At 50.9% G+C, this 115,343-nt stretch carries 105 protein-coding genes, 1 tRNA gene and 1 pseudogene (2 of these 107 cut by a window edge); 69 read left to right on the top strand and 38 right to left on the bottom strand.

Annotated features, from left to right (window positions below; genetic code table 11):
- The 12 genes from AB1I67_RS03885 to AB1I67_RS03830 all read left to right on the top strand — a co-directional run.
- A protein-coding gene (locus AB1I67_RS03885; protein ID WP_367028514.1) for a glycosyl hydrolase family 28 protein crosses the window boundary here: on the top strand, positions 1-184 show its 3' portion. Its footprint begins 719 nt before the window's first position; the window shows 184 of its 903 coding nt (coding positions 720-903); its start codon lies beyond the left edge, outside the window; the stop codon is at positions 182-184.
- The gene (locus AB1I67_RS03880; protein ID WP_367028513.1) at positions 174-1,571 is read left to right on the top strand and encodes a serine hydrolase; all 1,398 of its coding nucleotides are present in this window, start codon (positions 174-176) and stop codon (positions 1,569-1,571) included. Before AB1I67_RS03885 ends, AB1I67_RS03880 begins: the two co-directional genes overlap by 11 nt.
- A 42-nt stretch (positions 1,572-1,613) precedes the next feature.
- Entirely contained in the window at positions 1,614-3,233 is a 1,620-nt protein-coding gene (locus tag AB1I67_RS03875) for an ABC transporter substrate-binding protein (protein ID WP_367028512.1), read from the top strand.
- A 61-nt stretch (positions 3,234-3,294) separates the two neighbouring features.
- Entirely contained in the window at positions 3,295-4,227 is a 933-nt protein-coding gene (locus AB1I67_RS03870; protein WP_367028511.1) for an ABC transporter permease, read from the top strand.
- A gap of 20 nt (positions 4,228-4,247) precedes the next feature.
- A complete protein-coding gene (locus tag AB1I67_RS03865) occupies positions 4,248-5,138 on the top strand; it encodes an ABC transporter permease (RefSeq protein ID WP_367028510.1) in 891 nt (296 codons plus the stop codon).
- A 16-nt stretch (positions 5,139-5,154) separates the two neighbouring features.
- Positions 5,155-6,207 carry an ABC transporter ATP-binding protein gene (locus AB1I67_RS03860; RefSeq protein ID WP_367028509.1) on the top strand — a complete coding sequence of 351 codons (1,053 nt, stop codon included), beginning with the start codon at positions 5,155-5,157 and terminating at the stop codon, positions 6,205-6,207.
- Entirely contained in the window at positions 6,195-7,145 is a 951-nt protein-coding gene (locus tag AB1I67_RS03855; RefSeq protein ID WP_367028508.1) for an ABC transporter ATP-binding protein, read from the top strand. Before AB1I67_RS03860 ends, AB1I67_RS03855 begins: the two co-directional genes overlap by 13 nt.
- A 12-nt stretch (positions 7,146-7,157) precedes the next feature.
- Positions 7,158-7,919: a pectinesterase family protein gene (locus AB1I67_RS03850; protein WP_367028507.1), complete on the top strand. Its 762-nt coding sequence runs from the start codon at positions 7,158-7,160 to the stop codon at positions 7,917-7,919.
- Between the two features lie 147 nt (positions 7,920-8,066).
- The gene (locus AB1I67_RS03845; RefSeq protein WP_367028506.1) at positions 8,067-9,341 is read left to right on the top strand and encodes an extracellular solute-binding protein; all 1,275 of its coding nucleotides are present in this window, start codon (positions 8,067-8,069) and stop codon (positions 9,339-9,341) included.
- Positions 9,338-12,679, top strand: coding sequence for a response regulator (locus AB1I67_RS03840; RefSeq protein WP_367028505.1), 3,342 nt, complete (start codon positions 9,338-9,340; stop codon positions 12,677-12,679). The genes AB1I67_RS03845 and AB1I67_RS03840 overlap by 4 nt, the downstream gene beginning before the upstream one ends.
- A gap of 160 nt (positions 12,680-12,839) precedes the next feature.
- Positions 12,840-14,507 (top strand): EAL domain-containing protein, encoded by a 1,668-nt coding sequence (locus AB1I67_RS03835; protein WP_367028504.1) that lies wholly within the window; start codon positions 12,840-12,842, stop codon positions 14,505-14,507.
- A 57-nt stretch (positions 14,508-14,564) separates the two neighbouring features.
- Complete coding sequence (locus AB1I67_RS03830) at positions 14,565-14,921, top strand: Hpt domain-containing protein (protein ID WP_367028503.1); 357 nt, start codon at positions 14,565-14,567, stop codon at positions 14,919-14,921.
- Between the two features lie 14 nt (positions 14,922-14,935).
- On the opposite strand, the gene AB1I67_RS03825 is transcribed toward AB1I67_RS03830, so the two are convergent.
- The gene (locus AB1I67_RS03825) at positions 14,936-15,586 is read right to left on the bottom strand and encodes a 4Fe-4S binding protein (protein ID WP_367028502.1); all 651 of its coding nucleotides are present in this window, start codon (positions 15,584-15,586) and stop codon (positions 14,936-14,938) included.
- Positions 15,587-15,693: 107 nt separating this feature from the next.
- Here AB1I67_RS03825 and AB1I67_RS03820 point away from each other — a divergent pair, with 107 nt between their 5' ends.
- Together AB1I67_RS03820 and eno are read left to right on the top strand one after the other, a co-directional pair.
- Entirely contained in the window at positions 15,694-16,356 is a 663-nt protein-coding gene (locus AB1I67_RS03820; protein WP_367028501.1) for a Crp/Fnr family transcriptional regulator, read from the top strand.
- Between the two features lie 191 nt (positions 16,357-16,547).
- Entirely contained in the window at positions 16,548-17,843 is a 1,296-nt protein-coding gene (gene eno, locus AB1I67_RS03815; RefSeq protein WP_367029145.1) for a phosphopyruvate hydratase, read from the top strand.
- Positions 17,844-17,959: 116 nt separating this feature from the next.
- Here the strand turns inward: eno and AB1I67_RS03810 are convergent, their stop codons facing one another.
- Both AB1I67_RS03810 and AB1I67_RS03805 read right to left on the bottom strand, forming a co-directional pair.
- Positions 17,960-18,382 (bottom strand): amino acid-binding protein, encoded by a 423-nt coding sequence (locus AB1I67_RS03810; RefSeq protein WP_367028500.1) that lies wholly within the window; start codon positions 18,380-18,382, stop codon positions 17,960-17,962.
- Between the two features lie 55 nt (positions 18,383-18,437).
- Positions 18,438-19,118, bottom strand: coding sequence for a Crp/Fnr family transcriptional regulator (locus AB1I67_RS03805; protein ID WP_367028499.1), 681 nt, complete (start codon positions 19,116-19,118; stop codon positions 18,438-18,440).
- 249 nt (positions 19,119-19,367) lie between these two features.
- Here AB1I67_RS03805 and AB1I67_RS03800 point away from each other — a divergent pair, with 249 nt between their 5' ends.
- Positions 19,368-20,057: a rubredoxin gene (locus tag AB1I67_RS03800; RefSeq protein WP_367028498.1), complete on the top strand. Its 690-nt coding sequence runs from the start codon at positions 19,368-19,370 to the stop codon at positions 20,055-20,057.
- A gap of 5 nt (positions 20,058-20,062) precedes the next feature.
- Positions 20,063-21,274: a rubrerythrin gene (rbr, locus tag AB1I67_RS03795; protein ID WP_367028497.1), complete on the top strand. Its 1,212-nt coding sequence runs from the start codon at positions 20,063-20,065 to the stop codon at positions 21,272-21,274.
- 89 nt (positions 21,275-21,363) lie between these two features.
- Here the strand turns inward: rbr and AB1I67_RS03790 are convergent, their stop codons facing one another.
- On the bottom strand, positions 21,364-22,047 hold the full coding sequence (locus AB1I67_RS03790; protein ID WP_367029143.1) for a GntR family transcriptional regulator: 684 nt from the start codon (positions 22,045-22,047) through the stop codon (positions 21,364-21,366).
- Positions 22,048-22,515: 468 nt separating this feature from the next.
- On the opposite strand from AB1I67_RS03790, the gene AB1I67_RS03785 reads away from it, so the two are divergent.
- From AB1I67_RS03785 to AB1I67_RS03730, 12 genes and pseudogenes are all read left to right on the top strand, one after another.
- Complete coding sequence (locus AB1I67_RS03785; protein ID WP_367028496.1) at positions 22,516-23,643, top strand: TRAP transporter substrate-binding protein; 1,128 nt, start codon at positions 22,516-22,518, stop codon at positions 23,641-23,643.
- 212 nt (positions 23,644-23,855) lie between these two features.
- Positions 23,856-24,317 (top strand): TRAP transporter small permease subunit, encoded by a 462-nt coding sequence (locus tag AB1I67_RS03780; RefSeq protein ID WP_367028495.1) that lies wholly within the window; start codon positions 23,856-23,858, stop codon positions 24,315-24,317.
- 20 nt (positions 24,318-24,337) lie between these two features.
- Positions 24,338-25,626: pseudogene (locus tag AB1I67_RS03775) on the top strand (TRAP transporter large permease).
- Between the two features lie 184 nt (positions 25,627-25,810).
- The gene (locus tag AB1I67_RS03770) at positions 25,811-26,506 is read left to right on the top strand and encodes a Crp/Fnr family transcriptional regulator (RefSeq protein WP_367028494.1); all 696 of its coding nucleotides are present in this window, start codon (positions 25,811-25,813) and stop codon (positions 26,504-26,506) included.
- A 226-nt stretch (positions 26,507-26,732) separates the two neighbouring features.
- Positions 26,733-27,647 (top strand): dihydrodipicolinate synthase family protein, encoded by a 915-nt coding sequence (locus AB1I67_RS03765; RefSeq protein ID WP_367028493.1) that lies wholly within the window; start codon positions 26,733-26,735, stop codon positions 27,645-27,647.
- A 25-nt stretch (positions 27,648-27,672) separates the two neighbouring features.
- Positions 27,673-28,071: a DUF296 domain-containing protein gene (locus AB1I67_RS03760; RefSeq protein ID WP_367028492.1), complete on the top strand. Its 399-nt coding sequence runs from the start codon at positions 27,673-27,675 to the stop codon at positions 28,069-28,071.
- 31 nt (positions 28,072-28,102) lie between these two features.
- Positions 28,103-29,509, top strand: a complete 1,407-nt coding sequence (locus AB1I67_RS03755; protein WP_367028490.1) for a Na+/H+ antiporter NhaC family protein — start codon at positions 28,103-28,105, stop codon at positions 29,507-29,509.
- Between the two features lie 73 nt (positions 29,510-29,582).
- The gene (locus AB1I67_RS03750; RefSeq protein WP_367028488.1) at positions 29,583-30,194 is read left to right on the top strand and encodes a lactate utilization protein; all 612 of its coding nucleotides are present in this window, start codon (positions 29,583-29,585) and stop codon (positions 30,192-30,194) included.
- A 27-nt stretch (positions 30,195-30,221) separates the two neighbouring features.
- The gene (locus AB1I67_RS03745; protein WP_367028486.1) at positions 30,222-31,412 is read left to right on the top strand and encodes a M20 family metallopeptidase; all 1,191 of its coding nucleotides are present in this window, start codon (positions 30,222-30,224) and stop codon (positions 31,410-31,412) included.
- Positions 31,413-31,524: 112 nt separating this feature from the next.
- The gene (locus AB1I67_RS03740) at positions 31,525-32,796 is read left to right on the top strand and encodes an alanyl-tRNA editing protein (RefSeq protein ID WP_367028484.1); all 1,272 of its coding nucleotides are present in this window, start codon (positions 31,525-31,527) and stop codon (positions 32,794-32,796) included.
- A gap of 353 nt (positions 32,797-33,149) precedes the next feature.
- On the top strand, positions 33,150-34,301 hold the full coding sequence (locus AB1I67_RS03735; RefSeq protein ID WP_367028482.1) for a PD-(D/E)XK nuclease family transposase: 1,152 nt from the start codon (positions 33,150-33,152) through the stop codon (positions 34,299-34,301).
- A 62-nt stretch (positions 34,302-34,363) separates the two neighbouring features.
- Positions 34,364-35,362 carry a 3'-5' exonuclease gene (locus tag AB1I67_RS03730; RefSeq protein ID WP_367028480.1) on the top strand — a complete coding sequence of 333 codons (999 nt, stop codon included), beginning with the start codon at positions 34,364-34,366 and terminating at the stop codon, positions 35,360-35,362.
- 145 nt (positions 35,363-35,507) lie between these two features.
- On the opposite strand, the gene AB1I67_RS03725 is transcribed toward AB1I67_RS03730, so the two are convergent.
- Entirely contained in the window at positions 35,508-36,338 is an 831-nt protein-coding gene (locus AB1I67_RS03725; protein ID WP_367028478.1) for an AraC family transcriptional regulator, read from the bottom strand.
- A gap of 264 nt (positions 36,339-36,602) precedes the next feature.
- On the opposite strand from AB1I67_RS03725, the gene AB1I67_RS03720 reads away from it, so the two are divergent.
- The 7 genes from AB1I67_RS03720 to AB1I67_RS03690 all read left to right on the top strand — a co-directional run bounded on the left by AB1I67_RS03720 (position 36,603) and on the right by AB1I67_RS03690 (position 46,857).
- Complete coding sequence (locus AB1I67_RS03720; RefSeq protein WP_367028477.1) at positions 36,603-37,166, top strand: YcxB family protein; 564 nt, start codon at positions 36,603-36,605, stop codon at positions 37,164-37,166.
- 118 nt (positions 37,167-37,284) lie between these two features.
- Entirely contained in the window at positions 37,285-38,331 is a 1,047-nt protein-coding gene (locus AB1I67_RS03715; RefSeq protein ID WP_367028476.1) for a TRAP transporter substrate-binding protein, read from the top strand.
- Between the two features lie 121 nt (positions 38,332-38,452).
- The gene (locus tag AB1I67_RS03710; RefSeq protein WP_367028474.1) at positions 38,453-38,941 is read left to right on the top strand and encodes a TRAP transporter small permease; all 489 of its coding nucleotides are present in this window, start codon (positions 38,453-38,455) and stop codon (positions 38,939-38,941) included.
- On the top strand, positions 38,941-40,248 hold the full coding sequence (locus tag AB1I67_RS03705; protein ID WP_367028473.1) for a TRAP transporter large permease: 1,308 nt from the start codon (positions 38,941-38,943) through the stop codon (positions 40,246-40,248). Before AB1I67_RS03710 ends, AB1I67_RS03705 begins: the two co-directional genes overlap by 1 nt.
- A gap of 42 nt (positions 40,249-40,290) precedes the next feature.
- Positions 40,291-42,786: a TIM-barrel domain-containing protein gene (locus tag AB1I67_RS03700; RefSeq protein ID WP_367028472.1), complete on the top strand. Its 2,496-nt coding sequence runs from the start codon at positions 40,291-40,293 to the stop codon at positions 42,784-42,786.
- 58 nt (positions 42,787-42,844) lie between these two features.
- Positions 42,845-45,364, top strand: coding sequence for a TIM-barrel domain-containing protein (locus tag AB1I67_RS03695; protein ID WP_367028471.1), 2,520 nt, complete (start codon positions 42,845-42,847; stop codon positions 45,362-45,364).
- A gap of 119 nt (positions 45,365-45,483) precedes the next feature.
- Entirely contained in the window at positions 45,484-46,857 is a 1,374-nt protein-coding gene (locus AB1I67_RS03690; RefSeq protein WP_367028470.1) for an MATE family efflux transporter, read from the top strand.
- A gap of 68 nt (positions 46,858-46,925) precedes the next feature.
- Here the strand turns inward: AB1I67_RS03690 and AB1I67_RS03685 are convergent, their stop codons facing one another.
- Both AB1I67_RS03685 and AB1I67_RS03680 read right to left on the bottom strand, forming a co-directional pair.
- Positions 46,926-48,545 carry a D-alanyl-D-alanine carboxypeptidase family protein gene (locus AB1I67_RS03685; RefSeq protein WP_367028469.1) on the bottom strand — a complete coding sequence of 540 codons (1,620 nt, stop codon included), beginning with the start codon at positions 48,543-48,545 and terminating at the stop codon, positions 46,926-46,928.
- Between the two features lie 163 nt (positions 48,546-48,708).
- The gene (locus AB1I67_RS03680; RefSeq protein WP_367028468.1) at positions 48,709-49,407 is read right to left on the bottom strand and encodes a TIGR01906 family membrane protein; all 699 of its coding nucleotides are present in this window, start codon (positions 49,405-49,407) and stop codon (positions 48,709-48,711) included.
- A 213-nt stretch (positions 49,408-49,620) separates the two neighbouring features.
- Between AB1I67_RS03680 and AB1I67_RS03675 the strand changes: the two genes are divergently transcribed.
- Positions 49,621-50,262: a trimeric intracellular cation channel family protein gene (locus AB1I67_RS03675; protein WP_367028467.1), complete on the top strand. Its 642-nt coding sequence runs from the start codon at positions 49,621-49,623 to the stop codon at positions 50,260-50,262.
- 22 nt (positions 50,263-50,284) lie between these two features.
- Here AB1I67_RS03675 and AB1I67_RS03670 read toward each other — a convergent pair whose 3' ends face one another.
- The 14 genes from AB1I67_RS03670 to AB1I67_RS03605 all read right to left on the bottom strand — a co-directional run bounded on the left by AB1I67_RS03670 (position 50,285) and on the right by AB1I67_RS03605 (position 62,164).
- Positions 50,285-50,695, bottom strand: coding sequence for an SRPBCC family protein (locus tag AB1I67_RS03670; RefSeq protein WP_367028466.1), 411 nt, complete (start codon positions 50,693-50,695; stop codon positions 50,285-50,287).
- Positions 50,696-50,842: 147 nt separating this feature from the next.
- Positions 50,843-51,316, bottom strand: coding sequence for a pyridoxamine 5'-phosphate oxidase family protein (locus tag AB1I67_RS03665; protein ID WP_367028464.1), 474 nt, complete (start codon positions 51,314-51,316; stop codon positions 50,843-50,845).
- A 54-nt stretch (positions 51,317-51,370) separates the two neighbouring features.
- Positions 51,371-51,649: a hypothetical protein gene (locus tag AB1I67_RS03660; protein WP_367028463.1), complete on the bottom strand. Its 279-nt coding sequence runs from the start codon at positions 51,647-51,649 to the stop codon at positions 51,371-51,373.
- A gap of 35 nt (positions 51,650-51,684) precedes the next feature.
- Positions 51,685-52,284, bottom strand: a complete 600-nt coding sequence (locus tag AB1I67_RS03655) for a hypothetical protein (protein WP_367028462.1) — start codon at positions 52,282-52,284, stop codon at positions 51,685-51,687.
- Between the two features lie 175 nt (positions 52,285-52,459).
- Positions 52,460-53,080, bottom strand: a complete 621-nt coding sequence (locus tag AB1I67_RS03650; protein ID WP_367028460.1) for a V-type ATP synthase subunit D — start codon at positions 53,078-53,080, stop codon at positions 52,460-52,462.
- A gap of 11 nt (positions 53,081-53,091) precedes the next feature.
- Positions 53,092-54,483, bottom strand: coding sequence for a V-type ATP synthase subunit B (locus tag AB1I67_RS03645; RefSeq protein ID WP_367028459.1), 1,392 nt, complete (start codon positions 54,481-54,483; stop codon positions 53,092-53,094).
- Positions 54,484-54,498: 15 nt separating this feature from the next.
- A complete protein-coding gene (locus AB1I67_RS03640) occupies positions 54,499-56,265 on the bottom strand; it encodes a V-type ATP synthase subunit A (protein WP_367028458.1) in 1,767 nt (588 codons plus the stop codon).
- On the bottom strand, positions 56,258-56,872 hold the full coding sequence (locus AB1I67_RS03635; protein ID WP_367028457.1) for a V-type ATP synthase subunit E: 615 nt from the start codon (positions 56,870-56,872) through the stop codon (positions 56,258-56,260). Before AB1I67_RS03635 ends, AB1I67_RS03640 begins: the two co-directional genes overlap by 8 nt.
- A gap of 12 nt (positions 56,873-56,884) precedes the next feature.
- Complete coding sequence (locus tag AB1I67_RS03630) at positions 56,885-57,193, bottom strand: V-type ATP synthase subunit F (protein WP_367028456.1); 309 nt, start codon at positions 57,191-57,193, stop codon at positions 56,885-56,887.
- 4 nt (positions 57,194-57,197) lie between these two features.
- Positions 57,198-57,623, bottom strand: a complete 426-nt coding sequence (locus AB1I67_RS03625) for an ATP synthase subunit C (protein WP_367028455.1) — start codon at positions 57,621-57,623, stop codon at positions 57,198-57,200.
- Positions 57,624-57,662: 39 nt separating this feature from the next.
- Entirely contained in the window at positions 57,663-59,591 is a 1,929-nt protein-coding gene (locus AB1I67_RS03620; protein ID WP_367028454.1) for a V-type ATPase 116kDa subunit family protein, read from the bottom strand.
- 13 nt (positions 59,592-59,604) lie between these two features.
- Complete coding sequence (locus tag AB1I67_RS03615) at positions 59,605-60,648, bottom strand: V-type ATPase subunit (protein ID WP_367028453.1); 1,044 nt, start codon at positions 60,646-60,648, stop codon at positions 59,605-59,607.
- Between the two features lie 4 nt (positions 60,649-60,652).
- Positions 60,653-60,964, bottom strand: a complete 312-nt coding sequence (locus AB1I67_RS03610; RefSeq protein ID WP_367028452.1) for an ATPase — start codon at positions 60,962-60,964, stop codon at positions 60,653-60,655.
- Between the two features lie 315 nt (positions 60,965-61,279).
- Positions 61,280-62,164, bottom strand: a complete 885-nt coding sequence (locus tag AB1I67_RS03605; RefSeq protein ID WP_367028451.1) for a DUF4145 domain-containing protein — start codon at positions 62,162-62,164, stop codon at positions 61,280-61,282.
- 242 nt (positions 62,165-62,406) lie between these two features.
- Between AB1I67_RS03605 and trmB the strand changes: the two genes are divergently transcribed.
- From trmB to AB1I67_RS03570, 7 genes are all read left to right on the top strand, one after another.
- Positions 62,407-63,042: a tRNA (guanosine(46)-N7)-methyltransferase TrmB gene (gene trmB / locus AB1I67_RS03600; protein ID WP_367028450.1), complete on the top strand. Its 636-nt coding sequence runs from the start codon at positions 62,407-62,409 to the stop codon at positions 63,040-63,042.
- Positions 63,043-63,084: 42 nt separating this feature from the next.
- A complete protein-coding gene (locus tag AB1I67_RS03595) occupies positions 63,085-63,228 on the top strand; it encodes a hypothetical protein (protein WP_367028449.1) in 144 nt (47 codons plus the stop codon).
- Between the two features lie 36 nt (positions 63,229-63,264).
- Entirely contained in the window at positions 63,265-63,579 is a 315-nt protein-coding gene (gene trxA / locus AB1I67_RS03590; RefSeq protein ID WP_367028447.1) for a thioredoxin, read from the top strand.
- Positions 63,580-63,741: 162 nt separating this feature from the next.
- Positions 63,742-63,814, top strand: a tRNA-Lys gene (locus tag AB1I67_RS03585).
- 901 nt (positions 63,815-64,715) lie between these two features.
- Positions 64,716-65,150 carry a hypothetical protein gene (locus tag AB1I67_RS03580; RefSeq protein WP_367028446.1) on the top strand — a complete coding sequence of 145 codons (435 nt, stop codon included), beginning with the start codon at positions 64,716-64,718 and terminating at the stop codon, positions 65,148-65,150.
- 10 nt (positions 65,151-65,160) lie between these two features.
- A complete protein-coding gene (locus AB1I67_RS03575; protein WP_367028445.1) occupies positions 65,161-69,561 on the top strand; it encodes a DUF5724 domain-containing protein in 4,401 nt (1,466 codons plus the stop codon).
- Positions 69,467-70,345, top strand: coding sequence for a DUF4132 domain-containing protein (locus AB1I67_RS03570; protein ID WP_367028444.1), 879 nt, complete (start codon positions 69,467-69,469; stop codon positions 70,343-70,345). The genes AB1I67_RS03575 and AB1I67_RS03570 overlap by 95 nt, the downstream gene beginning before the upstream one ends.
- A gap of 143 nt (positions 70,346-70,488) precedes the next feature.
- Here AB1I67_RS03570 and AB1I67_RS03565 read toward each other — a convergent pair whose 3' ends face one another.
- Both AB1I67_RS03565 and AB1I67_RS03560 read right to left on the bottom strand, forming a co-directional pair.
- Positions 70,489-70,809, bottom strand: coding sequence for a TfoX/Sxy family protein (locus AB1I67_RS03565; protein ID WP_367028443.1), 321 nt, complete (start codon positions 70,807-70,809; stop codon positions 70,489-70,491).
- A 39-nt stretch (positions 70,810-70,848) separates the two neighbouring features.
- Positions 70,849-71,571, bottom strand: a complete 723-nt coding sequence (locus AB1I67_RS03560; protein WP_367028442.1) for a DUF5131 family protein — start codon at positions 71,569-71,571, stop codon at positions 70,849-70,851.
- Between the two features lie 442 nt (positions 71,572-72,013).
- Between AB1I67_RS03560 and AB1I67_RS03555 the strand changes: the two genes are divergently transcribed.
- The 8 genes from AB1I67_RS03555 to AB1I67_RS03520 all read left to right on the top strand — a co-directional run bounded on the left by AB1I67_RS03555 (position 72,014) and on the right by AB1I67_RS03520 (position 78,544).
- Complete coding sequence (locus AB1I67_RS03555) at positions 72,014-72,718, top strand: GntR family transcriptional regulator (protein ID WP_367028441.1); 705 nt, start codon at positions 72,014-72,016, stop codon at positions 72,716-72,718.
- Positions 72,719-72,791: 73 nt separating this feature from the next.
- Positions 72,792-73,223, top strand: coding sequence for a PTS sugar transporter subunit IIA (locus AB1I67_RS03550; protein ID WP_367028440.1), 432 nt, complete (start codon positions 72,792-72,794; stop codon positions 73,221-73,223).
- A gap of 18 nt (positions 73,224-73,241) precedes the next feature.
- Positions 73,242-74,042, top strand: coding sequence for a PTS sugar transporter subunit IIC (locus AB1I67_RS03545; protein WP_367028439.1), 801 nt, complete (start codon positions 73,242-73,244; stop codon positions 74,040-74,042).
- Positions 74,035-74,832 carry a PTS system mannose/fructose/sorbose family transporter subunit IID gene (locus AB1I67_RS03540; RefSeq protein ID WP_367028438.1) on the top strand — a complete coding sequence of 266 codons (798 nt, stop codon included), beginning with the start codon at positions 74,035-74,037 and terminating at the stop codon, positions 74,830-74,832. The genes AB1I67_RS03545 and AB1I67_RS03540 overlap by 8 nt, the downstream gene beginning before the upstream one ends.
- Positions 74,833-74,844: 12 nt before the next feature.
- Positions 74,845-75,321: a PTS sugar transporter subunit IIB gene (locus tag AB1I67_RS03535; RefSeq protein WP_367028437.1), complete on the top strand. Its 477-nt coding sequence runs from the start codon at positions 74,845-74,847 to the stop codon at positions 75,319-75,321.
- 32 nt (positions 75,322-75,353) lie between these two features.
- Positions 75,354-76,466: a glycoside hydrolase family 88 protein gene (locus AB1I67_RS03530; protein WP_367028436.1), complete on the top strand. Its 1,113-nt coding sequence runs from the start codon at positions 75,354-75,356 to the stop codon at positions 76,464-76,466.
- Between the two features lie 16 nt (positions 76,467-76,482).
- Positions 76,483-78,246 carry a beta-galactosidase family protein gene (locus AB1I67_RS03525; protein ID WP_367028435.1) on the top strand — a complete coding sequence of 588 codons (1,764 nt, stop codon included), beginning with the start codon at positions 76,483-76,485 and terminating at the stop codon, positions 78,244-78,246.
- Positions 78,247-78,346: 100 nt separating this feature from the next.
- A complete protein-coding gene (locus AB1I67_RS03520; protein ID WP_367028434.1) occupies positions 78,347-78,544 on the top strand; it encodes a hypothetical protein in 198 nt (65 codons plus the stop codon).
- Positions 78,545-78,713: 169 nt separating this feature from the next.
- On the opposite strand, the gene AB1I67_RS03515 is transcribed toward AB1I67_RS03520, so the two are convergent.
- A complete protein-coding gene (locus AB1I67_RS03515) occupies positions 78,714-79,517 on the bottom strand; it encodes a lysophospholipase (RefSeq protein ID WP_367028433.1) in 804 nt (267 codons plus the stop codon).
- Between the two features lie 212 nt (positions 79,518-79,729).
- Between AB1I67_RS03515 and AB1I67_RS03510 the strand changes: the two genes are divergently transcribed.
- Positions 79,730-80,335, top strand: a complete 606-nt coding sequence (locus AB1I67_RS03510) for an MmgE/PrpD family protein (RefSeq protein WP_367028432.1) — start codon at positions 79,730-79,732, stop codon at positions 80,333-80,335.
- Positions 80,238-81,086, top strand: a complete 849-nt coding sequence (locus AB1I67_RS03505; RefSeq protein ID WP_367029142.1) for an MmgE/PrpD family protein — start codon at positions 80,238-80,240, stop codon at positions 81,084-81,086. The genes AB1I67_RS03510 and AB1I67_RS03505 overlap by 98 nt, the downstream gene beginning before the upstream one ends.
- Positions 81,087-81,125: 39 nt before the next feature.
- Here the strand turns inward: AB1I67_RS03505 and AB1I67_RS03500 are convergent, their stop codons facing one another.
- Complete coding sequence (locus tag AB1I67_RS03500) at positions 81,126-82,076, bottom strand: LysR family transcriptional regulator (RefSeq protein ID WP_367028431.1); 951 nt, start codon at positions 82,074-82,076, stop codon at positions 81,126-81,128.
- A 240-nt stretch (positions 82,077-82,316) separates the two neighbouring features.
- On the opposite strand from AB1I67_RS03500, the gene AB1I67_RS03495 reads away from it, so the two are divergent.
- From AB1I67_RS03495 to AB1I67_RS03455, 9 genes are all read left to right on the top strand, one after another.
- On the top strand, positions 82,317-83,627 hold the full coding sequence (locus AB1I67_RS03495) for an SLC13 family permease (RefSeq protein ID WP_367028430.1): 1,311 nt from the start codon (positions 82,317-82,319) through the stop codon (positions 83,625-83,627).
- A gap of 30 nt (positions 83,628-83,657) precedes the next feature.
- Positions 83,658-84,395: an alpha/beta hydrolase gene (locus tag AB1I67_RS03490; RefSeq protein WP_367028429.1), complete on the top strand. Its 738-nt coding sequence runs from the start codon at positions 83,658-83,660 to the stop codon at positions 84,393-84,395.
- A 138-nt stretch (positions 84,396-84,533) separates the two neighbouring features.
- Positions 84,534-85,994, top strand: a complete 1,461-nt coding sequence (locus tag AB1I67_RS03485) for a Wadjet anti-phage system protein JetA family protein (protein WP_367028428.1) — start codon at positions 84,534-84,536, stop codon at positions 85,992-85,994.
- Positions 85,991-86,614: a DUF4194 domain-containing protein gene (locus AB1I67_RS03480; protein WP_367028427.1), complete on the top strand. Its 624-nt coding sequence runs from the start codon at positions 85,991-85,993 to the stop codon at positions 86,612-86,614. The genes AB1I67_RS03485 and AB1I67_RS03480 overlap by 4 nt, the downstream gene beginning before the upstream one ends.
- On the top strand, positions 86,595-89,984 hold the full coding sequence (locus AB1I67_RS03475; RefSeq protein ID WP_367028426.1) for an SbcC/MukB-like Walker B domain-containing protein: 3,390 nt from the start codon (positions 86,595-86,597) through the stop codon (positions 89,982-89,984). Before AB1I67_RS03480 ends, AB1I67_RS03475 begins: the two co-directional genes overlap by 20 nt.
- 5 nt (positions 89,985-89,989) lie before the next feature.
- Entirely contained in the window at positions 89,990-91,252 is a 1,263-nt protein-coding gene (locus AB1I67_RS03470; RefSeq protein ID WP_367028425.1) for a Wadjet anti-phage system protein JetD domain-containing protein, read from the top strand.
- Positions 91,253-91,391: 139 nt separating this feature from the next.
- Complete coding sequence (locus AB1I67_RS03465) at positions 91,392-92,756, top strand: peptidoglycan-binding protein (RefSeq protein ID WP_367028424.1); 1,365 nt, start codon at positions 91,392-91,394, stop codon at positions 92,754-92,756.
- A complete protein-coding gene (locus AB1I67_RS03460; protein WP_367028423.1) occupies positions 92,666-93,004 on the top strand; it encodes an NlpC/P60 family protein in 339 nt (112 codons plus the stop codon). Before AB1I67_RS03465 ends, AB1I67_RS03460 begins: the two co-directional genes overlap by 91 nt.
- A 31-nt stretch (positions 93,005-93,035) precedes the next feature.
- Positions 93,036-93,740, top strand: a complete 705-nt coding sequence (locus AB1I67_RS03455; RefSeq protein ID WP_367028422.1) for a FadR/GntR family transcriptional regulator — start codon at positions 93,036-93,038, stop codon at positions 93,738-93,740.
- A gap of 63 nt (positions 93,741-93,803) precedes the next feature.
- Here AB1I67_RS03455 and AB1I67_RS03450 read toward each other — a convergent pair whose 3' ends face one another.
- Entirely contained in the window at positions 93,804-93,989 is a 186-nt protein-coding gene (locus AB1I67_RS03450) for a helix-turn-helix transcriptional regulator (protein ID WP_367029141.1), read from the bottom strand.
- 687 nt (positions 93,990-94,676) lie between these two features.
- On the opposite strand from AB1I67_RS03450, the gene ilvD reads away from it, so the two are divergent.
- The 3 genes from ilvD to AB1I67_RS03435 all read left to right on the top strand — a co-directional run bounded on the left by ilvD (position 94,677) and on the right by AB1I67_RS03435 (position 98,766).
- Positions 94,677-96,392, top strand: a complete 1,716-nt coding sequence (gene ilvD / locus AB1I67_RS03445; RefSeq protein WP_367029140.1) for a dihydroxy-acid dehydratase — start codon at positions 94,677-94,679, stop codon at positions 96,390-96,392.
- 57 nt (positions 96,393-96,449) lie between these two features.
- Positions 96,450-97,808 carry a gluconate:H+ symporter gene (locus tag AB1I67_RS03440; RefSeq protein ID WP_367028421.1) on the top strand — a complete coding sequence of 453 codons (1,359 nt, stop codon included), beginning with the start codon at positions 96,450-96,452 and terminating at the stop codon, positions 97,806-97,808.
- A 79-nt stretch (positions 97,809-97,887) separates the two neighbouring features.
- Positions 97,888-98,766, top strand: coding sequence for an AraC family transcriptional regulator (locus AB1I67_RS03435; protein ID WP_367028420.1), 879 nt, complete (start codon positions 97,888-97,890; stop codon positions 98,764-98,766).
- A 60-nt stretch (positions 98,767-98,826) separates the two neighbouring features.
- On the opposite strand, the gene AB1I67_RS03430 is transcribed toward AB1I67_RS03435, so the two are convergent.
- The 7 genes from AB1I67_RS03430 to AB1I67_RS03400 form a co-directional block, all read right to left on the bottom strand.
- Positions 98,827-101,124, bottom strand: a complete 2,298-nt coding sequence (locus AB1I67_RS03430; RefSeq protein ID WP_367028419.1) for a HAMP domain-containing sensor histidine kinase — start codon at positions 101,122-101,124, stop codon at positions 98,827-98,829.
- Between the two features lie 9 nt (positions 101,125-101,133).
- Positions 101,134-101,829, bottom strand: a complete 696-nt coding sequence (locus AB1I67_RS03425; RefSeq protein WP_367028418.1) for a response regulator transcription factor — start codon at positions 101,827-101,829, stop codon at positions 101,134-101,136.
- Positions 101,830-101,946: 117 nt separating this feature from the next.
- Entirely contained in the window at positions 101,947-102,699 is a 753-nt protein-coding gene (locus AB1I67_RS03420; RefSeq protein WP_367028417.1) for an aminoglycoside phosphotransferase family protein, read from the bottom strand.
- A 142-nt stretch (positions 102,700-102,841) separates the two neighbouring features.
- The gene (glgB, locus tag AB1I67_RS03415) at positions 102,842-104,752 is read right to left on the bottom strand and encodes a 1,4-alpha-glucan branching protein GlgB (protein WP_367028416.1); all 1,911 of its coding nucleotides are present in this window, start codon (positions 104,750-104,752) and stop codon (positions 102,842-102,844) included.
- 4 nt (positions 104,753-104,756) lie between these two features.
- Entirely contained in the window at positions 104,757-106,142 is a 1,386-nt protein-coding gene (locus AB1I67_RS03410; protein WP_367028415.1) for an alpha-amylase family glycosyl hydrolase, read from the bottom strand.
- A 160-nt stretch (positions 106,143-106,302) separates the two neighbouring features.
- Positions 106,303-106,533 (bottom strand): YaaL family protein, encoded by a 231-nt coding sequence (locus AB1I67_RS03405; RefSeq protein ID WP_367028414.1) that lies wholly within the window; start codon positions 106,531-106,533, stop codon positions 106,303-106,305.
- A 157-nt stretch (positions 106,534-106,690) separates the two neighbouring features.
- Positions 106,691-107,029, bottom strand: a complete 339-nt coding sequence (locus AB1I67_RS03400; RefSeq protein WP_367028413.1) for a metalloregulator ArsR/SmtB family transcription factor — start codon at positions 107,027-107,029, stop codon at positions 106,691-106,693.
- A gap of 512 nt (positions 107,030-107,541) precedes the next feature.
- Here AB1I67_RS03400 and fba point away from each other — a divergent pair.
- A complete protein-coding gene (fba, locus tag AB1I67_RS03395) occupies positions 107,542-108,396 on the top strand; it encodes a class II fructose-1,6-bisphosphate aldolase (RefSeq protein ID WP_367028412.1) in 855 nt (284 codons plus the stop codon).
- 402 nt (positions 108,397-108,798) lie between these two features.
- On the opposite strand, the gene AB1I67_RS03390 is transcribed toward fba, so the two are convergent.
- Both AB1I67_RS03390 and AB1I67_RS03385 read right to left on the bottom strand, forming a co-directional pair.
- The gene (locus tag AB1I67_RS03390) at positions 108,799-109,005 is read right to left on the bottom strand and encodes a hypothetical protein (RefSeq protein ID WP_367028411.1); all 207 of its coding nucleotides are present in this window, start codon (positions 109,003-109,005) and stop codon (positions 108,799-108,801) included.
- Positions 109,006-109,113: 108 nt separating this feature from the next.
- Positions 109,114-109,323, bottom strand: coding sequence for a hypothetical protein (locus AB1I67_RS03385; protein ID WP_367028410.1), 210 nt, complete (start codon positions 109,321-109,323; stop codon positions 109,114-109,116).
- A 449-nt stretch (positions 109,324-109,772) separates the two neighbouring features.
- Here AB1I67_RS03385 and AB1I67_RS03380 point away from each other — a divergent pair, with 449 nt between their 5' ends.
- Both AB1I67_RS03380 and AB1I67_RS03375 read left to right on the top strand, forming a co-directional pair.
- On the top strand, positions 109,773-110,174 hold the full coding sequence (locus AB1I67_RS03380) for a hypothetical protein (protein ID WP_367028409.1): 402 nt from the start codon (positions 109,773-109,775) through the stop codon (positions 110,172-110,174).
- A gap of 4 nt (positions 110,175-110,178) precedes the next feature.
- Positions 110,179-110,664, top strand: a complete 486-nt coding sequence (locus AB1I67_RS03375; RefSeq protein WP_367028408.1) for a GAF domain-containing protein — start codon at positions 110,179-110,181, stop codon at positions 110,662-110,664.
- 54 nt (positions 110,665-110,718) lie between these two features.
- Here AB1I67_RS03375 and AB1I67_RS03370 read toward each other — a convergent pair whose 3' ends face one another.
- Together AB1I67_RS03370 and AB1I67_RS03365 are read right to left on the bottom strand one after the other, a co-directional pair.
- On the bottom strand, positions 110,719-111,927 hold the full coding sequence (locus tag AB1I67_RS03370) for a M20 family metallopeptidase (protein ID WP_367028407.1): 1,209 nt from the start codon (positions 111,925-111,927) through the stop codon (positions 110,719-110,721).
- 21 nt (positions 111,928-111,948) lie between these two features.
- Positions 111,949-113,193, bottom strand: coding sequence for an MFS transporter (locus AB1I67_RS03365; protein WP_367028406.1), 1,245 nt, complete (start codon positions 113,191-113,193; stop codon positions 111,949-111,951).
- A gap of 255 nt (positions 113,194-113,448) precedes the next feature.
- On the opposite strand from AB1I67_RS03365, the gene AB1I67_RS03360 reads away from it, so the two are divergent.
- Positions 113,449-114,813: a hypothetical protein gene (locus AB1I67_RS03360; protein WP_367028405.1), complete on the top strand. Its 1,365-nt coding sequence runs from the start codon at positions 113,449-113,451 to the stop codon at positions 114,811-114,813.
- A 97-nt stretch (positions 114,814-114,910) separates the two neighbouring features.
- On the opposite strand, the gene AB1I67_RS03355 is transcribed toward AB1I67_RS03360, so the two are convergent.
- Positions 114,911-115,343: the 3' portion of a class II D-tagatose-bisphosphate aldolase, non-catalytic subunit gene (locus tag AB1I67_RS03355; RefSeq protein WP_367028404.1), read on the bottom strand. The gene runs 863 nt beyond the window's last position; the window shows 433 of its 1,296 coding nt (coding positions 864-1,296); the start codon falls outside the window, past its right edge; it ends in the stop codon at positions 114,911-114,913.

The following is a 115,343-nucleotide window of genomic DNA, read 5'->3' as shown; positions in this document are numbered from 1 at the left end:
ATTTCACATGAGAGAACAGGCTGAACCGGGGACGGCAGTTATGACCCTGGATCCGCCGCAATATTGTAAGTCCGGTCTGCATTTTTACTGGGTAAAAAAGGTTTCCTTAAAGCAGGTTACCGTGACAGGTGCAGACACAGAGCCTTATATATTGGAGCATGTGGAGGAGATGGATGTTGAGTAGGTTAGTATTTGTAGACCGCGAAAAGCTGGAAAAACACGGGTTTGAGGAGGAATGGATCAAGTGGCTGGAATACCGGATCGGGCAGAGAGGGATCGATATGCACAGCCTGCGCATCGACTGTGGGGAGGAACTTCTGTATGAGGCGTTTAGCTGGCCTTACTATAAAGACCATCTCCAACGGGCCTATTCCATTTCAAAGAGCTTTGTATCGGTGGCGATTGGGATACTGGAGGACCGGGGGATGCTTGCGCTGGAGGATAAGATACTGGACTGGTTTCCGGAATACCGGCCCCGGGGGGTGTCGGAGTGGATCTCGGAAATGACCATCAGCCACATGCTGTCCATGAAAACCTGCTACTCGTCTACGACGTATAAGCGGAGCTGTGATAATAACTGGGTCAGGTCCTTTTTTACAAGCGTGCCGGAGCATCCGCCGGGTACGATATTCTGTTATGATACGTCCGGATACCACACGCTGGCGGCGCTGGTGGAAAAGCTGACACAGAAAAAGCTTCTGGATTTTCTGCGGGAGGAATGCCTGGATCAGATCGGGTTCAGCAAAGAAGCGTATTTCCTTGCAGACGAGCAGGGCGTGTCCATGGGCGGAAGCGGGCTGCTCTGCAGCCTGAAGGATATATCGCTGTTTGGCCGCCTGATCATGAATTATGGAAATTGGGACGGCAGGCAGCTGCTGCCGGAGCCGTATATGCGAAAGGCGCTGCAGGTCAATTCCTTTACCGGCAGCAGCCGGGATTCCTGCCTGCAGAAGCAGGGTTATGGCTATGGTTTCTGGTGTCTGCCGGGGACCGGGTTTTTCAGCTTTGGAAAAGGGAGCCAGATCATCCTCTGTCTGCCGCAGCAGAACCTGGTGGTGTCAGGATTTGGAGACACCATTGGGGATCCGGGGGCAATGGAGAACCTGCTGGAGGATCTTCTGTTCCTGTTTTTGAGAAAGGGCAGGCTGTCGGTGGAAGGCCAGGAGGTTTCCGGTATTCAGACGCTGCTGCCGGGAGGCATTCCCGGTACTACCTGCCCGGAAGGTAAGTACGGATGTGTGGACTCGTTTTTTAAAACATTTGAGATAGACCGAAATGAGCACCGGATCCGCATAGAAACAGCCGCTGGGGACCGGGAGATCCGGTGGCGGGAGAATGGATTTTATGAAGGGGATTTTCCTGTTACGGGGTCGAGATATCTGGCAGTAGGGGCCAGCCAGCCTGGAGGCGAGTATTATGTCCGGGTGAAATATCTGACGCCGGAGCCGGCATCCATGGAGATGGAATTCGCGCCGATCGGGGACCGCAGCCTGGTGATCCGGATGAAGAATACCGGGGAACTGCTGCACCGGGAATACACGGGCGATTATGTATGCTGGAAGGAAACTTAATTTAAGTAGCATAAAACTTTATAATACAAGGAGAAAGAGAAAATGAAAAAGAAGCTTATTTCACTGTTCCTGTGTGGGACCTTAGCTGCATCTGTACTGACGGGCTGCGGAGGCGGCGGTAAATCTGCGCCAACAGCCGGAGGAGAGACGGAAACCACGGCGTCGATCCTGGAAACGGCGGAGAATGTCAATGCGGAACTGGAGACTGGAAAAGAGGATGTAACGTATAAGGATTCTATTGTTATTGCAACCACCAACGACCTGCCGTCCAATGCGCCTTACGGGAGCAACAATACGCAGACGGCCATGCTGACCAACTCCACCTTTAACCGCCTGGTAAAAATAAACAGTGAAAATGAGATCTTGCCGGATCTGGCAACCTCCTGGTCGGGTAATGAGGACAGCACTGTATGGACGTTCCAGTTGAGAGACGATGTAAAGTTTCAGAACGGCAAGCCTCTGACGGCGGAGGATGTGGTGTTTACATTCGAGTATGCAGCATCCACTACCAATGAAGGGATCACGTTCCCGATCAACGGGACCGAACATATTGACAGCATGGAAACGCCGGATGATCATACGGTAGTGTTCAACCTGACGGATACCTGCGCAGACTGGCCTTACTATGCGGCACAGAAGATCATGTCCAAAGCCACGATTGAGGAGGAAGGGATCGAAGCAGGCGGCGCCATCGGTACCGGTCCGTTTAAGTTCGTATCCTATGAGCCGGGCGTTCAGTGGGTAATGGAGCGCAACGAAGATTATTTCGGGGACGTGCCGCTCACCAGACAGATCACATTTACCGTGATCACGGACGACAATGCAAGAGCGCTTTCTATTGAGTCCGGGGACGTGGACGTTGTGTTTGATCCCAACCCGGCGGATATTGTGAAGTTCCTCAACAACCCGGATTATAATGTATATCAGAACACAAGCCTTTCCAATATATTTCTGGGCATCAACTGCGCCAGGGAGGGAGGCAGCCTGGAGATCCGCCGCGCGTTAGCCATGGCGATCAGCCGTGACGACCTGGAGGCGGCCTGCTATGAGGACGGACAGTTGGGAACGGCGTCCTTCAACTATGTAAACACCGCTTCCCCGCTGCACGCAGAGGTTGAGGCAATCCCGTATGACCCGGAGGGGGCGGTTGAGATCTTAAAGGGGCTTGGCTATGATGAGAACAACAAGCTTCCGCTTCGCCTCTGTGCGGCAGGAAAATTCATCCCTCTTGCAGAGATCATCCAGGCAAACCTGGCGGCAGTGAATATCGATCTGACCGTATCCGAGTTTTCACAGGCGGGCTTCAGCGCGTCCCTGCGTGAGGATGGAAAGTATGATATGTATTTGCAGCAGTCTTCTTCCCAGGGTTCCATCTTAAATATTGTACAGCGCTTCTTCAGCACCGGAGGTCAGTCTAATGTTATGAACTACAGCAATCCGGAACTGGATGCCATGATGGATGAGGCGACCAGGAGCAAGAACCTGGATGAGATGGCGGAGCGCTATGCCGAGATCCAGCAGGTACTGGCAGATGAAGTGCCGGCGATCCCGCTGATCGAGCAGTACTTATGGTGTATCGGTACAAAGGGCTTTTATGGGATCGATCTGAACAACCAGTACTATTACGTTGACTTTACAAACTGTGTAGTGGTAGAAGAATAATCAGGACAACCGGGCTGCCGCAGGATATCCTGGGGCAGCCCCCGGAAACGGGGGATAGAAGATGTATAAGTATATTATAAAGAGATTAGGCATGGTAATCCTGGTGGTACTGGCAGTTTCCTTTGCGGTCTTTTTCATTATGGATATGGTGCCGGGAGACCCGGCGGTGACGGCGCTTGGCGACGAGGCGACGGCTGAGGCGCTGGCGTACTACAGAGAGACCCATGGCCTGAATGATCCTCTGATCGTGCAGTATGTCCGCTATATGTCGGGGATCCTGAGGCGGGATCTGGGGACAAGCATTTACAACGGCGCAGATGTCTGGCAGCTGTATTTCTCCAAACTGCCCTATACGATCAACCTGGCCTGCTGCTCGGCGCTGCTTGCTGTGCTGTGCTCGATCCCTCTGGGGATGGCGGCGGCCATTAAACGGAATACCTGGATCGATGCGATCGCTTCCATGATCGCGTTTGTGGGACTGGCTATGCCGAACTTCTGGATCGGCATCCTGCTCATACTGGCATTTTCCGTCAATATGAGTATCTTCCCATCCTTTGGCGCAGGCGACGGCCTCCGGAGCCTGGTGCTTCCTTCCATCACCTGCGGCACAGCTATGATGGCGGCGATCACCAGAACGACCCGCTCTGCGATGCTGGATGTGATCAACCAGGATTATCTGCGGACAGCGCGCTCGAAGGGGCTTCCGGAAAAGGTGGTCATGGTCCGCCATGCCCTGAAAAATGCACTGATCCCCATCGTCACCATGGTCGGGACCCAGATCGCTGGGCTGATCGGCGGCTCCGTGGTCACGGAGCGGGTGTTTTCCTGGCCGGGAGTCGGGAGCTATATTGTGGATTCCATTTTGAAAAATGATTATCAGGTGGTGACCGGATTTGTCATCATGACTTCAATTATGGTTTCTCTGATCCTGTTGTGCGTGGACTTGTTATATGCGTTTATCGATCCCAGGATCAAGGCGCAATTTACAAAGTGATGGATGTGAGGTCGAACGATATGAAGAAAATAGAGACACAAACAGATCAGGAAGTCAGTGTAAAAGAAAACCGGTTGAAAGCGATCTGGCATCAGTTCCGGAAGAACAAGGGGGCAATGATCGGGCTGGCAGTCACACTGCTGATTATCCTGGTAGCCATTTTTGCAGATGTTATCTGGGATTATCAGACCGATGTGATCGGAATGAATATCCCTCAGAGGTTTACGGCGCCATGCCTGGCACATCCCTTCGGGACTGACGAGTATGGGCGTGATATGCTGGCGCGGGTAGGCTATGGCGCCCGGTATTCCCTTTCCATCGGCGTGACTGCCGTATGTATCGGCACAGCGATCGGGCTTCCCATCGGCGCGTCCGCCGGTTATATTGGAGGCAGGTATGATGCGGTCGTTATGAGGATCCTGGATGCGTTCGGGATCATTCCCAGCATCCTGCTCAGCATCACGCTGGTGGCGGCGCTGGGGACCAGCCTGGTGAACTTGTCGCTGGCTCTGGCAGTGGGAAGCATCCCGGTACTGGCCAGGATCACCCGGGCAGCTGTTATGACGGTACGGTTCAATGAATATGTGGAATCGGCGCATGCGATCGGGGCTTCCAGTTTTTATATCATTTTTAAGCATATACTGCCAAACTGTTTTTCTTCGATCCTGGTGCAGTGTACGCTCCGGCTGGGTTCCTCCATCATCGCGGCTTCCAGCCTAAGCTATATCGGGCTTGGGGTTGCCCTGCCCACACCGGAATGGGGGGCGCTTTTGTCCTCCGCAAAAAACCATATTTTAAAAGCCCCCTATCTCTGCCTGTTCCCGGGACTTGCCATTATGGTCACGGTCATGGCGATCAACCTGATAGGCGATGGCCTGCGGGATGCGCTGGATCCGAAGATGAAGCGATAAGAAGAGAGGCGTCGAGATGAGAAAGAATAAACAGAAAACGAATATCAGACTGGAGCGGGTGGAAACGGATTATGCGGTGGACATAGAGGGGTTAGAGATCCTGTATCAAACGGATGCGTCCACAGTCCATGCAGTGAATTCCATTGATCTGAAATTGAAAAAGAAGAGCGTGCTGGGCCTGGTGGGAGAGACGGGAGCCGGAAAGACCACCGCCATGCTTTCCCTGCTGAGACTGATCCCAAGCCCGCCGGGGGTCGTGAAAAACGGCAGGATCCTGGTAAACGGCCTGGATATGATGAACTTGAGCCCGGAAGAGCTGTGTGCAGTGCGGGGAAGTGAGATCTCCATGATATTCCAGGACCCGATGATCTCGCTGAACCCGGTCATGACAGTGGGGGAACAGATTGCAGAAAGCGTACTGCTGCATGACAATGTGAGCAGGGATGAGGCGCTGAAACGGGCAAAGGAGATGCTCAAGATCGTAGGGATCGATCCCAACCGTTCTGTGGAATACCCGCATCAGTTTTCCGGCGGTATGCGGCAGCGGGTAGGCATTGCGATCGCCCTTGCCTGCAAGCCCACGGTACTGATCGCGGATGAGCCAACGACGGCCCTGGATGTGACGATCCAGGCACAGGTGCTGCGGCTGATGAAGGAGCTGCAGACCACTTATGGCACGTCCATGATCCTGATCACCCACGATCTGGGAGTTGTGGCTGAGATGTGTGACCGGGTTGCAGTCATGTATGCGGGACGGATCGTGGAGGAGGGCACCGCGGAGGATATCTTTAATGCCACCATGCACCCTTATACAGAAGGGCTGTTTAACTCCCTGCCGAACATTCAGGCGCGTCATCAGAAACTGCAGCCCATAAACGGCCTTATGCCGGACCCGTCGAACCTGCCTGCCGGATGTACGTTTGCAGACCGATGCCCCTATGCAACGGATGTCTGCCTGACGGCTCAGCCGCAGCAGAGGATGGTCTCGGATACCCATATGGTAGCATGTGCCGCTTACGATGATCCGGAGTTCCGGATAAAAAGGAGAAGTACTTTATGTCAGAAGTGATCTTAGAGGTAAAAAACCTTGTAAAATATTTTAAGACGAAAAAGGGAGACGTACATGCAGTAGACGGGGTCAGCTTCTCGATCGAAAGAGGGAAGACACTGGGGATCGTGGGGGAATCAGGCTGCGGGAAGTCAACCACAGGCCGCACCATCCTCCGGCTGATCGAACCGACTTCCGGTGAGATCATTTTTGAGGGAAAGAACATCGAGAATATATCCCGCAGTGAGATGAAGGCCCTGCGCAAGGATATGCAGATCATTTTCCAGGACCCGTTTTCATCCCTGGACCCGAGGATGACGGTCAGCGAACTGATCGCAGAGCCGATCCGGTTGAATAAAATCTTGAAGAACCCGGCGGAGATCGAGAAGCGGGTGCTGGAGCTGATGGAGACGGTGGGCCTTGCAAAACGACTGTACAACACCTATCCTCATGAGCTGGATGGCGGCAGACGGCAGCGTATCGGCATCGCCAGGGCGCTTTCCGTGAATCCCAAGTTCATCGTATGCGACGAGCCGGTGTCTGCCCTGGACGTATCGATCCAGGCGCAGATCTTGAACCTGCTCAAGGAGCTTCAGCAGAAGATGGGCTTTACCTATATTTTTATTACCCATAACCTGTCGGTGGTTAATTATTTTGCAGATGATATAGCGGTGATGTATTTAGGTTCCCTGGTGGAGAAGGCGCCGGTGGAGGAGCTGTTTGGCAATCCGCTGCACCCATACACCAAGGCCCTTTTGTCAGCGATCCCTGTTCCGGAGCTGGGGATAAAGAAGGAGGAGGAGCTGATCCAGGGTGAGATCACTTCACCGATCAATCTCCCGGACGAGTGCCGTTTCTACAAACGCTGCAGTATGGCGTGCGAGGAATGCAGAAAAGGGATCCCGCCGCTGCGGGAGATCACCCCGGGGCATTTCGTGGCGTGCGGGCGGATCGGATAAGGAGGGCGGCAGATGGGGCAGTATTATGTTCATGAGGACAATGCGGTTATTGAGAACCGTTCTTTCTTGGGCAGCCATTACGCATATGAGCTGCATCCGGATGGGAAGCCTTATCATACCTTCCGCACCTACACGGTTCTGGCGGATGGCTCAGGCATCACCTTTAAAAACTGCTATTTTGAAAATGGCGCAGGACCGGGCGGCGCTGTGGGGCAGGCGATTGCCCTGTACCTCGACGGGGATGATATCCACGTGACGGACTGTGTTTTACGGGCGCACCAGGATACGCTTTTTCTGGCTCCACTGCCTTTAAAGGAGCGCATACCGGACGGTTTTCTGGGGCCGAAACAATTTTACCCCCGGACCAACCATACCATGTATTTTAAAAACTGCCTGATCGAGGGCGGGATCGATTTTATATTCGGCGGGGCAACGGCGTATTTTGACAACTGTGAGTTTAAAAATGTGGAGCCGGGATACGTGTTTGCGCCCTGTACGCCGGAGGATGTGAAGGTGGGTTTTGTCGCCAGGAACTGCAGGTTTACCGCCGCGGAAGGCGTTATGGACGGCTCCTGCTATATCGGAAGGCCATGGCGTATCCATGCAAAGGTGCGGCTTGAGAACTGTTATCTCGGGCCGCATATCAACCGGGCGGGCTGGGATGACTGGAACAAGCCAAAATCCCATGAGACAGTGGAGTTTGTGGAGACCGGGTCTTACGGCCCGGGCGCATGCCCCAAGGGGCGGCCGGATTATGTGAAGATAGAGCGGTGAATAGCTTTTGGTGTTTAAAAACTCCTGTATTTGCAGGAGTTTTTTTCATGCGGCGGACTCTGCAAAAGATTGCATTTTTTTAGCTGCTATGCTACACTTGTGTTAATTGTAACCAGGAACGAAAATAGAGCAAAACGGGGTACTAATATGGAAAAGACAGCGAAAAGCCTGCTGCTGGCAGGTGCCTTTACCTGTGCTTTATTGACTGGATGTGCGGAAAAAAATCAAGTGGTCAACTTTGAGGATACAGATCCTGTGGTTACGACCATTTCTTTTTTTGGAAATAAATATGAGCCGGAAAATGTCCGGGTGATCGAAGAGATCCTCTCAGGCTTTATGAAAGAGTACCCGGATATCCGGATTTCCTATGAAAGCCTGAAGGGAGCGGATTATTTTGATGCGCTGGGTAAGCGGATCTCTTCCGATAAAGGCGACGATGTATTTATGGTCAACCACGATACTTTGCTGGATCTGGAGCAGAGTGGTAAGGTAGTGGATCTTTCCGGCATGGAGTTTGTATCCGGGTATACAGACGCCATGCTGAGCCAGATGAAGGAGGAGGATGGGGCCATCTACTGGGTGCCCACCACGGTATCCATGTTTGGCCTTTACTGCAACATGGACCTGCTGGAGGAACACCGTCAGGATATCCCCCAGAATCTTGGGGAGTGGGAAGCGGTCTGCGACTATTTTGTGGATCAGGGTATAACCCCCGTGGTTGCCAACAATGATATCTCCCTGAAAACCCTTGCGATCGGCGTCGGTTTTTACCAGGTTTACCAGGAGGGGCGGCAGGAAGCTGTGTTTGACGGGATCAACAGCGGGGCAGAGCGTCTGAGTGATTATCTGAGGCCGGGTTTTGCGCTGGTATCATCTTTTTTGGAACGCGGTTATATTGACGCGCAGAAGGCTCTTGTTACAAAGAAAACATCCGGGGATCTGCAGGAGTTTGCCCAGGGAAAGTCTCCGTTTATGCTGACAGGAGCCTGGGCAGCCGGACGTTTCAGTGAGATGTCTCCGGGGTTTTCCTTTAAAGTGGCGCCGCTTCCGGTACTGAGGGACGGAGCTATGGTGGTGATCAATGCGGATACCCGTTTAAGCATCAACGCAGACAGCAGGCATCTGGACGCTGCCATGAAGTTTGTGGAGTATTTCACTAGGACTGAGAATATCCAGAGATTTGCAGACCAGCAGGCTTCTCTCAGTCCGCAGAAGGGCGGCAGTTATTCCTCTGTTGAGGCGATCCAGCCGCTCATCCCCTGTTATGAAGCCGGACATATTGTATTTGGGTCGGACGGAGGGCTGGAGCTGCCGATATGGGAGCTGACGGCAGAGGTTTCCAAAAAGCTGCTGTCAGGCGAGGAGCTGGACTCTGCCCTGGAATGGATGGAGCTGCAGATTGAGGAGGATTTACCATCGTGAGGACAGAGAACTCCAGACATTCTAAATGGAAGGTCACAGCGGCGGCTGTTGTCACAGGAGCAGTTTTGGGGATCTTGACCTGTATGTTTTTGAGTGCGGTCAGGGAGCAGCTTTGGAAACAGTCGGTCAATACCATACTGGAGAGTACACAGCAGGGCTGCAACACTCTGCAGGTCCAGTTGGAGGAGGATTATCGTACCCTTGGCAACATAGCAGGCTTTCTGCAGCAGGCAGAACAGCCGGATATGCTGGACAGCCAGCTTACGAATTATGGACAGATGGATGAAGGAGTCAGTCTGTACCGGGAGGATGGAGTCTGCCTTCCCTCCGGCACACAGGCAGACGAGACAGTCGCTCTTGCCCTGATGGATAATGATAAGGCATACGGCGTGCTTGATCCACACATCAGCAGTGTCACCGGGGTCAATGTGTTCAACCTGTTTATCCGTGTGGTTATGGCGGATGGAAGCACTGCTTATCTGGTGAAAGAGTACGAGGTTGGGGCGATCGTGGATACATTCACCCTGTCCTTTTATCAGAACAGCGGGTTTTCCTATGTGGTGGATGTGGACGGCAATGTTCTGGTCCGTCCGCCGCATCCGGACAGCAATAAAACAGTTCAGAACTTATTTGACATGCTGCGGGAATCAGACAATGAGGAGGACAGCCTGCAGCTGTTTATGGAATCTCTTGCGGGAGCGAAAACAGGCTGGGCCGTCCTGTCCTATCAGGGGGAACAGACCGTGTTCTGTTATATACCGCTGAAGCTGGGAACAGACTGGCATTTGATCTCCATCATTCCATATGGGGTAGTCAGCGCTCAGACGGATCAGATCATCCGGCAGACCCTGACGCTGATCGCAGCGATCATTATGGGGATTGCCCTGCTGGTGGCGCTCTATTTTTATTATACCCGACAGACGGCAAAGAGGCTGCGCAGCCAGGCAGATTATATCGGGCATCTATACAATGCGGTGCCTGAGGGCATTGCCCTGTTGACGATGGAACGTCCTTACCGTTTTATACAGTTGAACCGGGAGGGGCTGCGGCTGCTGGAGTATCCGGACGACGCTGCCAATGATGCGCCCAGGGGACGGAAACTGGAGGATGTACTGGATCCTGAGGACTCCGGGCAGATCATGGATATCATCCAGGAAACGGTAATGACCGGACGGAAAAATCCCTTTGAAAACCGACTGGCGAGAAAGGACGGCAGTCTCTTTTGGGCGTCCGGGATCATTGAAAAGACCCTGGATCAGGAGGGTCGTGATATCCTTATTGCCACCTTCCATGACATCACAGCGGAGAAGCTGGCTGAGGAAGCTGCAGAGAGGGAGAAACTGCAGGAACGCACGATGCTGGTGGGAGCTATCTCAAATGTATTTCCTGTGATCATCAGCCTTAACCTAAGCCGGGATACGCTGAAGTTTATTTATATAGGGAAGGGGCTTATGACCGATCTGGGGCATGAGACTTCTTTTTCTCAGTTATATAAAGAAATAATGACCACGGTCCATCCTGACAGCTTGGAGGAATTCAAACGCCGTTTTGCGCCGGATGCGCTTGCAGGCACACTGGGAAAGGATAAGCGTGAGATCTTTCTTGAAGCAAGGCAAATGCTTAAGGACGGGCAGTATCACTGGATCTCTAACCAGATCATCTATGTGGATAATCCATATTCTGAGGAAAAGCTGGCGATACTCCTTTCACGAAGCATTGATGAGCAGCGCCATGAAGAGGAACAGCATCGTCAGGCGCTTCAGAGTGCCCTGGAGGGCGCCAGGGCCGCTAATACGGCTAAGAGCCAGTTCCTCTCCAACATGAGCCATGATATCCGCACGCCTATGAATGCCATCATGGGGATGGCGGCGATCGCTGCTACCCATTTAGATGACAGGGAACGGGTTACCGAATGTCTTAAGAAGATTGGGCTTTCCAGCCGGCATCTGCTGAGTCTCATCAACGATATCCTGGATATGTCCAAGATTGAGAGCGGTAAGCTGTCATTGCGGGAGGAACCGTTTAATTTTGCAGAGCTGGTATCCGAAGTTGTTGAGCTTATGCAGCCCCAGGCGGCAGCGGCGCAGATCGAACTGGTTGTCCGTCTGTCTCTGCTGCAGCAGGAAACCGTCATCGGGGATGCGCTGCGTGTGAGGCAGGTGTATCTCAATATCCTCAGCAATGCAGTAAAATATACGCGGGCCGGCGGATCGATCCAGATTGATGTCTGGGATGAATGCTCCAGCCGGAGCGGGCGCAGGAACTATCTGTTCCGCTGTGCCGACACCGGGATCGGTATGGACAGTGAGTTTTTAGAGCATCTGTTCCAGCCCTTTGAACGGGCGCAGGATTCCACTACCAGCCGTATTGCCGGGACGGGATTGGGGATGGCGATCACAAAGAATATCGTTAACTTGATGAGTGGAGATATCCAGGTAGAGAGTGTGCAGGGGAGCGGATCAGTCTTTACTGTGACCATGCCGATGCAGCTGCAGGACGCCTGTCAGGAGGCAGTCCCGCAGGAGTGGATCGGGATTCACAGCCTGGTCGTGGACGATGACCGGCAGACCTGCGAGAATGCGGCGGAATTATTGGTGGACATGGGGCTGAGGGCAGAATTTGCCACTGAGGGCAGGTCTGCCGTTGAGCGGGTTATCCAGGCAAAGAATACGCCGGACCCATTTTCTCTTGTGATCATTGACTGGAAGATGCCGGATATGGATGGGGTGGAGACCGCGAGGCGCATCCGGCAGGAGGTTGGGCCGGAGATCCCGGTGATCATCCTGACGGCATATGACTGGTCGGAGATCGAGCGTGAGGCGCGGGAAGCAGGGGTGACTTCCTTTATCTCAAAACCGTTCTACCGCTCCAAAATCTGTTATCTGTTGAATGAGATCAGCGGGGAGACGCAGATGGCCGAAGCGCCCTCTGTTTCTGCAGCCCGGGATCATACGGGATGCCGTATCCTGCTGGTGGAGGATAATGATATCAACCGTGAGATCGCCCGGATACTTATCGAGGAGACGGGAGCGGAGGTAGAGGAAGCTTTTGACGGCGCAGAGGCGGTACAGAAAATATCCCAGGCCAAAGAAGGATACTATGATCTGATCTTTATGGATATACAGATGCCGAACATGAACGGCTATGAGGCGACCCGCGCCATCCGTGCACTGGGCCGCGAAGACATGGCGGAGATTCCCATCATCGCCATGACAGCCAACGCATTTGACGAGGATATACGTTTGGCGCTCCGGTCTGGAATGGATGCCCATTTTGCCAAGCCTCTTGAGGTGAGGAAGCTGGAGCAGATATTAAACCGTTATCTGCCGCAGAAATAAATATGTGCCTGGGGGTTGCGCGTCATTTATGGCGTGTATTATGGAATGGTTTGGCATTGCGGAGCATATTTCTTTATGCTACAATAAAAGGAGCGGAACATATCCGGAACCGCAGGAATAAACCGGAAGAATCAGGGCATATGTCGGGAAGGACTAGCAGATGTACTCAAAAAAGAAGATATTGGTTGTAGAAGATAATGAACTGAACCGGATGATGCTGGTAGGGATCCTGGAAAGCGAATACCAGGTCCTCGAGGCGGAGAACGGCAAGGAAGCGCTTGATGTGCTGAAACAGTATCGTGAAGAGATTTCTCTGATCCTGTTGGATCTTATCATGCCGGTCATGGACGGCTATACATTTCTGTCACATTTGAAGGCAGATCCATCCTGTGCGTCCATCCCGGTCATCGTGACGACTCAGAACGACGGAGAGTCCGATGAGGTCGCGGCGCTGTCCCATGGCGCAACCGATTTTGTGGCGAAGCCGTACAAGCCGCAGATCATCCTGCACCGGATCGCCAGTATTATCAATCTGCGGGAGACTGCAGCTATGGTGAACCTGCTTCAGTACGACAGGCTGACCGGGCTTTACAGTAAGGAGTTTTTCTATCAGAAGGTGAAGGATACACTGATCCGGCATCCGGAACAGAATTATGATATTATCTGTTCTGACATAGAGAACTTTAAGCTGGTCAACGATGTGTTCGGTGTTGCGGCTGGAGACCAGCTTCTGCGGGAAGTGGGAGTGTTTTACCGGAAGTTTGTGGATGGGAAAGGTTTTTGCGGCAGGCTGAATGCAGATCAGTTTGTTTGTTTTCTGGAGCATACATCTGATTATACAGATGAGACATTTATAAAAGCGAATGCACAGATCAATTCTCCGAACAACATCAAAAATGTTGTGATGAAATGGGGGATCTATCATATTGAGGACCGCTCTATCCTGGTAGAGCAGATGTGCGACCGGGCACTGTTGGCAGTGCGCGGGATCAAGGGGCAGTACGGCAAATATTTTGCCACCTATGACGACAAGCTGCGCAGCAGGCTTTTGAAGGAACAGGCGATCGCGGACTGTATGGAATCCGCGCTGGCGGAAGGGCAGTTTGAGATCTATATCCAGCCCAAATACCGGATCAGCGATAACCGGCTCTCAGGTGCGGAGGCCCTGATCCGGTGGAACCATCCCGAATGGGGGTTCCAGTCTCCCGCGCAGTTTATCCCGGTATTTGAGAAGAACGGGTTTATCACCAATCTGGATGTATTTGTATGGGATCAGGCGTGTGCGGCGCTGCGGGACTGGGAGGACAAGGGCCTGCCGGCTATCAACTTATCCGTGAATGTATCCCGGGCAGATATTTATAATACCGATCTGACCAATATCCTGCAGAAGACCCTGAAGAAATATGACCTGCCGGCGGGACGTCTGCATCTGGAGATCACGGAGAGCGCCTATACGGAGGACCCGGAGCAGATCATCGATACGGTAAAAAGCTTAAGGCAGCTTGGGTTTGCCATAGAGATGGATGATTTTGGGAGCGGATATTCCTCCCTGAACATGTTGAACCAGATGCCGCTCGATATCCTGAAACTGGATATGAAGTTCATCCAGAGCGAGACGGCCAAACCTGTCAATGAAGGAATACTGCATTTTATCATGAATCTGGCAAGATGGATGAACCTAAAGGTAGTGGCGGAGGGTGTGGAGACGAAAGATCAGCTTGACCGCCTTAGGGAAGCTGGCTGTGATTATGCACAGGGTTATTATTATGCAAAGCCGATGCCACGGTCGGAGTTTGAAGCATTGCTGGAGAAGTCACGTACAGCGTAACAGACAGTTGCTGCGACGGGCGGCGCTTAAAGTATATTGATAAGAGAGGGATATGTGATGCAGAGCATACAGGAAAAAATGGAAGAGTATGGAGCGGACTATCAGGGAACGATGGCCCGCTTTATGGGGAATGAACGTCTTTATCTGAAAGTGCTTGGCAAGCTGGGCGATGATGACAATGCGGGGAAGCTGCAGGCGGCGGTTGCGGCGGGAGATCTGGAGTCTGCATTTAACGCGGCTCACACACTGAAAGGCGTAGCTGCCAATCTGGGCCTAACACCGCTCTTAGAAGCGGTCAACGATATTGTTGAGCCGCTTCGCAGAAGGGAGCAGAGGGACGATTACCATGTGCTCTGTGATACGGTTGAGAAACAGTTTGAGAGAGTGGTGCAGCTTGTGGATACCTTGAAGTAAACAGCCGGAAAGAATCAGTCCAGAATCTGACCGTCCAGAGAAAGTGTGACAACCTGCCAGGGGATGGATTTGCTGCTGTTTTTTAAGGCAGTAACAGCGGCGCGTTCGATGCCGCCGCAGCAGGGCACTTCCATACGGACGACAGTCAGGCTCTGGACATTATTATTTTTAAAGATTTCTGCCAGTTTTTCACTGTAGTCGCCTTCATCCAGCTTGGGACAGCCGATGAGGACTACCTTGTCCCGCATGAAGCGGTTGTGGAAATCCCCGTAAGCGAAAGCAGAGCAGTCGGCGGCGACCAGTATATGGGCGCCGTCAAAATATGGAGCCTGTATGGGGGACAGTTTGATCTGGACCGGCCACTGGCGGAGCTGGGATACCGGGACAGAAGAAACAGATGCGCTGCCGCCGGCCTTTTTTTCGTTCCGGGTTTTTGCGGCAGCCAGGACAGCCGCTTTGTCGAACACGGCAGCCTCCCGCTCCACGAAGGTGATCGCCCCGGTCGGGCAGGTGGGCAGACAGTCCCCCAGGCCGTCGCAGTAATCGTCCCGCAGCAGGGCGGCTTTTCCGTCTATCATGCCGATCGCGCCTTCGTGGCAGGCTTCGGCGCAGGCTCCGCAGCCATTGCATTTCTCTTTATCGATGTGGATAATTCTACGGATCATGTTGACTCCTCCTTGAAATTTTTAATGAAATACTTTTATCTTTCGGATATACTATACTATAACTGTGCAGAAAAAGATGTTGTTATAACAACAAGAAGGGAGAAAAAATGGATTTTGTTTTCCTGTCAGATACTGTCCTTTTCCGTGGGATGCGCCCGCCGGATGTGGAAGCCATGCTGGAATGCCTGGGGGCAAGACAGAGATCTTATGAAAAAGGGGAGCTGATCCATCACGCAGGAGATATCATACAGACCATGGGGCTGGTGCTTTCCGGAAGTGTTCATATTGAAAATGACGGGCTGTGGGGGAATAAGGACATTTTAAACCATATCACGCCGGGACAGATCTTTGGGGAAACCTACGCCTGCATCCCAGGCGAACCGATGATGGTGAGCGTGGTTGCGGCGCAGTCTTCAGAGATCCTTTTTTTGGATATAGGCAGGGTTCTTACGTCCTGTCCTTCTGCCTGTCCGCATCACAGTATGCTGATACGCAATCTGCTGGCTGCGACCGCGCAGAAAAACTTAAATCTGTCGCGGAGGATCATGCATACGTCCGCCAAAACCATCCGGGGCAGGCTTTTATCCTATCTGTCATATCAGGCGGCCAGGCAGGGAAGCAGCACCGTTACAGTCCCATTCAACCGGCAGCAGCTGGCAGATTATCTGAGTGTGGACCGCAGCGCCCTGTCGGGCGAGCTGGGAAAGATGCAGCGGGACGGAATCCTGCAGGTAAGTAAAAACTGTTTTACGCTCTGTGGGAAAGGTTAACGTAAAAAATAGGGGATAGAAACAGAGAAATTGAAAAAAATAATAGTTGGAGGCTCTTGTAAAAGGGATTTGGATCTGTTACACTAAAAATGGTTAGCAAAAGCTAACAACGTACTGATGCATGAGACCGGGCAACCGGGGATGGCGAATAAGCTCGTCAGGAGACATTTTATGGGAAAGGATCATATATGATGAATTTTTTAGAGATTGAGAAAGTAACCGGAAGAGAGATCATTGATTCCAGAGGCAATCCGACTGTTGAAGCGGAGGTTACCTTAAAAGACGGGACGGTTGGGAGAGGCGCAGCGCCGAGTGGGGCGTCCACAGGAGAATTTGAGGCGCTGGAGCTGAGAGACGGCGATAAAAGCCGTTATGGCGGTAAGGGAGTATCCAGGGCGGTTGAGAATATCAATACGGTCATTTGTGATGTCCTGACCGGAGTAGATGCATCGGATGTCTATGCGGTGGACCGTGCCATGATCGAGGCGGATGGAACGAAGGACAAATCCAGGCTGGGCGCCAATGCGATCCTGGCGGTCTCTATCGCCAGTGCGCGGGCGGCGGCGATGGCTCTGGGGATACCGTTGTACCGGTCCCTGGGGGGAGTGAACGGAAACCGTCTTCCGGTCCCTATGATGAATATCTTAAATGGCGGCGCACATGCTGCCAATACCGTAGATGTCCAGGAGTTCATGATCATGCCGGTGGGAGCTTCAAGCTTTAAAGAAGGCCTGCGCTGGTGTACGGAGGTATTTCATGTGCTGCAGTCCCTTTTGAAGGAAAATGGTCTGGCAACCTCTGTCGGCGACGAGGGCGGCTTTGCGCCGGACCTGGGGAGCGACGAGGAGGCGATCGAATATATCTTAAAGGCGGTTGAGAAGGCAGGCTACAAGCCGGGGACGGATTTTGTGCTCGCTATGGACGCGGCATCCAGTGAGTGGAAGAGCGGTGTGAAGGGGGAATACATTTTGCCCAAATGTGGTAAAAAGTTCACTTCCGCGGAATTGGTGGCACACTGGAAGAATCTCTGCGGCAAATACCCGATCGCATCCATTGAGGATGGCCTGGATGAGGAAGACTGGGAAGGCTGGCAGATGATGACCAAAGAGCTGGGGGACCGGGTACAGCTGGTCGGGGACGATCTGTTCGTGACCAACACAGAGCGTCTGTCCAAGGGGATCCGTATGGGCTGCGGCAACTCCATCCTGATCAAGTTAAACCAGATCGGTTCTGTATCGGAGACTCTCGAAGCGATCAAGATGGCACATCAGGCAGGCTATACCGCCATCTCCTCACATCGGTCCGGAGAGACGGAGGATACCACGATCGCAGACCTGGCTGTGGCGGTGAACGCGGGCCAGATCAAGACCGGCGCGCCCAGCCGGAGTGAGCGGGTGGCAAAATACAACCAGCTTCTGCGCATAGAAGCAGAACTGGGGGCAAGTGCAGTCTATCCGGGGATGGCGGCATTTCACGCTGTAAAGTAAAAGGTAAAATAAAACTGCCGCACCAGGCCGGGGTCCATATAAACGGATCATCAGCCAGTGCGGCAGTTTTACCTGATATGTGCACAGAATGCTTCTGTACAGGATGCAGATCCTGGTCACAGGATATCAGAATCACTCACAACAGTGAAGCCCTTGCCGGTCAGGCAGGCTTCCACCTCATAGGTCCCTTCCGTGTGAAAGATCAGGACCGGCAGGCCGGAATTCCGGTTGAAGGACAGGTAAACGTAATCAACGTTAATATTGCTCTCAGAAAGTGCCAGCAGCAGATGATGGAGATTTCCTACCTTGTCTGCAACTTCTACGCCGGTAACGTTGGTCAAACGGCAGAGATAACCTTCTTTTTCAATGGCTTCTTTTGCTTTGGCGGCATCGGATACTACCATACGGATAATACCGTATTCGGCACTGTCGTTGGTAACGGAACCGAGGATATTGATCTCCTCCCGGAGAAGGATCCCGGTGATGCACTGAAGCGTCCCTTTTTTATTTTCTGCGTATATCGATAATTGTTTCAGCATACAAACCTCCCTGATCGTTGTTTAGCCATTATTATACATTACAAGTTCCATATTATCAATGGTTCAAGACTTTTCTCAGCCGTTTTTCATCAGTAACGGTAATTCCGCCCCTGGATAAAGCAACATAACCTTCGCCGGAAAAATATTTGAGCATCCGCGACACGACCTCTCGGGCACTGCCCAGATACCGTGCAATCTGTTCATGGGTCATGTGGATGGTCAGGCTTCCGCTCTTTGCGGTCTCCTCCAGCAGAAAAGCCGCCAGCCTCTTGTCAAAGCTGGTGAAGAGTATCTGTTGTATGGTCCACATGACGTCAGAAAAACGCTCAGTGGCAGTCTTGTAACAGAATAGCTCCGCATGGATGTTCTCCGCAGAAATGCGGGAAAAAGCCGCAGTGCTAATGAGCAGTACATCTGTTTCGGCTTCAGAGCTTATAAAGATGTCAAAGTCGATGGTCTGCATGATGCAGGCTGCGGAAAGTGTACAGGCATCCCCGGATTCCAGCCGGTACAGAGAGACCTCCCGTCCTTCGTCAGAGATAATATAAGCGCGGAGCATTCCCCTGAGCAGCAGCAGGATACCTCCGCAGTCGTCACCGCCGCTGTTGAACGCCTGCCCTTTGGAGAAATGCATCAGCTTTGTATTGGCAGTCAGGTAGTCCTTCTGCTCCGCGCTGAGGTGATCCCAGAAGGGCAGCCTGGAACTTAAGAGGATGGAATCTTTTTTTGTTAACATAAAGTATGTCCTTTCGTCATAAAGTACACTACTCTCATCATACAGTGAATTTTATAAAATGACAAGCAAAGAGTTCTTTTCAACATCCGTTTTTGCGATATAGAAAGTGGATACGGGCTGAATAAACAATAATGATAATAATTATCATTTTGTGACCAAGTCACAGATAACCATTATCTGGTATGCTATACTGAACATATTAAAACAGACTTGGAGAAACAGAGAGGAAAACAGTCAAGGAGGGGTGAAATGAAGAAATACATATGCAGTATCTGCGGCTACATTTATGATGAGGCGGCTGGAATCCCGGACGCCGGGATTGCACCGGGGACAAAGTGGGAAGAGCTGCCGGAGGACTGGGTCTGTCCTCTGTGCGGCGCCGCCAGATCCGAGTTTGTGCTGCAGGCGGAAGCAGCACAGGAAAAACAGGTCTCTCGTGAGCGCCCGCATTCCGGACAGAGAGAGGACCACACCGGAGGTGAGGACTTAAAGGAGATGACGCCCGCGCAGCTAAGCGCCCTGTGTTCCAATCTGGCAAAGGGCTGTGAGAAGCAGTATCTAGCAAGAGAGGCGGAGCAGTTCTGGAAGCTGGCGGAGTATTATCAGAATAAGGCGGGTATCATTACCGGTCAGGATATGGATGACCTGCTTAAGCGCATAAACGAGGATCTGGAGACGGGATATCCCGAAGCCAACGCGGCTGCCGGTGAAAAGCCCGACCGGGGAGCGCTGCGGGCGCTTACCTGGAGTGAAAAGTCAACCCGGATCATGAATTCCCTGATCGCAAGATACGAAAAGGAAGGGGATGCAATGATCGAGAACACCAGCATTTATGTGTGTGAGATCTGCGGCTTTATCTATATCGGCGATACGCCCCCGGAGATCTGCCCGATCTGTAAGGTACCGAAGAAAAAACTGACGAAGGTGGAAAGGGGGTAACGTTTATGTATGCAGTCCGTAATATAGACCGTTGTACCAAAGACTGTCTCTGCCTGTATGTGTGTCCCACAGGGGCGTCTGATACGGAGAACGGCCAGATTGATGCGTCAAAATGCATCGGATGCGGCGCTTGTGCCAATGCCTGCCCATCTCATGCCATCGTGCTGGTCCCGAAGGAATATCCGCCTCAGCAGGAAAAAGAGGCTGCTGTCTTAAATACGTTGAAACATCTTGCGGGCAGCAAGACCCGGCAGGAGCAGATGGCAGAGGGAATCGCAGCTGAGACCGAAAACCCGGTGGAGCGGCAGTTCGCCCGGGCGATCGCCAGATCAAACCGTATCATGGCGGAGGATATCCTGAGAGAGGCGGCATATATGCTGCCCCAGAGCAGGGAGGCGGGAGAATTCCTTTACATGGCCCTGGAGCAGGAGATCGGGACCAGAGAGGACTTCCCGGCGGAAGCGGCAAAGGAGCTGATCACGCTGCTGAAGCATGATCGATCAAACAATAAAACTGAGAACCCGGAAAACAGGACCGGGAATAAGGAGGAAAATAAGGTGGAAAGATGGCGTTGTACTGTATGCGGTTATATTCATGAGGGAGAGCTTCCGGCAGATTTTGTATGTCCGATCTGCAAACAGCCGGCTTCCAAATTCGAAAAGATCGAGGAGCCAAAGGGCGGGAATCCATATGCAGGGACCAAAACAGAGAAAAATCTGATGGAGGGCTTTGCAGGGGAGAGCCAGGCCAGGAACAAGTATACATACTTTGCAAACATTGCCATGCAGGAGGGCTACGACCAGCTTGCAGAGATCTTCTTAAAGACAGCCCGCAATGAGCAGGAGCACGCGAGGGTATGGTTCCAGGAGCTGGGGCATCTGGGCAGCACGGCAGAGAACCTTCTTGCGGCAGCAGAAGGCGAGAACTACGAATGGACGGATATGTATGACCGGTTTGCCAGGGATGCGCAGGAAGAGGGCTTCCCGGAGCTTGCGGAGAAGTTCCGCAGGGTAGGGGCCATCGAGAAGACTCATGAAGAGCGGTACCGTAAGCTGTTAGACAACGTGGAGATGAAACGGGTGTTTGAGAAATCCGAGGAGTGCATCTGGGAATGCCGCGTCTGCGGGCATCTGGTGATGGGCAAAAAGGCTCCTGAGGCCTGCCCGGTCTGCGGGATGAGCCAGAGCTTCTTTGAGGTGAGGAAAGAGAATTACTAAGACCGCGTGAGAGTGTAAGATCCTTGCAAGTAAGTACGATAAAAAGAATCAGCCGTCCGGGATTGTTTTCCCGGTTGGCTGATTTTAAGTTATTCCTGTTTAAAATAATCCCGGTATTCATCAGAAAACAGCTGTCCGCCCATCCGTCTCACACCGCCGTACAGGTGGCGTTTCAGCAGCGGTTCGATAGCGGCGGCGTCTTTTTCCTCGATCAGGTCGATCAGTTCCAAGTGTTCCTCAAGTACATCCGGCACATTGCGGGCGCCCACGATATCCAGGCGGATAAAGCGGGAGTAGTCGGCCTGGGGCTTTGTAAGGGTGTCCCAGAGGTAAAGCTTGTCCGTAGCCTGGAACCACACCCGGTGCATGGATAAGTCTGTGGTCAAAAACTGGTTGATATCGAACTGATCCGAAGTGTGGCGCGTCTCCGCAATATCCAGGAGCTGCTGCTGGATATAGTGGATACGGGCAAGGTCGGTGGGGGAATACATCTGAAGGAAATCCCGCAGGACCATACATTCCACCGCCATGCGCTGATAGATCCACTGGCTGGCTATATTCAAGTCGATGGGGGTGACAATAGTACCTTTATGGGGAACAATCTGGACAAAGCCGTTCTGCTGAAGACGCTGCAGGATACTCCGGATCGGTGTGCGGGATATGCTGAACCTCTTACAGAGCGTATTTTCACTTAAAACTTCTCCGGGCCTGATCTCCAGGGTCACAATCTCCCGTTCCAGAATATCATAAATCTCATCATTGCTCAGATTCATCTCCAAAATATACCTCCATTCCTGCACACAGCAAAAAAGCCTGGCGACAGGTTGTCCTCTGTTCCATGTTCTCATTATAGGGGAGAAACAATGAACTGTCAAATACGCAAAAAGCGACATTACGAGATACTTGTATACAAGGTTGACGAAATGGCGGCAGCGAATTTGGCAAGGTTGAACAGATAAAAGGAAAAAAATGGCGAAAACAGTGCGTTTTACTGCGAATATCATACAAAAACCCATAAAAAATTATATGCATAATAGACAAAAAGCGATTAATTATTGGGAACTGATATTAAAATATGCACATAAAAATGTTGTGAAAGAGTATTGATTTTATAGTAAGAATATGTTAATATCAAGCCATGGTTGTATACAAGCAAAGCGCAAAACGGAGTGCGGAGCTTGCAGCAGGACAGCCGGAGTGAAATGTAAAAGAAAACGGATGTTTTAAGGAGGACAAGATTTATGAGAAAGAAAATTGCGTTATTACTGACATTAGCGCTGGCAGCGTCCAGCCTGGCAGCATGTGGCGGAAGCAAACCGGCGGAGAGCGCAGCGGCTACTACCGCGGCTGCAGCAGAGACCACTGCAGCAGCAGGAGACACCAAGGCAGCGGACACAACCGCGGCTGCGGCTGAAGGCGAAGATCCTTATGCAGCGCTGGGTGATTTCACCATGATGGTAGGACATGCACAGCCGGAAGGCAACCCGCGTTATGTTTCTATGGAGAAGTTCGCAGCAGATGTAGCAGAGAAGACTAACGGTCATGTGACCGTAGAAGTATTTGCCAACGGCCAGCTGGGCACCGAGAAAGAGATGCTGGAGCAGGTAGTGGCAGGAACCGTACAGGGTATGAGAGGCGGCCAGTTCGACTTCAGCCCGAGGCTTTTAATGTTCACCCTTCCGTTCTTAACCCAGAACCGTGCACAGGTAACCGCTCTCCTCAACAGCGACCTGGCAAAGAAGGTTTGTACAGAAGCAGAAGCAGAGACCGGAACGGTCATCATCAGCCTTTGCGACGCAGGCGGATACCGTCAGTTCTCCAACAGCAAACATCCGATCACCAAGCCTGAGGATTTAAAGGGCTTAAAGATGCGTACCAACGGCATGAACACCATCGACAAGACCTTCATTGCTATGGGCGCGACCACCACAACAATTCCGTATTCTGATCTGTACATGGGCCTTAAGACCAGCGTTGCAGACGGTCAGGAAAATCCGTGGGTTAACGTAGAGGGTATGAAGTTCTATGAGGTTCAGAAGTACTTTACCGAGGTGAACTACCAGTTCCATCCGGACCCGTTCTACATCAATGCAGCATGGTGGAATTCTCTTCCGGCAGAGTACCAGGAGATCATCCAGGAATGTGCAGATGAGATGAGCGTTTACAACGACCAGCTGATCGATGAGACCCAGGAAGCTGCAAAGCAGGTTGTAGTAGATGCAGGCTGTGAAGTGTACGAGCCGAGCGCCGATGAGTTAAAGGCATTCCAGGATGCGGTACAGGTGGTTTATGACCAGTGTATCGAGGAAGGTATCCTGACTGCAGAGGAGCTTAAGGAAATGCAGGATATCGTAGCCAGCGCAAAATAATCCGTTAACATTATCCTGAGCATAGGAACTCCTGGAGATCAGGTACCTGAAGTACCGGGGATTTCCGGGAGTTTTCTGATTCACAGGCATTTACGCCCTGGCGAGTGCAGGCGGCAGGGGAATGAAAGGGAAAGGGGCTGATTGTCATCGAAAAGCTGAAGAAAATCGGGGAAAAGATATTTAATGTATATTTCGGTATCGGCGTTGTAGCTATGGGGCTGCTGGCTGTGCTGGTGATCTTTTCGGTCATTGCACGTTACTTCTTTTCTCACAGCTGGAAGCAGCTGGCGGAGTTCAATGTGACGCTGTTTGCGTTCACAACCTTCTGGGGAATGGGGATCAACGTTTTAAAGAACGAGCATGTCATGATTGATATTCTTTATGATGCGGTAAAGCCGGCGATCAAGCGCTGGCTCAGTGTGGTCAACTATCTGATCGTTCTGGTGGTGGTCCTGGTCTTCACCTATCAGGGTTACAAGTACGTGGGTGTTGCCGGGAAACAGATCAGCCAGGGCATGGAGATCCCGATGAAATACATGTACGGCATCATGCCGGTATGCGGCGCGATCTGTGCGGTCTGTGTCGTGATCAAGATCATCGAGTTCATCACTGTGGATGTTTCGTATTTTGCACCGAAAAACAAGGCGCTGACAGACGACGCGCCGCAAGCATAGAAAGGAGCTGAGTATCAGTTATGGCAATGATTATTCTTTTGGTGCTGCTGATCTTCTTTGCAGCTCTTGGCGTGCCGCTGGCCTTTGCGATCGGCGCATCCTGTGTCACCTACATAACCACCAACGCCCCGGCGTTTATCTCCATGATGCCCCAGCGTATCTGGAACGGCGCTTACAGCGAGCTGATGATCGCAATGCCGCTGTTTATGCTGGCCGGTGAGCTGATGAATACCGGCGGCATCACAAAACGTATCATCAATTTCTGCCTGCAGCTCTCCGCCCGTTCCACGGCGGCCTGGGCGAGGTGAATATTGTGGCTTCCATGATCTTCGGCGGTATTTCGGGTTCTTCCGTAGCAGACACCTCTGCCCTGGGAAGCATTCTGATCCCGGCGATGGAGGATCAGGGCTATCCGCCGGCAGCGTCGGCCGGTATCACGGTTGCTTCCTCCACCATGGGCATGATCATTCCGCCGTCCACGCCAATGATCGTGTACTCCATGATCTCCGGCGCATCTGTTGGAGCGCTGTTTATGGCCGGCGCGGTTCCGGGGATTCTGATCGGTCTTACGCAGCTTGTGGTGGTTTTCTGGATCAGCCATAAGAAGCACTGGCATCCGAAGCTGGAGGCATTTGACTCCAAAGTATTTTTCCATGCGATCCTATCCGGTATCCCGGCGCTTTTGATGCCGCTGTTCATCATCGTCTGTGTGTCCTTTGGTGTGTGCACGGCTTCGGAGAGTGCAGGCGCAGCGGTATTGTATGCAATGATCGTAGGCTTCTTCGTATATAAGGAGCTGACTTGGAAAGCAGTGTGGGAGGCCCTTAAGAAGACGTTGATCTCCTCCTCCTCCATCATGCTGATCATTGGCTTTACCACGATCTTCACCTGGGTGCTGACCATGCAGAAGGTGCCGCAGATCGTAGCCGGTTTCTTCATTTCCCTGAATATGCCGGCGTGGGGAATCGCCCTCATGTTCTGTGTGATGATCTTGATGATCGGGACCTTTATCGACGTAAGCCCGGCGATCCTTCTGCTGACACCGATCATGCTTCCCGTCATGCAGAGCTATGGATTCTCCGCATTGCAGTTCGGCGCCATGATGATCACCGGCCTTGCCATCGGCCTGGTGACTCCTCCGGTGGGCATGTGTTTAAATGCCTGCAACAAGATCAACCGGATGCCCATCATTGCTATCTTCAAGGGTGCGCTGCCGTATGTGATCTGTAACATCATCGTACTGCTTGCTATCAGCCTGTGGGCGCCGCTGACGACGTGGCTGCCGCTGATGCTGGGGTATAGTTTGTAAAAAGTAATTGTTTGAAACCGTTTGATCGGTGGGTGAAGTATCGTCTGGAGCAGGGGGACGATTCTTCACCCTTTTTTCTTGGCGTAGTCAAAAAAAGGTGATATAATTGGCGTATGTAACTTTTGATATGCCTGCTTTTTCTCAGCGGGTGAAGCTAATATTCCGGGATAGGAGCATAAAGCATATGTATACGTGGGATAAATCCAGTCTGACTCTACCCAGTCCGGTACAGAAAGAACTGGAGGAATTGATCCGACTGCATTCGGAAGTGATTACCTACAATGCCAGGAAAATATTTCTTGAGCCCGGGGATATAATGAATGGTGTATATTATGTGGCAGAAGGCCGCACGCGCCATTATATGGTATCGATGGATGGTACAGAGAAGATTCTTTATACCCTGGCGGCAGGCTGGTTTTATGGGGAGACGCCATGCTCGCTCAGTGAACCGACCGGACTGTATTCCAGTACGGAGACGAAGACCACGCTCTATTGTATCCCATTGCGTGAGTATGACCGCCTGATTGGCGAGAATAAGTTGTTTCGAGATGCAATTCTCCATAGCTATTCCAAAAAACTGCTTATTTTAAGGCACGAGGTAGAGAATCTGGCATTTAATTCCTGTAAGGATCGTTTGAAAAGATTGTTTTGCTCAGTGGCTGATACGGAACAGGAGATAGACAACGGCTGGTTTCAATTAAAAATCCATTATACCCAGTATGAACTTAGTACGATTGTGGGTGGGGCGAGGGTGACCGTAAGCAAATTGATCAATGAGCTGTGTGATGAGGGATTTATCCGTATTTTGAACCGCAATATTCAAATCAGCGTGAAGGAGTATTATAAATTCATAAAATGGATGGAAGAGCACAGGTATTAGACGGTGAAATTGCACTTGCGAATGGCTCGTAAACCCAGTTTTGTGTAATAAATGTTACAAACTATTTTATGTTACAGTGTGATGTGTTAGATAGATTAAACAAAGAAGTTCTCGTAAGATAGATACAAGAACTTCTTTTTTGTTGCTGATCCATAAAAGCAGGAAGAAGTTGTAACATGATATTACGAAACTAATAGACCGGCAAGTGAAAGAGAGGAATGCAAGAATGATTAACCTGCAAGGCTCCTGGGTAGCAATGCCCACACCCTTTACCGAGGAGGACAAGATTGATTTTCAAGGCTATGAGATCCTGATCAATCGCCAGATCAAGTATGGTACCAGCCAGATTTTTATTTTGGGTTCGGCGGCAGAGACTACGCTGCTTACACTGGAAGAAAAGAAATCCATCGTAAAAGAAGTTATTTCCATGACAAAAGGAAAAATCCCCTGTTTTTTTAACGCGTCCGCTATGACGACAGGCGACAGTGTGGAGTTTGCACAATTCTGCGAGAGGGAAGGCGCGGATGGTGTTATTTTTACGGTGCCTCCGTATGTGCTGATCAACCAGCATGCGACCCTCAGCCATCTGGACACATGTATGAGCGCCGTGGATATTCCCTGCGGCATTTATAATAATCCCAGCCGTTTGGGGGTCTTGATCAGTCCGGAAACGATCAAGGCGCTTTCCGATGCACATCCGAACTTTGTTGTGGACAAAGAAGCACAGGGCAGTGTGGAACAGTTAGTGCAGGTACAGCGTCTCTGCCAGGGGAAGGTGAAGATTATGTGCTGTGATTTTCCGCATTACTCTATCGTGATTCCAACTCTTGCCGTAGGCGGTACTGGTACGGCAAATATTGGTGGCAACATTATTCCGGAGGAAGCTGCAAAGTACTCCAGGCCGTGGACGAGCATGCAGATTATGGAGGAATGCCGCGAGGAGTATTTTAAGTGGTTCCCGCTGCTGCAGGAGTTGTATACGTTTTCAAACCCGGTAGTGATAAAAGCTGCTCTGCGTATTTTGGGACTGCCTGGCGGACATTTGCGCAGGCCTTATGAGGAGTACACTGGACAGAAGTTATCTGTACTGGAAAAAATGATGGGCGAGATGGGCGTAATTGATAAATATGGCGTAAAATAATCTGGTATAAAACAGGGGGATTGTCATGGAGCTCTATGAAGTAACGGTAAAATCCGGTGAGAGTATCAAGGAAGTGGTGTCCAGATATGTTTTGGAACAAGGGTGGGAAAGTGTATATCTAACAGGAGCGGTCGGTTCTGTAATAGACTGCAGGTTTACAACTCCGACTGAAAATGAGTTGCCCTTAAGAACAATATCCGTTTCCAGCCGTGGCGCAGCGGAGCTTTTAACTTTTATTGGGGAAGTTATGAAACGGGAGAAGATGGACCCTGAGCTGAAAGCAGTCTACAAAGATAAGACAAGCCCTCTGTTCGTCCATATCCATGCCAGCGCGGCTACGGCCGGAGGCCATGTGATCGGAGGCGGGCTGGCAGATGGAAAAGCATTTCGTGCGGTGCGGGTATTTATGATACCTTTAGTATGAAAAAACGAATGGTTTAAAGGAGGAGTTACAAATGTCTGAAAAAGCAAAAAAGAAATTTGAATTTCCCGATGTATATGCACTGCTGTTCATCCTGTGCATAGTGGCTATGGCGCTTACCTGGATTATCCCGGCAGGTTCCTTTGAGCGGATACAGGATGGAAGCTTAACGAAAGTGGTGGCAGGCAGTTTCCAGTACGTGGATGCAGTCCGCCAAACGCCGTGGGATATGTTACAGGCAATCTACCAGGGATTTTCCAATAGCGCCAACACGATTTTCCTGATCTTTTTTTGTGGGGCTTCCGTAGCGATGGTGGAGGAAAGCAAGGCGTTATCCACGTTTTTTACGTGGCTTGCTAAGATGTTGAAGGGCAAAGAAATGATTGCTATCGCGATTCTGATGTTTGGCCTGGGGCTGGGCAATGCTGCCGGCGCATTTGCAAATATTGGAGTTGCGGTCATGCCGATTGGTATAGTCATGGCGCAGGCATTGGGCGGAGACCCGTTCCTGGGTTTCCTGATTGTATATTTTGGACTGATGAGTGGTTTTTCAATTGGATTTGCGAATCCCAGTATCCTGGGTGTTGCCCAGACACTGGCAGAAGTGCCGATTTTTTCAGGCACTATGCCGCGTGTGATCTGCTGTATTGCAAATATCACATTTATGTATTGTGTAACCATGATGTACTACCGTAAAATTAAAAAAAATCCGGCATACAGCTTAAACTGTCAAACGGATATAACGTCATTGCAGCATATTAACGGAGAGTCAAACATAGAATCTGCAAAGCTAAGCAGAAGGCAATTGATAACCGTTGTGGTTTTTCTGGCAGGTGTGGCAATCTGTGTGAGCCTGACAATCAAGAATAGCTGGAGTGCGAAGAAAATCGCTTCTTATTTTTTCGGTATGATGGTTGTAACCGGGTTAGTTTCTGGTTTCTCCATGAATGAGATTGCTGAAAAATTTATCAAGGGATGCAAACCTATGATCTATGCATCTTTTGTTACCGGTATTGCCAGTGCGATTGCAGTGATTTTAAGCAACGGCAAGGTTTTGGACACAATCGTATATGCCTTAAGCCTGCCGCTTAACAGGGCGGGGGCGGTTGCAGGGGCCGGTATGATGGTAGTTGTGAATGCTTTAGTTAATATGGTGATCCCATCCGGCTCAGGACAGGCTGCGGTTATGATGCCGCTTATGACGCCGATTGCGGATCTGGTGGGCATTACACGCCAGGTAGCGGTTCAGGCTTTTCAGTTTGGCGATGGGCTGAGCAATCTGGCAACGCCGTTGAATGGGCCGCTGATGGGATGCCTGGCGATAGCAGGCGTTAATTTCCCCAAATATTTTAAATGGGCGATCAAATTTATATTGATTGAAATTGCCGCCGCGATTGTCATCACAATGGTGATGCAGAGTGTAGGCTGGATAGGCTATTGATGTCGGATGGATATAAGAATCTTTGAGGAGCAGGAGGCGAGATGATGACCCCTATGGAATTGAGAAATGAGAGGTGGGCTCCGGCTATAGTAAAAAGCTGCAGAACCGGGGCTTTACGGCCTGCTATGTACGGACGAGGAAGGAGGCGCTTGAACAGGCGCTTTCCTGGATTCCGGAGGGAGCAACGGTGGGGTGGGGCGGATCATTGTCTGTGAATCAGATTGGCCTTCTTGACCGGGTGCGCGACACACATCCCGTAATAGACCGGGATGCAGCAGGCACGGATATTGAAAAGGAGGAGAGGATGCGGCAGGCGCTTTTATCGGATGTATTTCTGACCGGCACAAATGCAGTAAGCGCGGATGGGCAGTTAGTTAATATGGATGGAACTGGCAATCGTGTAGCGGCATTGACATTTGGCCCCCAAAGCGTCATTGTAGTGGCAGGTATGAATAAAGCTGTGCGCAGCGTGGACGCGGGGGTGGAACGGATCCGTACCATTGCCGCGCCGGTAAATATGATGCGCTTTTTAAAAGAAGACAGCAAGACTGCCTGTTCTGTTCTGGGAGTTTGCAGTGATTGTAACGCACATGACTGTATCTGCAATACGCTGGTGGTCACAAGGCGCTGCCGTCCGGCAGGCCGTATAAAAGTGCTGCTTGTTGGCGAGGATCTGGGCATATAAAATCAGAAGATGGATAGGAGGAGAGAGATGACGGATGTAAGGAAAATGGTTGATGAAATCACACCGGAGATCACAGACATGCGCAATTATATTCATGAAAACCCTGAGCTTAGCATGAAGGAATATCAAACGTGCGCGCTCCTGGAAGACTATGTTAAGAAACATGTAGAATATGACCGCTTAAAACGAGTGGGAGAGACCGGGTTATTCTTTGAAATAAAGGGAACCAAACCAGGCTCTGGCCCGACGATCGTTTTTCGGGGGGATATCGATGCACTCCCGATTCAGGAGGATGAGGATATGTCTCCCCGCAGTAAAGTGCCGGGGGTTATGCATGCCTGTGGACATGATGTACACGGCACAATCAATGTAGGCGCTGCAAAGATTCTGAGCAGGCTGAAGGATCAGTTTTCCGGATCTATTTATTTTTTCATCCAACCGGCTGAGGAAACTCTGCAGGGAGCCAGACTGTTTTTAAATGATCCGGAAATCAATTTTGATAAAATTGATGCGGTAGCGGCGCTGCATATTTCGGCGGAGCTGGATGCCGGAACGATTGGAGTCCGTTATGGGGCAATCCTGGCCAGCGCTGATAAAATCCACATCCGCATCAATGGAAAAGGAGGGCACGGGGCACATTGCCATACGGTGAAAGACCCGATTGTGGCAGCGTCGGCTGTGGTGAGCGGTTTGCAGACGCTGGTATCCCGTGAGACCAATCCTGCGGATTCTGTCGTCATCTCTATCTGTACGATCCATGGGGGAAGCGCTCACAATATTGTACCGGATTATGTTGATATGACAGGGACCGTCCGTACCTTAAAACCGGCAGACCGAGATCGGATGGAAGTCAGTGTGAAGCGCATGGCGAATTCTGTGGCAGAGGCTTATGGTTGTACGGCAGAGGTGGATTTTATCCGGGGAGTGCCTCCGTTCATCTGTGAGGATGAGTGGGTAGACCGGGCGCTTCGCGTAGGAAGAAAGGTTCTGGGAACGGAAAATACCATAATCATGCCGCATGCAGCCATGGGAAGTGAGGATTTTGCTTTTATTAAGGAAAAGAAACCAGGGATCTTTGTAAGACTGGGGGTGCGAACTCCCGGTGGCCCATATGGATCGGCACATTCTTCTACATTTTACTGTGATAGTGCCTGCATTCCAACAGGGATGCTGACGATTATCGGACTGGCGGCAGATTATATGGAGTTTTCTATTTGATTTCTTGTTATTCTGGAATGGTATTGATATAATAAATGATGTCCGTATAAGGAGACGTTTTGAATCATGCGGATTTTAATTTATTACCAGGAACAGACGGAGGAACAGATAGATGGCGGATATGACTGAGAAACTGTATTATGAGGATAGCCACATGCAGGAGTTTACTGCGCAGGTGGTTTCCTGTGTGTGGGACGATAAAAAGGATTGCTACGGCGTGGTGCTGGACAGGACAGCATTTTTCCCGGAGGGCGGCGGACAGTATGCGGATTCCGGCGTCCTGGGCGGTGTGGCAGTGGTGGATGTGAGAGAAAAGGACGGGCTGGTCGTACATTATCTGAAGCAGCCGCTGGAGGCCGGGAGAGAAGTCCGCGGACAGATCGATTTTGAGGAACGGTTCTCCAAGATGCAGCAGCATACCGGGGAGCATATTGTGTCGGGGCTGGTGCACCGGCATTTTGGGTACGACAATGTGGGCTTCCATCTGGGCAGGGAGCTGGTGACCATGGACTTTAGCGGCGCTCTGACGGAGGAAGAGATCCGCATGGTGGAGCTGGAAGCCAACGGCGCGGTGGCCGCTGATCTCCAGATCCAGGTGGCATATCCGTCAAAGGAGGAGCTGGATGCTCTTGACTATCGCAGCAAGAAGGAGTTGACCGGACAGGTGCGTATTGTGACGGTGCCGGGGTATGATGTATGTGCCTGCTGCGCCCCGCATGTGGTGCGGACCGGAGAGATTGGCATCATCAAGCTGATCGATGCGGTGAAGTACAAGGGCGGCACGCGGGTGACGATGGTGTGCGGTTTCCGTGCGCTCCAGGACTACCAGGTGAAGGAGAATAATGTCCGGGAGATATCCCGGCTGCTGTCGGTGAAGCCTCATGAGACGGCGGATGCAGTGAAGCGTTTGCAGGGGGAGGTCCAGCAGTGGAAGGATAAGCTGCTGCGGATGCAGGGCAGCTATATGGAAAAGAAGCTGGAAGAGATCCCGGCTGATGCAGAACATGTCATTCTGTTTGAAAGTGAGCTGGATAAAAATGTGGCGCGCAGGTTTGTGGACGCCGGGATGCACCGGTGCAGCGGGATCTGCGGGATATTCCTTGGGGATGATGAGCGGGGGTATCAGTACACGCTGGGGAGCGAGACGGCAGATTTGAAGGAATTTTTGAGGGCATTTCACCAGGCGTTTCCGGGGAAAGGCGGCGGGAAGCCGGAGATGGTTCAGGGGACGGTGATGGGATGGAGACAAAGGCTGGCGCAGGGAGTGGAGCGAAGTTCAGAACAAGCGGGGCTGAGCCGGGAGGAGTGCTGTCTGCCGTTGAAAGAACGGCTGGAAGAGTATTTGGCAACAGATCCGGAAAAAGATAAAGTGCAAGTTGAGTAAAGTGAAAGAAATATTAGAGTAAGTGACCTGTGCCACATGTCGTTTAATAAACAGATTTGTGGTACAGGTCTTTATGGAAAAGGGCTGCTTGAAAATGTGGTAATTCAGAATATTTTTATGATTGACAGTCAAACTCCATCGTGCTAAGATATCCATATCTTTTTCAGATGTAAATCTATACATCTGGAATCCAAGCGTATCCAGGGTAACCACTCCCGTCGATGCGTCTTTGCCGCGAGGCATCTTCATTTCGGTTTTTCGGGTGGCAGAAGCAATTATCCTGCTGACGGAAACAACTCCGACAATGAACGTTACAATGTGTGTTTTTGATTTTATTTCAGGAGGATTTGCCTATGACTACTATGGCGAAAAAGGACAGTCTGAACGGGCTGAAAAAACATTTTCCGTCCCTGCGCACAAGGGAGGAGATTCTGGAGGAGATCTCTGCCAATCCGGAGCTGAGCGATACATTTTACCGGTGGCCATTAGAGAATCAGACGGAATTTTTGGAGTGCTGCTCCGGCGCCAGGGGGATGAAGGTCTTGTATGATGGTGTATTTAAGGAGCTCTTTAATCCGGAGACTACGCCGGAACGGCTGGAGCGGCTGCTTTTCCTGCTTTTGGGCCGACGGGTATCGATTAAGACGGTGCTGCCCAATGATTCTGTGCGGCTGGGGGCGGAGACGTCGCTGCTGTATACGGACATTATCGTGCAGATGGAGGACGACAGTATTGCGAATGTTGAAGTACAGAAAATTGGCTATGCTTTTCCGGGGGAACGGTGCGCCTGCTACTCGGCAGATCATCTGCTGCGCCAGTATAAGCGGGTGAGGGGAAAGCGGGGGAAGCATTTTTCCTACAGGGATGTGAAGAATGTCTATACCATCGTGTTTTTCGAGCAGTCCCCGCAGGAATTTCACGAATTCCCCGGCATTTGGAGGCATAAGTTTAAGCAGCAGTCGAACAGTGGACTGGAAATGAATTTTTTGCAGGAATATATTTTGCTGCCACTTGACATTTACAAAAAAGCCATGCAAAATAAAAGTATAGAAACCGAGTTGGAGGCATGGCTCGCATTTTTATGCTTTGATGCGCCGGAGCGGATTGAGGAACTGATCAACAGATTCCCGGAATTTGCGGAGCTGTATCAGCAGATTTGCGACCTTTGCCGGAACACAGAGAAGGTGATGAGCATGTATTCTAAGGAATTAGAGGAATTGGATCATAACACGGTGCTGTATATGATCGATGAGATGCAGGCGCAGATAGACCGGCAGAAGGCAGAACTGGAGCGATTGGTGGCTGCGACAGAGAGGCAGAGAGCAGAAGCCGAACAGCAGAGAGCAGAAGCCGAGCGCCAGAAGGCAGAAGCCGAGCGCCAGAAGGCAGAAGCCGAGTGCCAGAAGGCAGAAGCCGAGCGCCAGAAGGCGAAAGACGATCAATTGATCAGTCAGCTCCGGCAGCAGTTAGCCGATCAACAGAACCAACTAAGCCCGAAGAAATAGCGGTGGAAATGCGTTCGGCATGCCTATGCAAATGATGCAGTTTATGATATAATCAGAACATTATGGACAATTATATCGTATTTGATTTGGAATGGAACCAGAGCCCGCATGGAAAGGAGGCCTCGGTCGAGGACTTTCCTTTTGAGATCATCGAGATCGGGGCGGTAAAGCTGGACGGACAATTTCATATTGTAGATGAGTTTCACCGGCTTATCCGGCCGCAGGTCTATACCCAGATGCACTATGTCATTTCGGAAGTGACCCATATGGATATGGAGGAGCTGCAGCGCAGCGGTGTGGATTTTGTAACTGCGGCGGCGGACTTTTTGCGGTGGTGTGGAGACGATGCGGTATTCTGTACCTGGGGCTCTATGGATCTGACGGAGCTGCAGCGGAATCTGGCATATTATGGGATGGAAAACCCGTTTCCCAAACCGCTTCTTTATTATGATGTGCAGAAGCTTTATGGGCTGCTTCTGGGTGAAGGTGCAAGGCCGTCGCTGGATGCGGCGGTGGCCGAGCTTGGGCTTCCCACGGAGCGGCCTTTTCACAGGGCGCTGGATGACGCTTTTTATACAGGACTGGTGTTGGGCGAGATGGAACCGGACCAGGTATTGCCCTATGCGTCGATCGATTATTATCGTCTTCCGGACAATAAGGACGAGGAAGTCTACATGGAGTTTCCTGGTTATTCTAAATATGTTTCCCGTATTTTTCCATCCAGGGAAGACGCAATGAAGGAGCGCAGCGTCACCGGGATGCGCTGCTATGAATGTGGACGGGCGCTCAGGAAAAAGGTGCGGTGGTTTACACCGAACCAGAAGATATATTATGGACTTGCCATCTGTCCAGAACATGGATATCTGAAGGGGAAGATCCGCATGAAGCGTGTGGATGATACAAGCGTTTATGTGGTGAAGACACTAAAGCTTACGGATGAGGACGGTGCAGAGCGGATCATCAGCCGCAGGGATGATCTGCGGAAAAAACGTGCGGAACGGAACCGTGCCAAGAAGAAGCGCCAGCGGGAGACAAAGCAGGAGAGAAAGAAAAAACGATAGGAATATGAAAAAAAGATAAAGCGGTTATAAAAAGCAGAGCTGCGAACCAGAGATAAAAGCCGGTTTCGCAGCTCTGTTTTTATGAAACCATTTAACGTTGCGGCATGGGAACTGTGCCAACATGCGGTGCGATCCTCCTGCAGCATCACGGCGACGGGATCGAAGCCTTTTTTGAAAGCTTCCGGTACTGGGACGGAGTCAGTCCGGCGTACTGTTTGAACACCCGGTTAAAATGTGTGATATTGGAAAAACCTGTCAGGTTTCCGATCTCTGTGATGGATTTGTCTGTCTCCATGATCTTTCTCTGGGCGTTCATGATGCGGGTTACGTTGATGTATTGTATGATCGTCCGGTTGGTACATCGCTTGAACTCCCGGCAGAGGTAGTAGGGGCTGACATAAAAGCGTCTGGAAAGCAGTTCTAAGGTGATGTCCTCATTATAATTTTTATGGATATAGTCGATGACCTGGCCGACCAGGGTCTTTTTCTCGTGCTGGAGCGGCTTTAACCCCTGGCGGAATATGTTGACCAGGAGCACATTCAGCAGACTGTGCATGTATTCCTCTTTAAAAGGAGAATCACCGTCCTCCTCACGGAGGATCAGTTCCATGAGCTGGTGTATGGAATACCGGTTCCTCGCATCCGCTGTGTAGACGCCTCCCCCGGCATCCAGGGCTTCCATCAGCTCCGGGGACTGCACCTCTGACGAGCGAAAATACAGGACGATCCGTTTGAAGGGGACATCTTCCGCACCATAAGAATGATGCATCACATAAGGGGTAAATATCACCAGTTGTCCCGCGCTGATGGGGAAGACGGAGTCCTGGATGATATGATACCGTGCTCCGCTTTCCAGATAATAAAGCTCATAGAAATCATGATAATGGGATTTTGCCATATTGTCATTGACACCTTCTATTCGTTCGCAGGCGATCGCCTGTCCCTGCGCGATCCGGATACCGGCCCGATCGATCATTCATATCCCTCCTTTTAACAAAATGTAACAAAGTTTATTGTGAAAAACATACAAAAATATTTGAACTGCCTGGTTAAAAACAAACCTTTGCTATAAAAAACAGATGCCATAAGAGCAAGATATGTAAAAAAATAACCCATTCCCTGCAAATATTGTCTGGTTTCGATGTATCTCATATAATACAATGATACCACAACGAGGAACGAAACAAAACAATTACATTAAGAAAAGTACATATCAATTTTATCAATAGGATGATGAAGAATGAAATATTATGAAGGACGGATCGAGCACAACAAGGATACCATAAGACGTCTGTTTAAGGCGGAATATGATACTTATGAGATGCGGAAGGTCATTTTCAGGTTTGCGGCGGGAGCCGTACTGGTGATAACGGGTCTGATTGGCAGACTTCCGGTGTTCGCCCAGGGAATCCTTTTGATGGTGGGCTGCTGGCTGATCGTGAGCAGGGATTTCCCGTCGAAATGCCGGGCCGACAGAACATTGGAGAACCGGAAGACAGCCCTGCCGACGATGGTATCCAGATTTTATGGAGATCATATCGAACTGGACGGCGAGGGACATATGAAGCTGTCATATGATAAGGTACAATATCTGGTAGAAGAAAAAGGATATTATTTTCTGTTTTTTGGCAGGGATTCCGCATGTATGATTGATGGAAAAACCCTGAAACCGGATTCGGCGGACAAGTTCAGGGAGTTTGTGGAAGAGAAAACGGGACTCGAATGGAAGGAGACAACTTCCTGGCTGAATATGAGTCTTATGGATCTGATCCATACGCTGAAACGCGGAATGGACAGGCACTAGCATGAAAAGCCAGGTGTACAGACATTGGTATGGGATCCGCGTTCCGAAAAGGAACAGGGCGGGTTGCTATATAGAGTATCAGGAAACTTAATCATGTAAAAGAATGGGAGGAACTAAAATGTTTAAAGCAAAAAGAATTGCGGCACTTGCAGTTGCAGGAACCATGGCACTGAGCCTTGCGGCATGCGGAGGATCTTCATCCAGCGCACCGGCAGGAGGCAATGCAGAGGGCGGCGCAGGTACAGAGAAGACCTTTAACTTAAAGCTGGGCCATAACATGGCAGAGGACCACGCAGTACATATCAGCATGACGGCTTTTGCCGATGCGGTAAAAGAAAAATCAAATGGCACCATCAATATCACCATTTTCCCCAACGGAACGCTGGGAAGTGAGACCGACATGATCTCCCAGATCCAGAACGGCGCGCTGGACATGGCAAAGGTGTCCGCTTCGACCCTGGGCAACTTCAGCAAGCTGTACAACGCTTACTCGGTTCCTTATGTATTTGATGATAAGGATCACTATTATGCGGTTATGGACAGCGAGATCGCCCAGAACATTTTTGATTCTACAGAGAAAGACGGTTTCGTAGGTCTGACCTGGCTGGATTCCGGTTCCCGTTCCTTCTATACCGTCAAGACTCCGATCCGCAAACCGGCGGACTTAAAGGGTTTAAAGATCCGTACCATGGATTCCCAGATGGCGATCGATATGATGAACGCTCTGGGCGGTTCCGCTACGGTTATGGGTTACAGCGATATCTACACTGGTCTGCAGCAGGGCGTAATCGATGGTGCGGAGAACAATGTGACAGCGCTTCGTGACCACGGTGAGGTTGCAAAATATTACTCTTTCGACGAGCATACTCAGATCCCGGATGTGGTTGTTCTGTCCGCTAAGGTTTGGAATGATATGACGCCAGAGCAGCAGGAAGTACTGAAGTCCTGTGCGAAAGATGCTACCGAGGACTACAAGGTTGCCTGGAAGAACTTTGAGGACGAAGTTCTTGAGAATGCCACCACCAACTTTGGCGTGGAGCTGGTCAGAGACGTTGATATTGCGGCATTCCAGGAGGCAGTACAGCCGATCTACGAGAAGCTGAAAACAGATGATCCGGATGTATACGGTGTCGTTGAGCAGATCCGCGGTATGTCTGCAAAATAGTGCGCTGAGGATTACCATAAGTATCAGGAAAACACGGCTGCGGTCGGCATGTCCGGCCGCAGCCGTTTAAAAAACAACAAGAAACTGTTGGCACAATTCCAATCTGGAGGAATAAGAAAAAATGAAAAAGTTAGACAAAATCCTGGATGACGTGATGCGTTTTTTGATGGCGTTTTCAATGCTGTCACTGGTGGTCGGCGGATTCTGGCAGATATTTAGCCGCTGGATCTTAAAAGACCCGTCCACATTTACAGAGGAATTTATGCGTTACATGCTGATCTGGGCAAGTATGCTGGGTTCTGCGTACTGCTTTTATAAAGATAAACACCTTACCCTGGATCTGTTTAAACGCAGGGCAAAAGGGACGGCGGGCCTTGTGCTGAACGTGTTTATCGAGGCAATGATCCTGTTTTTCGTAATCTATGTATTTGTTTACGGGGGCGGCCGCATGGCGATGAACAGTACCAACTATTCTCCGGTCATGCAGATCCCGTTCAAGGTTCTTTACATGATTCTTCCGGTATCCGGCTGCTTTATCGTGATAGCGCGGGTGCTGAAATATATGCAGATGTATCTTGATGCAAAAGCTGATAAGAAGGAGGCAGTATAATGGTCGTACAAGCTACGTTAATCCTGTTTGGTGTATTTTTCGTCATGTTATTTTCCGGCGTTCCGATCTCTGTCGGCATCGGTATCGCATCCATCGTGACCGCGCTTTTCAGCTTTGACCCGCAGGTATTTGCGATCACTGCGGCACAGCGGTGCTTCTCCGGTATCGATTCCTTTTCCCTGCTTGCGCTGCCGTTCTTCACACTGGCAGGCAACATCATGAACAAAGGCGGTATCGCCCAGCGTCTGGTACGCCTGGCGCGTCTGGTGGTAGGCTGGATCCCCGGATACCTGGCTGCTACCAACGTTCTGGCAAACATGTTTTTCGGAGCGATCTCCGGTTCTTCCGTAGCGGCGACTTCTGCTATGGGAAGCATCATGAACCCTCTGGAAAAAGAGGAAGGCTATGATCCCAACTACTCGGCGGCAGTTAATATCTGTTCTGCACCTACTGGTATCATCATCCCTCCAAGTGGTCCGCTTATCCTGTATTCCATTACCGCAGGCGGTGTTTCCGTAGCGGCGCTGTTCATGGGCGGTTATATTCCGGGTGCCCTGCTTGGTATCTGTGTACTGGCTGTTGCGATCATCATTGCCAATAAGAAGGGCTACAAGGCATCTGCTGTAAAGGAAAGCGCTCCGCCGATCAAGATCATCATTGACGCGGTTCCGTCCCTTCTGGCGGTCATCATCGTTATGGCTGGTATCCTGCTGGGCTGGTTCACTCCGACAGAGGCAGGCGTGGTCTGTGTGCTGTACTGCGGACTGCTTGGCTTCCTTTATAAAGAGCTGAATTTAAAGAACTTATATGAACTGCTGGCGGAGACGATGATCAGCTCTGCGACGATCCTGTTCTTGATCGCTGCATCCACGATCATGTCCTACATTATGTCTTACTCCGGAATCCCGGCGGCGATCAGTGAGATGCTGATGAGCGCGTCCAGCAACAAGTATGTGATCCTGCTGATCATGAACGTATTTTTACTGGTGATGGGTATGTTCTTAGACCTGACCCCGGCAGTGCTGATCTTTACCCCGATCTTCCTGCCGATCATAAAGAGTATTGGTATGAGCCCGGTACATTTCGGTATCATGCTGATCTTAAACCTGGGTATCGGTTCCGTGACTCCGCCGGTAGGCTCCTGCCTGTTCGTAGGATGCGGCGTTGGCAAGGTTACCATCGAGGGTGTTACCAAATATATCGTGCCGATGTTCTGTGCGATGGTTGTGGCATTGCTCCTGGTTACTTATATTCCGGCGCTGTCCCTGCTGGTGCCGTACCTGTGCGGTCTGATTCCGTCCATGTAACCTGTAAATCCTGATAGCTGTGGAAGTTATGGAGAAATCAGTATGAAAATTTGTAAAGAATATCGCGGATACGAGGCAGGAAACGGTGTATATCTGATCCATACCAACTGTGCGGACATAGGCGTCTGCTTCGTAACGGATGAGATCGTGCGTGTCAGGGTCTCGTTTGATAAAGAGATGGCGGAGGAATCTTATATTCTCTCCACTACTGCGTGGGAGGACCGTTTAGACGGACTGTTTGCCGGAGAACGTACCAGGAAGGAACCTGCGCCGGCTGTTGTGGAGGAAACTGCAGAAAGCCTGGAGTTCACGACTCCGGCTCTGCGCCTGTCCATGCAGAAGGACCCGCTGTGCTTTAAGCTGTATGACGGCGAAGGCACATTGCTGTACAGTGATATCGAAGGCAATCCGTTTATCCAGGATTCCAACCTGCGGGTAAATCATTACAGCCAGATGCAGGGCGAAGAGGAATGCTATTACGGGTTTGGGGAGAAGGCAGGTCTGCTCAACAAGAATAAAACATTCCTGCGTCAGCGGGCGACGGACGCCATGGGTTATGACGCGGAAAAGATGGATACCCTGTATAAACATATCCCGTTTTATATCCGTATGAACCGTGAAAATAAAAAGGCGGTTGGATTATTTTACAACAACTTTTATGAGTCCGTTTTTAATATGGGCTGTGAGAAGAGCAACTACTGGCCCCGCTATACATACTGGCAGGCAGACGGCGGTGACATCGACCTGTTTTTCATCGGCGGAAATACCATGAAACGGATTGTGGACAATTATACGCTGCTGACAGGCCGTCCGGCGCTGCTTCCCAAACGTGCGCTGGGATATCAGGGTTCCTCCATGTATTATCCAGAACTGGATAAGGACAGCGATGACGCAGTGCTGGGATTTATCGATACGGTGAAGGAAGAGGGATTCCCGATCGACGGTTTCCATCTGTCATCCGGGTACACCAGCTACGAGAACCGCCGCTGCGTATTTACCTGGAACACCACCAGGTTTAAGGATCCGCGCGCTTATTTTGCGGCGATGAATGAGAAGGGCGCTCAGAATGTGCCGAATGTAAAGCCGGGAATCCTGCTGATGCATCCGTGGTTTGATGAGTTTGTGAAAAAGGACGTATTTGTTAAGGACCCGGAAGGCGGGAGCTACAGCATCGGTAAATGGTGGGGCGGCGACGGCGCGTTCTGGGATTTCACGAAGCCGGAAGCCCGCCAGGCATGGAAGGAATATCTGACCGAGCATGTGATTGACGTGGGAACCAATTCAATCTGGGATGACAACTGCGAATATGACAGTCTGTTGGACAAGGACTGCCGCTGTGATTTCGACGGCAAAGGAGGTACGATCGGTCAGCTTAAGCCGTTGATGAGTACTTTGATGTGCAAGATCGCAGGTGATGCAGTCAGAGAGCATGATAAGGATGCAAGACCATATGTGGTGTGCCGCAGCGGCAGCGCAGGGATCCAGAAGTATGCCCAGACCTGGTGCGGGGACAACTCTACCAGCTGGAAATCCTTACAGTACAATATCCCGATCATCACCGGTATGGGCCTGTCCGGGCAGCCCAACGAGGGCGCGGATATCGGCGGCTTTGCAGGTCCTGCACCGGAGGAGGAATTGTTTGTGCGCTGGGTACAGAACGGCGTGTTCCAGCCCCGTTTTTCCATCCATTCTGCCAGCAATGACAACACGGTGACGGAACCGTGGATGTACCGGGATTCCGCAGATATCATCCGGGATGCGATCCTTTTGCGCTACCGACTGACGCCGTATCTGTATTCCGCAGAGTACGAAGCCAGCCAGACCGGCGCGCCGATCATGAGGGCGCTGGTATATGAATTCCAGAATGATCCGAAGGTGTATGACGAGAGCTTTGAGTTTTTGTACGGCAGGGATATCCTGGTGGCTAATGTGATCGAGAAAGGCGCGAAGACCAGGCAGGTATATCTTCCGGCAGGCTGCAAATGGTATGACTGGAATGATAATTATGCCTGCTATGAAGGGGGACAGACCATCGAGGTTCCGGTCTCCATGGAGACGATCCCCATGTTTATCCGTGAAGGAGCCATCATCCCGATGGCGGCCAACCAGCTGATGAGTATGGAGCGCGACCACATGACCAGCCTGCATCTGACGCTGGCGCCGGGGCAGGAGAGCAGCTATGTGCTCTATGATGACGACGGCGTGACCAATGCTTTTAAAGACGGCGTATACCGGAAGGTCCAGATCCAGATGTCTGGAAAAGACGTTGTAAACGTGGAGTTTACTGCTGAGGGTGTTTATGAAGACTTTGTGGAGGATGTGGTCGTCGAGATGATCCGCAAGGACAGAAGCCCCTTCTGGGTGGCTCTTGGCGGCAGAAAGCTGGAGCATTTCTTAAACAGGAAAAAGTTTGACGATGCAGCGGAGGGCTGGTATTACAGCCAGACGAAAAAAGCTGTGGAAGTGAAATATGCAAATCCTAAAAAAGATATTACGCTGACTGTGTCATTTGAAGATTTTGACCTGATTGGGATGTGAAAATACTTGATATTGTTGTAAAATGAGTGGATAATACAACGCAGAGAGGTAAAATATTATGATGTTAAATCGATTTCAGTCGGTAGAAAAGACTGATAACGGATATATGATCCATGGGGACAATGCAGATGTAATGCTGGTATTTTTAAGCGACGACGTGATCCGGATCCGTACCAGCTTCAGCCGGAGCTTCGAGGAAGCGTCCTACGCGCTGGTCACTACGGCGTGGGAGGATGAGCTGGATGAGCTTTTTAAGGAAGAGCGCACACGGATCACGGCACTTTCTGTCCCTTATGAGGAGACGGACAAAAAGATCACATTTACAACTGCTACGTGTAAACTGGTACTCCGCAAGGAGCCGTTCAGCTTCCGCCTGATCGACAAAAACGGTGCGGTGATCTACCAGGATCTAAAGGAGCGGGCTTTCGACTGTGACCAGCTTGGCAGATTGACCCACTACAGCCTTGTAGACCGGGAACATGACCATTTCTATGGATTTGGGGAAAAGACCGGGCATCTGGATAAGAAGGGCAAACGCCTCCGCATGTCTCCGAAGGATGCCATCGGCCATGATCCGGAAAACGGGGAACCGCTGTACAAGCATATTCCGTTCTATATCCGGATCAATGACCAGGTCAAAACTGCGGTGGGGCTGTTTTACAACAATTCCCATGATTCCGTGTTTGACATGTGCAATGAGATCAGCGGTTACTGGGACCGTTACTGTTACTACCAGACTGACGGCGGCGACCTGGATCTGTTTCTCATAAATGGTCCGTCCGCATCAGAGGTCGTCAGCCGCTATACCTGGCTGACCGGGCGCAGCGCGATGCCTACCAAGCAGTCTTTAGGGTATACGGCTTCCACCATGTACTATGCGGAGCTTGAGAAGGACTGTGACAAGGAGATTTACAAGGTCATCCAAAAGCATTTTGACGAGAAGATCTATATTGATAATTTCTGGCTTGCATCCGGATATTCATCGGGTGAGGAGGACAACCTGCGCTACATTTTCAACTGGAACTACAAGCGGTTCCCGGACCCGGAGGGCTTCTTTGAGAAGATGAGCGGCATGGGCATCAATGTGATCCCCAACATGAAGCCGGGAATCCTGAAAAACCATCCCTACATGGATGTGTTTAAAAAGAATGATGTATTCGTAAAAACGCCAGACGGCAGCGAGGATTACATCGGACGCTGGTGGGGCGGCTACGGCAGGTTCGTGGATTTCACCGGTGCAAAGGGAAGGGATACCTGGAAAGAGCTGCTTAAGGAGACTCTGCTGAAGAAAGGCTCAATGACGGTCTGGAACGACAACTGTGAATTCGACGGCGTGGAGGACCGAAACGCCCTCTGTGACTGCGACGGCAGGAAGAAGACCATGGCGGAAATGAAGATCATCCATTCCAATATGATGGCTTACGTGGGCAAACAGGCGCTGGCGGAGATGTACCCCAACGAGCGGCCCTACATCATCAACCGGGCGGGTTATGCCGGAATCCAGCGGTACGCCCAGGTATGGGGCGGAGACAACTTGACCGACTGGCGCACCGTGAAGTTCAATATTGCGACGATCCTGGGTATGGGCCTGTCCGGCTGCGCCAACATGGGCTGCGATATCGGCGGCTTTGCGGGACCGGCGCCGGAAGGGGAGCTTATGCTGCGCTGGATCCAGAGCGGGATCTTCCAGCCGAGATTCTGCATGAACTCGGCCAACAGCGACAATACGGTGACCCAGCCCTGGATGTATGAGGAGCATATCGAGGATGTGCGCGCGGCCTATGCGCAGCGTTACCGTATGATGCCGTACCTCTATTCCCTGATGCGCCAGGCCTATGAGACCGGTATGCCGGCCATGCGCCCGCTGTTTTTAGAGTTCCCTGAGGATGAAGCGTGCTATACAGACGAGAACCTTACCTTTATGTTCGGACCGTCGGTGCTGGTGGCAAACGTGGTCGAAAAGGATGCAAAGACCCGCCGGATCTATCTGCCGAAGGGAACCACCTGGTATGACATGAACGACCGGTTCCGTGCATATGAGGGCGGACAGACCATAGAGCTTCCGGTGACGTTGTCCTCGATCCCGATGTTCCTGCGCGGCTCCGCTGTCTATATGACTACGGAGGATGTGCACCAGGCTTCTACGGATATCATGAAACAGCTGGATCTTGTGATCAGCGCAGAAAGTGACTGTGATTTTGTATTCTATGATGATGACGGTCACACGAAGGATTTTGAAAAAGGCATCTATTCCCGCACGGATATCTGCGTGAAGTCCGGGGACCGCACTGTGATCTCCTTCCATAAGGAGGGTGATTATAAGGATACGGTAGAGAAGCTGACCCTTAAAGTAGTGAGCAAGGAAAAGGGCGCTTATTGGGTGACTGTAGACGGCGAGCAGATCCCAAGATTCCTTGTGAAGGAGAATCTGGATGAGGCGGAATGCGGCTGGTATTATAACTTAAGCGACCGCACGGTTATGATAAAATGTCCGAAGCCGGATAAAAAGGATTTTGATATTGTACTCAGCTGTGAAAAATTTGATCTGATCGGCATGGTACTTGACCAGGACTTATAAGTCTGGTATGATGTGTAGCTGACCGCGGTCTGCCAGTGGCGGGCCGCGGTCATTTGACTGCGCGGAGTGCGTTGTATGAATAACCAAAGCGATTGGTATAAAAGATGGGGATATGGAAGATGAAAAGCCGGAACACACAGGATCTGACGACTGGCCGTCCGATCACTCAGATATTTTTATTTGCAATTCCGCTGGTGCTGGGGACCCTGTTCCAGCAGCTCTATAGTTTTGTTGATACAGTGATCGTAGGGCGGTTTGTGGGCGTGGATGCGCTGGCAGCCGTCGGGACCACCTATTCGCTGAATTTCCTGATATTGGGGTTTGTGCAGGGTTTGTGCGTGGGATTTGGCATATTGCTGGCTCAGAGCTTCGGCGCCCATGACAAGAAGGAGCTGGATCAATATTTCATGAATGGAACGGGGCTCAGCGCGATCATAAGCGTAGTGCTGGCGGCAGTTACATTTCTTCTGGCACGGCCTCTCCTGATCCTGATCCGGACTCCGGAGAATATCCTCGATATGGCGGTGGTCTATATCCAGGTTATCTTCATCGGGATACCCGCAGCTGTGCTGTACAACTATTCTGCCTGCGCGCTGCGGGCGGTGGGGGATTCCAGACATCCGTTTTATTTCCTGGTGTTTTCAAGCGTGCTGAATATTGTGCTGGATTACGTATTTATCGTGCCTTTTGGCTGCGGTGTGGCGGGAGCGGCATGGGCGACGGTGATCAGCCAGCTTGTCAGCGGTGTGCTGAATAGCTGGTGGCTGCTGAAGCGCACAGGCGTTATCGAATGGCAGAAGGATGTGCGGGGATTCTCGGGGAGACATGTGAAGAAGCTCTGCCAGATCGGGATTCCCATGGGATTGGAATATTCCGTCTCCGCAATTGGCGCGGTGGTGATGCAGGGCGCGATCAACAGCCTGGGAAGCGTTGCGGTGGCAGCTCAGACGGCGGGAGAGAAGATCCGGCAGATGTTCACGCTGCCGATGGAGAGCGTAGGTATGGCGATGGCGACCTATGTTGGCCAGAACTACGGCGCAAAGCGGATGGACCGGATCAGGCAGGGGATTGCCAGCGGCCTGACGATCCAGTACCTTTACTGTATTGTGATCTGGTTTGTTATCTTCCTGCTGAAGCGTCCGCTGGTAGGCCTTGTGCTGGGGGAGACGGTCAGCGAGATCGCTGCGGGGGCCATCCAGTATCTGTCCCTTATGAGCCTGCTGTTCTTTATCCACGGTTCCCTGATGATCATGCGCAACACGCTGCAGGGCCTGGGATACAGCATGCAGGCGATCATTTCCGGAGTGGGAGAGCTTGTGGGCCGGAGCCTGGGGGGAATCCTGGCAGTGGAATATTTTGGATTTACCGGTATATGCTTTGCCAATCCGCTGGCATGGGGGCTTGCCCTGTGCTATTGTATCGCGGCGGTGACGTATTATATGAGGAAGCATGAGAAGATGGGCGGAAACGCCGTACAGGAATGCAGGATGTAAATAGGGCAAAATATGAATGAAGTAAAAACAGTGCCATGGAAACGAATCATTACTCCATGGCACTGTTTTTATCGTTTGGAATCTAAGAATGATTTATGCCGCTTTGGTCTGCGGGGCTTCTTTTCCTGCCTTATGGAAGGACCGGAGCGTTTCTGCTGCATCAGCAGGTCGAATTCGGTGCTGGACATGCCGATATCCTGGAGGCGCTGTTTGCGCCGGTTATAGCGTGCCATCCGCTCTGCTTCCTCCCGCTTCTCAATATGAAGCTTCAGCAGAAGGACTCCGCCGCCGAGAAGGGCCAGTACCACGATCACGATCAGGGCGATCTTGACCGGAGCCGGGATGTGAAAGCCTGGCTTGTCTTTTTCGCCGGCACTTTTTTTGTCCGGATCGGCAGCGGTTCCCTCTGGAGTCGTTTCTTTAAAGGCTCCTGAGTCGGTTCCATCACCTGCGCTGCGGCCAGCCGCAGCCATGGCGGCCCTGTTATCTCCGTTTGCCGCATTGTCTGCGGAGGATTCCTCAGTGGGGGCTTCTGTACTGACCTCTATGGCAGGTTCAGTAGCAGCGGCTCCCAGAATGTTATGGATCAGATAAGTGGCTCCGATCTGGCGTCCATTATACTCATAGGCGATCCGTGCGATGGCATGCTCGGGAGCCGAGGACGGCAGGTCGTAGGATATGGTCGAGACAGCGTCCGTGAAATCTGCGGAGATCGGCAGAGTGATCCGGCAGTTCTCCTGCATATGCAGAATCGATAAGTCTGTGGTCGGCAGCCCTGCAATGGTCATGTCGTTGGTGACGGAGGAGTAGGTGGTATCAACATCCGCCACATTTACCGAGCGGAAGTTGGCAAAGCCGAAATCCAGCAGGGATTTTGTATCAACATAATGGGTCTGATGACCGTTCAGGACCACTGCGATCAGCTTCATTCCGTTCCGTTCCGCGCAGGTCACCAGGGTGTTGCCTGCCAGGGAGGTATACCCGGTCTTGCCGCCGATGATGCCGGGGTAGTACTGGGCCATATTTTTCTTTAACATCCTGTGGCCCGGGTAGATCCGCAGCCCGTCGGGATTCCGTTTGGTGGGCGGCAGATCGTAATACAGAGTGGAATCAATGGCGACAAAGGTCTCATTCTGGAATGCGGCCTGTGCGATCAGCGCCATGTCGTAGGCGGAAGTATAGTGGTTGGGGTCGTTCAGCCCGCTGGGATTGTTAAAGTGGGAATCGGTACACCCCAGAGACGAGGCCCTGGCATTCATCATGGCGGCGAAAGCCTCCACAGACCCAGCCGTGTGTTCGGCGAGCGCATTGGCTGCTTCATTGGCCGACTTTAAGACCATGGCATAGAGACAGTCACGAACGGTCAGCGTATCGCCCTCTTCAAGGTTGGCATTACTGCTGTCAGTTTCCACATTGTATACTGCATTATGGGAAAAGGTGACAGTATCGTCCAGGTTGCAGTTTTCGATGACGATCAGCGCTGTCAGTATCTTGGTGATGCTGGCAGGGAAATAGGGCACGTGGATGCTCTTTCCATACAGCACTGCGCCTGAGTCCGCGTCCATCAATATGCCGCCTTCCGCAGAGATCGAAACATTGTCCGGCCAGGCCGGAGCAGCAAATGCGGTCTGGGCGAAGACACCGGTCATAAGCGCCAGGCACAGCAAAAAGGATAAGATACGTTTCATATGGTTTCTCCGATTTAAATGATGGGAGTACAAATTAAAGTGCTACCTTGTAGTATAATGGAAAATACGGGACAAGTAAAGAAAATATTACAAAGATGTTACGGATTTGGGCAAAAAATGGAAAAAATATCCTGCGAAGATGCTAAATCTCCGCAGGAATGCGTCATGACGGGCTGTTTTTGGGCCTATGCCGTCTTAAAAGCAGCAGGCAGACAACGGACACAAGGATCACGGATATCCCGTAGGTCACAGCGATCCGGGCCGCAGTATCCACAAAAAATGGCTCTGGCACGATATTTATGAGCAGGTCAGTGCTGGGGTCCAGCATCCACAAGTCGTTGCTGAAAAATATTTCGTGGAAAATGATAAAATATTTCGTAAAATTTGTGGATATGATCCCCGCCAGCGCAGCCAGCACAGCAAAAAACAATCCGGTCCCAATGCAGATCATCTTTGGCAGCACCCGCCGGATATCGGCCTTCAGCGCCATAAGAAGCGCGATGCAGGCGGCAATCACAGCCAGGCAGCCCCGCCGGAGTGCGATCGCTGCCAGGAACAGGCCCCTCACATCCTCCATGTGCGCGATCTCCCGCTCATTGAAGAATTCCCGGGGCTGGCCGTCTACGATGGTGGGCACATGCAGATCCGCCCGGTCCCCGCGCAGAAAAGCCATCATCTCATGGGTAACGTCCAACAGGTCGTCCATCTCCATTTTGACATCCTCCAAGACGTTATATTTGGCGTATTCTTTTTCATAGTAACCGGGCGTCCAGTAGGTGACAGCCTCCACAGAGGTGATCAGCAGCGTGATCATCAGGGCGAAGGCGCACAGGACGCCCAGAAAGTTGTGCAGCAGTTTCATGGGTGAGGTACTTCCTTTCCTGTATAGATTCAGTGCATGTTTTTATTGTAGTTGCAGGAACCGCAAATGTCCAGCATTTTGTGAAGCCTCTCGCTTGCCGCCGCTGTAAAATACTAAAACTGGAAGTGGCTGCTTTCGATTGACAAACGTTGGTCAGATTATTATACTGGGTTAGAGTTGGAGCATTTTAAGCCATATATAAGGGAGAGAAGAATGGACGGTTTAAGCGTTTTTTTCGTGATAGAGATTATTGGGACGGTGGCGTTTGCCTGTTCCGGGGCCATGGTGGCGATTGAGAAGCAGCTCGACCTTCTGGGTATCATCGTGTTAGGCGTCACCACCGCAGTGGGCGGAGGTATGATCCGGGATCTGATCATCGGGATCCAGCCGCCCACGCTTTTTGTTAATCCGGTGTATGTGCTGATGGCATTTTTGGCAGTGATGGTGATCTTCTGTATCGTTAAGTTCCGGCGCATGACCATACTGATCTTCAGCTCCCTCACTTACGAACGGGTGATGAACCTGCTGGATGCCATCGGGCTGGGAGCATTTACGGTGGTCGGGATCGATACTGCCATCGAGGCCGGGTACGGAGAGTACCGTTTCCTGATGATCTTCCTCGGCGTGATCACAGGCGTGGGCGGCGGCATCCTGAGGGATATTATGGCGGGACAAACGCCTGCGGTGTTAAAGAAGCATGTCTACGCCTGCGCCTCCATCGCCGGGGCGGTCTGTTATGTGCTTTTGATGGAGCGCTGCGGGACGGATGTTTCCATGATCGTCAGCGCGATCCTGGTAGTGGCGATCCGGGTACTGGCGCGGCATTATAAGTGGAATCTGCCGAAGGCGATGTAGACTGGATGGCGGAGGGAAGCTATCAACCCAGCGCTTTCTTCAGATCCGTTATAAATTGTGCCTGTTCCTTTTGCAGATACTTCTGCTCAAGCACGTTTTTACCAACCGGTCTCATAGAAAGCTGTTTTGCTGTTACACTGGCCGTAAAGTCGATCTCGGTTTCGCTGCCTTTGGACGCGAAAACGAGAGTCCAGTGTCCTTTTGCGTTGTCGTTTTCCATATCAAGCTCTAAACGGCTGTAGGGTTCGATCACAGTGACTGTGTACGTGGTTGAATAGCCGCTTTTGGTATACTCTGTGAAATGTTTTTCGTCGATCACATCGGTTCTGCTTACGTCATTCCGCCACGCAGGATAATGCTCAGTCGCAAGTAAGGTTTCCCAGACTTTATTAATATCGCATGGGATAAGGTCTTTGATATTGGCTGTTGTCATACTCGGTTCTCCTTTCGAAAGCCTGTTTTTGTTTCTGATCTGGCTGAAACTGTCGATTCATTTATTGCACCGCAGGTCATACCATATCTCCATTGAATCCCGATTTTCTGTCCGCTGCCCAATAAAGAGCCGTTAGATTGATACTTATTAAACCTCTGTCTTATTTATAAAGTCCAAATTATAACGCACAGCACCGTGGTCTCTAAATATCGTCGCGCTTGTAATATGGATTGCTAAAATAACGCAGTTTTCATCCTGCTCATTGTTTGCATCGTCGTACCAGTCTGCAAATACTTCACGAAGTTTCGCTCTTAGCGCAGCGTTTTTGGGATCTAAAATCCATCCGAGGTTTTCTCCAATCCCATGTCCGTATATTCCCTCAAAACAAACTGAAAATGCAACCTCTTTGTTTTGAGCTATCTGTAGCATTTTATTTGATTTTGCAGACGTTGTAACATAAAACACGCCATCTTCATAATAAGCGCTTACATCACGCACACTGGGGCGAGGGAAACCATCCGCTCCCGGTTCTATAGAAATGGTTGAGAGCGCAAGGGCATTATCTTTCTTGTTACCGCAGCTTTCTTCGATTAATTTCATACCTTCTTCATATCTGTTCATTGTCTATTCCTCCGTAAAGCCTAATTTTTCCAGTTCTACAAGCTGGAATGGCATTTATTGTAAATCACCTTTAGAAATTGCTATTGATGGGTAATGGGAAAGCGCTGTCAAATCAACATTCAGTGGCACACTATAAACCATATAGTAATGATCAGGATTGGCTGTCATAAGTTCATGTAGTTGTTGCTCTGCTAAGTCTTTATCAGTTGTAGCATACACAACGGATACGACACCTACTTTATCATTTTCCGTACCCTGTACATTTCCACATAGTATCAATTTTAATGGGGCATCCCCATTTATCCCTTGATTAATATAATCCTTATATTCCATAGTTTGTATCTCCATCAATTTTCATTTACACACCCTTATTCATGCAGCCCCTCAAAAAACACCGCCAGCTCCCGGCTTTTCAATGTCATTGCACTGACCCGTCCATTCTCATCAAACTGCACCTGGCCGCTGACATTTACGGCGACATTTTCTTTATCACCTGCTTTCATCGTCAGTACCGCATCATACGTCAGCGTATTTTTCTGCTGCGATTTTTTGACAGTTAGTTCCTGAAGCTGTGATTCCACACCTCCCATCACAGCATATTGCTGCAGGGTCATGATCTCATTTCCCAGGAGACAGCTCTCCAGAAATCCATCCGCTCCCTTGCCTTCCAGCATGTCCGAAATGGCCTTACGGACTTCTTCTGAGTCAAGAACGGTAAGGCTGGATGGTCCCTTTGTGTAAGCTTTGCTGGTCTGAGGGCTGGACTCTGCGCTGTCAAACATGCTGTCATAGGCCGCCATCAATTCCGCATTTGGGGCGTTCAGGAGATTGGTGAGGATCTTTTTTGCGGTCTGTTCCTGCCGCACTGAAGGCAGGTTCCTGCTGACAAAGATGCCCAGGATGACTGCAAGCACAAGGACAGCCATAAGAACAATTGTGAAATGCTTTGCAGTCTGGCTTTTTTTCAAATTCTACACCTCCCGCTGGCTTAGATGAGTTTAATTACTGGATCGGCCAATATAGGTTACAATTTCATTTTGACTGAAAAATATAAATATGTCAAGAAAAATAGCGGCTAAAAGACATATTGTCTTACTTCAGCCGCTATTTGCATTCATATACTATATTTTATTTCTGTTTTATTCAGGCATCCGCCTTCGACCGCTTGATCACCTTCAGACGTGTAAACTCCTCACGGTCCTTCTCCTCCAGCGCATTGCTGATATCGGTCACAAGGCCCTGATAGGTGGGGATCGTGATGTTCTTTAATGCATTGGCCCGCTTCTGGGTCTTACGGATACTGCTGGCAAGCCGGTAAGCGGAATTTTCCACCATGGAAAGCTTGATGGTCAGTTCCTTCACCCGTTCAAAATGCATCCGCGCCTCGTCTAAGGATTCCCTGGTGCTGTAGAATGCGTAGTGCAGGGTGGGCGGCAGTGGGTCGTGCTGGACCAGCGGGATCTCTGTGCCCATGATACTGCGGGTTTTGATGCGGATCGCGTCGTCCTCGGGAATACCGGTGGCGATGTCCTGCACAAAGTTGATGCCCAGCTCGATGTTGGCCTTCTGGAGCGCCTTGTAGGCGGCTGTGAAGGTGGAGTCGATCTCAGACTGTATCCCCTTGGCCTGGTCGATCAGCCCCATCAGCTCCCGGAGCAGGATGTTCCGTTTCTTGTCCATCAGCTCGTAGCCCTGGCTCGCCAGAGCCAGCGAGTTCTTCGCCAGGATCAGGTTGCCTTTGGTAGGGAATGTGTTTGGGTTCATGGTATCCCTCCTTATGCGGTGGCGGTGTCGGCCGGTTTATAATACTGGTCGAGGACCTTCGTATCGATACGATCCAGTTCCTCCCGCGGCAGAAGTCCAAGTAATTCCCAGCCGATCTCCAGCGTCTTTATGATATTACGGTTGTCGTGGGGGTCCTGCCCCACAAAACGCTGCTCAAATTCTTTTCCGAAGATCAGATATTTCTTATCCAGCGGAGACAGCTCATCCTCGCCGATAACAGACGCCAGCGCCCTTGCGTCTCCAACCTTTGCATAGCAGGAGAAAAGCTGGTTCGCCACATCCTGATGATCTGCGCGGGTGAAGCCCTCGCCGATGCCGTCCTTCATAAGCCTGGAAAGGCTTGGCAGCACGTTGATAGGCGGATAGATGGACTGGCCGTTTAAGGAACGGTCCAGAACGATCTGCCCTTCTGTGATATACCCGGTCAGGTCCGGGATAGGATGGGTGATATCGTCGTTTGGCATGGTCAGGATCGGGATCTGGGTCACCGAACCGTTCACGCCCTGCACGATGCCGGCCCGCTCATAAAGAGCTGCAAGCTCACTGTACAGATAACCCGGGAAGCCCTTACGGGAAGGGATCTCGCCCTTGGAGGAAGAGACCTCACGCATGGCCTCCGCAAAGGAGGTCATATCCGTCAGGATCACCAGGATATGCATATTTTTCTCAAATGCCAGGTATTCAGCCAGGGTCAGGGCCACCTTTGGGGTGATCAGACGCTCCACCACCGGGTCATTTGCCAGGTTGATGAACATGGCAACGTGGGAGGAAACGCCGCTCTCCTCGAAGGTCCTGCGGAAGAACTCCGCCACGTCGTGCTTCACGCCCATGGCGGCAAACACGATAGCGAACTCCTCATCGGAATTGTCCCCCAGGGAAGCCTGCTGTACGATCTGCGCCGCAAGCTGGTCGTGGGGCAGGCCGTTGCCGGAGAAGATCGGAAGCTTCTGCCCGCGGATCAGGGTCATCAGGCCGTCGATGGCGGAGATGCCGGTACGGATATAGTTTCTTGGGTATTCACGGGTCACCGGGTTTAAGGGTTTGCCGTTTACGTCCAGCATCTTATCTGGTATGATCTCCCCCAGCCCGTCGATGGGGACGCCGATGCCGTTCATGGTCCGGCCCAGCATTTCTTCGGAAACGCCCAGCTCCATGGGATGGCCGGTCAGCCGGGTGTGGACATTTTTAAGGCCCAACCCTTCTGTGCCCTCAAAGACCTGGATGATCGCCTTGTCCTCGTAGACCTCGATGATGCGGCCCAGTTTCTTCTTCGTGCCGTCCACGGTCATTTCCACGATCTCGTCGTAAGCGGCGCCGGAGACGCCTTCCAGGACGACCATGGGGCCGTTTATGGCGCTTAAGCCCAAATATTCAATTGCCATAGCTTTCGTCCCTCCTTACGCATTCCGCTCTACAACACTGTCATAGAACGCGTCAATCTGTTTCTTATAGTCGTCGAGCATTGCCAGGTTATCATTGGGCACATCGTATTTGATGGCGATAACCTTATCGAAGATCGGGTCCTCCTTCAGCACAGACATGGGCATGCCCATGGAGATTAAGGACCGGGATTTCTTGTATAAATACAGGATGATGTCCATCATCTTGAACTGCTTTTCCATGGGGACGCAGGTGTCGTCCTTGTGAAATGCGTTCTGCTGCAGGAATCCTACGCGGATGACCTTGGCGATCTCCAGGATCAGCTTCTGGTCGTCCGGCAGCACGTCGCCGCCGATCAGCTTGACGATCTCCATCAGGCTGCTCTCCTGGGAGAGCAGGTAGACGATCCGGTTGCGGTAATCCACAAACTTTTTATCCACATTCTCCGTGTACCAGGAACCCAGGTCATTTAAATACTCCGAGTAGCTGGTCAGCCAGGAGATGGCCGGGAAATGCCTTGCATAAGCCAGGTTCTTATCCAGGCCCCAGAAGCAGCGGACAAAACGCTTGGTGTTCTGGGTGACAGGCTCGGAGAAATCTCCGCCCTGCGGGGAAACTGCGCCGATGATGGTCACGCTGCCCTCGCTTCCGTTTAAGTTCTGCATCATGCCGGCCCGCTCGTAGAACGCGGAAAGCTTGGAGGCTAAGTATGCCGGGAAGCCTTCCTCAGCGGGCATCTCCTCCAGACGTCCGGACAGCTCTCTTAGGGCCTCGGCCCAGCGGGAGGTGGAGTCCGCCATGATCGCCACATGATAGCCCATGTCACGGTAATACTCAGCCAGTGTCAGGCCTGAATAAAGGCTGGCCTCACGGGCGGCAACCGGCATGTTGGAGGTGTTTGCGATCAGGGTGGTCCGGTCCATCAGAGGATTGCCGGTCTTGGGATCGATCAGCTCCGAGAACTCCTCCAGAACCTGGGTCATCTCATTGCCGCGCTCGCCGCAGCCGATGTATATGATGATGTTGGCGTCAGACCATTTTGCGATCTGGTGCTGGGTCATGGTCTTGCCGGTGCCGAAACCGCCGGGGATGGCGGCAGTGCCGCCCTTTGCCAGTGGGAACAGGGTATCCAGGATACGCTGTCCGGTGATCAGCGGCTGGGTGGCCGGGAACCGTTTGGCGGTTGGCCTTGCCACGCGGATCGGCCATTTCTGGGTCATGGTGATCTTTTCCTCTGCGCCGTCGATTAGCTGCAGGGTCAGGATCGGTTCGTTTATGGTGTACTCGCCGTCCGGGACCACATCCAGCACATAGCCTTCCTTATCCGGCGGGATCATGACCTTGTGGACGATGGCCGGGGTCTCGGGAACCTCGGCAATGATCATGCCGCCGTACACCAGGTCGCCCTTCTTCACGGTCATATGGGTCTGCCATTTCTTTGTTGTGTCCAGAGAGTCCACATTGACGCCGCGGCTGATGTAGGCGCCGCCGGTCTTTGCGATCTCGCTCAAAGGACGCTCGATGCCGTCAAAGATATTGGTCAGGATACCGGGGGCCAGGGTAACGGACACAGGGGAGCCGGTTCCGGTAACCACCTCGCCCGGCTTGATGCCGGTGGTCTCCTCGTATACCTGGATGATGGTATCATCGGATTTTAAGCCGATGACCTCGCCTACCAGGTTTTCTTTGCCGACGTAGACCATCTCATTCATTGTAAAGCCCGAATCGCCCTTTAAGTGGACGATGGGGCCGTTGATTCCATAGATAATGCCAGTCTTAGCCATTTGCACGACCTCCTTCTGTCAGACTCAGATCGAAGTGGAAGTTTTCCCTCGCTTCCTCCAACTTGGTCTGGAAGGAATTATCGATCAGGATATGGCGGTTCGGGATCACCGCCCGGCAGCCCCCGGTAAAGGAATATTCGCTGACCTTGATCTGCGCTTTTCCGTTGTGGAGGGCAAGCCTGCGCACCTTATCTTCGTCGACAGGGTCTAAGTATATGATGATGGGATCGCTCCCGGCAAACTCTACGGCCTTTGCTACCTGAACTTCCAGAAGCTTTTGGTATTCCGGGGTTTCCAGGAAGTTAGCCAGCATATCTTTTAATTCCACGAATAATTTGTCTTTCAGTTCCTCCTGTTTTAAGCCCAGGGTCCGTTTGATACTGATCTGTTCTATGGAAAGCTTTTTGTTGATTTCCCGTTCGATTTTTTCCGTTTCCTGGCGGAGCTGCATGTCGGCGCGGCGGCGGGCATCGGACTTGTGCTCCTCAAAGGTCTGTTCTAAGGCCTTTTTGTATTCGTCCAACATCCGGTTGCTCCGGGTCCGCGCATCTTCCATACAGGTGTCCAGAAAATGCTGTAATTTTTCCTCTGTGGTCAAAGGGATCACCTACCTTCCTTCCTATAACTTGAGTCCAATGGCTTCATTTACATAAGCGGTGATAAAGTCCGGCTTGCGGCCGGTACCATGGCGGTCTGGGATCTCCACAAACAGAGGAAGCTTATGGTTCAGCTTCACATCGTTTACCAGGTCGGGAAAATCCCGCCCGAACTTCTCTGTCAGCAGCACGATTCCGATCTCCTTATCGGCCAGGACCTTTGAAAGCTCCGCTTTCAGTTCCTCTTTTTCATGGACAACGGCGCCCTCCACACCGGCGAGACGCATGCCGGTCCAGGTGTCCACGTTGTCACTGATCAAATACATTTTCATAGGATTAAAGTTTACCAAGGATCATAAAGGAAATGATCAGTCCGTACAGGCACACACCTTCGGCAAGGCCTACGAAGATGAGGGATTTACCAAGGATGGAACCGTCTTCACTGATGGCGCCCAGAGCTGCGGACGCTGCAGCGGACACGGCGATACCGCCGCCGATACAGCTCATTCCGGTGGAAAGGGCAGCGGCTAAATATCCCCAGCCGGCTGCGCTTGATGCGGCGGTGGTCTCGGCAGCCACTGCGGTGCCGGAGAACATCATGCCGCCAGCGACGATCAGAGTACCCATAAAGAGCAGGGTGTTGATGCCCAGCGCGGTCTTATAGCGGCCTTTTGTCTTTTCCCCGGCTGCAAATACGCCAAACGGGATGGCGATGCTTAAGATAAGTGCTGCAGATAATGCGATTTTTGCTAATACTGTCATGATTTTACTCTCCTTTTATTTATAATATTTGTATATGTCTTACTCCGCCTTGCCGTAGGGCTTAAACTCCCGCCCGGTGCCTTTGTAGAACCGGCTGAACAGTTCATAGTATTCCAGACGAAGTACCTGGATTCCTACAATAAGCCCTTCCATACCGCAGACGAATAAGTTGCCCAGGATAATGACAAGCCAGTTGGGGCTTCCCGCCTCTGCGCCTGCCAGCATCAAAACCACCTCCATCATAGCCGCGTGGCTTACAGCGAACGCGCCCACACGGACGAAGGAAAGGGTGTTAGAGAAGTAGCTTAAGCATACCTCGAACAGCTCAAAGAAGCCCTGCACAAAGAACATGCCTTTTTCCTTCGGCATGACCTCGGCTTTTTTCTCCACCATGGCGGTCAGAGGCTCCTTGAAAAAGATCACGCACAGCGGGATCAGGAACATGATCACCAGCACGATCGTCGCCGGAAGCGCGTGCCCGCTCATATAAAGGAAGACCGTGGCGGTCAGCGCGCCGTAAAAAACAATGCCTGCAACGCCGTTGGTGTCAAAGTAGGCCTTCTCTGTGTCATGGGAGCGCAGGCTGTTGATGACATTTAATACCATGGTCATCAGTACGATGCCCATACCCATGGCTACAGCCACCACGAACACGGTGTTTAAGTTCCCTATAAAGGGAAGCTGGGTCATAGCCTCCTTGGGGCGCAGCCATATGGGCTCCAGGATATTCTCAAATCCGAATACGCTGCCGAACAGGAATCCGAATATGGTGGAGAAGAAGCCGCAGCAGGAAATGATCGCTGCCAGGTTCATCTTTTTAGCCCGGTATAAAAGGTAGCCTCCGATCATCAGGCACAGCCCCTGGCCCACATCGCCGAACATGAATCCGAACAGGAAGGAATAGGTCAGGCCCAAAATGACGGTAGGGTCAATCTCATCGTATGCCGGAAGGCCATACATCTTGATAAACATTTCAAAGGGTTTAAAGAGCTTTAAGTTCTTAAGCTTGGTAGGCGGCCTGCTCACGATGTTGGCGTGGTCGTCTTCCACGAAGCAGAAGGTTTCCTCCTCATCATCCAGCTCTTTTCGGAAAGCCGCGGCGTCGGACTCGCTCATCCAGCCGCACAGGATGTAAAACGTATGGTCCTCCTGTTTGGTGCAGGCAGCCAGCTTGCGCACTTCAAAGTTGGTGGAGTAGGTATTGAGCCGTGCATAGGCCGCCGCCAGGTCTTCCCTGCGGGAGCTTATGATATCTGACACCTGTTTGTCAATGTCCCGGATCTGGCCGCAGAGGCTTGAGAGTTTTTCCTCCAGCACATGGGTGGCTTCCACCGGAGTGCCTTCATATTCATCTGGAAGGAAGAACCGCTCAAAGTGCAGGGAGGCGTAAATAGCGTCAATCTTGTCGCTGAGTGCCTCCGGCACGAAGTATACCAGCCAGACATATTCTGCGTCTTCCTGGCATTTGTGGACCACCGTATCAATGGTATCGTACACATAGTTAATAAATTTGTCGTAATATTCGTGGGTCATACGCCCAAAACGGAATTTTACGTAGTTAAAATGCAGGATGTCCCGTACTACGTAGTTTAGATCCGTAAACGGGATCACATTGTCTATGGAGCTGCGGATGGTGTCCGCCTCTTTGTCCAGGGCCTCACGCCGGACAGACAGCTCCTTCAGCTTTTCATCCAGCTCATGGACGATGGAAACCGCTTCATCCAGTGACACCTTTTTGTCCGTAGACGGGGGAATGGTATCGCGGAATCGGGCCACCAGTCCGGAGGCAGTTGTAAACTCTGCTTTGTAGGGATTGGTTTCCAGGTAGGGCCTTAAGCTTGCAACGGACTTAAGCTCCGACAGGGCATTTTCCAGATGGATCTCGTATTTGGAGAGGTACTGGTCAATGACGCGGTCAATGTCGGCCTTCGGTCCGGTGATGCTTAAGAATTTCATTTTCTCTATCACAGGTATGACCTCCTTATTGTTTCGCTACAAGTATATTGATGTCGTTCGCACCGAGTCCGTATCGGATCCCCTCCAGCGTGGTGATGATCTTCTGCATCTCCAGCTCTTTGAAATAGAGGTAGGAATCCAGCACGGCGATGGAATAAGGATACTTGCGGCTGGTATTGTTGTAGATCCGGTTCAGGATCTGGTGGTATAAAAGCTCCACGTCCGGCATCTCATCCAGATTCAGATCCGGCAGCCGGCCGTAAAACGTATCCTTTAACGCCTGGTAGAATTCATCCAGGGTTGCGGATTCCACCAGTTTTTTGACCTGATCCGTCTTCAGTTTATATTTAACCGGGATCAGCAGCGCATAGATGTCTGCCTCCGGCAGGGTATAATACTTTTTCGACCGGTAGATCCACTGGATGTTTGTCAAATCCAGGCGGCAGCCGAAGCATTCGCCGAGGATCTTCTGTTCTGTCTTAGTCAGGACTTTGGTCTTTACATTCCAGATGGACTTAAAATAGAACAGATCCAGCTGAAGCTCATAGTCGAACACCCCAACGCTCTCCTTGTCTGCCAGCCGTGATAAAAGACCGTGGTAGACAGAACCCTCCAGCCTTGAAATAAGGTCCTGCAGGTTTTCGGCTTCGGTCAACTTGGCCAGATCGAGGGCGGAGTGCTTGTCGAAAAAGTCCTGAAACATGGATAAATCCAGAGTGGCGGTCTGATGGGCGGTAACATGCCTCAGAATCCGTTTGATAAGTTCTATCTCGTAATGCATGAAGTAAAGGTCCAGGAATTTGCGCTGGGACAGGCTGGCAAACCGGTAAAGCTTGGTGAAATCCCGGTACTCAGACTGGGTTAGGAGCTGCTCGATATAGCCCCGGTGCAGCAGGGAGTCGTCCAGATCCGTGAAGATCCCGGCATAAGCCGGCTGCTGTCTCAAATACTCGGCGGCGCTGCGCACATCCTCTAAGGCGGCCATGTCCTGGAACTGCCTTTCTGTCAGAAGGCGGCTTTCCATGGCCCTTACTTTTGTGGTGATCCCACTGTAAGTTAAAAGGCTCATAAGCTCACTCCTCTATCAATGACCGGAACAACTGCTTTGCATAGTCCCTGTGATGGTCTTCATAATTCTTCTCCATGCGTTTTAACATGTCTTCCGCGTCTGCCTTCTGTTTTGACAATTTGGAATCCATCTCAATTTCCATCCGTGCCCGGAGTTCGTCTATCTTCCGGCTGGTGCGGTCATCCAGCTCTCGATCAAAGGCGGCAGTTTTGTCAGCCATCTCCTGAGCGAATGCTTTTTTGCTGGCATTGGCTTCATCCATGACAGAAGAAGCGGCGGCCTCGATCTCGGATATCTGCTTTATAACTGTATCCATCGCAATCCTCCTTGTCTTTTTGATCAACTCTTTTTATAAAACCTATACCAACTGTGCAACATAATGGAAGCCTTATATCTGATATAGGAAGTCTCCTTATCATAATACTCCTTTTTTGGAAAAATACCATAGTGAAATCGGAAGAAATACGTTTTCTTAACTGCATACTTTCGTAAAAAGTGATAAGGAACTATCGGCGTGTGAAAATATAGAGGGGAAAAATAGACAAAAAATTCCTCCGGACATGGCATAAAATGTAATTCATGCCGTGCCCGGAGGACATATAAGGAGTGAATGTATGGCAATATTTTTGAGCTACTGTGTGGTCAGGTATTCGCTGGCCACATATGCTTCCTGTCCGTTATACATGATGACTGCCCACTTCTCATCATGGGTGCGGACAAATTCGACCGTGGCGCCGGCTTCGAGCTGGCCGATGCGGTCATCCTGGGTATTGGGCTGAGGACGTACATTCAGGACTGAAGTGGTCTTATAAACAACAGGAGCCTGCGTTGGGGCTTCGGTCTCGGGCGTGGTGAGAACTTCTGCCGTGGTAACCTCCTCGGAGGTGGTGGGGGCAGTGGTCTCTTTGGCTTCCTTATTCGGCTTCACCAGCTTTACTACACAGAACAGCAGGATAATACACAGCACCGGGACCAGAAGCTTCAGCAGGTCATAAACGGTAAAACCGGCGCGCCTCTGTGGCTGTCTTCTGCGGCTGCGGGTGGAAGAGGACGGAGCCTGCCTCCTGGCGTTCTGCGGCTGCCGCGATCCCTGGGCCTGTCTTGTGCCGCTCTGTGCGGAGCGGGCGCTCTGCGCGGGACGGGTGCCCCGCTGGGCGTTGCGGTAGTCGTTGGCAAAGGTATAGACTTCCTGGGACAGCATATGGTACGCCTGGTTGGCGTTGTATGCGTTGGCATCTCCCTCGTGAGCAGCTTTGTTGCCGATGATGCGGATCTTGTGATAGTGCTCACAGGTGGTCTTGTTGATCCAGCGGTGCTGATACAGGGTATCGATCATATCCTTAAGATCGCTGGCCTCTCCCATGCCTGCACGTTCAGACAGGAGCTTTACCATGAATTCCAGGGTCTGGCGGGCCTTGATCATGGAGGCATTGTAATCCCTCTGGCCGATCAGGCGCTCCGTATCCCTGACACCCTGCTGAATCATCTCCCAGCTGCTGTTTATGTTGGTTCCCATAGCCGTCCTCCTTTGTATGTCAATGAAAAGATTGTTAATAATATGTTCAAATGGTATATATAGTAACATTATACTACAACTCCTCTAATTGTGCACTCAAAAAAATATAAATTTATGTGTTGTAAGGAAACTGTAACATTTTAGGATATTTTAATGGAAATGCGGAAGACCTTGCAAAGAATAACCAGGTCTGGTAGAATGAAAATACAGCATGAAAAGCATATCTGGAGGAAGAAACAACTATGAGATTACGCCATATCCGGGGTGCGGAAGCAGCCATTGAAGCCAGTCCCTTCGTGATACAGAAGCCGGCGCAGTGGAGCGGCAGGTTCCATGAGCTCTTTGGCAGTGACCATCCGATCCATATTGAAGTAGGGATGGGAAAAGGAAAATTCATCATGGAGCTGGCGGGAAAGCACCCTGAGATCAATTATATCGGCATTGAGCGCTATCCCAGCGTGCTGCTCCGGGCCCTTCAGAAACGGGAGGAGCTGGAGCTTGCCAACATCTGGTTCATGTGTGTGGATGCAAAGCTTCTGGCAGAGATCTTTGCGCCGGGAGAGGTGGAGCGGATCTATCTGAATTTTTCTGACCCGTGGCCCAAGGACCGCCACGCAAAGCGCCGCCTGACTTCTCCGGAGTTCATGAAGGTATATGACCAGATCCTCACAAATGACGGCACGGTGGAGTTCAAGACAGATAACCAGGGCCTCTTCACCTATTCCCTGGAATCCATACCGGAGGCGGGATGGAGGATAGACGCCTATACACGGGATCTGCACCACAGCGAGATGGCGGAGGGGAATGTGATGACGGAGTACGAAACCAAGTTTTCCGCCATGGGAAATCCCATCTGTAAGTTGATAGCCAGCCGTTAAACTGCATATACTGTAATGATGAAAGCATTGCGGTGAGGAAGTATGGACCTTAAAACAAAGATTACCCGCAGCCTGCGCAGCACCACCAGCGACAAAGAAGCGATGAACCGGCAGATTTTAAAATGGCACAAAGGATTAAAAGAGGTAGAGAAAGTGCTGAACCGGGGACGGGGCTCGGACAAGTGAGCGGGTATCCACCATTTAAGAAAAAGGAGATAACATATGGAAAAGAAATTTACAACCCAGAATTTTGACGCAGAGGTTCTTCAGTCTGACAAGACTGTCCTGGTGGACTTCTACGCGGATTGGTGCGGCCCGTGCAAGATGATGGCTCCGGTCGTGGAAGCCCTTGCGGTGGAGTTGGCGGATACAGCCGTGATCGGCAAGCTGAACGTAGACGAGAATGAAGAGATCGCCATGAAGTACGGCGTCATGAGCATCCCGACGTTGATCGTTTTCAAGAACGGCAAGGCAGTGAACAAGAAAGTTGGCGTGCAGTCCAAAGAAGCCATTGTATCCATGATCGAGAAGGCGTAAACGGAAACTTTAGCCTGACAGGATGAAAGCCTCTTGGTACTCTTTTAGCGCGTTGTGAAAAAGATATGCAAAAAATTTAAAAAAGAGGTTGACATTTTTCGCCGCGTGCGATAAAATAATGTTCGTGCCGCTGAGAAAGATCGGTTGGCACGAACAGAATACGCGCCTTTAGCTCAGTTGGTAGAGCAGTAGACTCTTAATCTATTTGTCCGGGGTTCGAGCCCCCGAAGGCGCACTTGGAAGTGCTGGTTTTGCAGACGGAGAGCTGCGGGGTCGGCGCTTTTTTTGTGTTGTAATACATTTTTATTTGTTGTATCTCAAAATCATGATATGACAAAGACGGCCGGGACGGATCCGGGCTATTAGTTAAAAAGAACACTGAAGATTGATATAATTTGAATGGGGAAACCCGAGCCGGGCGGCTTGCCCTCTTTTTTAGGAGGGCTCTTGACCCTCCAGAAGAAAGGAGGGCTCACAATGTATATTACATATGAGGCCTTGGTCCAAATGGGAATATTTGTTGTTGTCCTTGTAGGTCTCTGTTATGAGATTTTCGAGGGTAAAGGAAAATAGCCGCCATATCTCGCCCATATGACGGCCGTTTGTAACAAAACAGTCTGAGGGTGAGCCGCTTGGTCTCCCCTTCTGATTTCAATATAACATATTTTTTCGATTTTTCAACAAAAAACTCCTTTTAATCCATTTGCCCAGAGTTAGAGTCCCTGAAGGCGCAGTTAAAAAGTATCGATTTTACGAGGTTTCGTGGGGGCTTTTATTTTTGGAGAACCTCTGAGGACTCAAACATGTATTATTTGGTTAACATTGCGAAAATTGAAGTTGATAAATTCTCAAGCCCATTATCAGTTATCAGAGTAGTGCGAAACTGTTGATGGGTTTTTATCGGGTTCTTACGATGGTAGCAGTAGCGATGGCAGTCAACGTAACAACATAGTCAGAATGCAAGCCACAAACCCCCTTTTTATCTCAACTTTTCCTAAAAGTATGAAAGCCTGAAAGCGTCAATAGTCCCTTGGCTTTACTGCATGGTTTCTGCAAGGTCCATCTCATAACCCTTGCCAATTCCCCCCATATTCGCTAAACTAATCATAAGACAACACCACACGAGGAGGTATGGTATGGCGTTTATAATCTATGCAAGAATGAAGCGGGTCGGAAAACAGCGTCAGGCGGAGCTATCCCCTGTTCCCTTTGAGCTGGAAAGGCGGCCGGACACGGTGAGAGAGCTGCTTGTTTCGCTGGTGCAGCTTCTTGTCCTGGAATATAACGGGCGAAGGGAGGAAGGGCAGATCTTAAAGTGTCTGACAAAGGAGGAGATCGCCGGGCAGGCGGCTGCGGGGAAGGTCTCTTTTGGCGTTCATGGAGGAAATGAGGCGAAGCTGGAGGCGTCGGTGGAGAATGCGCTCCAGTGCTTTGAGGACGGAATCTACCGGGTGTTTGCCGGGGAGAAGGAGCTGACTGGGCTGGATCAGAGGATTCCGTGGGCGGATGAGGACGGAAAAGACGGATGGGTGTTCACATTTATCAGGCTCACCATGTTGGCGGGCTTGTAGGAGGGATTGGATGGCGGATTATACTTATGAGACAAGAAGGAAGATGACAGAGGACTGCATTGCCGGGGTAAAAGCCAGGGCGGTGCATTTATCATCCATGGAGACGCACTTGTTGTCTGCGGCAATTCATGATTCTCTTCCGCGGCAGCCATATGAATGGATGACGGGGCTGTTCGACGGCAGGGAGGACAGGAGCTTAAGCGACATATACAGAAATGAGCTTTCCGGATTGACAGAGACGTGTGTCCCGCAAGAGAAGACGGATGAATTTTACTATGCTCTGGATCAGATGAATCAGTTTCAGATGACGGCGGGATGGTATCGGCGCAGTGTGCGGGGGAAAAGCTACCGTCCCTTTGTCAGTCAGAGCCTGCAGCTTCTGTGGGCATATGCAAAGCTGGAATTTTATGGGGGAGATCTGGCGGATCTTTTGACCGGGAATGTAGATCCTGAGATTTATGACCATGCCAGGATCGAACGGTTTCATTATGGGGGGATCCTGGCGGCACAGATCGACCGGGATGACCGTAAGACGATCCAGGCGGTAAAGGATATTCTGCTGGGGGAGGGCAATACCCTGATGCTCAGCTATGAGCTGATCCGCGGGATGGTCATGAGCAAAAGCCGGGAAATGTATGAGCTGCTGGGGCGGTTTTTGCTGGCTGCCCGTCTGCAGGAAGGGGCAAGGCAGGCGGTGTGCGAAACCATGGATGCAGGCCGTCCTGAGGCGTTTCTGCACCTGTTTGGCGTGATTGAGGAAAATGGGCTAATACGGTATTCCGCCGTCCGGCGGGCGGTGAGTACCTGGATCGGGATATTTGATGAGAAAAGCATGGAGAGGATCACGGAAAAACTCCTGCGCCTGATGGGACAGTGTCTGCGCGACGAGGACTTCTGCCGGGAGCAGATCGCATCCAATGATTCCATTGCCATCAGCTGCGGTCTCTGGGCAAAAGGCTTTTATGATGCAGAGAAGGGGATCGAAGCAGTGCTGGAGCTGATCCGAAACGGTACGAAGAACCAGAAGATGACGGCGTCTTATTTTAACAGATCCCTTCAATATAGTCCGTTAAAGCGGAAAGCGGCAAAAGAAGCTATAATGAGCTGTCCGGAGGATCTGGAGCTGATGGCCTGCTTTCTTCCATGCTTTATGGATGACGGATATGAGTGCTTATCAGAACTGATCGGAACGGGAGGCTGGGAGACCTTCGACGAGCTTCGGAGGGGAAAAGCCAGGAAGCCTGGACTGCTGCCTGTGACGCGGGTGTTTGAGGATGAAGCGGAGGCCAGGAAAGTGTATGGCCTGTTTAAAGATACCTTAAACAGGATCCCCAGGAAAGGTCTGGACCTAAATCCCTGTATTTTCCTATGGTACCGGGTGACCATGACGCCTTCCGATATTGCCCTGAGGATGTGTGTGATCGCGTGGATGCTTCAGGATGAGGAATATCTGGATGAGGCGGCCCGGCTGATCCCGCTGCTGGGACAGGGAAGTCTGTATGGATCCATCCGTGCGCTGGCAGCCAGAGTGCTTTTGTACCGCCCCACCACAGCTGTCCGGAAAAAGGCGCTGTTTGAACTGCTCCACAACGCGGAGGAAGCCACGGAGAAATCTGCGTATATCCTGGCAGATGATATGGAGCTTACAGTGGAGGATTATCTTGAAATCGAGAAAAATCTGAAATACAAAAAGGGCAGGGCGGGTGTGCTGGCGCTTTTGAGGAAGCAGAAGCCGGAGGCGGTCCGGGGATCGATGAAACGCCTTCTGGAAACGGATTCAGAGGAATGCCGTATGGGAGCGTTGGATCTGGCCTTGTGGGTGAAGAAGGAACACCCGGAGACATTTGCAGCCGTGAGAGATCTCCTTCGGACGGTTTCAGAACCGACTGGGCGGGAGCAGGTGCTGCTTGAGGAGCTTCTGGGGACCAGGAGCGAGGCGCAGGACATTGTCAATACGCCGGGGTATGGGCTTTACATACCGGGAACGGCATGGAAGCTGCCTCCTGTGAATGTGGATGAGACGCAGGCGGAGAAGCTGTTTACCTGTGGGGATGACGCCTGTATTCACGCTTTAAAGTGTTTGGACAGTCTGATCGAAGAGAATAAAGAGCGGGAGTACCAGGACGCATGGGGGGAAGAACAGATCCTTGGCACGCGGCTGAACAACAGCTGCTGGACGCATGGAGACCCGGAGGCAGAACCGTTGGATGGCCTGCCGTTTAAGGATTTATGGATGGACTTTTACCGGCGGGAGATCAAAACGCCGGAAATGATGCTGGAGCTGTACCTTTTCCAGAGCTGCCGAAGACAGCGGACGTACTATGAGAAGAATATCAGCCTGTACAAAAAGGTTTTTGGAAGCGGGATATTCAAAAAGCCGCCGTTTAAAAATCTGGTTCATGGATATCGGTTTGGGCAGCAGGCCCAAATGGTGATCGAAACGCTGTTTGCCCAGTATGTGCCTGCAGATATGAAAGCGCACTGGGGGCTTGTGGGAACGGCAAAGCTGCTCTCTGTCCTGGATCCGTCCAATGCGTTTTTTGAATATGAAGAAACAAACTGGGATGGAAGGAAGGTGCCGTGTACGAAGCGGGCCGCGGAGTTTCCAGTGTTTGGGGAAATGCGCGGGTGGCTGGGCCTGGTGAGCGACAGCGACTGGGGGAGTTCTTTTACACTCCGCTTTAGGCTTCAGGAACTTTATGAGAAATGGAAAGACAGGGAGAAAATCGTCCGGTATGGCTGCCAGAGGAGCGGATATCTGCAGTTGTCGGATTTTGTCCAGTGCCATCTAAGGGGCGTGTGGGACAAAAACCAGTTCTATCAGGCCGTTTTTACTTTCCTGGATTTAAAAAGCCTTGTGGGACCTGTCAGTACGGTGGAACAGCACGGGGCGGTATCTTCCAGGGATGCCCGGGTAGGGGATCTGAATGCATTTTTTGGATGGAATGTGATCCAGCTTGTGGACGGAAAATATTTTTTTGACCGGATCGGAGACGAGGTACCGGCGATGAGGCTGGCCCATGAACTGTACCGGGAAGTGATCCCGATGGTTCTGAAGGTGGAGCTTAAGAGAGGGGAGCAGGCGACTCCGTTTTCGGAGGTGATCTCCTCGATCTACGTGATCTATGGGATTGATGTGATGATCCAGATCCTGACGGCCCTGGGGAAAGAGACGCTGAAACGGAGCGAGAGTTATTATTATTCCAGCGGCACGGACCGGAAGACGGTCCTCAGCCATCTGCTCAGGGTATGCCGTCCGGGACCGGGGGAAACGGCAGAGGATTTAAAAAGGGCCTTAAAGGGGACCGATATTACGAAAAAACGGCTGGTGGAGCTTGCCATGTATGTTCCGCAGTGGATTCCTCTGCTGGAGGAATACCTGGGGATGCCCGGATTCCAGAGCGGTTGTTACTATTTTATGGCCCATACGGGGGAACGGCTGGATGATTTCATGACCTCCATGATTGCGAAATTCACGCCGCTCACACCAGAAGAGCTGCGGGACGGGGCTTTTGATATCCAGTGGTTTTTTGAGGCATATGAAAAGCTGGGAGAAAAAGATTTCCGCCTTCTGTATGATGCAGCAAAATATTCCGCAACGGGCGCCGCTCACGCGCGGGCGAGGAAATACGCCGATGCCGCCCTTGGGAACGTAAAAAAAGAAGCCATAAAAACCGAGATAGAGGAAAAACGGAACAAGGACCTGCTGATGAGTATCGGGCTGCTGCCTCTTGGCGCTGGGCAGGAACGGGAGGCAGATCTGCTTGACCGCTATCAGTTTATCCAGAAGTTTTTAAAGGAAAGTAAAAATTTTGGCGCTCAGCGCCGTGCCAGTGAAAGCCGTGCTGCCGCTATTGCCCTTCAGAATCTCAGCGTTAACGCGGGATTTACGGATGTGACGAGGCTGACGCTCAGGATGGAGAACCGGCTGGTTGGAACCATGGAGGATTATTTTGAGTGGAAGCCTCTTGATGAGTTGGAGCTTAAGATCTCTGTGAATGAAGCCGGACAGAGCAGCCTTCAGTGCCGGAAGGCCGGGAAAACCTTAAAATCCGTACCTGCTAAATATAAAAAGCATGAGACGGTCTTAAAATACCAGGAGATCCATAAAAAACTGAAGGAGCAGTACCGGCGCACCAGACAGATGATGGAACAGGCGATGGAAGACAGAACGGCATTTGCCGTATGGGAGCTGAGGGAGCTGGCGGCTAATTCGGTAGTCCGCCCGATCGTGGAGCCGTTGGTGGTGATGGAGGCGGCGTCAGATACTGGCTGTGCCTGTATGGATGAAGGGGAGAAAGCAGCAGCTTCCCCGGATGGGATTTTTGACGGAAAAGGGTCTTATGGACTGGTCCGGGAATATAACGTCTGTGGAGCCGGATATGCAGGTGCTTATTGCCCATCCGTCTGACTTGTTAAAAGACGGACATTGGCATGAATACCAGAAGCTTTTGTTTGAGAAAAAGCTCCGCCAGCCGTTTAAACAGGTATTTCGCGAGCTTTATGTAAAGCTTGAGGAGGAACTGGACAAAGAGGATTCCAGGATGTTCTCCGGCAATCAGATTCAGCCGCAGAAGACCGTGGGAGCGCTGAGAGGGCGCCGATGGGTTGCGGATTATGAGGACGGGCTTCAGAAGATTTATTATAAGGAGAATATCGTAGCGAGGATATATGCCATGGCAGACTGGTTCTCGCCAAGCGATATTGAAGCGCCCACCCTGGAGTGGGTGGTGTTCTCCGACAGAAAGACGTTCAGGCCGCTGAAGATCAGGGAGATCCCGGATGTGCTTTACAGCGAGGTCATGAGAGATGTGGATCTGGCAGTCAGCGTCGCCCATGCGGGCGGGGTGGACCCGGAGACCAGCCATTCTACAGTGGAAATGCGCAGGGCTATTGTTGCGTGCAATCTGGAGCTGTTTAAGATTAAGAATGTCCGCCTGGAGGGCAGCCATGCTGTGATCGACGGGAAGCTGGGGCAGTATACGGTGCATCTGGGGAGCGGTGTGGTCCATCAGATGGGAAATGCAATGCTTTTTGTGGTTCCGGTACATTCTCAGCACCGGGGCCGGATCTTCCTGCCGTTTGTGGATGAGGACCCAAAGACGGCGGAGATTTTGTCAAAGATTTTATTGTTTGCGGAGGATACGAAGATTAAGGATCCGGGGATACTGCGGCAGATGGTGGTGAGGGGATAAGAAACCTCCAGACCAGTGAAAAAAGTTTCTGTGTCTTTCTGTCTGCGAACGGAAGACACTTAGAAATCTTTTTTCACTGGTCTGGAGGTTTCTTATCCCCGCTGAGGGTACTGGCGGGTGGGGATGGGGCCGGGCGGGAACGGCTATTTTTTTACCCTGGGTTTGGGGGCGGGTAATTCGTTGTAGGTGGCTTTGATGAATTGTGTCATGAGTTGTTTGTCGTCCATGTTGTCGATTATGATGTGGGGTTTGGCTCCGGTGTAGGGCGGGGCTTCTTCGTGGCCGGGGCAGAGAGCGGCGCCGGCTTCGGTTTTTTTGACAAAAAACTGGTTGTCACAGATCACGCCGATGATCTTGTTGTTGCAATAGATGCCGTATTCTCCGAACATTTTTTTGTAGGTGATCGTTCCGGCGCCGTTTATCTGGTCGCAGACGTAGGTTACAAAATCTGTACTTGATGCCAATGGAGGTACCTGCCTTTCTTTATGTTGTTGAAGGGTTCTTTAAAATAATGGTTTGCCGTCTGAGATATTGATGCCCAGCTCTTTTGCCAGGCTGGTTTGCTTGTAGGGGTTGATTTTTTCCAGGACGCCGTTGTGCCGGAACAGGGAGCCGGTGTTTTTGAACCAGAAGGTTTTGCCGGCCCTCAGGCATTGTTCGCGGATGTTTAAGACCCACTCGTAGCTGCACTCGCGGGCTGCGCGGCTGGTTTCGCCGCCGACGGTGACGTGGTCGACTCCATGGAGGTATGGCGTCAGGTCGATTGCTTCCAGGAGAGGCGCGCAGGCGATGAAGCGGCGTTTGATCGGGTAGGATAAAAACAGCGGGAGGCGGTAGTCGGCTAAGGCCTGGGTTTCAACGGTGCAGCCGATGTTTACGTTGTCATAGCCTTCGCCCCAGTCCGGGGGGAGTGATACGGGGAAACGGTCGATCCGTTTTGTCAGGATCAGAAAATCAATATCGGTTCTTTCATGGATCATAGCCCAGGCCTCGCTTCGCCATTCGTCTGCTTCGGGCAGGAAAAAATCGGTGGCGAAGCAGGTGGCGAGGATCTTGTTTCCTTTGATGTTGTATTCGCCTTTTTTGTTTCGCCGGATCGGCCAGTCGAATTTGTCTGTTTTCTGAATGGTATTCTGACCATAGCGCTTGGCGTAGGGGCCGTAGAAATAACAGTTTGTGCAGCCGTCGCTTATCTTGTAGCAGCCGGTCCATGGTTCCCAGTTCATAGGTGTATTCTCTCTTTCTTTTCTCGCATGTTTCCATGGTGTTTTTATGAAGGATTATACAGGATATTTTTGATTTATTATAGTAAAAATCCGACAGGTTTATAAGGTGTTTTTAAAATAGGGATTTGTGGTGGTGGGGTACGGTTAATAGAGATTTTAGGAAGCAGGAGAAAAAATCGGGAAAAGTTCAAGGAAAATGAAAAAAATGCTTGTCAAAATAGATGGGATGTGATACTATGCGGTTAACAGCTTAATATATTAAGCTAGTAAGTGAAGCAAGTACATAAAAAAGGGGGATGAGGCATTTCGCAGAATCACTGAAAGAATGCAGTGAAACGTGGTGGACTTGTGAGATTTCCGATTGAATGGAGAGGGGAAAACTGATATGATAACAACAGATTATTATATTAACCAATTAAGAAGTCAAAAAGGAGAGGTTCGCATGTCTATTCCAAAATACCAGCAGATAAAACAAAGCTTACTCTATGAGATCAACAACGGCAAGTTCCAGCCGGGAGACAAGTTTTACAGTGAGGCGGATTTAAAGAAAAAGTATAATGTGAGCGGGATCACCGCGATCAAGGCACTGCAGTGTCTGACCAATGAGGGCTATCTGGTCAGGTATCAGGGGAAGGGCACTTATGTGTCCAAGGCAAGAAGAGGCAAGATTGTCAAGTTTTCCGACATTGAGAAGTATAAGGATGCCGTAGAGCGGACGGAAGTGCTTGACATACGCAGGATGAAGGATCCAGCTATAGCGGCGCAGTTGAATCTGGGGTCGGATGAGGAGTTTTATCATATTAAACGTCTGCGTCTGGTGGATGATAAGCCCATCATTATCCAGAACAGCTATGTCATCCGGGAATTCATAAAAGAGGAAGATGTAGCTGACAAGGAGAAATTCTCATCGATCTATGGAAAGATCCGGGAGGATTTCGGGATCGATCTGTATCAGGCAGATTCAAAGGAGATCACGGAGATCGTATATCCGGCTCCGGAGGAGGAGGGGGCGCTCCTGGGACTGAACGATCAGGAACCCAGCGCATTTACCCGGCGCTACACCTATCTGTTTGACGGAAGGACCATTGAGTATATTGAAGGTTACAAGAGATGGGATTATTTCAGTATCGAGATCGAGCCGATCTAATCCCGAAGAATTGGGGCGGACCCGTGCCTGGAGGCTTGGCGGGCGGCGCCGCAGGTTTAGATGGAGGTTAATTATGGAGCTTTTGCTGGTATCCCACAGAGGGATTGCAACAGGGATGAAGTCGGCGGTCAGCATGGTCATGGGTGCGCTGGCAGACCAGATCACAACGATGGAGCTGACAGAGGATGAAGGGATTGAGCAGTTTGCGGCGCGCCTGGAGGAATATATCTGTTCCTGGCTGACGGAAGGGAAGAAGGGCCTTATATTCGCGGATTTAAGAGGCGGTACTCCCTATAACCGGGCAGAGATGATCCTGGGCAAGCACGGACTGAAGGACCGGGCCAAGGTGCTGAGCGGTATGAATCTGCCGATGGTGGTGGATGCGGTGTTAAGGGATATGGATGTGTGCAGCCTGGATGAGATCGCGGCGCTGGTGCAGGCGGCGCGGGACGGTGTTGCGTGCCTGGATCTGGAAACCCAGGCGGCAGATTCAGATGATGAGTGATAAGAGGAGGAGCAGACAATGACAATTCAGTGGTGGCAGATCCTGCTGTTGACGGTATACGCGGGATTTGCATTTTATGACGGAAACAATACAACCTTTGGTATGGTAAAGCCGACCATGGCAGGATTTTTTGCAGGCCTGGTACTGGGCGACATCCAGACGGGCCTGGTGGTGGGCGGTACGCTGAACCTCCTGGTGCTGGGTATCGGTAACTTTGGCGGGGCGTCGATCCCGGACTATATGACGGGCGCGCTGCTGGGAACGGCATTTGCGATCCAGAGCGGGCAGGGCGCGGAGTTCGGCGTGACGCTGGCGATCCCGATCGGCCTTTTGATGATCCAGCTGGATATTCTGGCAAGATTTTCCAATACCTTCTTCCAGCACCGTGCAGAGCGCAAGGTAGAGGAAGGCAACTTAGAGGGCGCAGCGACCATGAACCTGCTGGGCCTGATCCCTCAGTCCCTTTCCCGTATGCTGCCGGTATTTTTAGCGCTGGTATTTGGTTCTGAGTTTGTAAACTTGGTGGTAAACAACCTGCCGATGTGGCTGATGAACGGACTGAAGACCGCGGGCGGCATCCTTCCGTCTCTTGGTATTGCGATCCTGCTCCGGTATCTGCCGGTCAGCAAGAATATAAGTTATCTGATCGCGGGATTTGTTATGGCGGCATATTTGAATGTGCCGGTGCTGGGAGCGGCGCTTGTAGGTCTGGCTTTTGCGATCTACAGTTTCCAGAACGACAGGGATGATGTGGTGCAGGCTGCGCCGGCTGCAGGAGATGCAGGAACAATTGCAGGAGGTGAGATGGGCGATGAGTAAAGTGCAGAGTGGTCTCTCGAAGGAGAGCAAAAGCGTATTCTGGAGATGGTATTTCCTGGGCGGCGCAGGCTGGAACTATGAGAAAATGCAGGGCCTTGGCTATTATTTCAGTATGCTTCCGATGATCAAGAAACAGAAGGACGAGGAGGACCGGAAAAAGCTGGCAAAGACCGAGCTTCAGTTCTTCAACACCAACAACACCATGGCCCCGATCATCATGGGCGTGGACTGCGCCTTACAGGATGAGACCGGCGCGGATGCGGTGGATACGATCGCTGCGCTGAAGACCGGTATGATGGGACCGCTGGCCGGTATCGGCGATACGCTGTTCCATGTGATCCCCTCAACGATCATCGGTTCCATCGCCTCCTATATGGCGCTGGAGGGCAGCCCGATGGCCCTGATCCTGTGGATCTTCTTCGGCCTGCTGCGCCTGTTCTGCATGAAGAACTTTTTTGCAATGGGTTATAAGGAGGGCGCCAAGATCGTAGGCGAGATCGGAAACCGTTTAAAGAAGATCACCAAAGCGGCCAATATCCTTGGTATCACGGTGATCGGCGCGCTGATCCCGTCGGTGGTCAATGCAAAGTTCGCTTACCAGTACAACTGGGGCGAGGTCAGCATCACCGTCCAGGAGCTTGCCGACAAGATCATGCCGTCCCTGGCCCCGACTCTGGTCGTATTCTTTGCATACTGGATGCTGGGAAGAAAGAAAATGAACTCTACAAGGGTTACGTTACTGTTGGTGGTAGTAGGCATCCTTGCTTACAACTTAAAGATTTTCGCATAAGGAGGAACAGAGATGAAAGGATTTGTACACATTCGTATTGACGACCGTTTGATCCATGGGCAGGTGGCTACACGCTGGTCTACCGGCCTGAAAGTAAACCGCATCATGGTGATCGACGATGCGGTTGCAGCAAATGACGCGGAAAAGGCCATCGTGCGCATGGCGGCTCCGGCAGGCATCAATACATCCATTCTGCCTTTTGAGAAGGCGGTTGCAAATATCCAGAACGGCAATTATGACGGACAGCGCGTGATGCTGATCGTGAAATCCCCGGTGACTCTGGTGCGCATGATGGATGCCGGCGTTGCGCTCCTTCCGGTCAATATCGGAAATATGTCCAACCGCCCGGGAACGACCCAGTACAAGAAATCGGTCAGCATGACTCCTGAGGAGCGGGCCGCGGTAGACAAGCTGCTGGCTGCCGGGATCAAGGTGACGGCGCAGATGGTTCCGGATGACCCGGCTGTGGGGATCGAGACATTTTTCTAAAGAAGGTTATCAACCAGCATGAGGGAACGGTTATGAATGCAGAAACAAGGAATTGGATGAATGGGGAGTTAGACCGGATCTGCTGCGTTTTAAAGCGGAACATGGAACGCTACGGCACGGATTTCCCGTCTGCGTGTGCGACAGGCGGGAAGTACCGGATCAAGAAAAATGACGACTGGACCAACGGCTTCTGGACGGGGATGCTCTGGATGGCTTACCTGCACACAAAGGATATGGCTTTTTATGATCTGGCAATGGAAAACGTGAAAAGCTTTGAGGAGCGGCTGGACGCGCATTTTGTGCTGGATCACCATGATATCGGATTTCTCTACAGCCCTTCCGTGGAAGCGGCGTGGAGGCTGACCGGGGATGAGCATCTAAAGGATCTGGTGGTGCGCGCGGCGGATGTGCTGGCGGACCGTTTTCAGGAAAACGGCGGGTTTATCCAGGCATGGGGAAAGAAGGGCGAGGAGAAGGAATACCGCCTGATCATCGACTCCCTTTTGAACCTGCCGCTCCTCTACACGGCGTCTGAGATCACCGGGGAGGAAAGATACCGGGAGATTGCAGAGCGGCATTACGACAATGTGATCCACTGCATCGTCCGGGAGGACGGCTCCACCTATCATACCTATTATTTTGACAAGGAGACGGGGGCGCCGGATCACGGCGCTACCCATCAGGGCTTCAGCGACAATTCCTGCTGGGCGAGAGGGCAGGCGTGGGCGATCTACGGGATGCCGCTCCACGCGCGGATGACGGGACGGACCTTTACCGCGGAGGAGGACGAGATCTACGGCAGGGTACTGCGGTATTTTGAGGAACATCTGCCGGGGGATGGGATGCCTTACTGGGATCTGATCTTTTCGGATGGCTCCGGCCAGCCCAGAGACAGTTCTGCGCTGGCGGTTGCAGCCTGCGGGATGCTGGAGACGGGGAACTTAGCGCGCGCGGAGGAGATGATCACGGTCTGCAAGAGCTTTGCTTCCTCGGAAGCGGAACCGGACAGCGAAGGCCTGCTGCTCCACGGCGTATATTCCTATGCGGAGGGGAAGGGCGTGGATGAGCCGAACCTTTGGGGGGATTATTTTTATATGGAAGCGCTGATGCGGCTTCTGGACCGGGACTGGATCCCGTTTTTGTAACAGGAGAGAGGATAGCATGAGGACATTTGAAGTAAAAGAGGAATTCTATCTGGATGGAAAGCCGGTGAAGCTGCTGTCCGGGGCGGTCCACTATTTCCGGCTTGTGCGGGAATACTGGGAGGACTGCCTGTACAATCTAAAGGCCATGGGCTTCAACACGGTGGAAACCTATATTCCCTGGAATATCCACGAGCCGCGGGAGGGAGAGTTTGACTTTTCCGGCAATAAGGATGTGGCGGCATTTGCCAGGCTGGCGGGAGACATGGGGCTGAACGTGATCCTGCGTCCAAGCCCGTTCATCTGTGCCGAGTGGGAGTTTGGCGGGCTTCCGGCATGGCTGCTCCGCTATCCGGATATGAAGGTCCGCACTAATACGCCGCTGTTTTTGGAAAAGGTGGACGCGTATTACCGGGAGCTGTTTGAGCATATCCGCGACCTGCAGATCAGCCGGGGCGGCCCGGTCGTCATGATGCAGGTAGAGAATGAGTACGGCTCCTTTGGAAATGACAAGGAATATCTGCGGCAGATCAAAGGCCTGATGGAGAAGCACGGGGCGGAGGTACCGCTGTTTACCTCCGACGGCTCCTGGGATGCGGCCCTGACGGCGGGAAGTCTGGTGGAGGACGGCGTGCTGGCGACGGCCAACTTCGGTTCCCGGTCGGATGAGAACCTGGATGTGCTGGAGGCATTTTTGAAACGGAATGGCAGAGACTGGCCGCTGATGTGCATGGAGTTCTGGGATGGATGGTTTAACCGGTGGAGGGAGAAGATCATCACCCGGGATGCAGAGGATCTGGCGCAGGAGGTGAAAGCGCTCCTGAAACGGGCCAGCATCAATCTCTATATGTTCCAGGGTGGGACGAACTTTGGCTTTTATAATGGCTGCTCCGCAAGGGGAAATACGGACCTTCCTCAGATCACATCCTACAACTATGATGCGGTCCTGACGGAATGGGGAGCGCCTACCGACAAGTTTTACGGGATTCGCCAGGTGGTGCGGGAGCTGTTTCCGGAGCTTGCGACTTCGGACCCGAGGGACCGGGCGCGCTGTGATCTTGGGGAGGCGAAGCTCACCGGCAAGGTATCTTTGTTCTCCTGTGTGGATGATCTGGCTGAGTGCCAGGTGAGCGCCTCGCCCATGACCATGGAGGAAGCGGGGAGCGGCTACGGCTATATGCTTTACCGCACTCATGTGCAGGGCTTCGGACGAGTCATGAAGGTGAAAGCGATCCAGGCATCGGACCGGGTCCAGTATTACCTCAACGGCGAATTCGAGGGAACCCAGTACCAGGAGGCCTATGCGGAGGATCTGGAGCTTTATTTTGAGGGGGACAATGAACTGGCGCTCCTGGTGGAGAATATCGGGCGCGTGAACTACGGTTACAAGCTTCAGGCTCCGACCCAGCGAAAGGGGATCCGAACCGGGGTTATGGTGGATATCCATTTTGAGAGCGGCTGGGAGCAGTACGCGCTGCCGCTCGACAACGTGGAGAAGGTGGATTTTTCCAAAGAGTGGAAAAAGAATACGCCGTCCTTTTACCGCTATGAGTTTCAGGCAGGGCAGCCTGCCGATACGTTCTTAAACTGCCGTGGGCTTGGGAAAGGCGTGGCGTTTATCAACGGCTTCAACCTGGGACGCTACTGGTTGGAAGGCCCGGTACAGTATCTCTATATCCCCGCGCCTCTGCTGAAATGCGGGAAGAATGAGATCATTGTGTTTGAGACGGAAGGGAAGACGGTGGAGACGTTGATCCTGGGGGACCGGCCGGTGTATGTGTAGGGATTTAGAACAGGTATAGAGATTTGCGGGATTTTGATACGCTCTTTCCGGGGCGGTGAGTGGGACTTTTTTAGTCTGCCGCCAGGGGAGGGGCGTATTTTTGTGGAGATGGGAAGCTGCAAAGCAGAGAGCACCATTAAATAATCACAAATCCTCTTTTTTAGGAGGGCTCTTGACCCTCCAGAAGAAAGGAGGGCTCACAATGTATATTACATATGAGGACTTGATCCAACTTGGAATATTCGTTGTTGCCCTTGTAGGTCTCTGTTATGAGATTTTCAAGGGTAAAGGAAAATAGCCGCCATATCACCACATATGACGGCTGTTCATAGTAACAGTATAGTATGAGGGTGAGCCGCTCGGTCTCCCCTTCTGTTTTTAATATAACATATCTTTCTTTATTTTTCACCAAAAAATCTATTTATCTCATAATCAACCGTCGTCCCCTGATCTTGAGACGTCAAGTCCTAAATCCTCTGCTCCATCCACCGCAGAGCATCCCCGATCACTTCATCTTTGCAGTATTCGTTAAATATCTCATGGAACAGTCCACCGTAGATCTTCATCTGCTTATCTTCTGAGGCGGCGGCAGCGAAGAAATCATATGTATCCTTCACACTTACCAGCCCGTCCTTCTCCCCGTGAAGCATAAGGATTGGATAGCGGAAATCTTTAACCGCTTCCGAAAACCACTCAAGGCCGTTACAGATCGCGTAGCAGAGACCGGTGGTAAAGGTCTTGGTATTGTACGGGTCCTTTCCGTACCAGTCAACCACTTCAGCCACGGAGCAGACGCCTGCGCCCAGTTCGTTGGGAAGCAGGGTGTGCGGGTCTAAGCCCTTCGGAACGCCAGTGATCAGTCCGCCGTTGTCGTATGTAAGCGCTCCGCTGCTGACAATTCCGCGCAGTTTCTTATCCGGATATTTTGCGCCGTACAGTGCGACTGTGAAGCCGCCCATGCTGTGGCCGATCAGGAATACCGGGATATCCGGATTCTCTGCGATCGCCAGGTCCACGATCACGTTGGTGTCGTCCAAAAGTTCATTAAAGTCCCCGAAATACGTGCGCTCCCCCTCGGAACGGCCATGCCCTCTGTGGTCGAACCGATAAGTGCCGATCCCGGCCTGGTGGAACAGGTCAGCGAAATAATCGTACCGTCCCTGGTGCTCGCAGAGCCCATGCACGATCACTGCAACTGCCCTGGGCTGAACCGGCATTTCTTTGTTGAAATAGAGCATGGTGCCGTCAAATGATGAAATCATCTCTCCCATAGTAAACCTCCTTAGATTTTCACAGTTTTTACTATCTCCATTCTAACACAAACCAGGTCTGCTTGGAAGGTTTTATTCTGCCGGGTTTATACGCGGGAGGCTGGCTATAGCAATTCTGCATAACCTGTATGCTCTTTTATTAATATGCAACGCAGGAAAGCCTTATTATAATAAGACTATCACGAGGATATTTGTGTTGGAAAGGAATATCTATGAGACAGATATATCAATTAGCGGAGTTTGTTTATGAATTAGAACTTAACAGTGTGCCCGAAATGGTAGTCAAGGGGGCGAAATATTGCCTGCTTGATAATATCAGCGCTGCATTGGGAGCGGCGGATAATTCTTTGATCCGATCATCCGCCGATTTATTCTGTGACTGTGACGGCAGTGCCAAGGATTCTTCTCTGTGGGGATATAAAAAATTAGTGCCTGTAAGAACGGCGGCATTTTTAAATGGTATGATGGGACATGTATTGGAACTGGATGATGTACATACGGAATCCAAAGCTCATATTGGCACAGTAGTAATACCGGCAGCCTGGGCCCTGGCGGAGAGATGTGGCTGCACAGGGAAAGAATTGCTGGAGGCGGTTATCTGTGGATATGAAGTTATGGCCAGGATAGGAAAAGGATTTGGGGTGGTTACGCATCGGAAAAAAGGCTGGCACGTGACCAGTACGGCGGGTACCTTTGGGGCAGCCGCAGACCTGCTCCAAGTTGTTGCGCTTAAACCAGGAGAAGATTGTATCTGCATTAGGGCTGGCAGGCACCCAGTCGTTTGGCACGTGGGCATTTTTAACAGATGGAACAACTAACAAAATTTTGCATCCGGGAAAAGCTGCGCTTAATGGATTGGATGCAGCGCTGCTTTCCAGCGCAGGTATGACCGGACCTCCGCATATATTGGATTCACCGGATGGTGCGCTGTATCCGGCTATGTCGGAAGATTATGATTATGAAGCAGTATCAGAAAAGCTGGGTCAGGTATATGAAATCTTAAATATGGATAAAAAGCCATATCCATGCTGCAGAAGCACTCACTGTGCTATTGACGGAGCGCTGTTTCTTTGCAGGGAAAATGCAATTATTGCAGAACAGGTGGAACGGGTAGAGGTGAGAACATATGAGATCGGATATAAGCAGTGCGGAGAAAGAGAAATCAGCTGCAATCCGGTGCTTCCATCGGATGCCAAATTTTCCATACCATATACAGTTGCCTGTGCCATAAAAAAACACCGGGTAATATTGGATGATTTTTTGCCGGAGGCGATTGCCTGTCCAGAAATACGTGATTTAATGAAAAGGATAACAGTTTTTGAGGACCAGATTTTTACAAAAAGATATCCCCGTCATTGGGGATGTACTGTAACTATATTTTGTAAGGGAAATGAAACTTATACTGTGGAGATTCCGGATGCATCCGGAAGCGTGTTTTCTCCTTTGTCAGAGCAGCAGATTTGGGAAAAAGCAAATGCTATTCTTTGTTCTACAAAAGAGCGGCTGCCGGAAGCAGTGCGGAAGGAACTTCTAAAGCTGGAATCAGTGAAATGCCTTCCGCGTCTATGACAAGAAAACCTCCGCTTTACGTACTAAAATGTTTCTATACTATCGTTCAAATACGTTTGGCATTATGTAGTCAGGAAACAGGGTTGATGTGGTCTTTAAGAGTCGGAGAAATTCTTTTGCCGGTTTTGTTAACGGCATATCTCTATAATAGGCCACAGCCATACTCCAGCAGGCATCAAGAGATTCTTCAATATGATAATATTGGATTTTGGCGCCGGTATTGTAGATTCGGGTGTAGATCTGAGGGACAAGAGATACACCCATTCCATTGGCTACCAGACCGATGACTGTTTCTATGCTTTGAGATACCATAAAGGGTTCAACTGCTCCAAAGTGATTCAATACTTTGTCAGCAGCCTGGCGTGTTTTTTTGTGTTTTTGCGTCAAAATAAATGCACTGTCCATCAAATGGGAGATATCAAGATAGGGCCCCTGAACCCCCTCTTTGAAATAGGCATATCGTCCAGCAGGATGGCCTTCCGGCAGAGCGATATAGAGCGGGTCTTTATAAAAACATTCATATGATATGCTCTCTGATTTGATCGGAAGACACAGTGTGGCAATATCGATGGAACCATTGATAAGCTTATCTTCCAGGATATAGGAATTATACTCTTGCAAATTGATCTTGATATTCGGGTATAGGCGGCGAAACTGGGGAAGAATCTGAGGGAGGATCAGTGCAGCGACTTTCTCCGCAGAACCAAGGTTCAGAGTGCCTTTTCGCATATTATTAATCTCGCAAAATTCCATCTCCATATCATTATAATATTTGAGGATCTTATAAGCGTTGTTCAGAAAGCAGGTGCCTGCAAAGGTGAGAGTAAGGCCGGAAGGCGTGCGAAAAAAAAGCTTTTCGCCCAATTCCTCTTCAGCTTTTTGCAGACACCGGCTTAAAGCAGGCTGAGAAATATATAATTTTCCTGCAGCTTTTGATAAACTGCCCTCTTCGGCAATGATAACGATATTGCGCAAATCTCCTTTATTCATAGGCGTTCCCTCCAATGATTTTATTATAGGTCAATTTGTCGTTTATTCCAAGTGTAGATTCTGCTATGGGCGGTATAAATAAAATGCATAACGCTAACATATGACTTTCTGTTATAGCCCTATGACATAATTTGGCATTTGCCTGAGGCTATGGGGGTTGATATACTGTACTTATAAATGAATCCCGTATATGCGCATAGACGGACATCAGCATTTTGTAAAGCCTGGAGAAAGGAGAGTATGATCCTTTCTGCTTTTGCAGAAAGTCGGATTATACAAAATAGTGTTATGAGTCCCATGATTATTACGGTATTGATCCTCTTGTTTGCAGCAGTTGCGTTTATATCCGGAAAAATACCTATTCCGGTGGTCTCGATTTTTATTATAATTGCATTAAGCGTTACAAACGTTGTATCTTCCAGTGCGGCTCTGAGCGGTTTTTCAAACAGCAGTGTTGTACTTACCGGAGCTATGTTTGTGGTGGGAGCGGCAATTAAAAAAACATCTTTGCTGGATTCGATCAAAAATCTGGTCCTCCGATATGGAAACACACCGAATCGAATGATTTTCTGGTCCTGTATAGTTGCGTCTATCATAGGTGTTATTATCAATTCCAGTGCTGCGGTCCTGATCCTGTTCCCGGTGCTCTCATCCCTTCCGGTCAGCAGGCAGAAGCTGTTTTATCCTCTGACTTGTGCAGCCAGTGTTGCGACGGCGATGACCTTTATGGGGTCTGGCGCTATAAACCTGACAATCAATGACATTCTGATCAATATGGGGGGAGCGGTTCCGTTTACCATATGGGACTTTACTCTGGCGAGGCTTCCATTGCTGATTGCCATAATACTTTACATGTGTTTGTTTGGGCACAGACTTTTACCCGATACGCCTAATGATCAGTTAGAGGAGATGGAATTATCTGGGAGCGGAGTTTCAGATACATTGTCCGGAAGCCGCAATCGCCTTGCAATTGTGGTGATCGCTCTGACTGTGGCAGCAATGATTGGTTATCAGATTATAGGTTTGGATCTGTTTGTCATTGCACTCATTAGCTGCTGCGTGCTGGTGATAACCGGAATCTTGAGTGTAAACGAAGCCTTAGGGGCTATCCATCTTCCAACCATTTTTCTTTTTGCGGGGGTATTGCCGCTGTCGTCGGCACTGGCGTCTACTGGAGCGGGGGACTTTATTGCAGATGGTATAGTGAAACTGCTGGGAAACACAACCAATCCCTATTTTATTATCGCAACCTTTTTTGTGGTTCCGCTGATCCTGACTCAGTTTATGTCTAACACGGCATGTCTGACTCTGTTTACACCACTGGCAGCATTGGTCGCGTTAAAAATCGGGGTAGACCCTCGGGCTGCGGTAATGGCAGCTGTCTGCGGATCTTTTGGGAGTTTTTTAACTCCGATGGCTTCACCGGCAGAAGCTATCTGCATGAGTGCAGGACCCTATGCAGTGAAAGATTTTATCAAATGCGGACTGCCGTTGGCCGTGCTTTTGACGGTGATTTCAGTGATTTGGCTGCCAATTGTTATGCCGCTATAGAATAAAGATCGAGAAGAAAGAGGTGGGTGTATGTTGAATGTGATAGGTGAATTGGAAAAAAACAAGCCGACAGTGTTGTTCCTTTCTGGTGGAAATGTCTCGCCCTGTGTATATGATCAGCTGGAATCAGACGGAGTATTTCAGTTTGCAGTGATAGATTATTGTCGTTCTGAACCGCCATGGGATGTAACTTCTCTGGGTAAACGTGTTGCTGAATTTATTGTAACGGCGGAGTTGGGACAGGTAGTGCTTGCTGGCTGGTCTGCAGGAGGAGTGATATCTATGGCGGCAGCATCGATGCATCCAGAATTGATTTCGGGAATGCTGTTGTCCAATACCGGTCCTTGTGCAAAGAACCATGGGAATCCGGATCTGCCTAAACGTGTTTTGGAACAGTGGGGAAATCGGGACTTTTTTGACAGTTTATTAAAGGGATGGTTTTCCAGACCAGTACCTCCGTTGCTTCGGCTAAAACTTCTGGACTATATGGATCAGGTAGAACGGGAATGTGCATTTCAGATCACTACTTCGGTCCGTCAGGTGGATTTTCGGGAAGGGCTGAAACGGTTTCACAAGCCGGTGGTGCTTGCGCATGGATCATTGGATAAAAGCCGTACCATGGAACATGTAAATATGATCCTGGAAGCGATGCCTCAGACAAAGGTATTCTTTATGGAAGCCGGGCACACTTCGGTGGTAGAGAGCAAAGCGGAATGGCAGGAGGCGCTCTGGGCTTTATTGGAACAGGTAAAAATGGATATTTTGTAAAATACATAATAGAATAGTTCTGGCCCTGGGGTATATCGGCTTCAGGGTTGGGGCTTTTTTTTTCTTGCATTTTAGTGTATGATGGATAATAAGAAATGCAAAAAGATCAGGATATATTACAAGTGAAAAGAGGACACTATGAGTCTGTTACAACAAATACCCGACAGTTTCTGGGGCTTATTCCGCTCCTGCAACCGGGAGATCTATATGGAAGCCCTGCTCTGTATCAATGAGGAATACGAATACAGCAACTACTACCTAAGCCGCGAGGTCTGCATCCAGACGCTGAACGAGCATTTTTCCAGGAAGCAGGTAGGGCTTTTGTGGGATGAGTACGAGGGCGAGCTGGATGTGCTGGAGCCGGTGGCGACCCGGATCCTCAACTGGCTTCTCAGGACCGGATGGCTGAGGAAGGTGGAGGATTATAACTCTCTGACCACCAACATCGTCATACCGGATTATGCCGCCGTGATGATTGAAGCGATGGAAAAGCTGATGACCGAGGAAGAAGATACGACGCAGCTCTATATTCAGAATGTCTATGCAATTCTGTTTTCCTTAAAACATGATCCCAGAGCCAATGTAAGCATGTTGGATACGGCGCTTATCAATACGAGAAAACTTAACAAGGCATTGCAGGACATGCTCCACAATATGGACAAATTTTTCGGCAGCCTGTTGGAACAGAGAGCCTACGGGGAACTGCTGCGGGACCATCTGGAAGGCTATGTGGAGGAGGTGGTCAGGCGGAAATACCACATCTTAAAAACCTCCGACAATTTTTATATCTACAAAGCGGACATTAAACGGTGGATCGGACAGATGCGGGAGGACGGCGAGTGGCTGGAAACCTTGTGTGCCCGCAGTCTGCGGGGACAGGGAACTACCCACATGGCGGCAGCGCCGACAGGAGCAGACGATGGCGGGATGCCGGGCGATATGCCCGGCAGGCACCCGGATTTGGAAGCAAAGGTGTTGGAAAAACTGGATCTTATTGAGCGTGGTTTTGACGATATCGAGCACCGGATCGCCAATATGGATAAGGAGCACAGCAAATATGTACGGGCGACTGTGAGCCGGCTCAATTATCTCCTGAATGAGGATGATGATATGAAAGGCCTGGTCATCCAGCTGCTCAACCGCATGGCAGGGGCGGAAGCCGCGCAGCGGGAGCAGCTGATCGCGGCGGTGGGCGCAAGGATGAATCTGTCCCAGGTGGATATTGTTTCCAACCAGTCTCTCTATAAGAGGAGAAAGAAAAAGGCGGATTTCCAGGAGACGCTTGTGCCGGAGGAGGAGCAGGAGGAGCTGTCCAGAGAGGAGCTTCTGGATCTCAACAAGATCAAAAAGCGCTTCAGCCGGGCGCAGATCGAGGAATTCATCACCGGACGCATGAAGGATGGAGTCCTGGAGGTTTCAGAAGCTACGGTGGAGAGCGAGGAAGATTTTGAGAAGCTGATCCTGGCCTACGATCATTCCATCCGCAGGAAGAGCATGTTTCAGGCTGTGCCGGTCCAGAGTGAGCCGGACGGTCTGGAGATGATCGACAACGGCCGTTACCGTTATCCCAAGCTGATATTTATAAGGAGAGGAAAATGATACCATATTACGACGAACTGACGCCGGAGGAGCAGGCAGAGCTGACTGAGATCATCCGGCTGCTTTACAGGCAGACTTTTCTCCTGGAACGGCGGTATGACCGGCGCACGGGAAGATATTTATACAATAAGGAATACCGTTTTTGCAGCAATCACCTGGAATTTATCCAGGCGTATTTAAAGATCGCAGGGATTGAACTTAAGGAAAACAGCCAGATGGGAGTGATCTATATGCAGGGCGAGGGGCAGGTAGGCGACAAGCTGCCGCGGCTGGCAACACTCTATCTGCTGATCCTGAAACTGATCTATGACGAACAGATGGCAAGCGTGTCCAACAGCGTCCACATCATAACATCCCTAAGCGAGATGAACGAGCGTCTGGGGAACAACCTGGGCCTGCTGATGAAAAAGCCGGCGCCGACGGAGATCCGCCGGGCTATCGCGCTGCTGAAAAAATACCAGATCATAGAGCCGCTTGATATGCTGGAGGGTGTGGACCCACAGTGCAGAATGATCATTTATCCCACGATCAACGTGGTACTTTTCGGTGAAGATGCAAGGGGGATTTTGTCCTCCTTCGCGGACGAAGAGGAGGTTTGTGATGACGAAGACACGATTTGAGGCATTGTCCAGGATTGCCCTGAACAACTGGCACTATATCAACCACAGAATCCTTTCCTTTAACGAGGGGATCAACTTTTTTACGGGGCATTCAGGGAGCGGGAAATCTACGGTGATCGACGCCATGCAGATCGTACTCTATGCCAATACAGACGGCCGTGGATTTTTCAACAAGGCGGCGGCGGACGATTCAGACCGCAGCCTGATCGAGTACCTGCGTGGCATGGTCAATATCGGGGATAATAACGAGTTTTCCTATCTGCGGAACCGGAATTTTTCCAGTACCATTGTGCTGGAGCTGAAACAGACCGATACGGGTAGATGCCAGTGCGTGGGCGTGGTGTTCGATGTGGAGACGGCGACCAATGAGATCGGCAGGCTGTTCTTCTGGCATGAGGGGCCGCTTTGGGACAACGCATACCGGACCGACGGGCGGACCATGACCACAGAGGAGGTCAAGGATTACCTTCAGGGTCATTACGGAAAAGAGGATTTTTACTGCGGTTCCCACAATGAGCGGTTCCGAAAGCAGCTCTACGACATCTATCTCGGCGGGCTGGATTCGGAAAAATTCCCTCTCTTGTTCAAGCGTGCGATCCCCTTCCGGATGAATATCAAGCTGGAGGATTTTGTGAAGGAATATATCTGCATGGAGCAGGATATCCATATTGAGGATATGCAGGAAAGCGTCCTTCAGTATGGGCGGATGCAGAAGAAGATCGCGGATACCCGTGAGGAGATTGAGGAGCTTAACCGGCTTACAGGATTATATGAGGAACTGAAGGGCAGGCGGAAAGAGGAGCTGCGGCAGGATTATTTCTGCCGCAGGCTGGAGGTCTTAAGACAGGATGAGGAAGTCCGGGAGCTTCAGGATAAAGCCCATCTGGATGAAGAAGAGCTGGAGCGGAAAAGACAGCTTCTTTCGGCGCTGGAGCAGAACATCAAAGACTTAACAGCCCAGAGCGAGGCCCTTCTGCGCCAGATCATGGAATCCGGCTACGAAGGCCTCAAAACACAGCTGGAGTCTGTCAATGGCCTGGTGGAAAGGCTTTGCACCAGCAAGGGATATTTTCAGCAGACAGTGGACCGGCTGAAGGCGTGGAAGGATGAGGATGTCACTTACAATTCCGTGATCTGGACGATCGAGGAGCTGGAAAAGGGAAAGGCCAGCGAAGGGGAGCTGCAAAAGCTCCAGAGGGATCTAAAGGAGATCCGTGAGGAGATCCAGGAACAGATCCAGGACGCCAAAAACAAGCTGCGGGAACTGAAAAAAGAAGAGAAGCAGGCGTCGGATGAACTGGCGCGGCTGAAGCTTGGCGACCGGGCTTACCCGCCCGAGGTGGAGCAGGCGCGGGCATATCTTCTCCGTCGTCTGGCAGAACAGACCGGGAAGCAGGTGCCGGTGGAGGTCCTGGCGGATCTTCTGGATATCCGGGACGAGCGCTGGCGCAATGCGGTGGAAGGTTATCTGGGCGGCAACAAGCTGTCCCTGATCGTGGAGCCGCGGTATGCGAAGCTTGCAATGGAGCTGTACCGGGAATTGGATGCAAAGCAGTTTTACAGCGTGGCTGTCCTGGATACGGAGAAGGTGGGGCAGGAGGAGCATACAGTACTTGAAAATGCCCTTGCCGGGGAAGTGACCGCAAGCCGTTCCTACATAAGATCATATATCAACTTCCAACTCGGCAGGGTCGTAAAATGCGAGACCGTTGAAGAGCTGCGCCGGTGCCGGATCGGGATCACCGCGGACTGCGTGCTCTATCACAGCTACAGGATCCAGCACATCAACCCCAACAATTATACCCGCATGGCGTACATCGGAAAGAGCAGTGTAAAGCGGCGGATGAAGCTTTTAAGGGAGCAGCTGGAAGCGCTTGAGAAAAAGATGGCGCCCCAGACGGACATGATCAAGCAGGGCAGCCGGATCCTGGAGCTGGAATCACTTTCAAGCCCGACAGAGGTTTATCTGGGCTGGGTCAAGGATATGGAGGAGCTTAAGGAAACGCAGCGGGAGAAGGCGAGGCTTGAGAAAAAGATCGAGGAGCTTAAGACCCGCAATGTGGACCAGTGGGAGCAGGAGCGCCGCGCCATAGACGGGGTCTGCGATGGTAAGAAGGCGGAGTACAAGGAGATTGAGAGGTCTATCTGGAAGCTTGAGGAACAGATCAGGCAGAACCGGGACGACGCGGTCACGGGACAGGAACGGGTATTGCAGCTTCAGGAAGCGCTGAAAGCGTGGATGGACGCGGACCAGACATCATTCTTCGAGGAATGTGAGCGTGAGCTTACAGAATATATATCCGGGCAGAGATCCACCCGCACCGCGCGTCTCCAGGAGAAATGCCAGGCTGCGCTGGATAAGGCGGCGGAGGAAGGCCGGAACGCGAAGGATGCGCTGGTGAGCGCCCGGTCGGAATATCTGAGACGTTATGTCAACCGGAGCAACCTTCCGGTCACCGGCGAGGACAATCAGAAATACGAGGAGCTTTTGGAACGGCTTTCCTGCGACCGGCTGGAGGAATACCAGAAGATCGCGGCGGATCAGGCGAAAGCGGCAGTGGAGCATTTCAAGGACGATTTCATATACAAGATCCGCAATGCCATCACGGAAGCGATCGAGCGCAAGGATGAGTTAAACCGTGTCATCAGCCGTCTGGATTTCGGCAAGGACAAATACCGGTTTGTGATCGGGCGCAACAAGGGCGCATTTGGTCCCTACTACGACATGTTCATGGACAAGAATTTAGAGATCAACCCGTCGCAGCTCAACAACAATATGGATTACCAGCTGAACATGTTTTCCATGGAGCATGAGAACCATTACGGGGAGCAGATGAATGAACTGATCAGCGTGTTCATCCCGCCGGAGAACGCTACCCAGGAGCAGATGGAGGAAGCCCGCCGGAATATGGAGAAGTTTGCGGATTACCGCACCTACCTGTCCTTTGATATGGAACAGATCATTGAAAATGAAGAGGGCACCATGAAGATCGGGCTCAGCCGCATGATCCGCAAGAATTCCGGCGGCGAGGGCCAGAATCCTCTCTACGTGGCGCTGCTTGCAAGCTTTGCCCAGGCGTACCGCATCAATCTGACACCCAGGCTGCAGCGCAGGCCGACTATCCGTCTGGTGGTGCTGGACGAGGCATTTTCCAAAATGGATTCGGAGAAGGTGGCAAGCTGTATTGAGCTGATCCGCGGACTGGGGTTCCAGGCGCTGATCAGTGCAACCAACGATAAGATCCAGAATTATCTGGAAAATGTGGACAAGACCTTTGTGTTTGCCAACCCCAGCAAGAAATGCATCTCCATCCAGGAGTTTGAGAAAACCGAGTTTCGGGAGCTGTCTGCGGGGATGGAGGAAGAATAGCAGGAATGTACGTATTAGACAAGATCATAGAAAAGACAGAGCGAAGCTCCGTTGACTGGAGGCAGGGGGCCTCAGGTACCCGTGAATTTCCGCTGAAGGATTATCACAAAAAGGATTACCGTCTGGTGTCCGCAAGTGAACTGGCGGCGGAGATCCGCAGCCTGGAGCTGGACGGCCTGCTGCACTGCCGCTGGTACCAGAAATACAGCGAGCCGGAAGCCTGCCGTTACCGTCTGAAGGATTTGCCGGAGCTTTACCGGCGTGTGGGGCGGAGGGAGAAGTATGTCCGGCTGGAGCTTCTGCACCAATACTTAAACCGTTTTGGCAGCGGTCTTAAAAGTGCATGGATCCGGCAGATGATCCGGGATCTGTCAGACCAGCTTGCAGACGGCAGGATTCCGTCGGAGCTGAAGGGCGCAGAGAGTTATCTGAGAGACGTGGAGAATCCTGTGGATAACTGGCCGGAAACGGCAGAGTCCTGTGGACAGATGGAGCTGTTTGCCGTGCTGAGGGAGCTGGACTGCCTGGATGCGCCGGTTTACAAACGGGTCTTCAGCAGCAGATGCTTAAGGGACCAGGTGGTCCGCGGCAAAAAAGTAAAATCCTCCAAAGTATTTGAGCAGGTTTATCAGGATACGGTCATATCCCTTGCGGTCCATTATCACCCGGATGTGGATGAAAACATGGACGACACACAGGTCTTAAGCCAGCTGGGGATCGAAGAGTACGCCCAGGCCCTGGCGCTGAAAGGCCCCGCCAGGTTATTGCTGGACGGGAAGGAGATCGACTTATCCGTCTTTGTCTGCGGCGCGGTGCTAAACAGCCAGACCCTGACTCTGGGGACGCCGGTAAAGGATCCGAGGATCCGCAGGATCATCACTGTGGAGAACCAGGCCAATTATGAGGCGATGCCGTATGGGCCAGATACGCTCATCATTTTCTGCCATGGATATTTTACGCCCAGGGAGAGGGCGTTTTTGACGAAGCTTAAGGAATGCCTGGAGGGTCAGCAGGTGGAGTATCTCCACACCGGGGATTTAGATTATGGGGGAGTCTGCATATTCCAGTATAACCGCAGAAGGATATTCCCGGAGCTTAAACCGTTTTTAATGGATGCAGAGCAGTTCGAACGGTACCGGAAGGAGGCGGAGCCGCTGGAGCCGGAGACCCTGGAAAAGCTGCGCAGAGTAGAGGAGCCGCTTTTGCAGCCGCTCATCAGACGGATGCTGGAGACGGGGCTGGGGATAGAGCAGGAGAAGTTTTTATAAGAGGAAACGTGTGGCTGTATGGATCATATCAGGGGATTTCTGCCAGAAACACAGAAACCCGCCCGCGCTGATTGAAAGCTGCCATAAAATATGCTAGAATAGACTTTATTCGACAAAGGAAGCGAGGTCAACCTATTATATGACTGGAAAATATACAGGATTAAAAAGAAAGATGCGGGCGCTTGGTATTGTCCTGCTTGCGGCAGGCGTTCTGGCCGGATGCAACGGTGCGAAGCCGGAGGAGACCACTACGGAGAGCGTGGAAGAGATTGTGCTTGTGAAGGAGACGCTGCCCCAGACTGCGGCTGACGAGACCGTGATGCCCCTGTCTCCCGACGGGCCGCTGCTTCCGTCGGTCGCAGGTGTGGATGCAGAGTATACAGACCCGATCCCGGATTACCTGCGGGTCGGCGAGAAGCATCCCATCGTGGCGAAGCTCCAGCAGCGCCTGATGGATCTGGGCTTTATGGACAATGATGAACCGACCGACTATTACGGGGAAGTGACCCAGAATGCGGTCAAGATCTATCAGAGACAGAACAAGCTGGCTCAGGACGGCGTCATCGGCCCGGAGACCCTGGATGCGATCCTGTCCCCGGACGCCAAGTATTATGCGGCGCAGAACGGAGACCAGGGCGACGACATCCAGCGTATCCAGTCGCGTCTTTATGAGCTGGGCTATATTGCCACCGAGAACCTGGTCACAGGGAATTTTGGCGATACCACCGAGGAGGCCGTCAAGAAGATGCAGAGTGTCAACGGCCTGGAGGAGGACGGCAAGGTCGGCAGAAAGACCATGAACCTGCTCTACAGCGACGAGGTGAAGGCCAACATGCTTTCCTACGGCGAGAAGAGCGACGTGGTCCTGGCGGCGCAGAAGCGCTTAAAGCTGTTGGGCTATATGACCACCGAACCGGATGGCTCTTATGGAAATGATACGATCATTGCAGTAAAACAGTTCCAGTCTAAAAATGACCAGGTCGTGGACGGTTATCTTGGGCCTTCGACCCGGATTGCATTAAACAGTGATACGGCTATCCCCAATGGCTTGAGCCTGGGAGACAGCGGTGAGAATATCCAGCGGGTGCAGAATCTGCTCAGCAAGCTTGGGTATCTGGCTTCCGCCAATGTTACCGGATATTACGGTGAGGTGACGGAGAATGCAGTCAAGCTGTTCCAGAGGACCAATAACCTAAGCGCAGACGGAACCGTTGGCGCTATGACTATGGCGAAGCTGACCAGCAACGATGCAAAGAAAGCGCCGGCCAATGCCCCGCGGAATAATTCCAGCAGCGGCAGGACCCAGTCCGGCGGAAGCTCTTCAGGGGCAGCTCCGGCGGAAACAAATCCGGAGGAAGCACCAGCGTTCCCAATACCGGCAATGCCAGCGGAGGCGCAAGCGCGCTCATCTCCGTGGCAAGCTCCAAGCTGGGCGCACCGTACGTCTGGGGAGCAAAAGGACCGAACTCCTTTGACTGTTCCGGTTTCGTTTACTGGTGCTTAAACCAGGTCGGCGTCCGCCAGAGCTATATCACTTCTTCCGGCTGGCGTAATGTGGGCAAATATACAAAGATCACAAGCTTTTCCAACCTGCGGGCCGGCGATATCATTGTTGTAAGCGGCCATGTAGGTATTGTAGCAGGCGGCGGTACGGTCATCGACGCTTCGTCGGGTAATGGAAAGGTCGTTCACAGATCGCTGAGTTCCTGGTGGGCCAACAACTTTATCTGCGGATGGCGGATATTCGGCTAAGATGGAAAGCGGGAGAGGAGACGCAGGAACGATGAGTGGATTCTCCAATTTAAAGAGCAAGCTGCTGGCAGAGCAGGTGCAGGAGCAGATATATCAGTATATCTTGGAGGCCCCATTCGAGATCGGGGCCAAGCTGCCCAATGAATTCGAGCTGGGTGAGAAGTTTGGCGTCGGGCGGAGCACGGTACGGGAGGCGGTGAAGCTTTTGATCTCCCGGGGGATCCTGGAGGTGCGCAGAGGGTCCGGCACCTATGTGGTCAGCACGACTCCGCTGGATATGGACCCGCTGGGGCTGCGGGCGGTGGAAGATAAGATGGCTCTGGCTATGGATCTGGTGAATGTGCGGATCATCCTGGAGCCGGGGATCGCGGAGATGGCAGCCCTCAACGCGACGGACGCGGATATTGAAAAGCTGCGGGGGATCTGCGACCTGGTGGAAGAAAAGATCAGATCCGGCGACAATTACATTCAGGAGGATATAGCGTTCCATACCTGTGTGGCGGAATGCGCCAAGAATAAGGTGGTAGAGCAGTTGATCCCGGTCATTGATACGGCGGTCCTTATGTTTGTGAATGTAACACACAAGAAGCTGACCGAGGAGACTATTATGACACACCGCGCTGTGGTGGACGCGATCGCAGAGCATGATTCTATCGGCGCCAAGTCTGCCATGATGATGCATATGACATTTAACCGGAACATGATAAAAGAATTGATGAGAGAAAAACAGGATTAAAGAATAGCGAGAAAAGCAGTCTCAAAGGGGGGGTGCTTTTTTCGCTGTTGTCATATGGTCCAACTAAAAAATTTCCTGTTCCAGTGTATCAAAAAGGGGGTGGCTGAAAAATTCCCCTAAAGTGATTTCGAGGCCATCACATATCTTTTTTACTGTTGTAAGAGAGATATCTCTTCGCTTGGGATCAAAGATACTGTAAATCGTTGACGGTGTGATGCCACAGGTATTTGCAAGACTGGCGGTAACCATATTGGATGCGGCATCACAGTCATTTGTGATGGAGTCATGGGGAACTGCGTACACTTTTTTGCAGCAGGGAGAGAAATGGATCTGTGATGCAAACAACGACGGCACATTGCAGGAGTCGGAAATAAATAACGGTAACTATATGACTCTTCTGGAGGATGGCAGAATTTGTGCACATACAGTTATGTCAATCAATTATGAGAACGAGTATTATGGCTGGCCTGTGAATTCAACGTTAATGACGGTGGTGTATTACACAAAGAATAATTAGTAATGAAACACAGCGGCGTAAGCTGTTTTCGTAGTTATAATAAGAATCAAGATAAAGTCAGTGTTTATTTTGATTCTTATTTTTTGCCTAAAATTTTTGTCTGTGCGCGTTTGAAGGAATGGATAACAAGACGTAATTATAAAAACAGGTCAATACGTCAGATGACTTTGCGAGAAAACAGCAAATAGAACTCTAAAAAAGTGGTGGGGAAATAAGATACCCGCCATTTTTTGTGCAAACTACACAACTCAAATCAAATCTTTTCATCACAAAGTAGAAAAGTAATCGGATGACTTGAAGAAAAAACGTAAAAATGATAATATAAACCCATAAGACATCAGATGTTTAAAGCATAAGACGACAGCATGAATATAAGGCAGACAAAACAACCAAATGAAAGAGGAGGTATTGTTATGGAACTGAACAGCCAGAGGATAAGAGGCCTTGCGCCGGAGAATGATCCGCTGAAGATCGGCATGGGGTGGACCGTGGATGATCTGGACAAACCACAGATCATGGTGGAGAGCACATTTGGAGACAGCCACCCGGGAAGCGCACACCTGGATCAGTTTGTAGCGGAAGCAATGCGGGGGATCACCGAGGCAGGCGGAAAAGGGGCGAGATACTACACGACCGATATCTGCGACGGGATCGCCCAGGGACACGACGGGATCAACTATTCCCTGGCACACCGGGACATGATCGCCAACATGATCGAGATCCACGGCAATTCTACCGGATTTGACGGAGGCGTTTTCATCGCAAGCTGTGACAAATCCGTTCCGGCCTGCCTGATGGGGCTTTGCAGGCTGGATATGCCGTCGATCGTGATCACCGGAGGCGTGATGGATGCGGGGCCTGACCTGCTGACCTTAGAGCAGATCGGAGCTTACTCTGCCATGTGCCAGAGGGGAGAGATCACGGAAGAGAAGCTGACCTACTATAAGCATAACGCCTGTCCGTCCTGCGGAGCCTGTTCCTTTATGGGAACCGCATCCACCATGCAGGTCATGGCCGAGTCTTTGGGGCTGATGCTTCCCGGCTCCGCACTGATGCCGGCTACCTGCGAGGATTTAAAAGAGATGGCTTACAAAGCGGGAAGACAGGTCTTGGAGCTGGTGAAAAAGGGATTGAAGGTGAGCGATATTGTGACCATGAAGTCTTTTGAGAATGCGATCATGGTCCATGCTGCTATCTCCGGTTCCACCAATTCCCTGCTTCATATACCGGCGATCGCCCATGAGATGGGATTTGAGATCGATGCGGACACCTTTGACCGGATGCACCGCGGCGCTCACTATCTTCTGGATATCCGCCCGGCAGGCAAATGGCCGGCACAGTTCTTCTATTATGCGGGAGGTGTTCCGGCTGTTATGGAAGAGATCAAGTCCATGCTCCATCTGGATGTGATGACCGTGACCGGAAAGACTCTTGGCGAGAATCTGGAAGAGTTGAAGCAAAACGGATTTTATGATAAGTGTGAAGGTTACTTAAAAAAATGGGGCATCAAACGCACAGACGTCATCCGCACGTTCGAAGAGCCGATCGGAACAGACGGGACTGTGGCGATCCTGCGCGGCAATCTGGCGCCGGAGGGTTCCGTGGTGAAGCATTCCGCAGTGCCGAAGGAAATGTTCCAGGCGGTCTTAAAGGCGAAGCCCTTTGACTGTGAAGAAGACGCGATCGAGGCGGTGATCTCCCACAAGATCCAGCCGGGGGATGCGGTGTTCATCCGTTATGAGGGACCGAAGGGTTCCGGGATGCCGGAGATGTTCTATACCACCGAGGCGATTTCCTCAGACCCGGAGCTGGGCAAAACCATTGCGCTGATCACAGACGGCAGATTTTCCGGAGCGTCCAAGGGACCGGCTATCGGACATGTATCGCCGGAGGCGGCGGACGGAGGCCCGATCGCCCTGGTGGAAGAAGACGATCTGATCAAGATCGATATTCCGGGCCGGGTGCTGGAGATCATCGGCGTGAAAGGGAAGGAGCTGCCGAAGGAAGAAGTGGAGCGGATTTTGGCGGAGAGAAAGAAAGCCTGGAAGCCGAAGGCCCCCAAATACACAAAAGGTATTTTAAAGATTTATTCAGAACATGCGGTATCTCCGATGAAGGGCGGATACATGGTGTAAAAGAGGATTTGGTATCAGAACAAAAGAAAATGATTTATAATTTTAGGAGGGTATGTTATGACGACAGAAGTTGCTTCGCTGGATTCCACCAGGCTGATCATCGCAGCGCTGGTTGGCCTTGTATTGCTGTTGGTTTTGATCATCAAATTTAAGATCCAGGCGATGATCGCCATTTTAGTAGGCGCTATTGCCATTGGTCTGATCGCGGGAATGCCGTTTTCAGATATTATCGGTTCTGTAAATGAAGGTATTGGGAGCACGTTAAAAGGGATTGCGCTGTTGGTGGGCCTCGGTTCCATGTTCGGCGCGATCCTGGAGATATCGGGCGGCGCGCAGACGTTGGCTGTTACCATGGTAAAACGGTTTGGCGATAAGAAAGCTGCCTGGGCGCTGGGGATCACGGGACTGGTCATCGCCATGCCGGTATTCTTTGACGCGGGCCTGATCATCCTGATCCCGCTGGCATTTTCCCTTGCCAAAAGGACCAAACGTTCTTCCCTGTTTTATGCAATTCCGCTGCTGGCGGGCCTGGCAGTAGGCCATGCGTTCATTCCGCCCACACCGGGACCGGTACTGGTGGCTACCATGCTGAATGTAGACTTGGGCTGGGTGATCATGGTTGGTATCTTCTGTGGTATTTTTGCAATGATCGTAGCAGGCCCGGTATGGGGCTCTATCTGCGGCAATAAATATAACGTACAGGTTCCGGAGCATATTGCAAACCAGGAGGATTTTGACGAGTCCAAGCTGCCGGGGTTTGGCACCATCGTGGGTATCATCCTGATCCCGCTGGTACTGATCATCCTGAATTCTATTGCAAAGGTAGTCCCCTCCATGAGCGGCATCCAGCCAATCCTGGGATTTTTGGGCGAGCCGTTTGTAGCTCTGACCATTGCAACGATCGTGGCTATGGTGCTGCTGGGGTATAAGCATGGATACAGCAATACAGATCTGGAGAAGATCATGACCAAATCCCTGGAGCCGACCGGTATGATCCTTTTAGTTACCGCCTGCGGCGGCGTGCTTCGCTTCATGCTCCAGAACTCCGGCCTGGGTGATGTGATCGGCAATGCCGTATCCTCAGCATCCCTGCCCATCGTAGTGGTAGCGTTCGTAGTGGCAGCCCTGGTACGTATCTCTGTGGGTTCCGCGACCGTTGCCATGACTATGGCAGCAGGAATCATTGCGGCAATGCCGGAGATCGCCAGCCTGTCGCCCCTGTACCTGGCCTGCACGACCGCAGCCATTGCAGGCGGCGCAACTGTGTGTTCCCATTTCAACGATTCTGGTTTCTGGCTGGTGAAATCGCTGGTGGGAATGGATGAGAAGACGACATTGAAAACCTGGACGATCATGGAGACGCTGGTAGGCGGCACCGGGTTTATCGTAGCGCTTATCATCTCCATGTTTGCATAAGTCATACCGCCGCACAAAAAGTCAAGATACTTCGACCAGGATCCGTTAAGATAAGATCATACGGAAGGGGGAATAAAACATGGATTGGATAACAGGTATACAGAGGGCGATCGATTATGTGGAGGATCATATCACAGAACCAGTTGATTTTGAAGAAGTGGCAAAGTGCGCATATTCCTCAAGCTTTCATTTTCAGCGCATATTCAGCATCCTGTGCGGTTTCACGCTGGGGGAATACATCCGCTGCCGCCGGTTGTCGCTTGCCGGAAGCGAGCTGCTCAGCTCCGATGAAAAGATCATCGACATCGCGCTGCGCTACGGCTACGATACCCCGGAGAGCTTCAGCAGGGCGTTCACCCGGTTTCACGGGATCACGCCCTCCCAGGCCAAAACCGGTCATGCCGTTTTAAAATCCTTTTCCCGCCTTACCGTAAAACTTATTTTAAACGGAGGGAATACGATGGATTACAGGATCGAGACGAAGGACGCTTTTAAACTGATCATGAAAAAGAAGAGGGTCTCCAGGAACCGGGAGCTGACAGCGGTGGAGATCGGGGAGTTCTGGCAGCAGTGCGGGACGGATGGTACGATCTCTGCGCTTTGCAGGTACATCCCGGAGGACAATATCTTTAAAAACTGCATTGTGGGAGCCAGTTTTGGCAAGGATGCCACCGATGAAGAATTTCCTTATGCGATCGGAGCGATGTACAATGGAGCGCCGGTTGAGGAAAAGGACCTGATCATCGAAGAGATCCCCGCACACACCTATGTAGTGTTTCCATGCGTGGGAAAGATGCCGGAATCATTTCAGAAGCTGTACCAGCAGATCTACAGTGAGTTCTTCCCGGCAAGTGAATACCAGCCCTGCGGAGGTACTGATTTTGAGGCATATCCGTCGTCGGATGTGACTGCGCCGGATTACCGCTGTGAGATCTGGGTGGCGGTTGAAAAGAAATAAAGATGACAATAACAAACCCCGTGGATATGGTGAACAAATGCCATATCCACGGGGTTGTCTTTATTGCTGTTTTACCGGAAATCCAACCCGGACCTTGAATAAATCCCCGTCGATCAGGATCTCAAAGGTTCCGCCCTGAAGCTTTGTCAGGCTCTGTGCGATAGAAAGCCCCAGTCCACTGCCTTCGGTGGTCCTGGACACGTCGCCGCGCACAAACCGCTCGGTCAGCTCGTCCCCCTGTACGTTGAGGGGATTCTCCGACACGTTTTTGATGGTAAAATATACGGTATCGCCTTCCTGTGCCAGATCGGTGTACACCCGGCTGTGTTCCATGGCATATTTAAATGCATTGTTGTAAACATTCTCAAGGATACGCCACAGCCGCCGCCCGTCGGCCTCGATCAAAATGCTTTCATCCGGCAGGCTGGAGATCAGCTCTAAATGCCTCTGGGCGAATTTCTCCTCAAACTCTCCGTTGGTCTGCCAGATCATCTCCACCAGATCCAGTGTGGAGAGTTCCAGCTTGATGGTCCCGGAGCTTGCCTTGGAGGCTTCCACCAGGTCTTCAGTCAGGTTTTTAAGACGCTGGGATTTCTGGTCTAAAACATTTAAATACTCCTGTACCTTTTCTCCGGGGAGCTTTTCCCGTTTCAGCAGATCCACATAGTTGATAATGGAGGTTAAAGGCGTTTTGATGTCGTGGGACACGTTGGTGATCAAGTCGGCTTTCAGCCGTTCGCTCTTGACGCGTTCCTGCAGCGCCTGCTCCAGACCGGTTCCGATGCTGTTGATCATATGGCCCAGACGCAGTTCTTTGCCGGTCAGCCCCTTCAGATCCATCTGATAGCTGGTATCGCCGCCGGCTATCTTGGAGATTGCGTCAGCAATCTGGTCTTCCTGGACGGATATAAGATAAAGCCGGTGGAAGGCCAGATAATCCACTGCGATCAGACCGATCACCAACAGCGCCATCATAACCTTTGCGGCGGGATAAGCCCGGAAATGGAACATGATACCGATCATACCGATCCCAAGGACCTGCATGCCTACAAATGCCGAGTACACACAGAGCAGGCGGCGTGAGAAGGTCCTGTTGGCAAAGTAAAGGCTGATATTTTCCATCATATGGCGGGTCATGCTGTTTGCCCACAGCTGGCGGCTCTTGTAGCGGCGCAGAAGGCTGAATGCGCCAACCATGCAGCAGGTATAGATAATGACAGCCCGGAGCAGCCGCTCTGCGTATTCCCAGGAACGTTCCGCGATCAGGAGATGGATCAGCTTATAACCGATCTTCTCCCCGAGGAACAGGGAAAACAGGATGGATACGCCGGTCAATACCAGACAGCTTTCGGTAGTGATCATATCAAAACCGTGCAGATAGGGATTGGTCCGCTCTTCAGTCCGGTACCCGGACACCAGGATCAGGTAATAGAGCGTTACAAGGCAGCCAATGATCCCCAGAGCTAATCCCAAAAGTCCCTCCAGGAAACGTCCCCGGAGACGCTGGTAGTCAGCTGACTGGCCCGCATAAATATCGTCCGCAGGATAAGCTGTGTCCACAGCAACCATGATATAGTAGTTATCAGCGCTGTACAGGTTGTTCTGTTCCATTGCCACGGTCATGTTCCTGGGGATCTCCTCCAGATTCGTTTCAATGAAAATAGAGTCGCTGGTCAGATAACAGTAACGTCCCAGGTTCCTTAACTGATCCAGGGACATGCCCTCTGCATTGGTATACTGCACGTCCTTATGGTCTTCGTTTTCATATACAATATTAAAGTACAGGTTTGACGGATTGGCCAGCATCCGGTAATAGACCTTGTAATACTGGCTTAAACAGTCCAGCACCTCTTTGGACAGATCCAGCAGGGAAGTATATGCGTCGCCAGGCTCGCTTAAGGTTGCGTTGGGGTCGTAGGCGCGCCAGTTGACCTTCTGGTCCCTGGTGGTGGAAGCGTTGTCGTATATGAACATGTCATTTACAACTTCAAACTGGTCGTTTAAGTAAAATCCCTGGCTTTTGGCGTAGCGCAGGACCTCCTCCAGGGTATAGATGATCTCAGGTCCCTCCCCGCGGCTGACAGAGAACATCTGTTGGGACAAGTCGAGACCTCCGTCGGTTTCAAACACATCCCGGTATGCCACATAGTCAAATATCAGGTCTAAGTCCGCCTGGAACTGTGCCTGGAACTGGGGCGAGTCCTCATACTTCCGGTCCCGGAGCCAGGAGATCCCGGAGCCGATCTGGGTATTTAAGTACATGACGCTGATTCCGCCAAGTGCCAGCGTAAGAAAAATAATGTGCAGCAGTACCGCGATATTTTTCTTGATCCGCATGGAATAATCTTTTAGCTTCATGAATATCTCCTATTGTTTTTCGATCTTGTAGCCCACGCCCCAGACGACCTTTAAGTACCGCGGTTCCCTGGGATTGATCTCGATCTTCTCCCGGATATGGCGGATATGGACAGCAACCGTGTTATCTGCGCCGATAGCCTCCTCGTTCCAGATCTGTTCATAGATCTCGTCAATGGAGAATACCTTGCCTGCATTTTTTACCAGCAGGAGCAGAATGTTGTACTCGATCGGCGTCAGCTTGATCGGCTCCTCGTCCACCCAGACCTCTTTGGTGTCGTCATTGATCAGCAGGCCGCCGCATTTGTATACCTGGTCGCTGGCCTGCTGGCTTAGGTTGCCCAGCTGGGTATAGCGCCGGAGCTGTGATTTGACGCGGGCCACCAGCTCAAGCGGGTTGAATGGTTTGGACAGATAGTCGTCCGCTCCGATGTTCAGCCCCAGGATCTTGTCCGTATCCTCGGACTTGGCTGAAAGGATGATGATCGGGATGCTGCTGGTCTCGCGGACCTTCAAGGTAGTGTGGATGCCGTCTAAGCCGGGCATCATCACATCGATGATCATCAGATCCACCTCCTGTTTCTCAAGGATAGCCAGGGCTTCCAGCCCATCGTAGGCCTTAATGATCCGGAAGCCTTCTCCTGTCAGGTAAATATCTATGGCGTCTACAATCTCTTTATCATCGTCGCATACCAGAATTGTCTGCATAAAATGTAAAATCCTCCTTATTTTTTTGGGCTTTGTTTTGTGGTCTCGTGTTCATCGCTTCTAGTATACATCAAAAGAGGCCTTGCCGCAATCGGCAAGACCTCAACTTTTTGGAACCTATTGATAATCGCAGACATTCAGCCATCTCTGAAGCAAATCTGCCTCTTCAGGGCGTTTTTTTGTTAACTGGGCGGCAGCTACCAAAGGCAGCCACTGCTGCACATACCGCTTGTCGGTGCCTGTCTTTTTACAGAACAGATCCATGTATTTGTCGGCTGTGGCCTGGTCTTCCAGGCAGAACAACAGATAGGTGCGGGCCACATCTGCACTTGCGTTGCCCTGGGTCGCATGAACCCAGTCAAGCACGAACATGGTGCCGTCTTCCTTTACAATGATGTTGCTCGGCTGGAAATCTCCGTGGCACAGCTTGGTGTGCTTCGGTGTGCTGTCCAGTCTGGTGAGAAGATCGTAACGGTTGACAGGATTTAATTCCTCAATCTCGGAGATCTGCCGCGCCATTTTGTCTTTTAACTTGTTCAGTAATGGACAGGTCTTGGAATGAATCGTTAACTGTAAATCAACCATTTGATTCAGATATTCATCCAGCTTGTCAGGATTTTCATCCATGAGCTGTTTGAGTGTCTTGCCGGAAATGAATTCCTTGGTGATAGCCCAGCAGCCATCTTCATCAACTTCTACCGCAAGGGTTGCGGGAATGTTGATACCGCCGATCTCTTCGATCCTGGCACTGATCACTGCTTCGTTGAGTACCTCTGCCTTGGGGAAGCCCTTGCAGAATACTTTAATTGCCTTATCGCCATCACGATAGACACTCTTGGTCGCGTTCTTGGATATTAATTCTCTTGCCATACGAAACTCTCCTTCCTTTTTGTGTTTAAATCGGTTACCCAATAGGTCGATACCTATTCTACTACAAAAGTTTGGGAATGTCACCCATTTTTTTGATAATTTTTTAACAATTTTTTCTCCCCATCTTTTTTCCCTGTTTTAATCAGGAAAATCGGAGGATTGCAGTCCCGTATGCAGGGAGCGGAAGCCCGATGGAATAGGTCTGTCCGTCGCATTCTTTTTTGACAGCTCTGATGGCTTCCGGTTTTTCATATGCGCCGTGGACGCTGTCTAAAAGAAGCGAATAGCTGCCGCGCTTCGGCACGCCGACCCGGTAGTCCGGACGTTCGACCGGAGTGAAGTTACATACAAAGAGCAGGCTCTTTTTCCGGTCCTTCGCATAGCGGATAAAGCTGAAGATACTCCGGTCGCCGTCGTTGGCATTTACCCACTGGAAACCGTCCCAATCGTCATCAGACTCATAGAGAGCCGGGTATTTTTGATAAATATGTAACAAATCTTTCACGTAGCGCTGAAGATCACCATGCAGGTCTTCCTGGGCCAGATACCAGTCCAGGCCAACCTTCTCATCCCATTCATGGAGCTGGCCGAAATCCTGTCCCATAAACAGGAGCTTCTTGCCGGGATGTCCGATCATAAACGTGTAGCCGGCCTTTAGGTTGGCGAATTTTTCCTCAAAGGTGCCGGGCATCTTGTTGATCATGGAGCATTTCAAGTGGACAACCTCGTCATGGGACAGCACCAGGATGAAGTTCTCGCTGTTAAAATAGGTCAGCCCGAAGGTCATCTTGTTGTGGTTGAACTTGCGGAAATACGGGTCCAGCTTCATGTATTCCAAAAAGTCGTGCATCCAGCCCATGTTCCATTTGAAGGTAAAGCCCAGTCCGCCCTTTTCCGGGTCATGGGTGACAAGCGGCCATGCGGTGGATTCCTCTGCAATGACCATGGCGCCCTTCCCCCGTCCAGATACGACGCTGTTTAAGTGGCGGAAGAACTCGATGGCTTCCAGGTTCTGGTTCCCGCCGTGTTTGTTGGGGATCCACTGTCCGTCCTTGCGCCCGTAATCCAGATAGAGCATGGAAGCGACCGCATCCACCCTCAGCCCGTCCACGTGGAATTTGTCCACCCAGTAGAGGGCGTTGGCGATCAGGAAGTTGGAAACCTCGTTCTTCTCATAATCAAATACCTTGGTCCCCCAGTCCGGATGTTCACCTTTGCGGGGGTCTGCATATTCATACAGCGCCTGTCCGTCGAAATCAGCCAATCCATGGGAATCCCTTGGGAAATGAGCAGGGACCCAGTCCAGGATAACGCCGATGCCTTTTTTATGCAGATAGTTGACAAAATACATAAACTCATCAGGGGTTCCGTACCGGGAGGTGGGAGCGTAGTAGCCGGTGACCTGGTATCCCCAGGAACCGTCGAACGGGTGCTCTGCAATGCCCATCAGCTCCACGTGGGTGTAACCCATCTCCTTGACGTAGGCAGCCAGCTCCTCGGCTGCTTCTTTATACGTATAGTAACCGTCCTTTTCCTCGCGGTTTTTCCTGCGCCAGGAACCGATATGTACCTCGTAGATGCTCATGGCAGCTTCCCGCGGATTGCTTTCCAGCCTCTTTTTCATCCAGGTATCATCGCTCCATTTAAAGCCGCTCAAGTCGGCGGTGATGGAGGCGGTACCCGGCCGGTATTCCGCATACCGGGCATAGGGATCTGCCTTAAACAGCAGTTTGCCGGTCTGGGTGGTGATGACGAATTTGTAAAGCTCGCCGCTTCCCAGCCCTGGGACGAAGGTTTCATAGATGCCGGATGTTTCTAGCGGTATCATAGGGTTGGCATCGGGGTTCCAGCCGTTGAAATCGCCCACCACGCTGACTGCGGCCGCGTGGGGCGCCCAGACTGCGAAATAGAAGCCCTGTTTCCCTTTTAAAGACATGGGATGGGCGCCCAGCTTATCATAGATCTCATAGTGGGTCCCTTCCCCGAACAGATAGCGGTCCACTTCAGTGATCACGCCTGTACCTGCTGGTTTTTTCTTCTCTTTGACAGCCATATTGCTAATCCTCCCTGATCTTTAAGACAACTCCGGAGTTGCCTGGTAATGTGATATTTATTTTTCCGTCTGTGATTGGAACGACGGCGCCACCCATCAGATCCTCCGCTTCCGAAGCGGGAACCGGAACGGGGATGGATATGGAAGCTTCTGTATCATCGTTGTTGGCTGCGGTGATGATGACGGAAGGCTTTGCCGGCTGGGCATCCGTCTGATCTCCCGGCTGTGCACTGGTATTTTCTTCCGGTATTCTTGCATATGCATACTGACGGTTGGTCAGCAGAAGCTCTTTATACTGCCCGTTGTGGAATGCCGGTTCCGTGTCATGGATGTGTCCGAGCTGTGCGATATAGTCCGTGAGCTCACAGTGGAGCGCATGGCCTTCTTCCATGGTAATGCACGGCCGCAGGACGGTATCGCTGTCCCGGGTGCGCATCCCCTCCACGCCCCATTCTCCGCCATAGTAGATGGACGGGATGCCGGGAAGGGTCAAAAGCAGCAGGTGCGCCACCGGAAGGTGCTCTTTCTTTTTCAGCTTGCTGGCGATCCGGTTCTCATCGTGATTGTCCAGGAACGTGTAAAGTTTTCGCCCGACGGCCTCCAGCCGTCGTACATTGTGGGCAATCTCAAAAAAGTTGTGGTCATTCAGCCCGGAATACAGGCTCTTATGTAATTCGTAGTTGGTGACGGAATGGAGCATCTCATCGTTTACCCAGCGGGAATATTCCCCGTGGATGACCTCGCCCATCAGCCAGAAATCTTCCTTCATCAGCCCCGTCTCGCGCCGCAGATCTTTCATGAACTGGAAATCCAGCACATTCGCACAGTCCAGACGGATGCCGTCGATGTCAAAGGTATCGATCCAGAATCGGATCACGTCAAACAGGTACTGCTTTACTTCCGGGTTCTGGAGATTTAAGCAGGGCAGTTCGTAATGCCCCTGCCATGCATCGTAACCGAATCCGTCATTCATCGGGCTGTTCCAGCCGAAATTCACGCCCTTGTACCAGCCGCAGTAGCGGGAGCCTTCCCGTTTTTCCTGAATGTCCCGGAAAGCAAAAAACTCTCTGCCGGTGTGGTTGAACACGCCGTCCACCACCACCTTGATCCCGGCCTCATGACACAGCTTTACAAAACGGACAAAGCTGTCATTGCCGCCCAGGCGCCGGTCTACCAGCTTGTAATCCCGGGTGTCGTACCCATGAGAAGAGGACTCAAAAAGCGGTCCGATGTAAACTGCATTGCACCCAAGCTCCTGCATGTGGGGAATCCATCGGTCCAGCTCCTCAAAACGATTTACCACCGTGTCGTCCGTATGTTCGCGTGGCGCTCCCGTCATACCCAGAGGGTACATGTGATAAAATACTGCCTTCTCATACCAAGTGCTCATAATCCTGCAAGTCCTCCTAATGATGTAAAATAATGATCGTAATAATGCGTAATAATCCAGCGGTGCACAGATCACCTGAAGCAGACCGTGCAGGCTTGCCTGCGGCGGGCTGGGGCAGACGATCTGTGCACCGCGTCCCCCTCGCCAGGTTAATACTCAATCAATACAGCCCCTCCAAAATCTTAACTCGTCTGAGGAGGAACTGATACCGCAGCTGTGCTGCGTTCAGCTCATAGATATAACAGTCGATCAGCGTCGGATCCACCACCTGCTCAAACTGGTTTCTGGCGGATTCCATCTTGTGCCGGGTCTGTTCAATCTCAGCCTTCAGTTCCAGATTCTCAAGGGAGGGCCTTTTTTCGCGCTCCTTCTTAAAAAAATGTCCTGCCATAATCTTTTCCATCTCCTGATTCCGTTCCGGCGCTGCCGGTATACTCTTCGTGTTTTCACGGTTACGGAGTTTATTATCCTCGGAAAATGGGAAGTTATGCAGAGACTGGTAAAATCCCTGTTCTGTTTGGCGATCTTTACATTGTATTTGACCGTCCTTAATATAAGTCCTGGTAAAAGCATTCCTCCACCAGATAGCCTAGATTCATCAGCCTTCGCGTGCTCTCCATCAGTGTAAGGCGGTAATAGTTGGAAGTGCCATGCTGACGGACCTCTACAAGCCCGGTGTCCTTTAAGATCTTCAGGTGATGAGAGATAGCTGGCCGCGAGAGGTTGGTCTGCCGGGTGATCTCGTTGACATTGAGCCCGTCCGGCCTGCCGTTTTGGACTGCCCAGGTCAGAAGCTCAATGATGCGGAGCCGCACCTCGTCTCCCAGAGCGATGAACAGAGGCATACAGCTATGGAACTGCTGCTCTAATTCCTTGGCGTCAGCCATAGATCTCCTCCTTGGTTTAAAAATTTGAACTAATCCTATTTTACCACCGTTCCTTGGTAACGTCAACCAAAAGCAGGAATAGGCAAATGACAATTTTCGTCAAAATTACTGAAGCACTATTAAAAAATGAAAAAAACCCGGTGAAAAACATATTGACAGGAATATGTCAAAGATATCATAATGGGCGTAGCACTGAATTTGAGTTTCCGCATTTTACAGCGGCGGCGCCTCGGCAGCAGAGCGGCAGGGTTTTGCTCCGGTTTCGACCATAAGAAGATGTAAGCATTCAGAATTTTCTTAAAAGCCTGTCAGGGGAAGGGGCAACTCGCTGACGCTCAGACAACCCCTTCCCCTGACAGAACAGAAAATCCTGGATGCCAACATCTTCTAATGGTCTGCAAAGTCGCAAAAACCTGCCGCTCTGCTGCCGAGGCGCCGCCGCTGCAAAATGCGGAAACTCAAGTTAAGGTTTAAGGCACACGACAAGATTATTTTAAATGGAGGGTAAGAATATGTCACTTACAACAACCAGAGATATGCTGTTAAAAGCACAGAAAGAGGGCTATGCGGTAGGAGCGTTCAATGCAGAGAACATGGAGATGGTACAGGCTGTCATCGAGGCGGCACAGGAGCTGAAGGCTCCGGTCATCATCCAGACCACTCCCGGAACGTTAAATTATGCGTCGCCGGAGCTGTTTGCAGCTATGGTAGCAGAGGAAGCGAAAAAGGCGTCTGTCCCGGTAGCTCTGCATTTAGACCACGGCAACAGTTATGAGCTGGCGGCGAGAGCGCTGAAGGCAGGTTATACATCTATCATGATCGACGGCTCCAAGGAGAAGTTTGACGACAACGTGGCAATCTCTTCCGAGGTAGTGAAGATGGCTCACGCTATGGGCATCCCGGTAGAGGGCGAGCTTGGTACCGTAGGCGGCAAAGAGGATAACCACTCTGTAAGTGAGAGTGAGAAGTCCTATACCGACCCGGCGGAAGCAGAGGAGTTCGCGAAACTGACAGGTGTAGATTCTCTTGCACTGGGCATCGGAAACGCGCACGGCTTCTATAAAGGCGTTCCGGAGCTGAAGTTCGATATCCTGGAGGAGACCAGGAAACGCGTTTCCATTCCGATCGTACTGCACGGCGCATCCGGCATCCCGGACGAGGATGTGAAAAAGGCTACCAGCCTTGGCATCTGCAAGGTGAATTATGCTACAGAGCTGCGCGACGCGTACAGCAAGGGCGTAAAGGCATACCTGGCCGAGAACCCGGATACCTTCGATCCGAAGAAGTACGGCGCATCCGGCAGGGATTATGTGAAAACGCTGGTTATGCATAAGATTGAGGTCTGCAACTGCGCTGGGAAGGCGTAAAACTTAATTTAGAACAGTTAATAAGAGCGGAAGCCGGTTGATTTGGGGGGCTTCCGCTCTTTTTCATATTATTCCAATTCATTGGGCAAATTGGAACTGTTAATTCTTTCTGCATCATGATTTTTGATTCATCTTTTGCTTAATTATTCAATTAAGAAGAAGCTGCTACTCCATTTCCTGTAACATTTTGTATAGCTCATCTAAATCCTTTTCATCTAACGGTAATTCTAAAGATGTAACCTTCATCAACTTATAATAGTCTGGTTTCTTTTCGGTCTTAGGATATGAGCATAGTCCGATTCTGTCCATTAGTACATGATAATTTTTTGATTTTCTATCCTGGTCAAATGCTTGTAAAGAAATAAAAAGTTCTTTATTTTTAACGCTAACCGTAACCCATTTTCAATTTGTTAAATCATAACTTCTTTGAAGGTTACCGCCGTTAGTATAGCAAGGATAACCCATTCCACCAGTTTGTGAAACTTTCATTCCTTTTTCAATTAAGTAATGGATAATTTTTTTTCGTTCAAATTCACGAAGCGCATTATACTTTTCTTTTGCCTCCATAAAAGGAGATAATTCTTTTTTGTAATACATTATATTAGTCATCTCCATAACTTCCGGTTTTGCCTTATGTAATTTCTCTATAAACGGAACTTTGTTAGCTCACTTTAGTCCAGGAAGTCAAATAAACTTTACTCTCAAAATAAAAAGCTCTCACTGCCTGGTAAAGTGTTTTTTCAGACGTTCTCTTATAAATGCAGGTTGAATAATAACCTCACTATCAATGGGCGAAAACTCTAAATGAACTTTCTTATCTTCAGACAAAACATGTATTCTTTTATATCCTTCGGCATTTCTGCGTACAAACCAATAAAAATTGTTTCCCTCAAATTCAAGCTTACGAGTTCCTTTCTTTGATACCATAGCCACTCTCTCCAATACAATAAAATTCAATTTATAAAAAGAGATTCTTTGCTTGGGCCGCAATATTCGCCAAAGGCATAAAAAAGCAAATCCCAATTCGATAATTTCATCTTATCACACTATGGAATGACCGGCAACAAGGTTTTACAGCCTTCCACGCAAAAGGCATTTCTTGACAATGGCCAGAAGGGATTGTATAGCATAGACGGTTTCCCGCGGGATTTTTTTCCGCGATGGTTTCCGAAATCTTTTGTTATGTGGGTTTAATGGCGGTTCGCCAAAGATTTCCTGGCTCTATGTGGTATATGAGTTTATGCAGTGTTTTTAGTTGGTTTTATTCTTTGTTTCAACGTTTTTACAGGTTTCTGCTGTCGGGACATTTCTTTTGTCTTACGCAGATTTCATGATTGAAAACACATCTAAACCATCCTATAATGGAGGTATCAGCAATGAAGAGAAACAGAAAACACAAAGACAAAGTATTTGTGATGGTCTTTAAGCGGCCGGAGGATCTGCTGGATCTGTACAACGGCTGGAATAAAAGCCACTATGACAATCCTGATGATCTGGAGATCACGACACTGGAGGATGCCATTTACATCCATATGAAGAATGATATGTCGTTCCTGATCGATAATACCTTAAACCTGTGGGAACATCAAAGCTCCTACAACCCTAATATGCCTGTGCGCGGACTTTCTTACCAGAGGAGAAGCATGAGGATGGCGGTAGGGAAACGGCTTCGTGAAAAGCTTTCGGTGAGTGCTGACGTGGCAGAAGAATATTTAGCAGCGTATTGGAAAGAGAATATAAAAGCAGAGCAGGTTATAACCTGCGAAAATGGAGGATGATTCTATGCAATCAGTAGCTTTTGAATACCCCCACGACAAGGCAGCCATGTACCACATTTTAAAAACACAGCTCCAGGGCCTGACAGACGGTGTCCCGCATCTGACTGCGAATCTTGCCAACGCTTCGGCCCTTTTAAACCAGGCGCTTGAGGATATCAACTGGGTTGGATTTTATCTTCTGGAAGGCGAACGCCTTGTGCTGGGACCATTCCAGGGCAAGCCGGCCTGTATAGAGATCCCAATCGGAAAAGGCGTGTGCGGAACGGCTGTGTCTGAAGACGCGGTCATGCTGATCAAAAATGTGCACGAATTTCCCGGGCATATCGCCTGTGACAACGCATCCAATTCAGAGATTGTGATCCCCCTGCATAATGGGGCAGGAAAGATAGTGGGCGTACTGGATATCGACAGCCCGCACCTGGCGCGGTTTGACGAGGCGGACCAGGAGGGTCTTACGGATTTTGCTCAGGTGCTGGAGCAGTTATTTTAATAATAATTATAAAAGGCAAAAGAAACCTCACATTTCTTTTGCCTTTTATATGGATTACTTATTCTTTTTCAGCCACTCTATTGCAGTGTTCGCATATACAGCCGCCCCAACATAGAGAAAATCATCGTTGAATCTGGATTTGGGGTGGTGATTGCCATATTTATATCCGGCCTGTGTGTTTCCCATAAACAATAAGGCGATGCTGGAGGGTACTTTTTCTGATATTGCAGCGAAGTCCTCGGAACCGCTTAGCCTGCGCAGTGCTCCGCCAAACGCAGTGCGTAAGTCTGCCGCATTCTCATTTCCCAAAAGTTCCTGTGTAAACGCAAGGACGTCTTCAGATACCTGGCTGCTGCATTCTGCAACTCCGCAGGAATTGGTGAAATCCACCGCAGCCTCACAGCGCCTGGCTTTAGCGGTATTTTCAACCATTCTGACGAGACTCTCTTTTAAGGTGTTCCTGGTATTCTCATTAAATGTCCTTATGGTTCCGCGCATATAGGCCGTATCAGGGATTATATTTCCTGTACTCCCACCGTGAATCTCTCCGATTGTCATAACACAGTTCTCGGCTGGATTCACATGTCCTGCCACGATTTCCTGGATTCCGCTGTATATTGCGCAGACGGCGGCTAAAGGATCTACTGACAGTTGAGGAGCGGCGCCATGCCCGCCCTTACCCTTGACATTTATTTTAAACCAGTCCGAAGATGCATAAGCCGGCCCTCCGCCAAAGACTCCGACCATGCCATCCGGTATTGGCGTTCCGATCATGGTATGAAGCATCATGGCTGCGTCTACTGACGGGTTCTCAAGTACACCAGCGTTTACCATCTCCTTAGCGCCCAAAAGCGGCTCCTCCCCGGGCTGGAATAAAAGCTTTACGGTTCCTTCGATCTCATCTTCATGCTCCTTTAAAAGCTTGGCTGCACCCAGCAGCATGGCTGTATGGCAGTCATGCCCACAGGCATGCATACATCCCTCATGTTCCGACGCATACGGAAGGCCGGTCTCTTCCTGGATTGGGAGCGCATCCATATCGCCTCTGAGCAAAAATACTTTTCCTTCTTTTCCACCGACAGTGACTACGACCCCGGATTCTCCGTATTCTTTTGGCTCGTACCCGTATTCCCTGAGCTTTTGGATCACATATTTTTTAGTGACCGGAAGCGAAAGGGAAAGCTCCGGGTGGCGGTGCAGGTACCTTCGGTTCCCTGCCAGTTCGCTGTTGATCCTTTTTGCCTCGTCAATCAAAATCTTCATTTTTAATTTCCTCCATGTTTTCTATAACAGTACCGCTGCTTCCGGTTTTTTATTCTTGATATGAAAGAGCCTGATCTGCATCACTATGATGATCGCAGATATTACTGCCATGGCAATCCATGCCGATCCATATCCGCCGGTGGCGTCAAAGAGAGCGCCGCAGAAAATAGCGCCTATCGGGTTTCCGATTCCGGTTGCAACATTGATATTGCCAATATATCTGCTGAATTCCTTATCGCCAAATATGGCGGATACCACCAGAGGGGCAGCTACGGTTGCCACAGAGCCGCCTATGGCATAAAACACAACATACGCATATCCCATAAAATGTACGCTTGCACTCATATAGATCAAAAGCATGGAAAGCATCAACATAGTATTGCCAATAAAAACGCCCTTTTTTATTCCAATACGGTCACACATTGCACCCAGCAGGACCTTGCCAAGTGTCAGCGCGCCCAGGGCAATCGCTCCAAGGCTGGCCGCCTTTGACGGGGAAAAGCCGGCGTCATTAAAATAAGGAATCTGGTGATTCAAAATGCCGGCATTGACAAAGGCCAGCAGGAAAAAGGAACCTAACACAAACCAATACGCCGTACTTTTGCGTCCTGCGGAAAATGGTATTCCTGCTTTTTCGCACACAGCGCCGTCAACCAGGACATCCCCGATACGCTCCAGTCCCATTTCCTTTGGGCTTCTGACTGCCAAAACCGCAATAAATGGAACCACTGCAAGGAAAATCGCGGCATTTGCGTAGTAGGCGGCCCGCCATCCGTAATTTTGGCAGAACCAGTTGAGGATCATGGTCATAAACATTCCGCCAATTCCAGATCCGGCCAATGCGATACTCATGGCGAGACCTTTTTTCTTCGGCCCAAACCATGCATTGATCAGAACCGGTACCGGTATCATAGTCGCTCCCGCAAATCCAAATCCCGTAAGAAGGCTGATCGCGTAGAACTGCCATACTTGTGTGCAGAAGGTACATCCTATTACGCAGAGTATCAAGATCATGCAGGAGCCGATCATCGTCCGTTTGATATTATGCTTTGCAATAAACCGCCCGACTGTAAAAGAACCGATGATGGTACCCGCTGATGCAAAAAGCGACCTTCCGGAATATGCAGAGCGCGAGAACCCCAATTCCTCCGTTATCGGAAGGGTGAATACCCCTGCGCTGGAAATCGCTGAGTAAACAAGTGCATAGACTAAAAAACCTAAAAACACGATCCACCAGCCGTAATAAATCTTCTTCTTTTCTTTCATCCTTTCATCCCTTCATCTTTCATTTTTGGTATATTTATCGCATATGCTAATTATATACTAAATTTAAGTTGCCGCAATGTCAAGGAAAATTGATATTTTCGTGGATTATCACGAATGTACCGCTTATTTTTGTGCATTAGTAATAATCCATAAATGCTGTAACTATGCGAAAAATGAGGTAATCTGCGATTAATAGTTTACTTCCGATTGAAAACCATGATATACTAAATAAAAAACCAGAGGGCGGAAATGCAGATGAAATTAGCAATATTGGCTGCCGGACAACTTTTGTCTTATATAAAGGCAAAGCTGCAGGATTCTGTTTTTAAGGAGCTGGAAGTTTCCATCACGGCTCTTGACTATCGGAATTTTTCATATATATCACAGCTATATACAGAGATTGAGCTTGATTATGATGGTTTCCTGATCTGTGGGACAGCCGCTTATCATGCGTTGGAGAAAGGCGTTCCTTCTTTGCGCAAGCCGACTGTCATTTTTGAGGTAGGACTTGAAAGTATCTATTACAGTCTTTTAGATTTATTGCGGAAGAACCGCTCGCTGGATCTGAAACGTGTCGTAATCGATATCTTTCTTCCTTTCAATACGCGGAATACAGCCGAAAGCATGATAGAGCTGGATGAACCGGGATTTAAAATTACAAAGGCGGAGGTTTTCTGGAAGGATTACTCGCTGGATGAACTGAAATCCATAGAAGATCATGTTTTTAATCTGATCCTGGATAAATGGGAGCATGGTGAGATAGATTATGTGCTTTCGCGTTATTCAACGATCTACCCCAGGCTGGTGGAACGGCAAATCCCCTGTACGTTTGTTTATTCCAGCGTATACCAACTGCTTCGTGCTGTAAAAGACTGTATCAGTGCTATCGATATAGCAGGCATGAAAGAATATATGCCCGGAGTGATCGCAGTGTTCAGGGCGGCCCGGCCTTCTTCGGACATTGCCCCTGACGACATGGATATGGATGTGCTCACACTGCAGAAAGCATTGCTGGAATTTAATAAAGAGTATTTAACAGATTATCAACTGCAGAAGCATTTAAACGGGTTTTATATTTTTACCAATTTAAAAACACTTCATCGCATTACCGGGCACTTTTCCGGCTCCAGCTTATCCGTGTTTTTAAGTAAACATTTGGATTTTAAAACAGATATAGCCTACGGCTTTGCCCAGGATATTGCGCAGGCCCGGTCAAATGCTTCTGCCGCGCTGAGGGTTTCGGTTCGGGAAAAGCATGTATATGCCATGAACGAGTCTGGTACCTTGCTGGGGCCTTTGGATCTGGACACCTCGCTGATACCAACCTGTGAACTGACTCCCCAACTGGAGCTTCTGGCATCCCGTTCCCGCCTGTCGACTCTGACCATACAGAAGCTAAAGACCATCGTTGACGCCAATGCCTCCAATGAGATCACCATTGCAGAGCTATCAGAAAAGCTGGGCGTTAAGCAGAGAAATGCAAACCGTATCCTTACAAACCTGCTGCAGAGCCAGGACGCCGAGATCATTGGCGCCCGCGCTTCCGGCACGAAGGGGCGCCCTACAAAGGTATACCGGCTGCTGTCCCTTACCCCTGACGCGAACCGGAAAAGCCTGTAAAAACATCATGTTTGCTGTGAGCGGTCTCATCCTTTTAAAGATTAAAAATGCCCATCCTGTCAGTGCCAGGATGGGCGTTTCCATAAGTACATTTCGTTTACAGCGCTACGGCATACTCATAATCTTCCATAAAGTTCGCAACCCCGTCCATAGCAAGCTCCTTCGGGTCCAGCGGCAGCTTGCCGTCGCGGACCTTCACGTAGGTGACCGGCATATACTGGTGCAGCATGTTCATGGGAACCGGATATTCCTTTAAGTTCTCGAACAGTTTATTCATGGAATCAACCACTTCCGGCTGTCCGATGTAGTAGCGGCAGCGGTCGGAAAAGCTGTACTTTCTGGCAAGGGCAAGCTGCTTGTCATCGCCATGGTAATGCTTCTTCCAGTTGCCCGGGTTGTCCAGCATAACTTTTTCCAGGGTCTCGATGAAGTGGGCCTGCTTTTCTTCCGGTACCAGCTCTCTCTCCATAAAGCTTAAGGCGAACAGTGCTTCGCGCAGACCATAGGTCAGCGCCGGGCCGACCTTCAGG

Origin of the sequence: Clostridium sp. AN503, from assembly GCF_040719375.1 — a bacterium.
Taxonomy (GTDB): Bacteria; Bacillota; Clostridia; order Lachnospirales; family Lachnospiraceae; genus Brotaphodocola.
This window is presented reverse-complemented; position numbering and strand designations above follow the sequence as displayed.

What these genes read in the sequence shown, in the direction of transcription:
- AB1I67_RS03880 (WP_367028513.1), top strand. Translation starts at nt 174, where the DNA reads ATGTTGAGTAGGTTAGTATTTGTAGACCGCGAAAAGCTGGAAAAACAC.
- AB1I67_RS03875 (WP_367028512.1), top strand. Translation starts at nt 1,614, where the DNA reads ATGAAAAAGAAGCTTATTTCACTGTTCCTGTGTGGGACCTTAGCTGCA.
- AB1I67_RS03870 (WP_367028511.1), top strand. Translation starts at nt 3,295, where the DNA reads ATGTATAAGTATATTATAAAGAGATTAGGCATGGTAATCCTGGTGGTA.
- AB1I67_RS03865 (WP_367028510.1), top strand. Translation starts at nt 4,248, where the DNA reads ATGAAGAAAATAGAGACACAAACAGATCAGGAAGTCAGTGTAAAAGAA.
- AB1I67_RS03860 (WP_367028509.1), top strand. Translation starts at nt 5,155, where the DNA reads ATGAGAAAGAATAAACAGAAAACGAATATCAGACTGGAGCGGGTGGAA.
- AB1I67_RS03855 (WP_367028508.1), top strand. Translation starts at nt 6,195, where the DNA reads ATGTCAGAAGTGATCTTAGAGGTAAAAAACCTTGTAAAATATTTTAAG.
- AB1I67_RS03850 (WP_367028507.1), top strand. Translation starts at nt 7,158, where the DNA reads ATGGGGCAGTATTATGTTCATGAGGACAATGCGGTTATTGAGAACCGT.
- AB1I67_RS03845 (WP_367028506.1), top strand. Translation starts at nt 8,067, where the DNA reads ATGGAAAAGACAGCGAAAAGCCTGCTGCTGGCAGGTGCCTTTACCTGT.
- AB1I67_RS03835 (WP_367028504.1), top strand. Translation starts at nt 12,840, where the DNA reads ATGTACTCAAAAAAGAAGATATTGGTTGTAGAAGATAATGAACTGAAC.
- AB1I67_RS03830 (WP_367028503.1), top strand. Translation starts at nt 14,565, where the DNA reads ATGCAGAGCATACAGGAAAAAATGGAAGAGTATGGAGCGGACTATCAG.
- AB1I67_RS03825 (WP_367028502.1), bottom strand. Translation starts at nt 15,586, where the DNA reads ATGATCCGTAGAATTATCCACATCGATAAAGAGAAATGCAATGGCTGC.
- AB1I67_RS03820 (WP_367028501.1), top strand. Translation starts at nt 15,694, where the DNA reads ATGGATTTTGTTTTCCTGTCAGATACTGTCCTTTTCCGTGGGATGCGC.
- eno (WP_367029145.1), top strand. Translation starts at nt 16,548, where the DNA reads ATGAATTTTTTAGAGATTGAGAAAGTAACCGGAAGAGAGATCATTGAT.
- AB1I67_RS03810 (WP_367028500.1), bottom strand. Translation starts at nt 18,382, where the DNA reads ATGCTGAAACAATTATCGATATACGCAGAAAATAAAAAAGGGACGCTT.
- AB1I67_RS03805 (WP_367028499.1), bottom strand. Translation starts at nt 19,118, where the DNA reads ATGTTAACAAAAAAAGATTCCATCCTCTTAAGTTCCAGGCTGCCCTTC.
- AB1I67_RS03800 (WP_367028498.1), top strand. Translation starts at nt 19,368, where the DNA reads ATGAAGAAATACATATGCAGTATCTGCGGCTACATTTATGATGAGGCG.
- rbr (WP_367028497.1), top strand. Translation starts at nt 20,063, where the DNA reads ATGTATGCAGTCCGTAATATAGACCGTTGTACCAAAGACTGTCTCTGC.
- AB1I67_RS03790 (WP_367029143.1), bottom strand. Translation starts at nt 22,047, where the DNA reads ATGAATCTGAGCAATGATGAGATTTATGATATTCTGGAACGGGAGATT.
- AB1I67_RS03785 (WP_367028496.1), top strand. Translation starts at nt 22,516, where the DNA reads ATGAGAAAGAAAATTGCGTTATTACTGACATTAGCGCTGGCAGCGTCC.
- AB1I67_RS03780 (WP_367028495.1), top strand. Translation starts at nt 23,856, where the DNA reads ATGGGGCTGCTGGCTGTGCTGGTGATCTTTTCGGTCATTGCACGTTAC.
- AB1I67_RS03770 (WP_367028494.1), top strand. Translation starts at nt 25,811, where the DNA reads ATGTATACGTGGGATAAATCCAGTCTGACTCTACCCAGTCCGGTACAG.
- AB1I67_RS03765 (WP_367028493.1), top strand. Translation starts at nt 26,733, where the DNA reads ATGATTAACCTGCAAGGCTCCTGGGTAGCAATGCCCACACCCTTTACC.
- AB1I67_RS03760 (WP_367028492.1), top strand. Translation starts at nt 27,673, where the DNA reads ATGGAGCTCTATGAAGTAACGGTAAAATCCGGTGAGAGTATCAAGGAA.
- AB1I67_RS03755 (WP_367028490.1), top strand. Translation starts at nt 28,103, where the DNA reads ATGTCTGAAAAAGCAAAAAAGAAATTTGAATTTCCCGATGTATATGCA.
- AB1I67_RS03745 (WP_367028486.1), top strand. Translation starts at nt 30,222, where the DNA reads ATGACGGATGTAAGGAAAATGGTTGATGAAATCACACCGGAGATCACA.
- AB1I67_RS03740 (WP_367028484.1), top strand. Translation starts at nt 31,525, where the DNA reads ATGGCGGATATGACTGAGAAACTGTATTATGAGGATAGCCACATGCAG.
- AB1I67_RS03735 (WP_367028482.1), top strand. Translation starts at nt 33,150, where the DNA reads ATGACTACTATGGCGAAAAAGGACAGTCTGAACGGGCTGAAAAAACAT.
- AB1I67_RS03730 (WP_367028480.1), top strand. Translation starts at nt 34,364, where the DNA reads ATGGACAATTATATCGTATTTGATTTGGAATGGAACCAGAGCCCGCAT.
- AB1I67_RS03725 (WP_367028478.1), bottom strand. Translation starts at nt 36,338, where the DNA reads ATGATCGATCGGGCCGGTATCCGGATCGCGCAGGGACAGGCGATCGCC.
- AB1I67_RS03720 (WP_367028477.1), top strand. Translation starts at nt 36,603, where the DNA reads ATGAAATATTATGAAGGACGGATCGAGCACAACAAGGATACCATAAGA.
- AB1I67_RS03715 (WP_367028476.1), top strand. Translation starts at nt 37,285, where the DNA reads ATGTTTAAAGCAAAAAGAATTGCGGCACTTGCAGTTGCAGGAACCATG.
- AB1I67_RS03710 (WP_367028474.1), top strand. Translation starts at nt 38,453, where the DNA reads ATGAAAAAGTTAGACAAAATCCTGGATGACGTGATGCGTTTTTTGATG.
- AB1I67_RS03705 (WP_367028473.1), top strand. Translation starts at nt 38,941, where the DNA reads ATGGTCGTACAAGCTACGTTAATCCTGTTTGGTGTATTTTTCGTCATG.
- AB1I67_RS03700 (WP_367028472.1), top strand. Translation starts at nt 40,291, where the DNA reads ATGAAAATTTGTAAAGAATATCGCGGATACGAGGCAGGAAACGGTGTA.
- AB1I67_RS03695 (WP_367028471.1), top strand. Translation starts at nt 42,845, where the DNA reads ATGATGTTAAATCGATTTCAGTCGGTAGAAAAGACTGATAACGGATAT.
- AB1I67_RS03690 (WP_367028470.1), top strand. Translation starts at nt 45,484, where the DNA reads ATGAAAAGCCGGAACACACAGGATCTGACGACTGGCCGTCCGATCACT.
- AB1I67_RS03685 (WP_367028469.1), bottom strand. Translation starts at nt 48,545, where the DNA reads ATGAAACGTATCTTATCCTTTTTGCTGTGCCTGGCGCTTATGACCGGT.
- AB1I67_RS03680 (WP_367028468.1), bottom strand. Translation starts at nt 49,407, where the DNA reads ATGAAACTGCTGCACAACTTTCTGGGCGTCCTGTGCGCCTTCGCCCTG.
- AB1I67_RS03675 (WP_367028467.1), top strand. Translation starts at nt 49,621, where the DNA reads ATGGACGGTTTAAGCGTTTTTTTCGTGATAGAGATTATTGGGACGGTG.
- AB1I67_RS03670 (WP_367028466.1), bottom strand. Translation starts at nt 50,695, where the DNA reads ATGACAACAGCCAATATCAAAGACCTTATCCCATGCGATATTAATAAA.
- AB1I67_RS03665 (WP_367028464.1), bottom strand. Translation starts at nt 51,316, where the DNA reads ATGAACAGATATGAAGAAGGTATGAAATTAATCGAAGAAAGCTGCGGT.
- AB1I67_RS03660 (WP_367028463.1), bottom strand. Translation starts at nt 51,649, where the DNA reads ATGGAATATAAGGATTATATTAATCAAGGGATAAATGGGGATGCCCCA.
- AB1I67_RS03650 (WP_367028460.1), bottom strand. Translation starts at nt 53,080, where the DNA reads ATGAACCCAAACACATTCCCTACCAAAGGCAACCTGATCCTGGCGAAG.
- AB1I67_RS03645 (WP_367028459.1), bottom strand. Translation starts at nt 54,483, where the DNA reads ATGGCAATTGAATATTTGGGCTTAAGCGCCATAAACGGCCCCATGGTC.
- AB1I67_RS03640 (WP_367028458.1), bottom strand. Translation starts at nt 56,265, where the DNA reads ATGGCTAAGACTGGCATTATCTATGGAATCAACGGCCCCATCGTCCAC.
- AB1I67_RS03630 (WP_367028456.1), bottom strand. Translation starts at nt 57,193, where the DNA reads ATGAAAATGTATTTGATCAGTGACAACGTGGACACCTGGACCGGCATG.
- AB1I67_RS03625 (WP_367028455.1), bottom strand. Translation starts at nt 57,623, where the DNA reads ATGACAGTATTAGCAAAAATCGCATTATCTGCAGCACTTATCTTAAGC.
- AB1I67_RS03615 (WP_367028453.1), bottom strand. Translation starts at nt 60,648, where the DNA reads ATGAGCCTTTTAACTTACAGTGGGATCACCACAAAAGTAAGGGCCATG.
- AB1I67_RS03610 (WP_367028452.1), bottom strand. Translation starts at nt 60,964, where the DNA reads ATGGATACAGTTATAAAGCAGATATCCGAGATCGAGGCCGCCGCTTCT.
- AB1I67_RS03605 (WP_367028451.1), bottom strand. Translation starts at nt 62,164, where the DNA reads ATGGGAACCAACATAAACAGCAGCTGGGAGATGATTCAGCAGGGTGTC.
- trmB (WP_367028450.1), top strand. Translation starts at nt 62,407, where the DNA reads ATGAGATTACGCCATATCCGGGGTGCGGAAGCAGCCATTGAAGCCAGT.
- AB1I67_RS03595 (WP_367028449.1), top strand. Translation starts at nt 63,085, where the DNA reads ATGGACCTTAAAACAAAGATTACCCGCAGCCTGCGCAGCACCACCAGC.
- trxA (WP_367028447.1), top strand. Translation starts at nt 63,265, where the DNA reads ATGGAAAAGAAATTTACAACCCAGAATTTTGACGCAGAGGTTCTTCAG.
- AB1I67_RS03580 (WP_367028446.1), top strand. Translation starts at nt 64,716, where the DNA reads ATGGCGTTTATAATCTATGCAAGAATGAAGCGGGTCGGAAAACAGCGT.
- AB1I67_RS03575 (WP_367028445.1), top strand. Translation starts at nt 65,161, where the DNA reads ATGGCGGATTATACTTATGAGACAAGAAGGAAGATGACAGAGGACTGC.
- AB1I67_RS03570 (WP_367028444.1), top strand. Translation starts at nt 69,467, where the DNA reads ATGGGATTTTTGACGGAAAAGGGTCTTATGGACTGGTCCGGGAATATA.
- AB1I67_RS03560 (WP_367028442.1), bottom strand. Translation starts at nt 71,571, where the DNA reads ATGAACTGGGAACCATGGACCGGCTGCTACAAGATAAGCGACGGCTGC.
- AB1I67_RS03555 (WP_367028441.1), top strand. Translation starts at nt 72,014, where the DNA reads ATGTCTATTCCAAAATACCAGCAGATAAAACAAAGCTTACTCTATGAG.
- AB1I67_RS03550 (WP_367028440.1), top strand. Translation starts at nt 72,792, where the DNA reads ATGGAGCTTTTGCTGGTATCCCACAGAGGGATTGCAACAGGGATGAAG.
- AB1I67_RS03545 (WP_367028439.1), top strand. Translation starts at nt 73,242, where the DNA reads ATGACAATTCAGTGGTGGCAGATCCTGCTGTTGACGGTATACGCGGGA.
- AB1I67_RS03540 (WP_367028438.1), top strand. Translation starts at nt 74,035, where the DNA reads ATGAGTAAAGTGCAGAGTGGTCTCTCGAAGGAGAGCAAAAGCGTATTC.
- AB1I67_RS03535 (WP_367028437.1), top strand. Translation starts at nt 74,845, where the DNA reads ATGAAAGGATTTGTACACATTCGTATTGACGACCGTTTGATCCATGGG.
- AB1I67_RS03530 (WP_367028436.1), top strand. Translation starts at nt 75,354, where the DNA reads ATGAATGCAGAAACAAGGAATTGGATGAATGGGGAGTTAGACCGGATC.
- AB1I67_RS03525 (WP_367028435.1), top strand. Translation starts at nt 76,483, where the DNA reads ATGAGGACATTTGAAGTAAAAGAGGAATTCTATCTGGATGGAAAGCCG.
- AB1I67_RS03515 (WP_367028433.1), bottom strand. Translation starts at nt 79,517, where the DNA reads ATGGGAGAGATGATTTCATCATTTGACGGCACCATGCTCTATTTCAAC.
- AB1I67_RS03510 (WP_367028432.1), top strand. Translation starts at nt 79,730, where the DNA reads ATGAGACAGATATATCAATTAGCGGAGTTTGTTTATGAATTAGAACTT.
- AB1I67_RS03500 (WP_367028431.1), bottom strand. Translation starts at nt 82,076, where the DNA reads ATGAATAAAGGAGATTTGCGCAATATCGTTATCATTGCCGAAGAGGGC.
- AB1I67_RS03495 (WP_367028430.1), top strand. Translation starts at nt 82,317, where the DNA reads ATGATCCTTTCTGCTTTTGCAGAAAGTCGGATTATACAAAATAGTGTT.
- AB1I67_RS03490 (WP_367028429.1), top strand. Translation starts at nt 83,658, where the DNA reads ATGTTGAATGTGATAGGTGAATTGGAAAAAAACAAGCCGACAGTGTTG.
- AB1I67_RS03485 (WP_367028428.1), top strand. Translation starts at nt 84,534, where the DNA reads ATGAGTCTGTTACAACAAATACCCGACAGTTTCTGGGGCTTATTCCGC.
- AB1I67_RS03480 (WP_367028427.1), top strand. Translation starts at nt 85,991, where the DNA reads ATGATACCATATTACGACGAACTGACGCCGGAGGAGCAGGCAGAGCTG.
- AB1I67_RS03475 (WP_367028426.1), top strand. Translation starts at nt 86,595, where the DNA reads ATGACGAAGACACGATTTGAGGCATTGTCCAGGATTGCCCTGAACAAC.
- AB1I67_RS03470 (WP_367028425.1), top strand. Translation starts at nt 89,990, where the DNA reads ATGTACGTATTAGACAAGATCATAGAAAAGACAGAGCGAAGCTCCGTT.
- AB1I67_RS03465 (WP_367028424.1), top strand. Translation starts at nt 91,392, where the DNA reads ATGACTGGAAAATATACAGGATTAAAAAGAAAGATGCGGGCGCTTGGT.
- AB1I67_RS03455 (WP_367028422.1), top strand. Translation starts at nt 93,036, where the DNA reads ATGAGTGGATTCTCCAATTTAAAGAGCAAGCTGCTGGCAGAGCAGGTG.
- AB1I67_RS03450 (WP_367029141.1), bottom strand. Translation starts at nt 93,989, where the DNA reads ATGGTTACCGCCAGTCTTGCAAATACCTGTGGCATCACACCGTCAACG.
- AB1I67_RS03440 (WP_367028421.1), top strand. Translation starts at nt 96,450, where the DNA reads ATGACGACAGAAGTTGCTTCGCTGGATTCCACCAGGCTGATCATCGCA.
- AB1I67_RS03435 (WP_367028420.1), top strand. Translation starts at nt 97,888, where the DNA reads ATGGATTGGATAACAGGTATACAGAGGGCGATCGATTATGTGGAGGAT.
- AB1I67_RS03430 (WP_367028419.1), bottom strand. Translation starts at nt 101,124, where the DNA reads ATGAAGCTAAAAGATTATTCCATGCGGATCAAGAAAAATATCGCGGTA.
- AB1I67_RS03425 (WP_367028418.1), bottom strand. Translation starts at nt 101,829, where the DNA reads ATGCAGACAATTCTGGTATGCGACGATGATAAAGAGATTGTAGACGCC.
- AB1I67_RS03420 (WP_367028417.1), bottom strand. Translation starts at nt 102,699, where the DNA reads ATGGCAAGAGAATTAATATCCAAGAACGCGACCAAGAGTGTCTATCGT.
- glgB (WP_367028416.1), bottom strand. Translation starts at nt 104,752, where the DNA reads ATGGCTGTCAAAGAGAAGAAAAAACCAGCAGGTACAGGCGTGATCACT.
- AB1I67_RS03410 (WP_367028415.1), bottom strand. Translation starts at nt 106,142, where the DNA reads ATGAGCACTTGGTATGAGAAGGCAGTATTTTATCACATGTACCCTCTG.
- AB1I67_RS03405 (WP_367028414.1), bottom strand. Translation starts at nt 106,533, where the DNA reads ATGGCAGGACATTTTTTTAAGAAGGAGCGCGAAAAAAGGCCCTCCCTT.
- AB1I67_RS03400 (WP_367028413.1), bottom strand. Translation starts at nt 107,029, where the DNA reads ATGGCTGACGCCAAGGAATTAGAGCAGCAGTTCCATAGCTGTATGCCT.
- fba (WP_367028412.1), top strand. Translation starts at nt 107,542, where the DNA reads ATGTCACTTACAACAACCAGAGATATGCTGTTAAAAGCACAGAAAGAG.
- AB1I67_RS03390 (WP_367028411.1), bottom strand. Translation starts at nt 109,005, where the DNA reads ATGACTAATATAATGTATTACAAAAAAGAATTATCTCCTTTTATGGAG.
- AB1I67_RS03385 (WP_367028410.1), bottom strand. Translation starts at nt 109,323, where the DNA reads ATGGTATCAAAGAAAGGAACTCGTAAGCTTGAATTTGAGGGAAACAAT.
- AB1I67_RS03380 (WP_367028409.1), top strand. Translation starts at nt 109,773, where the DNA reads ATGAAGAGAAACAGAAAACACAAAGACAAAGTATTTGTGATGGTCTTT.
- AB1I67_RS03375 (WP_367028408.1), top strand. Translation starts at nt 110,179, where the DNA reads ATGCAATCAGTAGCTTTTGAATACCCCCACGACAAGGCAGCCATGTAC.
- AB1I67_RS03370 (WP_367028407.1), bottom strand. Translation starts at nt 111,927, where the DNA reads ATGAAGATTTTGATTGACGAGGCAAAAAGGATCAACAGCGAACTGGCA.
- AB1I67_RS03365 (WP_367028406.1), bottom strand. Translation starts at nt 113,193, where the DNA reads ATGAAAGAAAAGAAGAAGATTTATTACGGCTGGTGGATCGTGTTTTTA.
- AB1I67_RS03360 (WP_367028405.1), top strand. Translation starts at nt 113,449, where the DNA reads ATGAAATTAGCAATATTGGCTGCCGGACAACTTTTGTCTTATATAAAG.